Source organism: Blastococcus jejuensis (assembly GCF_039534705.1).
In the GTDB taxonomy this organism is placed as follows: Bacteria; Actinomycetota; Actinomycetes; order Mycobacteriales; family Geodermatophilaceae; genus Blastococcus_B; species Blastococcus_B jejuensis.
Genome location: NZ_BAAAVV010000011.1, coordinates 1 through 102,970 on the forward strand (window position 1 = coordinate 1; position 102,970 = coordinate 102,970).

Consider the following 102,970-nt stretch of genomic DNA (forward strand, 5'->3'; position numbering starts at 1 on the left):
TGCTCACCGAGCCACAGGCTCGGGGCACGTCATCCCATCAGCGGTCAGACCCCCTCACGACCGGTGGGCGCACGATCTGACCCTAGGAATCCAACCCGTTCCAGGCGGCGAGAGTGCTGACCCACCGGCCGCTACCGGCGCCGAACCTGCCAGAGACCGGCGGGCCCGGTAAGCCCCATTAGGCGGCGAGCACCGCCTCGCGCTCGGCCAGGCCGACCAGGCGGGCGTACCGGCCGCCGCGCGCCAGGAGCGCGTCGTGCGAGCCCCGCTCCACGACCCGGCCGGCATCCAGCACGGCGATCTCGTCGGCGTCGCGCACGGTCGAGAGCCGGTGGGCGATGGTGATCGTCGTCCGCCCGCGGCTGGCCTCGTCCAGGGCTGCCTGCACCGCACGCTCGGTCTCCGTGTCCAGCGCGCTGGTCGCCTCGTCGAGCACGAGCACCCGCGGGTCGCGCAGCAGCGTCCGAGCGATGGCCAGCCGCTGCTTCTCCCCGCCGGAGAACCGGTGCCCCCGCGCCCCGACCACGGTGTCGTAGCCGTCGGGCAGCGCCGCGATCACGTCGTGAACCTGCGCCCGCCGGGCGGCGGCCTCCATGTCGGCGTCCGTGGCGTCGGGCTTCGCGTGCCGGAGGTTCTCGCGGATGGTCCCGTGCAGCAGGTAGGTCTCCTGGGAGACCACGCCCACGACGCGCGCGAGGTCGGCCAGCGTCATCTCCCGTACGTCGACGCCGTCGATCAGCACCCGCCCGGTCGTCGGGTCGTTCAGCCGCGCCACGAGGGAGGCCAGGGTGCTCTTGCCCGAGCCGGTCTCGCCGACCAGCGCCAGGCTCCCTCCGGCGGGCACGGTCAGGTCGACGCCGGTCAGCGCGGGGCGGGCCCCGTCGGGGTAGGTGAAGCCGACGCCCTCGAAGCGCACCTCGCCGCGCACGGTGCCCGGGTCGACCGCGACGGGATGGGCCGGGTCGTCGATGTCGACGGGCAGGTCGAGGTACTCGAACACCCGGCTGAACAGCGCCATCGAACTGGTCAGCGACACCGAGAGGTCGAGCAGGCCCATCAGCGGGCGGAACAGCGTGCCTTGCAGCGCGGTGAACGCCACCAGCGTGCCGATGGTCATGCCGCCCGAGGTCGCCGGGAGGCCCGCCGCCAGGTAGATCAGCGCGGGGATGCCCGCGAAGACGATGCTCATCGTGGCCATGCGCCAACGACCGGCCAGCTGGGAGCGCACCTCGAGGGCGACCAGGTCGTCGGACGTGCCGGTGAACCGGTGGGACTGCGCGGGGGCGGCGCCGAGGGTCTTGCCCAGCAGCACCCCGCTGATCGAGAGGCCTTCCTCCACCTGGGAGTGCAGGTCGGCGAGGTGCCGCTGCCGCTGGGCCGTGATCGCCCGCCGCATCCGGGCCACGCGCCGGGTCAGCCAGATGGCCGGCGGGAGCACGATCAGCGAGAGCAGGGACAGCCGCCAGCTCAGCGCGGCCATGGCGACGACGGTGCCGATGACGGTCGTCGCGTTGGAGGCGGCCGAGGTCGCGGTCGACGTGACCACCGACTGCATGCCGCCGATGTCGTTGGTCAGCCGGGACTGCACCTCGCCCCCGCGGGTGCGGGTGAAGAAGCCGAGCGACTGCCGCTGCAGGTGCCCGAACACCGCCGTCCGCAGGCCGTGCATGACCCGCTGCCCGACGGTGGTCGACAACCAGGTCTGGACGACGCCGAAGACGGCGGTGACCACCGTGACGGCGAGCATCCCGCCGACGGCCCAGAGCAGCAGGCCGACGTCCTGGCGCGGCAGCGCCTCGTCGATGACCAGGCGGACGAGGAACGGGGTGGCCAGCGCGATGGCGGACGACGCCACGATCAACGCCACCACCACGCCGAGCTGCCGGCGGTACGGGCGGAACAGGGCGGCCACCCGGCTCCAGCGCACGGGCGAACGCTCGAGCTGTGCCCGGTCAGCGGGATCGGGACTGCGGCCGGACCGGCCGGCACGTGTCGTCATCTCCTCGATGGCGACCACCTCCTGGGTTCGGTGAGCCCGGCGAGATCGGCGATCTCGTGCGCTTTGGGGGGCGAAAGTGCGCGAGATCGGCGATGTCGCCGGGGAAAGAAGCTGAGGTTACCTCACGGTGTGGTAACCACGCGACCGCCGCTACGATTCCCGCCGTGGACGACGGACCGGCCGACCTGGGCGACCTGCTGATGCGGGCCGCCCGCACCCTGCGGCGCCGCTGGCGGGACGTGCTGGCCCCCTGGGATCTCTCACCGCACCAGGCCCGGGCGCTGAAGGTGGTCGGCGCGCGGGACGGCGTCCGCCTGTCGGAGCTCGCCGAGACGCTGCGGATCGCCCCGCGCTCGGCGACGGAGGTGGCCGACGGCCTGCAGGAGCGGGGGCTGGTGGAGCGGACGCCCGACCCGGACGACCGGCGCGCGGTGCTGCTGCGGCCGACCGACGAGGGCCGGCGGATCCGCGCCGAGGTCGACCGTGCCCGCTCCGCGGACTCCGAGGAACTGTTCGCCCGGCTCTCCCCCGGCGACCGCAGCACCCTGGCCAGACTCCTGCGGTCCCTGTCCGACTCCTGACGCCGGACACGGCTCGCGCCCCGCGATTCCGCACACGCCCGGCCGATCGTGGCCGACGTCACCGCGGAAACGGCGCGTTCGTGCGCCGTCTCACAGCCCAGCCCCTCAACCTCCGGGCCGGCGCGATCGATGATCGATGAGGAACCACGGGACGCCGCAGGAAGAAGAGGACGACGCAGACGATGACCGCTTCCATCGACCAGAACCGACACCGCACCGCCGGTAGCGCGCGGTGGTCCCTCGCGGCCTTCGGCGCGATCGTGCTCGACGCGGTCGCGGCCACCCGGTCCATCCAGTCGGCGCACAGCCGCGAGTGCCGCCGCGCCGTGCTCGACCGCTTCGCCGCCGACATCGAGCGGGACGCCGACCGCGCCGCCGCGTAGTCCCCGCACCACCCGAGATCACCTCACGCTGGTGGTCGTCCCCGGACACCCGGGGCGACCACCGGCGTGTGCTCGTCTCAGGCCCCGGGAAGGTCTCCGGTGGAGAGGACGCCGTCGAGCCGGCGCGGGATGCCGGCCGGATTGCGGTCCTGGAGCGCCTCGTCGAGCAGCTCCGCGGGCACGTCCTGGAAGGTGACCGGCCGGAGGAACCGCCGGATCGCGGTCATCCCCACCGACGTGTGCAGGGGCGCGCTGGTCGCGGGCCACGGACCCCCGTGGTGCATGGCCCACGCGACGGCCACCCCGGTCGGCCACCCGTTCCAGACGATCCGGCCCGCCCGGTCGCGCAGCTCGCGCATCAGGGGCCGGACCAGCTCGACCTCGTCGTCCTCGGCGTGCACGGTGGCGGTGAGGTTGCCGCCGAAGGCCCGCGCCGCGGTCAGGACCTCGTCCATGCCGGAGTACTCGACGACGACCGACGTCGGCCCGAAGCACTCGGTCAGCACCCGATCGGGGTCGGCCAGCAGCGTGGCCAGATCGGTGGCCAGCAGGGTCGCGCCCGCGAGCTCGCCCGCACCGGGCTCGACGGCTGCCACGGCCCGCATGCCCGGGAGCGCCGCGAGCTCGGCCCGCACCGCGTCGTGCCCGGTGCGGATGCGCTCGTGCAGCATCCGGCCGGGGGCCACCGCACCGACGGCCCGCTCGAGCGCGGTCTCGAGTCCGTGGCCGCGCGGGAGGAACAGCAGCCCCGGCTTGGTGCAGAACTGCCCCACGCCCAGGGTGAACGAGGTGACGAACCCGGCCGCGATCTCCTCGCCCCGGGCGGCCACCGCACCGGGGGTCACGAACGTCGGGTTCAGGCTGCCCATCTCCGCGTAGAACGGGATCGGGACCTCCCGCTCCGCCGCGATCCGGTACAGCGCCGCGCCGCCGTGCAGCGAGCCGGTGAAACCGGCCGCCGCGATCCGCGGATCGCGCAGCGCCTGGACGCCGACCTGTTCACCGGTGACGAGGCCGAAGGACCCCGCGGGCATGCCGGCACCCTCCCACGCGGAGCGGACGATCTCGGCGGTGCGGACCGACGTCGCGGGGTGACCGGGGTGCGCCTTGACGAGGACCGGGCAGCCGGCGGCCAGCGCCGACGCGGTGTCCCCGCCGGCGACGCTGAACGCGAACGGGAAGTTGCTCGCCGCGAAGACGAGGACGGGGCCCAGCGCCACCTGCATCCGGCGCAGGTCGGGGCGCGGCACCGGCGTGGCCGACGGATCGGCCGGGTCGATGACGACGTCCAGGAACGACCCCTCGTCGAGTCCGGCGGCGAACATCCGCAGCTGCCCGGTGGTCCGCGCGACCTCGCCGGTGAGCCGGGGCCGCGGCAGCGCGGTCTCCTCGGTCGCCAGGGCCACGAGCTCGTCGGTCGCCGCGTCGAGCGCGTCCGCGACGGCCCGCAGGGCACTCGCCCGCTCGGCCCGGCCGGTATCGGCCAGCACCGGCGCGCTCGCCGCGAGCCCGCCGAGCACCCGCCCCAGGGTGGCGGCGTCGGTGTCCGGCACGACCGGCGCCGTCATCGGGCCGCGGCCAGGGCACGGGAGCGCGCGACCGCCACGCCCACCACGGGGTTGCGCAACGTCCCGACCTCCTCGACGGTCACCTCGACGACGTCGCCGTCGAGCAGGGTGAAGTCCAGGCCCGGCACGATGCCGGTCCCGGTGGAGAGGACGGCGCCGGCGGGGAAGTCCTGCGCCCGGACCAGGTGCGCGACCAGGTCGGGCACCGAGCGGCGCATCCGCGCGGTGGACGTGCTGCCCTCGAACGCGGTCGCGCCGGCCCGGACGACCCGCAGGGAGATCCCCAGCGCGGCCGGGTCGGCCACCTCCCAGGCCGGCCGGATGCCGGGTGCGAGCGCACAGCTGCCGGCGTAGACCTTGGCCTGGGGCAGGTAGAGCGGGTTCTCGCCCTCGATGTCGCGGGAGCTGACGTCGTCGCAGACGGTGTAGCCGAACACCTCGGCCGTCGCGGTGACGACGGCGGCGAGCTCGGGCTCGGGCACGGTCAGCGCCGAGTCAGGACGCACGGCGATCGGCTCGCCGTCGGTGACCACCCGCCACGCGACGGACTTGAAGAACAGCTCGGGCCGCTCGGCCAGGTAGACGCGGGTGTAGATGTCCTGGGTCATGCTCTCCTCGACCCGGGCGTCCATGGACCGCTCGTAGGTGACGCCCGACGCCCAGACCTCGGTCAGGCCGTCGACCGGCGCCAGCAGCCGCACCTCCCCCACCGGGACGGCGCGCTGCCCTGCCGCCCCCTCCACCGCCGCGCGCGCCTCGGCCAGGTCCCGCGCGAGCAGCTCGCCCATCGACGCAACGCCCGGGACGGGCCGCACCGCGCCGGCGTCCAGGACGCCGACGCGGACGTCGCCGGAGGTCTCGTACCGGACGACGTGCGTCACCGGCCCTGCCACACGACCGGCTGCTTGGCCGCGAACGCCGCGACCGCGGTGTGGAAGTCCTCGCTGCCGAACACGCGGCCGACGATGTCGTCGCCGTTCGGGATGCTCGCGCGGCGGATGCGGCGGACCGCCTCCTTGGCCGCCCACATGCTCAGCGGCGCGTGGCCGAGCAGGGTCTGCACGACGCCGTCGGCCGTGGCGTCGAGGTCGCCGTCCTCGCACAGCTCGGCGACGAAGCCGGCCGCCGCCGCCTCCTCGCCGGTGAACAGCCGCGCCCGCAGCAGCATGTCGAGGGTCCGCGCCGGCCCGAGGTGCTGGAGCAGGAGCGAGTAGTTGTTCATCGACAGGCAGTTGCCCAGCGTGCGCGCGATCGGGATCCCGAACCGGGCCGACCGGGCGGCGACCCGCAGGTCGCAGACCGACGCGATGCCCAGCCCGCCGCCGACGCAGAACCCCCGGACGACGGCCACGGTCGGCACGCCGACGTCCTCGAGCCGGGTCACGATGCGCGCGATCTTCTCCTCGTACGCCACGCCGTCGGCGCCGCTGGAGAAGTCGGCGAACTGGCTGATGTCGGTGCCGGCGACGAACGCCTTGTCGCCGGCCGCCTTCAGCACCATGACGCGGATCTCGTCGTCGGCGTCGGCCCGCTCGCAGGCGTCGTAGAGGCCCTCGTACATCCCCCAGGTCATCGCGTTGCGCTGCCGGGGGCGGTTGAAGGTGACGGTCAGGACGCCGCCGTCGGACTCGACGAGCAGTTCTGGTTCATCCACGGGGGGACTCCTCGGGGGTAGGTGCGGCCGCGTCGGCCAGGCGTGCGCGCCGTCGCCGCAGCAACCGGGCCATGATCGCGGGAGCGAAGATCTGCAGGAGAGCGATGGCCATGACGACCAGGGCCAGCGGCCGGGTGAAGACGATGAAGACGTTGCCGTCGCCGATCGCCGACGTCTGGACCAGGGCCTTCTCGAACAGCGGCCCGAGGACGACGCCGAGGACGAGGGGCGCCATCGGGAGGTCGAGCCGCTTCATGAAGTAGCCGATGACCCCGAAGATCAGGACCACCCAGACGCTGTACATGCCGTTGGAGATCGAGTACGCGCCGACCAGGCTGGTCAGCAGGATCATCGGGTACATGTAGCCGTAGGGCACCCGCAGGATCTGCGCGAAGACCGGGGCCAGCGGCAGGTTGAGCACCAGCAGCATCACGTTGCCGATGAAGAACGACGCCAGCAGGCCCCAGACCAGGGTCGGCTGCTCGTCGAACAGCAGCGGCCCGGGCTGGATCCCGTTGATCATGAAGGCGCCCAGGAGCACGGCCGTCGTGGCACCGCCCGGGATGCCCAGGGTCAGCGTCGGCACGAAGTTCGCGTTGGCCGCCGCGTTGTTGGCCGCCTCCGGTGCGGCCACGCCCTCGATCGCCCCGGTGCCGAACTCCTTGCCCCGCTTGTTGACCCGCTTCTCGATGCCGTAGGCCATGAAGGAGGCCAGCGTCGAGCCGGCGCCGGGCAGGATGCCGAACAGGAAGCCGAGGAAGCTGCCGCGCAGGATGGGGCCCCGGGACCGCTTGAGGTCGTCGCGGCTGATCATCAGTTCGCGGAACTTGGCCTTGATCGGCGCCGCGGCACCCTGCCGGATCTGGAACAGCACCTCGCCGACGGCGAACAGGCCGATCATCACCTCGACGAACGGGATGCCGCCGAGCAGGTAGATGGACCCGAAGGTGAACCGCGAGGTGCCGCTGCCGGGGTCGACGCCGACGGTGGCGATCAGCAGGCCGACGAGGGCCATGAGCAGGCCCAGCATCCGGTTGTCGCCGGCGAAGCTGATGATCGTGGCGAGGCCCAGGATCATCACGGCGAGCATCTCGGGCGGACCGAAGTCCAGCGCGAACTCCGCGAAGGGCGGCGCCAGGGTCACCAGCAGCGCCAGCGAGATGATCGCGGCGACGAAGGAGCCGATCGCCGAGATCGCCAGGGCCGCACCGGCCCGCCCCTGCCGCGCCATCTGGTAGCCGTCGAGCGTGGTCACCACGCTCGACGCCTCGCCGGGCGTGGAGATGAGGACCGAGGTGATGGTGCCGCCGTACTGCGAGCCGTAGTAGATGCCCGCGAGCATGATCAGACCGGTCACCGGCTCGAGCGACAGGGTCAGCGGCAGGAGCACCGCGACACCGGTGGTCGAGCCGAGGCCGGGCAGGACGCCGATGACGGTGCCGACGAGCACCCCGACGAAGCACCACAGCAGGTTCTCGACGCTCAGCGCCGTCGAGAAGCCGAGCACGAGGTTGTCGAGCACGTCAGCCTCCGATCCCGATGAGCCCGGTCGGCAGCGGCACGTCGAGGAACCCGACGAAGACCCCGTAGACCGCGGCGATCGCCAGGCCCGACACGATCAGCGACGGGATCCAGGCGCGGCGCTCCACCACGGCCGAGATGAACAGCGAGAGCAGGAAGAACGACACGAGGAAGCCCAGCAGCGGCACCAGGAGCACGGCCACGACGAGGGCGACGGAGACGGTCACCAGCTGGCGGCCGCGGTCCCGCGGCGTCCGGCCGAAGATGTCGACGTCGTCCAGGCCGGGCCCGGCCGCCGGTGCGTCGTCGGGGGACACGGCGACGATGTCGCCGGCCGTGTCACCGGGCCGGTCCCCGACGGGGACACCCCCCGGGGCGGCGCGCTCCGGGGAGGCACCGCCCTGGGGGATGTCCGCCGTGGTGGCTCCCACGATCTCCGCCAGACCGCGGTCGTGCGGGATCCGGTGACCGCGCAGGATCGCGATGAGTTCCCAGCCGGCGATGAGCACGATCAGCCCGCCGACGACCCCGGGAACCAGTCCCGGCCCGACGCGGGATTCCTCGAGGAGGAACCCGTAGTCGAGAGCCATGACGAAGGCGCCGAGGCCGAGGGCGGTGAGCAGGCCGTACACGACGGCCTGCTCGACCGCGATGCCTCGCTTGGCCGGGACCCCGGTCATCCGCCGATGACCTGCTGGAGCAGCTCGTTGTTGCCCTCGAGGTACTCGACGAAGTCGTCGCCGGCGGCCGTGTTGGCCTGCAGGTAGTTGTCCTCGATGTACTGCTGGTACTCGTCGGTCTCGACCGCAGCCTCCATCGTCTCGATCCAGAAGTCGCGGGCCGCGTCGTCGATGCCGCCGGGCGCCAGGACGCCGCGGAACTGGGCGAAGGCGACGTCGATGCCCTGCTCCTTGGCCGTCTCGATGTCGGCCAGCTCCTCGTAGTCGCTGTAGCGCTCCTCGGAGAAGGCGCACAGGGCCTTGACCTCGCCGGCCTCGAGCTGGCCGATGATCTCGCCCGGGTTGAGCGAGGCGATGTCGATCTGACCGCCCAGCAGCGCGGCGGTGAGCTCGCCGCCGGACTCGAAGGGCACGCGGTCGAACTCGACGCCGGTCTCCTGCTCGGTGAGCGTGAAGACGATGTTGTCCAGGCCGGTGATGCCGCTGATGCCGGCCACGATCCGCTCGTTCTCGGCCGCCTCGACGACGTCGGTGCAGGTCTCGTAGGGGCTGTCGGCGCCCACGACCATCAGCGTGTAGTCGTCGCCGAGCTTCATGATCGGGGTGAAGTCGGTGTAGTCGAACTCGACCTCGCCGCTGATCGGCAGCGCCAGCAGCGCGGTCTCGGTCGCCAGCAGGGTCTCCCCGTCGCCGGCCTGGCCCAGGAAGTGGGAGTAGCCGACCGCGCCGGAGCCGCCCTCGCGGTTCTCGACGTTGACGCTCACGTCGCCGTTGGCGGCCTCGATCATGGTCGCGGTCGCGCGGCCGGCGAGGTCGCTGCCGCCGCCGGCGCCGAACGGCACGATCATGGTGACGTCGCCGCGCGGCGTGAAGCCGCCGTCGCCGTCGCCGGACCCGCCGGCGTCACCCCCGCAGGCCGCGAGGGTCAGGGCGAGCGCCGAGGCCGAGGCCGCGGCGAGGACGGTGGAACGGGTGCGCTTCACGGGTGCTCCTTGGATGGGGGTGGGGCGACGGGGCTGGTGCGGGCGGGGCGGGGGAACGTCCTGCGGGTTCACCGGACCTGCTCCGCCTTGGCGGCGAGCCGGTCCTCGAAGGAGGGCAGGTCGACGACGAAGCGCTCGTGCGTGCCCGTGCCGATGACCTCGGTGTCGTCCTCGACGCGGATGTCGAAGACCACCCGGCGACGGTCGACCTCGGTCACGGTGGCGGTCGCGGTGACCGTCTGACCGAGCAGTGTGGGCGCGGTGTGCGCGATGTCGATCTTGCTGCCGACGCTGGCCTGGTCCGCGCGCAGATGCGGCGCCAGCCCTTCGATGGCCGCCTCCTCCAGGAGGAGGACGAGGTTGGGCGTGGAGAAGATGTCGTACTCCCCACGACGGGTGCAGTGCTCTGCCGCGACGGTGCGCGCCAGGACGCCCTGGACACCGGGTTCGAGCGTGGTCATGTGCGGGCTCCTCAGAGGGGTCGGTCGTCGGCGGGCTGCGGGGGGACTGCGGGCGGGGCGGGCGCCACGGTGTGCGCCGGGTCGGCGGCGACCCCGGACTCGATGAGCGCGTCGACCTCGGCGGCCGGGATCTCGGCCCACTCCAGGGCCGCTCGGGTGCCGGCCCCCAGTTGCGGACCGGCGGTGTCCTGCCGGGCGGGCGTGCGGGAGAGCCGCATCGGCGACCCCAGCTGCCGGACCGCGCCGAGGGTCGGGTGCGGCGCGTCCCAGAAGTAGCCGCGCTGGGTGAGGTGGTCGTCGGTGAAGACCTGGCCGTAGTCGGCGATCGGGGCGCACGGCACGCCGGCGTCGTCGAGGGCGGCGACCACCTCGTCGGTGGTGCGCGTGGTGGTGACCGCCTCGATCGCCGGGATGAGCGTGTCCCGGTGGCCGTGCCGCGTGGACGCGTCGGCGTAGCGCTCGTCGTCGAGCAGGTCCTCCAGACCCAGCGCCGAGCACAGCCCCTTCCACGTCTTCGGGGTGACGGCCCCGACGGTGACGTACCCGTCGGCGGTGCGCACCGCCTGGTACGGCGCGGTGCTCTGGTGCGCCGAGCCCAGCGGGCGGCCCACCTCGCCGGTGGCGAAGTACTTGCCGGCCTCCCAGATGGCGAAGGAGACGCCGCTCTCCAGCAGCGAGACGTCGAGGTACTGCCCCTCCCCCGAGCGGTCCCGCTCCTTGAGCGCCGCGGTGACCCCGAGGGCGACGTACATGGCGCAGACCAGGTCGCAGATCGGGACACCGATCTTGACCGGAGCGCCATCCGGGGTCCCGGTGATGCTCATCAGCCCGCCGCGGGCCTGGGCCATGATGTCCAGCCCGGGCAGCGCGGCCAGTGGCCCGTCCTGGCCCCACCCGGATGCCGAGGCGTAGACGATCCGCGGGTTGACCTCGCGGATCGCCTCGTAACCGAACCCGAGGCCGGTCATGGCGCCGGGGCGGAGGTTCTCCACCAGCACGTCGGCGCGGGCGGCCAGCGCCAGGAACGCCTTCTTGCCCTCGGGGGCCTTGAGGTCGAGGGCCACCGACTCCTTGTTCCGGTTGAGCCGGACGAACGGCGAGCTCTCGCCGTCGAGGAACGGGCTGGTGGCGCGGACGGGGTCGCCCCCCGTCGGGTTCTCGACCTTCAGGACGCGGGCGCCGAGGTCGGCCAGCTGCATCGTGGCGAAGGGGGCGGCCATGAAGGCGCCCACCTCGAGCACCGTCACGCCCGCGAGGGGGCCGGCCGTCTCGACTGCCATCCGCAGCCTCCGTTCCAGAGTTTTTCGACGCCGGAGGTGGTGTGCCTCACAGCTGGTGGACTACTGTCTACAAAAGACGAAGCCGTATGACAAGGCTCACAGAGCAATCCGTTACGGAAAGATGTCGACACCGCGAGCGACTGGCTGCGCGTCGACGTCACCCCAGAGAGAGGAGGCGCACCGTGAGCTCAGAGCCGGATCACGTGCCCTCCGTGCGCCGCATCGAGGCGCCGCCGAGCATGTCCGCCCTCGCCGCCGAGGCCCTGCGCCAGATGGTGCTCACCGGGGAACTGCGCCCCGGTGACCGCGTCATCGAGAACCGCCTGACCGACGAGCTCGGGGTCAGCCGCCCGCCGCTGCGGGAAGCCATGCGGGTCCTCGAACAGGAGGGCCTGATCGTCCAGACGCCGCGCAAGGGCGCCGTGGTCGCGCCGGTCACGCCGCACGACATCTACGAGATCGTGTCGCTGCGCGAGGAGATCGAGCAGATCGCCGTCCGGCTCGGCATCCCGGTGCGGTCGCAGGAGCGGCTCGACCGGCTCCGCCAGGCCTTCGCCGAGCTCGAGGCCGCCGCAGAGGAGCCGGGCGCCCCCCGGGTGGTGGAGACCAGCTTCGCCTTCCACCTGGCGATCGTCGGGCTGGCCGGGCACCGGCGGCTCGAGGACGTCTACCGCTCCCTGTCGCTGCAGATGCGCATGTGCATGGCCATGAACCGCCGCGCCCGCGCCGAGATCGAGACCGCGCGCGAGGACGCCGCCCGGCACCGCCCGCTCCTCGACCTCATCGAGGCGGGCGACGTCGAGGGCACCGCGCACACGTTGGCCCACCACGGGCAGCGCACCTACCTGCTCAGCATCGAGGACGACGCGGAAGGCCACTCCCCCGAGTCCCGGGCGTGGTTCGCACGGATCCGCCAGGAGGAAGAGGAGGCGATGCGGCATGACGGACACCGCTGAGACCGGAACCGGCTCGATCGAGGCCCTGCGGGCGGCGATCGGCTGGACGGCCGACGAGCGCGTCGACGTCGTCGAGCGGCGGCACCTGCGCGACTACCGGCGGGCCATCGGCGCGGACGAGGACGGCACCGAGGTCCCGGCCACCATCACCGCCTGCTTCCTCACCGAGCCCCCGACCATGCCCGAGGCGCTGGCCTACGGAATGGGCTGGATCAACGGCGGGGACCGGTTCGAGGTGCACCGCCCGCTGCGGCTGGGCGACGAGGTCACCTCCCGGCTCACCTTCACCGGGGTCCAGGAGAAGAGCGGCCGCACCGGCACCCTCGCGCTGCTGACCTTCGTCACCGAGTTCCGCCTGCCGGACGGGACGCTGGCGGTCCGCCACGTCGGGACGCGGGTGCGGCGATGAGCGCCGACGAGATCACCCGGGTCGAGACCGCGAGCCTGCGCACGCTGGTCCAGTACGCCGGCGCCAGCGGCGACTTCTACGAGATGCACTACGACATCCCCTTCGCCCAGGAGCGCGGCCATCGCGAGCTGGCCGTGCACGGTCTGCTCAAGACCGCCTGGCTCGGCCGGCTGGTCGAGGAATGGTTCGCCGGTCGCGGGCGGCTCGCCGTCCTCGACGTGAGCTACCGGGGCATGGACTTCCGCGACGAGCCGGTCACCTGCGGCGGACGGGTCACCGGGGTGGACGGTGACCGGGTCTCGATCGAGGTCTGGACGGCGGACGCGGACGGGACGAGGACGACCATCGGAACCGCCGAGGTCGCGCTGACGGAGGGCCGGCCATGACCCTGCACCGCATCAACGAGCTCTGCGCGGGGCTGGGCCACCCGGTGCTCACCGACGGCCACTCCAACGGCAGCGACTCGGCCGCACGCTTCCCGGACGGTTCCCGCTACAAGGTGGAGATCCCGAGCTGCGAGGGTCCCGACGTCATGGCGGCCGTGCTGGACGAGGCCGACCGCCGCGGCGTGCCGATCCACCGGGTCTCGCAGGGCAGCGGCGTCATGATGCTGACCGACGCCGAGATCGAGCGGATGGTCGCCCTCGGCGCCGAGCACGGCATCGAGGTCAACCTCTTCCTCGGGCCCCGCAGTGCCTGGGACATCGGCGGCCAGGCCAAGGTCTCCGCCGCCGTGGGCGCCGCCGCCCGCGGGAACTCCGCCGTGGCCGCGTCGCTCTGCGACGCCGAGCGCGCGGTGCGTCTCGGCGTCCGCAGCCTCCTGGTCGGCGACCTGGGCGTGCTCGCGCTGCTGGGCCGGATGAAGGCCGACGGCCGCATGCCCGAGGACCTGGTGCTCAAGACGTCGGTGCTCATGCCGCTGTCCAACGGCCCGACCGCCGCCCTGTACGAGGAGATGGGGGCCACCAGCCTCAACATCTCCACCGACCTGACCGTGCCGCAGATCGCCGAGATCCGGGCCGCCACGTCGGCGCCGATCGACATGTACGTCGAGGTGCCCGACGACCAGGGCGGCGCCGTCCGCTTCTACGACGTCCCCGAGGTCGTCCGCGTGGCGGCACCGGTCTACCTGAAGCTCGGCCTGCGCAACGCCCCGAACATCTACCCGGTCGGCGGCCACATCGGCGCGATGGCCCAGAACCTCGGCCGCGAGCGCGTCCGCCGCGCGGAACTGGTCCTGCGCCTGCTCGCCGAGCTCGCGCCCGAGCTGGCCGAGGCACCGGCCACCGCCTCCGTCGCCGGCTGACCCGGCATCGTCCCCGCTCCTCGAGAGGAATCTCCATGCCCCCGCTCTTCACCGGTGTCGGCGTCGCGCTCGTCACCCTCTTCGACGACGACGGCCGCCTCGACGCCGCCGCCACCGCCGATCTCGCCGTCCAGCTGACCGGCCTCGGCATGCGCTCGGTCCTGGTCGCCGGCACGACCGGTGAGGCGATGTCGCTGTCCGCCGACGAGCGCAGCGCGCTGATCGGTGCCGTCCGCGCGGCGATCCCGGCCGACGTGCCGGTGCTCGCCGGCACCGGGGCGCCCACCGGCGCGCAGGCCGCCGACCTCACCACCCGCGCGTACGACGCCGGCGCCGACGCCGCCCTCGTGCTCTCCCCGCCGGCCGTTGCCGACCCCCGGCGCTACTACGACCGCGTCGCGCAGGCCGCGGGCGACCGGCCGCTCCTGGCCTACCACTTCCCGTTCGCGGCCTCGCCCGGGATCCCGGTCGAGGTGCTCCCCGACCTCCCGGTCACCGGACTCAAGGACTCCTCCGGCGACGCCGGGCGGCTGCTCGACGAGCTCGAGGTGTTCGACCGCGACATCTACGTGGGTGCCACCACGGTGCTGACCATGGGCGGTGCGGTCGGCGCCACCGGAGCGATCCTGGTCCTGGCCAACGCCGAGCCCGAGCGCTGCATCGCCGCGTTCGAGGGCGACGGCAAGGCGCAGGTCGAGCTCGCGGCGCCGCACCGCGCCTCGATGGTCGGCTTCCCGGCCGGTATCAAGAACCTGGTCGCCGAGCGCTTCGGCGTCTCCTCCGTCGCCCGGATCGGTGCGTGACCGCGTCCCCGAGGGGCTGAGCATGCCCACCCTCCTCGCCGTCCCGGACAAGTTCCGCGGCTCGGCCACCGCCCCCGAGGTGGCCGCCGCGATCGCGGCCGCCGCCGAGGCGGCCGGTTGGTCCTGCGTGCAGCTCCCGCTCGCCGACGGCGGGGAGGGCACGCTCGACGCCTTCGGCGGAGCCAACTGGACCACCACGGTGACCGGGCCGCTCGGGACCCCGGTCGCCGCCCCGTGGCGGATGGGGGACGACGGCGTGGCCGTGGTCGAGAGCGCCCGCGCGTCGGGCCTGGACCTGGCCGGCGGGGCCGCGGGCAACGACCCGGTCGGCGCGACCAGCCGGGGCACCGGCGAGCTGGTCGCCGCGGCGATCGCCGAGGGTGCGCACCGGGTGATCGTCAGCCTGGGCGGCTCGGCGACCACCGACGGCGGGTTCGACACCGCCGAGGTCCTGGAGGCCTTCGCGCCGTTCGACGGGCGCGACGGTCGCGCCGAGGTGCTGGTCGCCTGCGACGTGCGGACGGCGTTCCGCGACGCCGCCGTCGTCTTCGGGCCGCAGAAGGGCGCCACGCCCGAGCAGGTCGTCGAGCTCACCGGGCGCCTGGACCGGCTCGCCTCGCTCTACCGGCAGCGCTACGGGATCGACCTGGCGGCGGTGCCCGGCTCGGGGGCAGCCGGTGGCCTCGGCGGTGCGTTCGCCGCGCTCGGCGCCCGGCTCGTGCCGGGGTTCGGTCTGATCGCCGAGCACACGGGGCTGGCCGAGGCCATCGCTGCCGCCGACGCCGTCGTCACCGGGGAGGGCCGGCTCGACGCCGAGTCGTTCAACGGCAAGGTGGTCGGGGGCGTCCTGGAGCTCGCGGCGCAGTACGACGTACCCGCGCTGGTCGTCGCCGGCGACGTCGATGACGGGGTGGCCGGACGGGCGACCGCGGTGTCGCTGCTGGCGGAGTTCGGCACGGCGGCCGCGTGGGCCGACCCGCTCGGCTGCATCGAACGAGCCACGACGGCGTGGCTCCGGAAGGAAGAGGCCCGACCGTGACCGCACCGCTCGACGAGCTCGTCCGGGTGCTGCCCGAGGGCACCGTCGTCACGGACCCGGCGACCAGCGACGGCTACCGGCACGACAGCGCGAGCTTCTGCGCCGCGGGGGCGCCGCTGGCCGTCGTCCGGCCCACCACCACCGAGCAGGTGCAGGCCGTGCTGCGGTGGGCCACGGCTCACCGGGTAGCGGTCGTGCCCCAGGGCGCCCGCACCGGGCTGTCGGGTGCGGCCAACGCCGTCGACGGCGCCGTCCTGCTGTCGATGGTCCGGATGAACCGCATCGTCGAGATCGACGAGGTCGACCAGGTCGCCGTCGTGGAGCCCGGCGTGATCAACGCCGACCTGTCCCGGGCGGTCGCGGACGTCGGGCTGTTCTACCCGCCGGACCCCTCCTCCTGGGAGATGTCGACGATCGGCGGCAACCTGGCCACCAACGCCGGCGGCCTGTGCTGCGTGAAGTACGGCGTCACCGCCGACTTCGTGCGCGGGCTCGAGGTCGTGCTCGCGAGCGGCGAGATCGTGCGCGTGGGCCGCCGGACGGCCAAGGGCGTTGCGGGCTACGACCTCACCCGGCTGATGGTCGGGTCCGAGGGCACCCTCGGCGTGATCACCCAGGCGACGCTGGCGCTGCGGCCCGCCCCGGAGCCGGCCCTGACCATGGCCGCGGTGTTCGACACGACCGCCGACGCCATGACAGCGGTCGCCCGGATCATGGCGTCGGGGCTGCGCCCCTCGCTGATGGAGTTCCTCGACTCGCACTCGATCCGGGCGGTGCAGGCCTATCGCGACATGGGCCTCCCGCTCGACGCCGAGGCCCTGCTCATCGCGCAGTCCGACCGCGGGACACTGGCGGCCGCCGACGTCGCGGCCATGGGTGCGGTCTGCGCGGAGCTCGGCGCGGCGGACGTGGCCGTCGCCGAGGACGCCGCCGAGTCGGCCATGCTCCTGCAGGCCCGCCGGCTGGTGAACCCGGCGGTCGAGGAGCTCGGCGCCACGCTGGTCGACGACGTCGCCGTCCCCCGGGCCCGGCTGGTGGACCTGCTGGCCGGCATGGACCGCATCGCCGCCGAGACCGGGATGCTGATCGTCTGCCCCGGCCACATCGGCGACGGCAACATGCACCCCACGGTGGTGTTCGACCGGGGCGACCCCGCCGCGGCCGAGCGGGCCCAGGTGGCCTTCGACGCGATCATGAGCCTGGCCCTCGGGCTCGGCGGGACGATCACCGGCGAGCACGGCGTCGGACTGCTCAAGCGCACGTGGCTGCGCCAGGAGCTGGGGGAGACGTCCTACGCGTTGCAGCAGGGCATCAAGTCGGTCTTCGACCCGCTGGGCATCCTCAACCCCGGCAAGGTGCTCTGACCCCGGCACGACGTGTGCGGCCCGGCGCTACGGTGGCCCGGTGACCGCGGAGGTCGACCGGCGCCAGGTCCTGGCCTTCCGCGTGCGCGCCCAGCAGCTCGACCGGGCCGCGGGTTCGCTCGCCGACACCGCCGTCCTCGATCTCGGGGTGCAGGACACCGGCCCGGACGGCGCCCTCTGGGCGCTGGCCCTCCGTGGCGTCGACCGCCCGCCGGCGGCCGACCTCGCCACCGTCTGGACCATCCGGGGGGCTCCGCACGTGTACCGGCGGTCGGACCTGCCGGGCGTGGCCGCCGCCTCGGCGCCGTTCTCGGACGCTGATGCCGGCAAGCGCATCTTCGACGCGGCCAAGCCGCTCAGAGCGGCCGGCATCCCTCCGCTGACCGCCCTCGACGCCGTCGCCGACGCCATGCGGTCGATCGTCACCGGGCCGATGGTCAAGGGGGAGCTGTCCACCCGGCTCACGGCGGTGATGGACGAGCCGTACACGCGGTTCTGCGTCCCCTGCGACGCCGTCCACCTCTGGGAGCAGCCGTTCCGGCTGAGCGCGCTGCGCGCCGGGCTGGAGCTCCAGCCGGGCACCTCGCCCCCGGTCCTGCAGCCGATCCCCGACTTCGCTCCCACCGCCGACGTGCCCGCGCGGCTCGACGTCGTCCGCGGCTACCTGCGCCTGCTCGGTCCGGCCACGCCCAAGCTCGTCGCCGGGTACCTCGACGCCCCGATCACGGACGTGCAGGCCCACTGGCCCGACGACGCGGTCGAGGTGGCCGTCGAGGGCGAGCGGCGCTGGATCCTCGCTGCCGACGCGGGCCGGCTGGCCGAGGAGGGGGCGTCGGTCACCCGCCTGCTCGGCCCGTTCGACCTCTTCCTGCAGGCCCGGGACCGGGCACTGCTCGTGCCCGACGCCGCGCACGCGAAGGCGCTGTGGCCGGTGCTCGGCCGGCCCGGGGGCGTCCTGGCCGACGGCGAGATCGCCGGCAGCTGGCGGGCCCGGCGAGCGGGGCAGGACGTCGCGGTCACGGTGGAGCTCTGGGCGTCGGACTCGCCGGCGCTGCGTGCCGCGGCCGCCGAGCAGGCCGCGCGCCTCGCGGCATTCCGGGGGCGCCGTCTCTCGTCGGTCGACATCCAGACCTGATCCGGCCGCGCCTCCGCAATTCCTTCCCGACCATTCCGTGCGCATTTATGCACGTGCATTCCGGCCACGCCCGACAGTGGTGAGTGCCCGGCGTCACACCGCCATCCACGCTGGTGGCGGGCGTCACACGCGATGCCGCCCCGATGTGGCGCAGGTCATGGAAATGGCAATCACGGTGGCTGGAGTCACACCAATTGGTCCGACCATTGACTCCAGTCCCGACTATTCTCGTCGATGACTTGAGCAGACGTAATTGCACAGACGTTTCGGGAGAAGACGAGAGATGACGACGTTCGTATCGCAGCAGCAGCTGACCGCCCCCGCCGTCGACGCGGGTCGTTTCGTCCGGGCGCTGGCCTCCGTGCGCACCTGGGGCAAGGACTACGCGGGCGCCTTCCGCGCCAGCGCCGCCGCCCCGCGTCGCGAGGGCATGGACCCCGTCGCCCTCCTGATGTTCGGGCGCGACTGACCTGACCCCGGAGCGCCCGCCGCGGCGCTCGCACCACCGCACGCCGCCACGGTCCCACCGTGGCGGCGTTCGTCATCTCCGGAGGCGAATCGACGCCGGCGCCTTCCGCGCGGGATACCTCAGCGCTAAGGTTTCTGGCATGAGTGAGCGTCGGGTCCGCATCGGCATCGACACCGGCGGGACGTTCACCGACGTCGTCGCCGTGGACGAGGAGACCGGCCGGACCACGACGACCAAGACCCCGTCGACCCCGGCCGACCCTGCCGAGGGCTTCCTCAACGGGGTCCGCAAGGTGCTCGGCCTGATGGACCTCGACGGGTCCGCCGTCACGGCCGTCAGCCACGGTACGACGGTCGCCACCAACCAGCTGCTCGAGGGCAAGCTCGACCGGATCGGGTTCATCACCACCGAGGGCTACGAGTCGGTGCTGGAGATCGCCCGCCAGTCGGTGCCCGACGGCTACGGCAACAGCTACTTCTGGGTCAAGCCGCCGCGGATCGTCCCGGCCGACCTCGTCCGCACGGTGCGTGGCCGGCTCGACCACACCGGCGCCGAGGTGCGCCCCTTCGACGAGGACGACGCCCGCGCCGCCGCCCGGTTCTTCGCCGACGCCGGCATCACCACGATCGGCGTCTGCTTCCTGCACGCCTACGCGAACGACGCGCACGAGCGCCGCATGCTCGAGGTGATCCGCGAGGAGCACCCCGGCGCCGTCGTCTCGATCAGCTCCGAGGTGCTGCGCGAGTACCGCGAGTACGAGCGCTCGGTGACCACGCTGGTCGACGCCGCGGTGAAGCCGAAGGTCGGCGCCTACGTCACCAACATCCGCACCCGGCTGGACGAGATCGCCCCCGGCGTGCCGTTCTACGTGATGAAGAGCAACGGCGGCGTGCTGTCGGCTTCCGAGGTCGTGCACCAGCCGATCACCACGATGCTGTCCGGCCCGGCCGCCGGCGCGCTCGGCGCCGCCCTGATCGCGGGCACCGCCGGCTTCGACCGGGTGCTCACCTGCGACGGCGGCGGCACGTCCACCGACGTCACCGTCGTCATCGACGGCGAGCCGGCGCTCACCACCGAGGGCTCGGTCGGCGACTACCCGAGCAAGATCCCGATGATCGACGTCGTCACCGTCGGCGCGGGCGGCGGCTCGATCGCCTGGCTCTCGCCCGAGGGCACCCTCAAGGTCGGCCCCAAGTCGGCCGGCGCCGACCCGGGCCCGATGTGCTATCCGAACGGGGGCGAGCAGCCCACCGTCACCGACGCCCACGTCGTCCTCGGGCGGATCCCCCCGCACCTGCTGGGCGGCGAGATCCCGCTGTCGGTCGAGGCCGCGACCGACGGCCTGGCCCAGCTCGGCGCCGAGCTCGACCTGTCGCTCGAGCGCACGGCCACCGGCATCCTCGAGATCTCCGCGTGGAACCAGGCGAACGCGCTGCGCCAGGTGACGGTCGCGAAGGGCCTCGACGTCCGCGACTTCACCCTCACCACGTTCGGCGGCTCCGGCTCGCTGCTGGCCTGCCGGCTGATGGACATCCTCGGTCTCCCCCGCACGCTCGTGCCGCCGAACCCCGGCAACGTCAGCGCGTTCGGGCTGCTCACCGTCGACGTCCGCAACGACTACGTGCAGACCGTCGTCAGCAAGCATCTCGATCTCGATCTCTCCCGGGTGCAGACCGTCTTCGGCGACCTCGAGGGCCAGGCGCAGGCCGCGCTGGACGGCGAGGGCTTCGACCGCGGGCAGCAGCGCATGCAGCGCACGGCGGACCTGCGCTACGTGGGCCAGGCCTTCGAGGTGCGCGTCCCCGTTCCCGACGGCGTCCTCGACCGCGCCGCCGCCGAGGAGGTCGCCCAGGCCTTCCACGCCGCCCACCGGCAGCTCTACGGCTACGACTTCGCCACTGATCCGCGCCAGGCGGTCGAGTGGGTCAACCTCCGCGTCAGCGGGATCGGGCCGATCCGCCGTCCCGACATGGTCGAGCTGGAACCGAGGGACGGCGGGACGGACCGGGCCGTCACGGGCTCCCGGCGGGTGTTCTTCGACGACTGGATCGACACCCCGACCTACAACCGCCCCGACCTCGCACCCGGCGACGTGGTGACCGGACCCGCGATCATCGAGGAGTTCGGCTCGACCGTCCCGGTGCACCCCGGCTTCGCCGTCACCGTGGACGCCTACGGCAACCTGCTGCTCACGAAGGAGTCGGCCCAGTGACCTCCAGCCTGCAGAACGGCAAGGTCGACGCCGACCCGGTCCTCGTCGAGATCGTCGCCGGCACCCTGGCCGCGATCGAGAAGGAGGTCGAGACCTCCATCGGCAGGACGTCGAGATCCCCCATGATCCGCGACGCGCACGACTTCCGCGCCGGCATCCACGACCGCAAGCTGCGCAAGCTCACCGGCCGCTCGTACTCGGCGCTCGTGCACCCGGTGGTGCGCGACTACCCGATCGAGACCATGAACGTCGGCGACGTCTTCTTCCACAACGACGTCTACCTGTCCGAAGGCGGCATCGGCCACCTGCCCGACCTGTGCGTGACCGTGCCGGTGTTCGCGGGCAACCCCGAGACCGGGGAACCCGAGGTCGTGGCCTTCATCCAGGCCTTCGGCCACCACGACGACATCGGCGGCGCGGTGCCCGGCTCGATGCCGAGCGCGGCGACCAGCGTGTACGAGGAGGGCCTCATGGTCCCCCCGATCAAGCTGTGGGACCGCGGCGTGCCCAACGAGAGCGCGCTGAAGATCATGACCCGCAACTCGCGGATGCCCGATTCGCTGGCCGCCGACCTCGACGCCGAGTGCTCGGCCTGCCTGGCCGGCGCCCGGCGCCTCGGCGAGCTGTTCGACCGCTACGGGGTGGCCGCGGTCGAGGCCTGCTTCGAGGCCATCCTGTCCAGCTCCACCGAGGTCTACCGGCGCGAGATCCTGTCCCAGATCCCCGACGGCACCTACGTGTGGGAGGACTACGCCGAGCACGACGGCGTCGAGGAGCCCCAGCTGCACCGCCAGCGGATCACGCTGACCATGGACTCCACCAAGGAGACCCCGCTGGTCATCGACTTCACCGGCACCGGTCCGCAGGCCAAGGGGCCGATCAACCACTGCGGCGACTACGCCGACGGCAACTTCCTGAAGAAGTGGCTGGCGCCGATCCTGCGCAACCTGGCGGAGACGCCCGAGCGGATGGCCCAGCTCGACGTGAACGAGGGCGTCGTCCCGCTGATCGAGATGCGCTTCCCGGAGAAGGGGACGTTGCTCACCCCGATCTTCCCGGCGCCCACCAATGCCCGGACGTTCGTCATCCTGCGGCTGCTCGGCGTGCTGGCCGGTGTGCTGGCCAAGGCCACCGGCGGCCGGATGCCGGCCGACCAGGAGACGATCCGCTACACCGGCGTCTACGGCACCGATTTCGACGGCGAGCCCTACCTCATGCGCGAGGTGCTCGGCGGCGGCTCGGGCGGCCGCTTCTACGCCGACGGCGAGGACACCATCCACGTCGTCCCCGATTCCCGGAACCTGCCCACGGAGTTCACCGAGGGCCGCTTCCCGCTGCGGATCGAGCGGCTCGGCCTGGCTCTGGACTCCGGTGGCCCCGGCCGGTACCGCGGCGGCTGCGGCTACGAGAAGCACATCCGGGTGCTGCGCGACGCGCACTTCATGTCGATCGCCGACCGCTCGATCCTCGCCTGCTGGGGCGTGAAGGGCGGGAAGGCCGGCCAGCCCTTCCAGGTCACCGTCGACCCGGGCGGGCCGAACGAGCACGAGGTCGACGCGCTCGCCGACGCCGAGCCGCTGACGGCCGGCACCGTCGTGCGCATCCGGACGACGGGCGGTGGCGGCTGGGGCGACCCGCTGGACCGCCCGGTCGACGAGGTGCTGCGGGACATCGCCTGGCGGAAGGTGTCGGTGGAGGGCGCCCGGGACGACTACGGCGTCGTCGTCGGCGAGGACGGCGCGGCCGACGAGACGGCGACCGAGTCGCTGCGGGCCGAACGCCGCGCCGCGCGCACCGGCGAGGAGCCGTTCTTCGACCGCGGCCCCGGCTACGCCACCCTCTCCGGCGGCGCCGCGTTCAACGAGTTCGACGTCCTCTGAACGTAACGACACAGTCTCGGAATTCGCGCGGCGCTTGATCGCGCAGGTCCCGGGCTGGATGCTGGCCGCCCCCACCACCAAGGCGGCCGCCGATGACCTCCCGGGCACGGAGCACGACTGCGCTGGGGTTCCTGGTCGCCTGCGTCGCCGTCCTCACCGCGGTGGGGCCGGCATCGGCGGCACCGACGCCGCACGTCCCCCCGGACGTCGGCGCGGCCTTCGCCGGCACGGCGCTGCGTCAGGCGCAGGCGGGCGCCTTCGGGGTGGAGGCCGACTTCTCGGGAGACGTCCGGACCGACCACGTCCACGAGATCTTCATGTTCACGCTGCCCTTCGTCGCCGGGAGGGAGACCACCGAGCCGGTGGTCAGCACCGGCTCCTGGATCGCCACCGTCCTGCGCGGCGACGACGTGCTCGGCGTGATCTGGGTGTGGAAGCCCGACGGTGGGGACGCGCAACTGCAGGGCTACTCCGGCGACACCGCGCTCGGCGCCACGCTGGCAGACGTGGCTCCGACCGACCTGCTCGTCGAGGACGCCCCGACCGGGTCCTGGTTCGCGCTGCGGGCCACGACCGTCCGTCCGCTCAACGACTGGGCCCGGGACCTGCTCGCCGCGCCCACGGACATCACCGACCTGCAGACCGCGGTGGCAGAACAGGCCGCCCTCCGCGCCGAGCAGGCGGCGGAGAGCGGCGACCAGGAGTTCTGGGGGCAGACCGCGGCGATCGCCGGGCCGGTCGCGATCTTCGTGGTCGTGTACGGCGGGATCACCCTCCTCGAGCGGCGCCGGCGCCGGGGGGTCCCGGCGCCGGCGGCCTGAGGTCAGGCGGACGCCGATGCCGGGACCCGCACCGGGGAGGCCGCGGGAGCCGCCAGGCGGCGGGCCAGCAGGGACGCCGCGACGCCGATGAACAGGACCCGGAAGGGCTCCGGCGAGGGCACGAAGGCGATGACCCCCGCCACCGCCGTGGCGACGCCCAGCCACGTCGGCACCAGCCCGGCCCGCAGCAGCGCGATCCCGGTCCACGCCCAGCCGACGGCGAAGACCGCGTAGGACGCGATGAACCCGATGACGGTGGTGACCAGGTCCGCCTCGAGCGCCTCCGGCGCTTCCTGGGCCAGCGCCGAGATCACGAAGAGCGCGGCCCAGGACCCGCCGGCGACGAGCACCGACCCGAGGACCGCGACGGCACTGCCCGCCACGGCGCGGCCGGCCTCCCGCAGGCGGGCCAGCGCGGCGAGGGCCACCGCCCCGATCGCGACGAGCGCGACCAGCATGGCGGCCGATGAGGCGGTCGCCAGCACGGTGCCGTCCAGGGCGTCCTCCCCGACGGTGACGATGCCGACGACGAACAGGCCGAACGCAACGACCACCGCCGGCCCGGCCACGAGCCCCAGCGGTCGCAGCAACGATGCGAGTTCCATGTCTCCTCCTGTGTCGATGTCTTGCGTCGGTGCGGCCCCGCGGGCCGATGGACAGACGCTGCCGCGACCACCGCAGCGCCGTCGCCGTCCGGGCGCGGTGACCGTCTCCTCCGCCCGGAGGAGGGACCCGGTCCTCCGGGAGGTGGTGCGCGGGGCTCGCGGCACGGCACGCTGCACGGACGAACGGGAAGGAGGGGTCGTGGCCGTGGTCGCCGTCCGTGGGGCATCGCTGCAACCGGTGCTCGACGTCGCCGTCCCCGTGCTTCTCGGCGTTCTCTCGGTCGTGCAGCTGGTGTCCGAGCCGCCGCCCGGCGACCCCACGCTGCTGACCGTCTGCGCGCTCGCATCGGTCCTGCCGCTGGCCGTCCGGCGGCGTGCCCCGCTGGCGGTCACGGTGGTTGTCGCGGCCGGCATCGTCGGGCAGGTGCTCGTCGCCGACGGGGCGCCGGCCACCTTCGCCTCCTTCGTCGCGACGATGATCTGCGTCTACACGCTCGTGCGGGAGGCTCGGCCGGGGCACATGGCCGCCGGACTGGGGCTGCTCGCGATCGCGATCTCCGCCGTCACCGTGCTGCAGGCCCGGGCCGACCCGATCGAGCCGTTCGAGTTCGTCTACCCGCTGGTCTACTTCGGCGCCGCGGGCGCGCTGGGTGCGCTCGTGCGGCAGCGGGCCCAGCGCCTCTCCGCCGCGGAGGACCGGGCCAGGGCGCTGGAGACGGAGCTGCAGCGGGAGGCGGAGGTGGCCGCGGCCGACGAGCGCGCCCGCATCGCCCGGGAGCTGCACGACGTCGTCGCGCACGGCTTGAGCCTCATGGTGGTGCAGGCGGAGGCGGCCGAGGAGATGCTGGGCCGCTCGCCGGAGGCGGCCGGGGTGCCGCTGCGGCGGGTTCAGGAGACCGGCCGGGAGGCGCTGGGAGAGATGCGCCGGTTGCTCGGCGTCCTGCGGACCCCCGCCGACGCGACGCCCTCCACCGCCCCCCAGCCGTCACTGCGACGGCTGCCCGAGCTGGTGCAGGAGGCCGCGGACGTGGGCCTCCGCGTGGACCTCGCCACGGAGGGCACTCCGGTGGACCTGCCGCTCGGGGTCGAGCTCGCCGCCTACCGGATCGTCCAGGAGGCGCTGACCAACGTGCGGCGGCACGCCTCCGCCCGCCATGCGTGCGTGCGACTCGGGTACGGCACCACCGAGCTGCGGGTGGAGATCACCGACGACGGCCGCGGGCCGGGCCCCGGCGACCGCCCGGGACACGGCGTGATCGGCATGCGCGAGCGGGCCGCGCTGTACGGCGGCACCGTCACCACCGGCCCCGCAGCCGGGGGCGGATTCGCGGTCGTCGCCGTCCTCCCCCTCGAGGTGAGCGCCCGGTGACGATCAGGGTGCTGATCGCCGACGACCAGGCCATGGTCCGCGAGGGCCTGCGGATGATCCTCGACGCGCAGGACGACATCGACGTGGTGGCCGAGGCCGGCGACGGGCGGGCGGCGCTGCGGTCGGCGGCCGAGCACCGGCCCGACGTCGTCCTGATGGACATCCGGATGCCGGTGATGGACGGGCTGCAGGCCACCGAGCAGCTGCTCCGCGGCGGGCGCCCGGGCCCCCGGGTGCTCGTCCTGACCACGTTCGGCGAGGACGAGTACCTCTACGCCGCCATGCGCGCCGGCGCGGCCGGCTTCCTGCTCAAGGACTCGCCGCGGGCGGCGCTGCTGCACGCCGTCCGCACCGTCGCCGACGGCTCCGCGCTGCTGGACCCGGCGCTGACCCGCCGGCTCATCGAGGACTGGGTCCGGCGCCCGCCGCCGGGCTCGGGGGTGCCCGAGTCCCTGCGCCGGCTCACGCCGCGCGAGCTCGACGTGTTCACCGGCCTCGCCCGGGGACGGTCCAACGCCGAGATCGCCGCCGACCTGGTGCTCTCGGAGACCACGGTCAAGAGCCACGTCGCCCACGTGCTGGCGAAGCTGGACCTGCGCGACCGCGTGCAGGCCGTCGTCCTGGGCTACGAGTCCGGCCTCGTCCGGCCCGGCGGCTGACGGCCCCCCACGGAGCGGCGCCGCCACCACCGGCCCCGCGTCGGCTCGGGCGCCGGGGGCGGCTCCGGCGCGGGAGGGGGCCGGCTGCGCCGCCACTCGGCCACGAGCGCGTCGACGTCGGCCAGGCCGGGGACGGCGTCCGGGGTGAGCTGCGGCCGCCGCCAGAACTCCTCCACGCGGCGGTTGTAGTCCTCGGCCAGTACCCGCACCGCCGCCTCCGTGGCCAGGCCGGTCACGACCGTCGGCAGCAGGTCGCGCTCCCGGCGCAGGCGCATCCCCGGCGGCAGCATCCCCGCGAGGTCGAGGTCCTCCTTGCGCGCCTTCTCGAGCACCCAGTCGTAGGCGGTCTCCTCCGGGTCACGCCGGGGCAGGGGTTTGCCGGCCCCGGGCAGGTCGTCGAAGTCGCCGCGGGCCATGCCCTGGGCGATCTGCAGGTCCACCCACGTCTCGAACGACATGCCGGTGGGCTTGCGCTCGGTCACGGGATCCATGGTGACACCGCGCTCCGTGGCCCGTCCGGCTCGATCGGGTGACGGCGCGACAGCACGTGCTGCACGCGCCGACCGGCCCCGGCAGGCTGTCCCGGTGCCTTCCACCCCCCGTGGCCTGCAGAGACTCCCGGGCCTCCCGCCCGAGCTCGCCGGGCCGGTCGCGGTGGAGCTCGCCAAGCCCGTGCGGGCGATCCCGCCGCCGTCGGCGCTGCCCGGGGGCTGCGTGTACGAGCCGAAGTGGGACGGGTACCGGCTGGTCGTGGTCCGCACCGGCGCGGGCACCCGCCTGTGGTCCAAGCAGGGCCGTGAGCTGACCGACCGCTTCCCCGACGTCGCCGCCGCAGCGCTGGCCCAGGTGCCGCCCGGCACGGTCATCGACGGCGAGGTGGTCATCTGGAACGGCGACCGGCTCGACTTCGGCCTCCTCCAGCAGCGCATGGTCACCGCGGCGAGCCGGATCCGCGCGCAGGTGCGCGCGCACCCCGCCTCGTACGTCGCGTTCGACCTGCTCGCCGCCGGCGGGCAGGACCTGCGCGACGAGCGCCTGTCGCGCCGCCGGGCGGCGCTGGAGGACGTCGCCGCCCGGTGGGCGCCCCCGATGCAGCTCTCCCCCGCCACCACAGACCGCGACGAGGCCCGCCGCTGGTTCGCCGACTTCCGGGCGGCCGGGGTGGAGGGGCTGGTCGCCAAGGGGGCCGGCACCCGCTACGCCCCGGGCCGCCGCGAGTGGCTCAAGGTGAAGTCCTGGGAGACCACCGAGGTGCTCGCCGGCGGGGTCATCGGCACCATCGACCGGCCCAGCCAGCTGGTGGCCGGTCGCTACCGCGACGGCGAACTGGTCGTCGTGGGGCGGAGCAGCCCGCTGTCCCCCGCCCAGTCGGCCGAGCTGGCCGCCGTTCTGGCGCCGGCCGGGTCCGACCACCCGTGGCCCGACCGCATCGGCACCGGCCGGTTCGGCGGTGGCCGGCTGTCGGTGCCGCTGACCAGGGTGGTCCCGGACGTCGTCGTCGAGGTGAGCGCCGACGCCGCACTGCAGGCGGGCGTGTTCCGGCACCCGCTGCGGTACGTGCGGGTACGCCGCGACCTGCGGCCGGGTGACCTGCCGCCGCTGGGCTGACGCTCAGGGCTGGGACCGCTCAGGGCTGCTGGGGGATCGCTCAGGGCTGCTGGGGGATCCGGCCCCGGGCGACCAGCAGCCGGCGCAGCAGGTCGGCCAGCTGGTCCCGCTCGGCCGCCGACAGCCCGTCGAGCAGCTGGTGCTCGGTCTCCAGGTGGTCGGGCAGCGCCGCGTCCAGGGCCTGCTTGCCGACGGCGGTGAGCGTGACCACGACGGCCCGCCCGTCGGCCTCGCTGCGCTCGCGGGTGATCAGGCCGCGCTCCTCCAGCCGGTCCAGCCGCTGGGTGATCGCGCCGGAGGTCACCAGCGCCGTGCGCATGAGAGCGGTGGGGGTGAGCTGGTACGGCGGCCCGGCCCGGCGCAGCGCGGCGAGCACGTCGAAGGACGGCGCGTCGAGGCCGTGCCGGGCGAACGTGGCGCGCTGGGCGAAGAAGACCTCCCGCTGGAGCTGGGAGATGCGGCCGATGACGCCCATCGGCGAGCAGTCGAGATCGGGCCGCTCCCGTTCCCACTGCTCCAGGATCTGGTCGACGGCGTCCTCCACGTCGCTCACCGTAGGGCTCCGGTCGCACCCGGTCCCGGCAGCGGCAGGTCGGCGAGGTGCTCGGCGTACGTGCGCGGCGCCCGTCCGAGCAGCGCCGTGAGGACGCGCGGGCTGCCCGTGAAGCCGTGCGCCCGGTAGTGGTCGAACATGGTGCGGGCGCACCGGGCGGCGTACTCCTCGACCGGCGGGACCGGGCCGTCCGGGACGGCGTCGACGGCGGTGACCGGGCGGCCGGTCCGCTCCGCGAGCAGCTCGGCGATCCGGCCGGCGGTCAGCGACTCGGGACCGGCGGCCTCGAAGGTGCCGCCGTCCAGACCGTCCTCGGTGAGCAGCACCGCGGCCGCGTCGGCGACGTCCCGCAGGTCGACCAGCGACTGACCGTGCGCCAATCCCCAGGCCGACCGGAACCGGCCGCTCGCCACGGCGTCGGGCAGCGTCGCGTCCAGGTTGTCGGCGTAGGCGCAGGGCTGAAGCACCCGCCAGGCCAGGCCGCTGGCGTCGAGCGCCTCCTCCACCCTGTCCTTCGCCGCGTGGTGCGGCATCGACCGGGCCTGCGGGCGCAGCACGGAGTGGTAGACGACCCTCGGCACGCCGACGGCCCGGGCCGCACCCCACAACGCCGTCGCGCCGGTCGCCTCGTGTGGATCGAAGTTGGGCCAGATCAGGTAGAGCGCCTCGGCGCCGGCCAGCAGCGGGGCCATGGCCTCGACGTCGGTGAGCTCGGCGGCGACTACGGCGGCACCGAGCTCGTCGAGGTCGGGGTGCGGCCGTGCCGTGCCGACGACGGCCCGCACCGCACACCCCTGCCGCCGCAGCGACGCGACGACGGCGGTGCCGGTGCGACCACCCGCTGCCGTCACCACGATCACCGGGATACCTCAGCAGTGAGACATTCCGCCCGTCAAGGCAGGTGAGAACGTCGTGGGCCTCATCGCCCCGGAGCCGGCGTCAGCGCAGGCGGGAGCTGAGCCGCACGGTGAGCCCGTCGGGGCCGGGCAGCACGTCGACGTGGTCCCACAGCTTGCGCGCCAGCCACAGGCCCATCCCGCCGTGGGAGAGGTCGAACCCGTGTGCGGGCAGGAACCCCGAGAACGGGTCGCCCCAGGAGGTGCCGCGGTCGGAGATCGCGCACACCACGGTGGCACCGTCGGCCCAGACCCGGGCGCCCACCGGCGGGACCCCGTGGCGGAACGCGTTCGCCGCGATCTCCGCGGCCGCGAGGTGGAGGTCTTCGCGTTGGTCCCGGTCGGGCACCCGCGCCGCGAGCACCGCGCCGAGCTGGTGGCGCAGCCCCGGCAGCGATCGGGCGTCCTCGACGACGAACAGCGGCGCACCGTCCTCGGCGGGCTCCCGCGGGATCGGCAGCGACGGGACGTAGCGCACCGGGTCCTGGAACGCGGCGCTGACCGACCACTCCGCGCCCCGCACGAGCACCGGGTGCGTCGCGGGGGCGCTGTCGATCACCTGGTCGGGCAGCCGGCGCCGGTCGTACAGGCAGATCGCGGACGCCGGGGCGTCACCCAGCAGCCGGTTGTAGACGGACTCGAAGCGCTGCCCCTCGTGCCAGTCGGCGGGGTCGCTGCCGAAGTCGATGCCGGCGACCACCCGGAGCCGACCGGTGCCGCCGGCCGAGGCCCGCTCGAGGTAGCGGCGGCACATCGTGAGCGCGTCCGGGGCGCGGGACCCGAGCAGGGTGATCCGCTTTTCGGACTCCACCCGGGTGGCCTGCTCCCCGAGCGCCTCGCAGATGAGCGCCGTCGTGTCGTCGGGGCACGCGAGCACCACGAGATCGCCTTCGCGGAGGCCTGCCTCGAGGAACGGCAGCGCCGTCGCGAGCAGCTCCGCGTCGCTACCGACGACCGAGGCGGCGTGGCCGTGGCCGGTCGGCGCGGGCGCGGCGGCGTTCCGGAGCGCGGGATGGGCCGGGAACGGGCGGTCCGGAGCCGTGCTGTTCACCCGCCCCTCTAGCTGTTCGAGGCCGGTGACCTCCGGCCGGAGAAGCCATTCTGGGCCATGGGCCCTATGACCCTGTCACCGGGGCGGACCCGTGGCGCCCACCGCCGCGGGTGGCTCCGTGGGGAGCCAGCAGCTCCGCCAGCCCGGCCAGTCCGAGGATCCGGTGGGGGACCGTGCCCACGGCCGTGCGCACGTGGAACGGCAGGCCTCCGGCGGCCGCCTGCGCCCGGGCCTGGAGGACCACACCCACCCCCGCGCTGGCCAGGTAGGTGGTCGGGCGCAGGTCCAGGACGACGGCGACGCCGGGGGGCAGCTCCCCCAGCGCGCGGAGGAGTTGCTCGCCGATCGGACCGGCGGTCGCCGCGTCCAGCTCGCCGCTGACGGTCAGGCGCAGGCCGCCGGCCTCCTCCTCCGCCACGAGCCGGGCCGGCTCCTCGTCGTCGTAGGACCGCACGGGAGGCGCCGGCGGTCGGCCCGGAGTGTCCGCGGCGCCGGGGTCGACCGTCACGGGTGGGAAGCGGAATCGCACGCGCGTCCCGGACCCCCTGGCGGTGTCCTCGCCGTGGGCGACCTCGACGTCCTGGGCGAGCGCCGAGATCAGCTCCAGGCCACGACCCCGGAAGCCGCGGTCCTCGGGTGGCGGTCGCCAGGTGCCGGTGTCGACGACCTCGACGTGCACGCCGCCGTCGCGGACCCGCGCGACCCGGTATTCGCACTCGCCGGTCCCGCCGTCGGTGTAGGCGTGCTCGACGGCGTTGGCCAGCGCCTCCCCCAGGGCCAGCTGGAGGTCCTCGGCCAGCTCGGCGGGGAGGCCCGTCGCGCTCGCCCAGGCCGACACCGCGCGGCGCACGACGGCGAGCCGGGCCGGGTCGGCAGGCATCCGCTCGGCCAGCGGGTCGGGCAGCAGGCGGGCGGCGATGACGGCGACGTCGTCGGGCTGGTCGGTGTCGGCGAGCACGTCGCTGAGCAACCGGCCGGTGAGCCGGACCGGGTCGGCGGCGGCGTGCCGCGCGGCGACGGACCGGACCCGGGCCAGGCCCTCGTCGAGCAGCTCCCCTCGCCGTTCGACGAGGCCGTCGGTATAGAGCAGCAGGGTGGTGCCGGGCTCGATCTCGGCCGAGCCCTCCGTGTACGGCGCGCGGCCGGGTGCCCCGAGGACGGCGCCGGAGCCGACCCCGTCGAGGAAACGCGACGCCCCGCTCGTCGACACCAGCAGCGCCGGAGGATGCCCCGCCGCGGCCCAGCGCACCGTGCCGGCCGGCGCGTCGACGATCAGGCAGGCGGCGGTGGAGGCCAGGGCGCCGGGCAGCCGCGCGGCGAAGCGGTCCAGCAACTCCAGCGCCTCGGCCGGCGCGCAGCCCTGGAGCAGCGCGGTCGACAGGGCGCTGCGCAGCTGACCCATGACGGCGGCGGCGGCCGGTCCCTGCCCGACCACGTCGCCGACCGCGATCGCCACGCGGTCGTCGTCCAGCTCCACGACGTCGTACCAGTCACCGCCGGCCTGGGTGCCCTCCGCTCCCGGCACGTACCGCGCCGCCAGCGCCAGCCGTTCGACGTCGGGCAGCCGGGCGGGCAGCAGGCTGCGCTGCAGCGTCTCGGCGATGCCCTGCTCGGCCCGGTACAGCCGGGCACGGTCGAGGGCCTGCGCGCACTGCTCGGCCACCGCCAGCAGCATGGCGCGCTCGGTCGGGGTGAACCGCTGCACCGAGGAGAACCCGATCCCGATGACGCCGACCACGCGGCCGGCGACGGTGAGCGGCAGCGCGACGGTGGCGGCCAGCCCGTAGGCGCGCAGCGACGCCACCAGCTCGGGGGCCAGCGGCCGCGGACCCGCCGGACGGTCGGCCAGGTCCTCGATCCACAGCGGCCGGCGCTCGGTGACCGCGGCGGTGACGGCGAGGGGGGCACCGAGCGGGATGCTGCCCCACAACCGCTGCCCCTCCTCGGTGCCCCCGCTGATCGTGAGCGCGATCAGCGCCCGGTGGGACGCGTCGAGCTCGTAGACCCCGACGCGGCTGTCGGGCCCGGTCAGCTGGCGGATGTGCCCGGCGGCGGCCGCCCCCACCTCGAGCGGTGTGGTGGCCGCCGAGAGCTCGGCCGTGGCCTGCTGGAGCAGCGCCAGCCGGCGGGCGGCGGCGCGCTCCTCGGCCAGCAGCATCGCGTTGTCGACGGCGAGCGCGGCGCGTGCCGCCAGCTCCTCGACGAGGTCGCGGTCGTCGTCGTTGTACGGCGGCGCGTCGCCGCGCCGGCCCAGACCGAGGACGGCGAGCACTCGGCCACGGACGCTCAGCGGGACGGCCATCGCCGACCGGACCGCGACCGGATGCGTGTCGGTGGAGTCGCCGGCCGCCGGGTGGGTGTCGGGCAGCACCTGCACCACCGACCGCCCGGTGGCCACCGCGGCCGGCCCGAGCCCGTCGTGCGGGTCCATCGCCAGCAGGGCCTGCTCGGTCGCCGCGTCGGGGGCGGCGATGCCGGCGACGCGCAGCCGGCCGTCGTCCCCCACCAGCGTGACCCCGCAGATCTCGGCCAGCCGGCGATCGACGACGAGGCGGGACAGGGCCGTCATCTGCTCCTCGACACCGGTCGCCCGGTCGAGCACGGCGCCGACCTCGGCCAGCAGCATCTGCCGCTCGGTCTCGCGGAAGCGGGCGTTGATGTCGGTGCAGCTGCCGACGAACCCAGCGAAGTCCGCGCCCGACCCGATCGGCACCGCCCGCTCGAGCAGCCAGTGGTAGGCGCCGTCACTGCGCCGGAGCCGGAACTCCACCTCCCAGCCCTCGCGCCGCTCGGCGGCCGCACCGACGACCGCGAGGTAGCGGGGCGCGTCCTCGGGGTGCAGCCGCTCCTCCCAGCCGCGGTCGAGCTCCGCGGCGACGGGCCGGCCGGTGAACTGCGACCAGCCCTGGTTCACGAAGATGCGGCCCCCGTCGGGGTCGGCCACCCAGATGAGTGCCGGCGCGAGGTCGGCCATGGCGGTGAACCGCTCCTCGGCCGCCCGCCGGGCCCGGCCCAGGGTGAGGTGCGCGCTCACACGGGCCAGCAGTTCCTGCGCCGAGAACGGCTTCACGAGGTAGTCGTCGGCACCGGCGGCCAGCCCCTCGACGGCCGCGGCCTGGCCGGCCCGCGCCGAGAGCAGCACCACCGGCACGCGGGCGGTCCGGACGTCGCCGCGCAGGGCGGCCAGCAACTGCATGCCGTCGAGCCCCGGCATCATGACGTCGCTGATCAGCAGGTCGGGCGGATCGGTGAGTGCCGCCTCGAGGGCAGCCCGCCCGTCCGACACGCTCGCCACGCTGTAGTGAGGCGTGAGCAGCCGCTGCAGGTACTCCCGCATGTCCGCGTTGTCGTCGGCGACCAGCACCCTGCCCGATCCGCCGCCGGCCGCGCTCACCGGAGCGGTGCCCGCGGCGGTCGCGTCCTCCTGCCCGGCGGCCGGCAGCCACCGCAGCGCCTCGGCCACGAACGGTGCCGCGCCCGCGGACACGGCCGGCGCCCCCGGCGCGGGCTGTGCCAGGCGATCGGCCGGCAGGTGCGCCGTGCCGAACGGGATGGTGACGGTGAACGTCGTCCCGACGTCGGGCGCGCTCTGCGCCTCGATCGTGCCGCCGTGCAGGGTCACCAGCTCGCGGACCATCGCCAGGCCGATGCCGCTGCCCTCGCCCGACCGGCTGCGCGCGTTGGCGACCCGGTGGAACCGCTCGAACAGCCGGGGCAGCTCGGCCGCCGGGATGCCCGTGCCGGTGTCGGTGACCGTGAGCTGGGCGCGGCCCTCGACCTGGCGCAGCCGGACGGTGATGCCGCCGGTGAAGGTGAACTTCAGCGCGTTGGACAGCAGGTTGAGGACGACCTTCTCCCACATGTCCCGGTCGATGTGCACCGGTTGGTCCAGCGGGGCGCAGTCGACGGTGAACGTCAGGCCCGCCCGGTCGACGGCGGAGCGGAAGACGCTGGCGAGCTCGGCGGTGGCCTCGGCCAGGTCGACGGGCTCGAACCGGGCGTCGATCCGGCCCGCCTGGAGCCGGGAGAAGTCCAGCAGCGTGTTGACCAGCTTGCCCAGGCGCAGCGCGTTGCGCTCGATGACCTCGAGCTCCTCGCGGACCCGTGGCTCCGCGGTCAGCTCCGGCGTCGCCCGCAGCTCGGCGATCGGCCCCATGATGAGCGTCAGCGGGGTCCGGAACTCGTGGCTGACGTTGCTGAAGAAGTCGGTCTTGGCCCGGTCGAGCTCGGCCAGCGCCTCGGCCCGGCGGCGCTCGGCCTCGTAGCTGCCGGCGTTGACCAGGCCGGAGGCGATCTGGCCGGCCACGAGCTCGAGGAAGCCCCGGTAGGCGTCGTCCCAGCGGCGGTGCGGGTTGAGCCCGACCACGAGGAAGCCCGACACCCGGCTCCGCCCCTGCGCGGCGGACACGACGGGCACGGCCGCCGCCTGCGTGGGCGGCTGCTGCCAGGCGCCGGTGGGCAGGTCGGCGAACCGGTCGCCCAGGTCGTCGAGCAGCACCAGCTCGCCGGCGAGCAGCCGGTCGAGCGGCCACGTCGGGTGCGGATCGTCAGCGGCGAGGGTGCGCGGGACCGCCGCGGACCCCGGCTCGATGCCGGCCGCGCTGCCCAGCCGGGCGGTCCCGGCCTCGTCGAACAGGTACGTGACGCTGAACGGGAGATCGGCCAGGTTGTGACCGAGCTGGGCGGCGACCGCGGCGAGCACGTCGGCCTCCGTGCGGGTGTCGGCGATCGCCGCCGCCAGGTCCCGCAGGTTCGCCATGCGCCGCTCGCCCACGACCCGCTGGGTGTTCTCGGTGACGACGCACAACATCCCCTCGGTACGGCCGTCGTCGCCGTCGAGCGGGCTGTAGGAGAAGGTGTGGTAGGTCTCCTCGGCGTAGCCGCTGCGCTCGAGGAAGAGCAGCAGGTCCTCGTCCCAGGTGGCCACGCCGGTGTCGAGCACCGACTGGATGCGGGGACCGATGTCGTCCCAGATCTCGGCCCACATCTCGCGGGCCGGCCGGCCGAGGGCCCACGGGTGCTTGGCCTGCAGCGTGTCGCGCATGTACGCGTCGTTGTAGAAGGCGACGAGCTCAGGGCCCCACGCCGCCCACATGGAGAACCGGGACGTGAGCACGATCCGGACGGCGCTGCGCAGCCCGGCCGGCCACGTGTCCGGCGCACCGAGCGGCGTCTGCGCCCAGTCGCGGGCGGCCATCGCGCGGCCGAGGTCGCCGCCGTTGGTGAACAGCGAGCGCTGGGGGATCTCACCGCTCACCGCAGCATCACGCGCCGAGCTTAGGTGGTGCCCGACCGACCGGCTCGGTCCCGGTCAGACCGCGCGGGGTGGCTCGGCGACCCGGCCGCCGCAGGACGCCGATCCGAGCCAGGTGTGCGGCGCGCCCTGGTAGCACCAGCCGAGGCGGGGCCGGCGAGCGCTGACCCACAGGGCGGGCACCCGCTTGTCGCCGGCGCGGGAGCCGAGCAGCGAGAAGCAGTTGCGGGAGCGCAGCACGCCGGGGTCGGAGACCAGCACGGACACCCCCTCGGCGATGGTCAGCGGCGACCGGCCCGCTGCGGTGATCTGCGGCAGGGCCTCGACCGGCGGCTGGTTCAGCGTGTCGGGGCCCGGGTCGACGTCGAGCAGCAGGTACGGCGCGCTGGGGACGTCGAGCTCGGGGAGCGGGCGGAACCGGGCCAGGTCGTCGGGCTCCATGGTCGTGAAGCCGGCGCCGCCGACCATGTGCACGGTCGCGAGGACGTCGACGACGGGCAGGTCGGGCAGCACGACGACGAACGGGATGCCCTCCCCCGGCGTGCCGACGGCCGGGAGCTGGTCGCGCAGCGGCTCCAGCCACGCGCGGAAGCACCCGTCGGCGAGGTCGAGCCGCTCGGGCAGGCCGGTGGCCACCAGCGCGTCGACCTGGCGGTCGAACTCGAGGTCGGTCTCGGTCGGGGCGGCGACGTGCGACAGCGCGGACATCCGGCACCTCTCGGCGTGGCCCGGGCGAGGTGGCCGCCGGGGTGTCGGCGGAGCCGGGCGACGGTCGGCGACCCTCAGGATCCCCCTGGCCGCCGGCCCGACAGCATAGTCAGGGTGGCGCGGTCCGGTCCTCCCCCCGCGGCGATCTCGTCGTCGTCGACAGCCCCGCAGTCCAGCCCGCGGACGACGACCGAGGCCAGCGCGCGCGCGGTGGCCGGTTCGTCGAGGACCCCGCTCTCGGAGCGGTCGAGGTAGGCCGCCAGCCGGGCGCAGGCCGCGGGCAGCGCGGCACGGTAGAAGGCGTAGGTGGCCGTGTAGCGGGTGACCAGCTGCGCCGGGTGCAGGTCCCAGCCCTGGTAGAAGCCGCGGCGCAGCGCCCGGTCCACGAGCCAGGCGTGCAGCTGCCAGGCGGTGTGCACCTGCTCGCGCGGACCGACCGGCAGCACGTTGGTCGACCCGTCGACGGCCCGGGCCCCCGTGCCCGCGACGGCGACCTGCATCGCCTGCTTGGCGAAATCGGCGGCGGGATGGTTCGACGACTGGTGCGCCGCGGCGATGCCGAGCGCGGCGCTGTAGTCGTAGGTGCCGTAGTGCAGGCCGAGCAGCCGGGCACCCGCCGCCTGCACCATCCGCGCGGCGGTGACCGTGCCGTCGGGCCCGACGACCGCCTGCGGCGTCTCGATCTGCAGCTCGAGCTCGAGTCTGGTGCCGTGGGCGGCCTCGAGCGCGTCGAGCACCGGCAGGAAGGCGCGCACCTGCTCCACGTCGGTCACCTTCGGCAGCGTCACGATCACCCGCCCCGAGCTTTCGGTACCGAAAGCTGAGCGGGGCCCGCCCGCTTTCGGTACCGAAAGCGGGGAGAGAGCGCCGAGGAAGAGGTCGAGGGTGCGGACGCCGCGGTGCCGGGTGCCCAGCTCGAGCGACTTGGCCCGGACGCCGAACCACGGCGGCGCGGTCCCGTCCCGCACGTCGGCCGCCAGGGCCGCTGCCGCGGCCCGCACGTCGTCGTCCTCCCGGCCGGGCCCGCCCCGGTAGCCGTCCTCGGCGTCGACCCGCAGGTCCTCGACCGGCTCCGCGGCCAGCTTCGCGCGCACCCGGGGCAGCACCTGCTCGAGCAGGGCCGCGTCCAGCCCCAGATCGGGCAGGCCGTGCTCGTCGAGGGCGGCGAGTGCCTCGGCCCCCCAGCCCTGCGCCAGGCCGGGGACCACGGCGTCGACCGGCACGTAGCAGGTGTGCACCGGCTGCCGGTCGGGCCGCTCCCCGGGGAAGGCGGCCAGGCGGGCGGCGTCGACCGGCGCGAGCCGGCGGTCCAGCTCGGCGAGGAGGTCGGAGATCATCAGTCGATCAGCTCGTAGGCGGGCAGGGTCAGGAAGTCGGGGAACTCGTCGGCCAGGGCCACCCGCTCGAACAGCGTGCGGGCGTCGTCGAGCCGGTCCAGCTCGCCGATGCCGGCCACCTCCTCGTCGATGACCCGGCGGACCAGGTCCCGGGTCACCGTCTCGCCGGTGTCCAGCACGACGCCGGCGTCGATCCACTGCCACACCTGCGAGCGGCTGATCTCGGCGGTGGCGGCGTCCTCCATCAGGTTGTGGATGCCGACCGCACCGTTGCCGCCCAGCCAGGCCGCCAGGTAGCGCAGCGCCACCTCCACGTTGCCGCGGAGCCCCGCCATCGTGCGCTCCCCCGGCACGCCGGCGACGTCGAGCAGCTGCTCGGACGTGACGCTCACCTCCGGCCGCTGCCGGTCGAGCTGGTTGGGCCGGTCGCCGAGCACGCCGTCGAAGATCTCCCGGCAGATCGGCACCAGGTCGGGGTGGGCCACCCAGGAGCCGTCGAAGCCGTCGCCGGCCTCGCGATCCTTGTCCTCGCGGACCTTGGCCAGTGCCCGCTCGTTGGCCTCGACGTCGCGCCGGCTGGGGATGGCCGCGGCCATGCCGCCGATCGCCATCGCGCCGCGACGGTGGCAGACGGCGACCAGCTGGTCGGTGTAGGCCCGCATCATCGGCGCGGTCATCGTCACCGCGCCGCGGTCGGGCAGCACGAACTCCGGCCCGGCGTCGCGGAAGGTCTTGATGACGCTGAACAGGTAGTCCCAGCGACCGGCGTTCAGGCCGGTGGCGTGCACGCCCAGCGCGTGCAGCATCTCCTCCATCTCGAACGCCGCCGGGATGGTCTCGATCAGCATCGTGGCCCGGATCGAGCCGGCCGGGAGCCCGAGCACCTGCTCGGCGTGGTCGAAGACCAGCCGCCACAGCCCGGCCTCGAGGTGGCCCTCCATCTTGGGCAGGTAGAAGTACGGCCCGCTGCCCCGGTCGAGCTGCTCCTGCGCGTTGTGGAACAGGTAGAGCCCGGCGTCGACCAGCGCGCCGACGCTCGGCTCCCCCTCGACCACCAGGTGCCGCTCGGGCAGATGCCAGCCGCGCGGGCGCGGGACGATCGTCGGGAGGTCGCCGTCGTCCCGCAGCCGGTACTCCTTGCCCTCGGGGCTGGTGAACGCCAGCGTCCGGCGGACGGCGTCCTTCAGCACGACCTGCCCGCCGACGACGTTGCGCCAGTGCGGGGTGTTCGCGTCCTCCAGGTCGGCCAGCCAGACGCTGGCGCCGCAGTTGAGGGCGTTGATGGCCATCTTGGGCTCGGTCGGGCCGGTGATCTCCACCCGCCGGTCGACCAGCCCGGGCGGGGGCGGCGGCACCCGCCAGTCGCCGTCCCGGACCCCGGCGGTCTCCGCCCGGAAGTCGATGCGCCGCGCGGCGGCGATCTCGGCCCGGCGGACGGCTCGCGCGGACAGCAGCGCGTCGCGGTGCGCGCCGAACCGGGTCTGCAGGTCGGCGACGAACGCCAGCGCCTCCGGGGTCAGGATCTCCTCGCCCCGCTCGACGGCGGGGCCCTCCACGCGCACGTCCACCATCGCGGACCTCCTCGTCCTGCTCGGGGCTGGCATCCTCTCATCGTGGCGACCATCGACGACTTCAACGACGAGCCCGCCGACCAGGCCGTCCAGGCCCTGCGCGCCTGCAACGCCGCGCCCCGGTTCGCCGCCGAGCTCGTCGCCGGCCGCCCGTACCGGGACGCCGACACCCTGATGGCCCGCGCGGAGGCGGTGGCCCGCGAGCTGCCGTGGGAGGACGTCGCCGTCGCGCTGGCGGCCCACCCGCGGATCGGCGACCGGGTGGAGGGCTCCTCGGCCGAGGCGGAGTCCAGCCGCCGGGAGCAGAGCTCGATGGGCGCGGCCGACGAGGACACCCGCGCCGCCCTGCTCGCGGGCAACCGGGCCTACGAGGAGCGCTTCGACCACGTCTTCCTGATCCGCGCGTCGGGCCGGACGCCGGCGGAGATGCTGGCCGAGCTCCGCCGCCGGCTGGACAACGACGAGGAGACCGAACGCGCCGAGGTGACCGAGCAGCTGGCGCAGATCACGGCGCTGCGGGTGAAGGCCCTCGTCTCGTGAGCATCTCGACGCACGTGCTCGACGCCGTCGCCGGGCGACCGGCCGCGGGCATCGCCGTCCGGCTGCTGGTGGGCGACGACGTCGTCGCCGAGGGGATCACCGACGCCGACGGCCGGTGCCGGCTGACCGAGGAGGCCACCGCGGCGGGCACCCACCGGCTCGTGTTCGCCACCGGCCCGTGGTTCGCCGCGCAGGAGCGGGAGACCTTCTACCCCGAGGTCGTGCTCACCTTCGCCGTCACCGAGCCGGCCGAGCACCACCACGTGCCGCTGCTGCTCAGCCCGTTCGCCTACTCGACCTACCGCGGGTCGTAGCGGCGCGGCCCGGACGTTCCACGTGCAACAGTGCCCGGCATGACGATCCGGCTCGGGCGCAACCAGTACGGCAAGGCGGAGGTCCGCGTCGTCGCGGTCGACCGCAGCAGCGCGCGGCACACCCTCGTCGACCTGAACGTCAGTTCCAGCCTGCGCGGCGACTTCACGGCCGCGCACACCGCCGGCGACAACGCCCACGTTGTGGCGACCGACACCCAGAAGAACACCGTCTTCGCCTTCGCCCGCGACGGCATCGCCTCCCCCGAGGCGTTCGGCCTGCGCCTGGCCCGGCACTTCGCCGGCGCCCACGACTGGATCACCGGGGCGCGCATCGGCATCGAGTCCTACGGCTGGAGCCGCATCCCGGTCGGCGGGCGGCCGCACGACCACGCCTTCTCCCGCGACGGCGGAGAGGTGCGGACGGCGGTGGTCACGGTGGACGGCGACGGCCCGGACGCGGACGTGCACGTGCTGGCCGGGCTGACGGGCCTCGTCGTCCTCAAGACCACCGGATCGGAGTTCTGGGGCTTCCCGCGCGACCGGTACACGACGCTGGCCGAGACCCGGGACCGGATCCTGGCGACGGCGGTGACGGCACGGTGGCGCTACACCTCGGCCGACCTGGACTGGGACACCGCGTTCGCCGGGGCGCGCACGGCGCTGCTGGAGGCGTTCGCGGGCACCCACTCGCTCGCGCTGCAGCAGTCGCTCTACGCGATGGGCGAGGCGGCGCTGGAGCGCAACCCCGACATCGCCGAGATCCGGTTGTCACTGCCGAACAAGCACCACTTCCTGCAGGACCTGTCGGCATTCGGCCTGGACAACCCCGACATCGTCTACCACGCCGACGACCGGCCCTATGGCCTCATCGAGGGCACCGTGGAACGCGACGACGTCCCGCCGGCTCCGGCCGCCTGGGAGGGCACGCCGGGCTTCTGCTGAGCGCTCAGCTCCCCGATTCGATCCCGACGCCGCCCATCACGGCCACCACGTGCAGCCGCAGGTCGGCGCCGGCCTCGTCCTTGGTGCGCACCACCGGGCCGTCGGCGCCCATGCCGCCCATCCCCCGGAACTGCCACCACACCCGCCAGCCCGGCGGCACCTGCACGGCCATGCCGCCCATGAACGCGCGGATGGTGACGTCGATCCCGCCCGGCACGCGCGGGAGCCGGCTCAGGTCGAGCACCCCGCCGGCCATGACCAGGTCGACCCGCACCCGGGTCAGCTTCGGGTTGGTCGGATGCAGCTCGACGCCGCCGACGCCCTGCACCCGCCGGATCGCCGTGGAGCTCTCGTCGCCCTCGTTCTTCCGCCGCGCGACCAACCGGGCGGTGACCGCGACGACTGCCTGCACCGACGCCCAGACCGCGATCCAGGGCAGCACCGTACGGACAGCGGGGGGCACGGATCTCGCCATGGGCTCCACCCTGCCACCGACAGGGAGCGACGGCGGTGGGAAGCCCCCCACCGCCGTCGTCCCCCTGGTCGCTCCGATAGCGCGTCAGTACCGGAACCTGGCGACCGAGCTGTGCAGCGAGGTGGCCATGCGGGCCACCTCGTCGATGGCCGCCTGCGCGTCGTTCATCGCGGCGGTGGTGGACGTCGTGGCGACGGCGACCGCGTCGATGTTCTCGGCGATCTGCTGGGCCGAGTGGGCCGCCTCGGCGACGTTGCGGTTCATCTCCGTCGTCGTCGCGGTCTGCTCCTCGACGGCGGCGGCGATGGTGCTCTGGGAGTCGTTGATCCGGCCGATGATCGAGGAGATCTCGCTGATCGCCCGGACGGCGCCCTCGGTGTCGGCCTGGATGGCGGTCACCCGCTGGGCGATGTCCTCGGTGGCCTTCGCCGTCTCCTGCGCCAGCTCCTTCACCTCGTTGGCGACCACCGCGAAGCCCTTGCCCGCCTCCCCGGCCCGCGCCGCCTCGATCGTGGCGTTCAGGGCCAGCAGGTTCGTCTGCTCGGCGATGCTCGTGATCACCTTCACCACGCTGGCGATCTCCAGCGACGACTCGCCCAGCTTGGCGACCGTCGCCGTGGTGGCGTCGGCGACCTCGACGGCCTGGGCCGCGACGTGGGCGACCTCGGTGGCGTTCTGCGCGATCTCCCGGATCGAGGAGCCCATCTGCTCCGACCCGGCCGACACCGTCTGCACGTTGGTCGACACCTGACCGGCTGCCGTGGCCACGATGCCGCTCTGCGCCGAGGACTCGTCGGCCAGCCGGGCCATGTCCTGCGCGCTCGCCGACAGCTGCTCGGTGGCCGAGGCGAGGGTGGTCGAGCTGTCCCCGATCGCCGTCATGACCGAGCGCACGGTGGCCATCGAGGCCTCCAGCGCGGCCGCCATCCGGCCGACCTCGTCCTTGCTGTCGACCCCGACCGAGCCCCGGAGGTCGCCGTCGGCGAGGGCGACCAGCACGGCCCCCACCCGCTTCAGCGGCCGGACGACGGACCTGGTGACCACCCACCCGAGAGCGGAGAGGACGGCGACACCGACCGCGGCCACGATCAGCGCCAGGGTGATCGCGGTGCCGCGCTGCTCGGTCGTCTGCTGCTCGGCCGCCGCCGCCTCGGCGGCGATGGCCTCACCCACCGACGGCAGCGACTCCTCGAGCGCGGCGAACGCCACCGCGAACTGCGGGTAGGCGGCGCTGGCTGCCGCGCGGTCGACGCCGGCGAGCGCGGTGATCTGGTCGGCCGAGACCAGGTAGGCCTCGACGTCGGGCGTGACGGCCTCGACGGCGGCGGTGACGTCCGCGCCGAGCCCCTCGCCGGTGACGGCCTCGAGGATCTCGCGGAAGTTCGCGGAGTGGTCGGCCAGGTCGGTGACGGCGCTCCGATAGTCGGCGTCCGAGCTGCTGAGCAGCGCCGCCAGCACGTCGCCGCGCACGGCGTCGTGCATCATGTCGGCCTCGAGCGCCTCGCCCGTCGCCCGGTTGCTCTGCAGCAGTTCGGCGACCCGGTCACCGGTGGCCTGCAGGGCCTGGACCGTGATGAGCGCGAACACGCCCAGGGCCAGCGCCCCCGCGGCGACCAGGGCGGCGAGCTTCACACCCAGGGGGCGGTCGGACCACATGCTGCGCACCATCGGGCGTCTCCACGGTCACGTGCGAGGGCTGCTGCCTCGCGGATGACCTGACATCGGCCCAACGATGGAGTGACTACAGCGGAACTCCTCCAATCTTCCGGAAATCTTCGCGCCGGTTCCCCGCCACGCCCACCTCAGGCGGCGCGGGCGGTCGGGATCCCTCCGGGCGGGGGCTGGCGGAGCAGCCAGGTCGGGTTCCCCGTGGCGGTCAGCGCACCGCTGCGGCGGATCTGGGTCCGGACGAAGCACGACGCCGTCGTGTTGATGTCCGCCGTGACGGTCCCCGTGCCGCCGGCGCCGAACGCGGCCGCTCCCCACGACCGGACGAGACTGGTGCCCGGGTCCTGCCCGGTGTAGTCCACCGGGCCGATGAGCAGCTCGACGGTGCAGTCGGCGGGCAACTGGGCGACCTGGATGGCGATCCTGCGGCTCGTCGCACTGCTGACCGACGCCTTGCCCATCGGGACCAGGTCGTCCACGAGCGTGTCCAGCTGCAGGCCGCGGGTCCGGCCGGGGTGGAAGGCGAACGCCCGGCCTCCCGCGAGCGCCGCGGCGAGATCGCGCTCGGAGGACGAGGCCGCCCAGATGCCCGTCAGGTGGCCGTTGCCCAGCGACTGCCAGGGCCTGCCCGAGTGGTCGTCGCTCACGCCGTTGCCGGTGAGCCACCGGGCGCGCCGGGAGAAGGTGTCCCACAACTGGCAGTGCTGGTCCATGGGCATGAAGCCGCGGAGGTTGTACCCGACCTCGAGGATGTCGGCGCCGAGGAGGTTGTTGGCCGACAGCTGCGCGAAGATCTGCCGCCGCTTGGTCACCTGCGCGGCGGCCGACAGCACCGGCCCCACCTGGAATCCGAAGGCATGGTTCCAGGACACCAGCCCACCGCGAGTGTGCTGCCGGGTGATGTAGTCGCGGTACCAGGGCTGCCAGTTGGACGTCGTGAGATCCGCCTTGAGGTTGAACTCGGGAGGCGCCCCGAAGACGTTGCAGTGCGCGATCGCCCCGGGACCGAGGCTCACCTCCTCGGAGACGAGCCCCGTGATGCCGTACTTCGCCGACCATGCCTGCGCCATCGCCCGCTGCGCCGCGAGGATCCCTGCGGCGTCGTGACGGACCCGTTGGATCGTCACCGACCGCAGGTTGACGTCGGCGACCACGCCCCGGCGGGGGCTCGTGACCTGGAAGCTGAGGCCCATCGAGGAGTGGTCGATGGCGAGCATGTCAGGCCAGAGGGCGCGGATGTCGTCGAGCGGGGTCAGCGTGACGGTGGTCCCGTTGGCCGGCATGGGGGCCCGCACGACGCCGATGAGTCCGCCGCCCTCCTTGAACCGGGCGACCGTGACGTTGCGCCGGAAGCGGTACCGCAGCGAGTAGATGCCCGCGGGCCGGCCGCTCTGCGCGGGATGCATGCTCAGTTGCACGACGACCTCGTAGAGCGCGTCGGGGTCCAGCCGGCTGGCGCCGAAGGCGTGCACGATCGACTGGCCGTCGATGCCCGTCCGGAAGAAGTTCACCGCGGTGCTCTCGGTGTCCATGCTCAGGCTCTGCGTGGCCCGCGAGGTGCCGGCCGCCTCGATGAGCACCCGGATGGGGCCGCTCGCCGAGAAGGTCGCGGCCCGCTGCGCGAAGCTGCCCGTGGTGGCGCCGATGAAGGTGCCCCGGAGCAGGGTCACGTAGTTGAGCGCGCGCGCCCGGAAGTCGTGGTCGGTCTGCCACAGCACGTTCGCGCCCGCTCCGACCGCGGCGGCGTACTGCTGCTCCCAGGACGCCTCCCGCTCGCTGTAGTTGGCATGCACGTGCATCCCGGCCACGAACGGGTCGATCCCGGAGAAGCTCGCCAGGTTGATCCCGGCGGTCGCGATCCTGCCCGGCGGACCGGCCATCGCTGCGCCCAGGGCGACCGCCGCTCCACCCTGCAGCAGCTGCCGCCGGTTGAACCCGGGTGGAGGCAGGTGGCGGTGCCGGGGGCCCTCACCGTCGGACGGCTCGGAGACGCCGTGCTGGTGGTCGTCGGCCATCTCGGCTCCTTACGGGACGGCGCCGTTTCGCACTCCGCACCCTGGCCGGGTGCCCCCGCCCCTGCAAGGGGCCTTCGTCACCGCTCGGGAGGGACCGACACGGTCACGGTGAACTTGGGGTTCCGGTCGACGACCCGTGTCGGCCCGACCAGGCGGGCGAGGACGGTCTTGTACCGCAGCGCCGAGTTGTAGACGGTCCACAGCTCGCCGCCGGGCCGCAGCACGCGAGCGGCCCCGGCGAACAGGTGGTCGGCGGCGGTGGTCACCACCGCGGCGCCGACGTGGAACGGCGGGTTGCAGACGACGAGATCGACGCTGCCGTCGGGCACGGACGACGCGGCGTCGTCCCGCCGCACCTCGACCCGGTCCGCGACGCCGTTCGCGGCGGCCGTGGCCCGCGCCGAGCCGACGGCGGCGGCCGACTGGTCCACCGCCAGCACGCGCAGCCCGGGCCGGGCCCGGGCCAGCGCCACCGCCAGGATGCCGGTGCCGCACCCGAGGTCGAGCGCGGTCGCCGCGTCGGGGGCGGCGCCGCCGATCGCCCCGAGGAGCGCCCGGGTACCGATGTCGATCTTGGCCCCCGCGAACGCGGCCCCGTGCGCGCAGACGGTCAGCCCCACGTCGGGGTGCTCCACGCACGCCGGGAAGGACGACGGCCCGGGCACCGGCCCCCGCGCGACCAGCACCCGCGACTTCTGGCGGGCCAACGTCGCGGAGACGTCGGTGAAGGACGCCCGCAGGACGTCGTTCATCGCGTGGGTCATGTGCTTGACCCGGGCGCCGACCAGCACGGTCACGTCCGGGGCCGCCGACGCCGCGACCACCTCGGCGATCTCGCGCAGCGCGTCGAGCGCCTTCGGTGCCTTGACCAGCACGAGCCGGGCGCCGGCGGCGAGCTCGGGGCCCAGCGGCAGCGACCGGTGACCGCCGAGGCCGACGCGCTCGGCGTTGCGGGCCAGCGCCAGTTCGCCGACGAGCAGGTCCTGCGCCACCCGCACGTCCGAGGCGCCGTGCAGGGCCTGGAGCCCCAGGGTCAGCGCGCCGTAGGAGTCGTCGACCACCGCGACCTCGCCGGGGCCGCACCCGCGCACCAGCGCCGCGGCTTCGTCGAGCAGCAGCCGGTCGGTCGCGTCGACGGCGACCAGCTCCGGGGCCTCGACGTCCGGCTCCCGGCGCAGCAGCCCGAGGACCTCGTCGGGTGCCGTCACGGGCGCGACACCCCCTCGGGCAGCGGAGCCGTCCGCAGCGTCCGGGCCGCCACGAGAGCCACCCCGGCGAGCAGCGCGACACCCGACGAGAGAAGGCAGTGGCGGAGGAGCTGCGGTTGCGCGTCGCGGAGCACGCCGGAGCTGAGGACGTAGGCGTCGGCGAGGACGACGAGGCCGACCGTGCCCGCGAGCGACACGAGCGGCCACGATCGCGGCAGCAGCCCGGCCACCACCACGATCGCCACCGCGATGCTGAGCAGCAGGTAGGGCAGGTAGTAGGTCAGGTTGACCGCGAAGCGCCCACCGGCGTCGAGGTCGTCCCACACTCGCCCATCGTGGGGGCCGGCCAGCAGTCCCCGGCCCAGCGTCGCCCACGCCGCACCGACGGCCAGCGCGGCCAGCGCCTTCAGCAGCACGGATGCCCGGGCTCGGCCGTCGATCGGGGACATGACGGCCGACGGTAGCGCCCGTCGATCCGGGCGCCTCCGCGGGTGGCTCACGTCCGAGGCGCGCTGCCCACGAACTCCGCGACGACGGCCGCGAGCTCCGGGCCGGCGTCCTCCTGGAGGAAGTGCCCGCCGGTCAGGGTGACGTGCGGCAGGCCACGAGTGCCGGGCACGCGCGCCTGGAAGGCGCGGTCGCCGCCGCGCGTGATCGGGTCGCCGTCGGAGAAAGCGGTCAGGAAGGGCTTCTCCCAGCGCTCCAGCACCTCCCACGCCGCCCGGTTCGCCGCGGCGGCCGGGTCGTCGGGCCGGGTCGGCACCAGCTCCGGGAAGGCGCGGGCCCCGGCCTTGTACGCGTCGTCGGGGAACGGCGCGTCGTAGGCGGCCACCACCTCGTCCGGCAGCGCCGTCGTGCAGGCGCCCTGCACGACCCACCCCGCGTCGAAGCGCGGGCTCTCCCGGGCGAACCGCTGCCAGCGCAGGAACGCGTCACCCGCCGGCTGGTCACCGGTGGGCAGGAAGGTGTTGGCCGCGACCACCCGGGTGAACCGGTCGGGGTGCTCGGCGACCAGGCGCAGGCCGATGAGCCCGCCCCAGTCCTGCCCGACCAGCGTGAGGTCGGTGAGGCCCAGGCCGTCGAACAGGGCCTGCCGCATCCACTCGACGTGCCGGGCGTAGCTGTAGTCGGCGGGATCGGCCGGCTTGTCGGAGCGGCCGAAGCCGACCAGGTCGGGCGCGACCACCCGCAGCCCCGCCGCGGTGAGCACCGGGATCATCGAGCGGTACAGGAACGACCACGACGGCTCGCCGTGCAGCAGCAGCACGGTCTCGCCGTCGGCCGGGCCCTCGTCGACGACGGCGACCCGCAGCGGGGTGCCGTCGTCGGCGTCGAACGTCACGTACACCGGGGCGTACGGGAAGTCCGGCAGAGCAGCGAAGCGCTCCTCCGGCGTGCGCAGGACCTGCACGCCTACACGCCGGGGAGGCCGACGGGGCAGGAGACGCCCGTCGAGTGCACCGGGCAGTAGCCGTTCGGGACCTTGTACAGGTACTGCTGGTGGTAGTCCTCGGCGTAGAAGAACTCGCCGAGCGGCGCGATCTCGGTGGTGATCTCGCCGTAGCCGGCCGCCGCCAGCCGCTGCTGGTAGGCCTCGCGCGTGGCGCGGGCGGCGGCCTCCTGCTCGGGCGTCGCGTAGTAGATCGCCGAGCGGTACTGGGTGCCGACGTCGTTGCCCTGGCGCATCCCCTGGGTCGGGTCGTGGTCCTCCCAGAAGACCTTGAGCAGCTGCTCGTAGGAGATGACGGCCGGGTCGAAGACCACCAGCACGACCTCGGTGTGCCCGGTCCGCGCCGAGCAGACCTCCTCGTAGGTCGGGTTGGGCGTGAACCCGCCGGCGTAGCCCGCCGCGGTGGAGTAGATGCCGGGCGTCTCCCAGAACACCTTCTCGACGCCCCAGAAGCAGCCCGCGCCGAAGACGGCGGTCTGCATGCCGTCGGGGAACGGCGGCTGGATGCGGTTGCCGTTGACCGCGTGGATCTCGGGCACGTGCGGGAGGGCCTCGGGACGGCCGGGGAGCGCGTCCTCGGGCGTGACCGGCTGCGCCGTGAACCGGGAGAACAACATGCCCCGAGCCTAGGCCCGGACCGCAACCGGGAGGACCTGCCCGGACGTCGTTGCACTGTGCTGCATCCGAATGGCCGCCCACAACCGAACAGGGAGAAGATGCCCGAGCCGGTGGGCCCGGCCAGCAGGACGAGCGAGGAGCGTGCGTGCCCGATCCGATCGTCGAGGTCCACCCGGCCCGGGGGGAGCTGCGCGGCATCGCCGTGTTCTGCCACGGCGGGACGGCGACCAGCGTGCGGCCACCCCGCGACAGCGCCCTCTCGCTGGTCCGGATGCGCGAGTTCGAGCGGTTCGTCCGGCGCACCGCGGGCGATCGAGGGATCGCCACGCAGCTGATCCGCTACCGCGTGGCCGGCTGGAACGGCCCGGCCGCGGACGCCTACGCCGACGTGCGCTGGGCCCTGGAGCGGATCCGGGCCGAGCACGGTCCCGACGTCCCCGTGGTCCTCGTGGGGCACTCGATGGGCGGCCGCGCGGCGCTGCGGGCCGGCGGGGACCCGCAGGTCGCCGCGGTCTGCGCGCTGGCGCCGTGGACGCCGCCCGGCGAGCCGGTGCAGCACCTGACGGGGCGCACGGTGACCGTCCTGCACGGACGAGCGGACCGGTGGGTCCCGGCCGCCCTGTCCGCCGACTTCGCCCTGCGGGCCGCCCGCGCCGGCGCGCACATCGCCCGTTTCACCGTCGCCGGGGGTCACTCCATGGTCCGCGGCGCCGTCCGGTGGCACCGGTTCGCCCGCGACACCGTGCTCGGCGCCACCGGGATCGAACCGATGCGGGCCGACATCGCGAATGCCCTGTCGAGTCCTGTCCCCGCGGGCATCGCCGTGCCCCTCTAGGCCGTAGCACCCGCCCCCGAGCCCCCGCACCAGAGAGGACCCTGCCGTGCCCGCACTGTCCCGAATCCTCGGCATCACCACGATCGCCGTCGGCGTGCTCGAGCTCGCCAAGCCCGACCTGTGGGCGCAGCCGACCGGTCTCGGCCCGCCGTCCCCGGCGCTGCGCGCGTGGCACCACACCCTCGGGGCGCGCGACGTCGTCTCCGGCCTGGCGATGACCTTCGCGCCGGCGGGGCCGGCGTTGCGGGCCGCGACCCTCTTCCGCATCGTCTCCGACACGACCGACGCCGTCGCCTTCGGGCTCAACGCGCCCGACGCCGCCCGGAAGGGCAAATCCGTGGGCGCGGCGCTGGGCTACGCGGCGATCAACGCGCTCTCGCTCCGCTGGGCCGGCCGATGACCGCCGCCGCCCTGCGCCGGCCGACCGCCGCCGTCGTCGGGTCCGGCGTCGCCGGGCTCACCGCCGCCTACCTCCTGCAGCGCACCCACGACGTGACGCTGTTCGAGGCCGACGACCGGCTCGGCGGGCACGCCCACACCCACGACGTCGCGACGCCGGACGGCCGGGTGCTCCCCGTCGACACCGGTTTCATCGTGCACAACGAGCGCACCTACCCCAACCTGCTGCGGCTCTTCGGCGAGCTCGGGGTCGCCACCCAGCCCACCGAGATGAGCATGTCGATCACCTGCGAGGGCTGCGGGCTGGAGTACGCCGGCGCGCGCGGGCTGGCCGGGCTGTTCGCCCAGCCGCGCCGGGCCGGCGACCCGGCCTACCTCCGCATGCTGGGCGAGGTCCGCCGGTTCCACGCCCACGCCCGCCGGCTGCTCGACCACGCCGACACGGCCCCCGGTTCCGACGTCGACGGCCTCTCCCTGGGCACCTTCCTGGCGCTGGGCGGCTACTCCGACTACTTCGTGCGGCACTTCATGATCCCGGTGGTCTCGTGCGTCTGGTCGTCGGGCACCGGGGCCGCGCTCCAGTACCCGGCCGCCTACCTGTTCCGGTTCCTCGACAACCACGGGATGCTCGCGGTGACCGGTTCGCCGCAGTGGCGGACCGTCGTCGGCGGGTCGCGCAGCTACGTCGAGCGCGCCGCCAAGGGGCTGAGCGCGGTGGCGACCGGGGCCGGCATCCGCACGCTGACCCGGCACGTCGACGGCGTCGAACTGGTCGACGACGACGGCCAGCGGCACCGGGCCGACGCCGTCGTGGTCGCGACGCACCCCGACCAGGCGCTGCGCCTGCTCGGGGACGCCACCGACACCGAGCGGCAGGTCCTGGGCGCGTTCGAGTACTCCCGCAACGAGACGCTGCTGCACACCGACGCCTCGGTGCTGCCGGCGGCCCGCCGGGCCCGCGCGTCGTGGAACTACCGCATGACCTGCGCCCGCCCGGTCGAGCAGGTCCAGGTCAGCTACTGGATGAACCGGCTGCAGGCCATGGACGAGCCGGTCGACTACCTGGTCACGCTCAACGGCGGCGACCGCATCGACGACGACTCGGTGCTGCGCCGCATGGTCTACGAGCACCCGATCTACACCGCGGAGTCGGTCGCCGCCCAGCGGCGGCTTCCCGAGCTCAACAGCGGCCGCACGGCGTTCGCCGGCGCGTACCACGGCTGGGGCTTCCACGAGGACGGCTGCGCGGCGGGCGTGCGCGCCGCCGCGACGTTCGGAGCGGGGTGGTGACGGCCACGGCCCTGACCCCGCCGCGCGCCGCAGCGGACCGGTGGGCGCCCGTCGCCACCCCGGCCCTCTACGACGTGCGGATCCGGCACACCCGCACGACGCCGCTGCGCAACAGCTTCGAGTACGGCGCCGACCTCTGGCTGGTCGACCTCGACGACGTCGCCGCGGGGCGGCTGGCCGCCGACGGACCGCTGCCGCGGTGGCTGCGCGCACAGGTCCGGTTCGAGCCGGCCGACCACCTCGGCGATCCGACCCGGTCGATCAAGGAGAACGTGGCCGAGTTCGCCCGGCTGCACGGGGTGGACGACGTCGTCCGGGTGCTCATGCTGGCCTCGCCCCGCAGCGGTGCCGGGCGGCTGAGCCACGTGTTCAACCCCCTGTCGACGCACTGGTGCTACCGGGCCGACGGCTCGCTGGCCTGCCTGGTCGCCGAGGTGCACAACACGTACGGCGAGCGGCACGCCTACCTGCTGCGCCCGGACGACGCCGGCCGCGCGGAGGCCGACAAGGAGTTCTACGTCTCCCCGTTCTTCGCCGTCTCCGGGCGCTACCGCATGCGGTTCTCGGCGCCGGGGGCACGGCTGCACGTCGGGATGGCCCTCACCGACGGGGGGCGCACGCCGTTCACCGCCACCGTCCGCGGTTCGGCCCGCGCGGCGACGGTGCGGGCCATCCGCGCTGCCACGCTCCGTCGTCCCATGATGGCGCTCCGCGTGAGCGCCCTGATCAGGGTCCAGGGAGTGACACTGTGGCTCCGAGGGTTGCCCGTGGTCGCGCGGACGCCGCACCATGCCCCCGCCGGCGTCGCGAGCCCCGTCGGGCGGACGCCGGCCGGCACGAGGAACCACCGCGAGAACAGGACCGGCTCATGACCACCGTGCAGCGGACCGACGGCCGGGGCGACCACGACGGGCGCGGGCCCGCCGGGAGCCGGCCGGCGCGGGGCACCCAGCAGCGCTTCCCCGTCCCGCGGCCGGACGCGGCGCACTGGCCGGGCCTGGCCACGCCGCCGTCGGCGCCGGTCCACGCGCGCATCGCCGCCGCCGTCTTCACGCGTGCCGTGGCGACGCTCCCGGTGCGCGTGATCTTCCCCGACGGGCGGGTCCTCGGTTCCGGGGGCAAGGACGCCCCGACGATGCGGATGGTCCGGCCGGCGGCGGTGTTCGCCCGGCTGGGTGCCGACGCGAAGATCGGCTTCGGCGAGGCGTACATGACCGGCGACTGGACGACCGCGCCCGGCACCGACCTCGCCGATCTCCTGGCCCCGTTCGCAGCCCGCATGTCGCGGCTGGTGCACCCGCTGCTGCAGCGGCTGCGGCACGTCGTCGAGCGCACGCAGCCGGCCCACGAGGAGAACACCCCCGAGAACAGCCGCGGCAACATCGCGCGGCACTACGACCTGTCCAACGAGCTGTTCGAGGCCTTCCTCGACGAGACGATGACCTACTCCTCGGCCTGGTTCGAGCCCGGCGACGACCTGGCCGCGGCCCAGCGCCGCAAGATGGACGGGATCCTCGACCTGGCCCGCGTCGGTCCGGGCATGCACGTGCTGGAGATCGGTTCCGGCTGGGGCGCGCTGGCCATCCGGGCGGCCAGCGAGCGCGGCGCCCGCGTGACCACCCTGACCCTGTCGACCGAGCAGCAGGCGCTGGCCCGCCGGCGGGCGGACGACGCCGGCGTCGGGCACCTGGTCGACGTCCGGCTGCAGGACTACCGGGAGGCGACCGGCTCCTACGACGCGATCGTCTCGGTGGAGATGATCGAGGCGGTCGGCGAGCGCTTCTGGCCGACCTACTTCGGCGCGCTGGACGGCCTGCTCGCCCCGGGCGGCCGGGTGGGCCTGCAAGCGATCACCATGGCCCACGACCGGTTGATGGCCACCCGTCGCAGCTACACCTGGATCCACAAGTACGTGTTCCCCGGCGGGATCATCCCGTCGCTGCGGGCGATCACCGACACCCTCACGGCGCACACCCGGCTGTCCGTCGTCGAACGCCGCGACCTCGGCCCGCACTACGCGCACACCCTGGCGCTGTGGCGGGAGCAGTTCCTGGCCAACTGGGACCGGCTCGAGGGCTCGTTCGACGGCACGTTCCGCCGGATGTGGGAGTTCTACCTCGCCTACTGCGAGGCCGGTTTCCGGGTGGGCTACCTCGGCGTGAGCCAGCTGGGCCTGGCCCGCCACCCGTTCGCGGGCGCCTGAGGGTGCGGATCGCCGGAGCCCGCGTCTGGGTCACCGGGGCGTCGAGCGGCATCGGGGCCGCGCTGGCCCGCGAGCTGGCCGACCGGGGGGCAGCGGTGGCGATCAGCGCCCGGAGCACGGAGAAGCTACGGGCCGTCGCCGGCGGGCGCATGCACGTGGAACCCGTCGACGTCACCGACCGCGCGGCCACGGTCGCGGCCGCCGCGAACGTCCGGGCGGCGCTCGGCGGCCTCGACCTCGCGGTGCTCAACGCCGGCACCTGGTCGAGGTTCCACGTGGATCATTGGGACAGCCAGGCCTTCGCCGACCACCTGCAGACCAACCTGATGGGCACGGTGCACGCGCTCGAGGGCGTCGTCCCCACGATGCTCGAGCAGGGCCGCGGCCAGATCGTCGGGACGGCGTCGGTCGCCGGCTACCGCGGCCTGCCGGGGGCGGAGGCCTACGGGTCGACCAAGGCGGCGCTGCTGCACCTGTTCGAGGCGCTGCGCGGCTCCCTCGGCCCGCGCGGGATCGTCGTCCAGACGGTGTCCCCCGGCTTCGTCCGCACGCCGATGACCGACCGCAACACCTTCCCGATGCCGTTCCTGATCTCACCGGAGGCCGCGGCGCGCGCCATCGCCGACGGGATCGCGAAGGACAAGGCCGAGATCGTCTTCCCGCTGCCCATGATGCTGGTCATGAAGGTCGCCCGGCTGGTCCCGGTCCGGGCCTGGACGGCGGCGACGGCGGCGATGACCCGGCGGGGCCTGCGCCGCGGGAGCTGACCGGCGGCACGGGATCGTCGGACAGGCGGGCCCAGAGCAGCTCGTCGTGCTTGAGCCCGTCCCCGTACCGGTAGGAGCGGCGCAGCCGGCCCTCGAACGTGAAGCCGGCCTTCTCGGCCACCCGCCCGGATGCCGCGTTCTCGACGGCGTGGCACAGCTCGATCCGGTCCACGGCCAGCGCGCCGAACGCCCATCGGCAGGCCGTGTCGACGGCCACCGTGGCCACGCCCCGCCCGCGAGCGGCCGGCGCGGTCCAGTAGCCGATCTCCGCGTCGCCCTGCACCGCGTCGATCGAGTGCAGCGAGACCGATGCGAGCAGCCCGTCGTCCGAGCCGACGACGGCCCACGACGCGTGCGTGCCCGACTCCCAGTCGGCCCGGCGGGCCACCAGCGCGGCTGCCTCGTCGCGCGAGCCCACCCCGCCGCCGTTCCACAGCCGGATCGAGGGGTCCTGCAGCGCCGCCCAGACCGCGTCGGCGTCGCCCGCGCGCCACGGCCGGAGCCGGAGCCACCCGCAGTCCAGCACGATCGGTTCCATCCCCCGATCGTGCCCCGAGCGGCACCGGCCGAGGGGCGGGGGCCCGCACCGTCACCGGAGGTCTAGGCTTCTGCGCACAACAGAAGAAACCGACAGGGGAGCGCTTCGGCGCTGAGAGTGCGGGACACCGCAGACCCTCGAACCTGATCCGGGTCATGCCGGCGCAGGGAGTCTGGAGGAGCTATGGCCGAACAGGCCGTCCGTCCGTCGTCCACCGATGCCACCGAGCCGGGTCGTGCCGGCGTGCGCTGGCGCACCGTCGACATCGTCGTCGCCGCCGTCCTCGGCGTCGCCTTCGGCGTCGTGTTCTGGGCCTGGAACCTCGTCTTCGGCGTGCTCTCGGCGCCGCTGGACTTCTTCCCGCCGCTCTCGGCGATCCTCAACGGCGTCTACCTGATGCCGGGCGTGGTCGCGGGCCTGCTGATCCGGAAGCCCGGGGCGGCGGTGTTCGCCTCCACGCTGGCCGCGGCGGTCAGCCTGCTGCTCGGCTCGCCCTACGGCGGGATCATCGTCGTCTACGGCCTGGTGCAGGGCCTCGGCGGCGAGCTCGGTTTCCTGCTCACCCGGTACCGCAGCTTCGGCTGGGCGACCGCGGTGCTGGCGGGGGTGACCGCCGGCCTGTCGACGTCGATCCTCGACCTGAGCCTCTACTACCCGGTCTCGGCCGAGTACCCGTTCTGGGTGTTCACGCTGCCCTACACGCTCTTCACGACGCTCTCCAGCGTGCTGCTCGCCGGCGTCGTCGGGCTCCTGCTGGTCCGTGCCCTGGCCCGCACCGGGGCGCTGAGCTCGTTCGCCTCGGGCCGCGCCCGCGTCTGACCGGCCGGTGACCACCACCGGTGGTGTCGCCCGCACGACGACCGGCCCGGTCCGCGTCGTCGCGCGGGGGCTCGGCGTGCGCCACCCGTCGCGGCTCGCCTGGGCCCTGACGGGGGTCGACCTCGTCGTCGAGCCGGGCGAGCGGGTGCTGCTCACCGGCGCCTCGGGGGCGGGGAAGTCGACGCTGCTGTCCGCGCTGGCCGGGATCCTCGACGCCGAGGGCACCGAGGTCGCCGGCGAGCTGACCATCGACGGCGCCCCGCCCCGGGCGGCCCGCGGCCGGCTCGGTCTGCTGGCCCAGGACCCGGACAGCCAGCTGGTCATGACCCGCGCCGGCGACGACGTCGCGTTCGGGCTGGAGAACGCCGGCCTGCCGCGCGAGCGGATCTGGCCGCGGGTCGACGCGGCGCTGGAGGCCGTCGGCTTCCCGTACGGCCGGGACCGGCCCACGCAGGCGCTCTCGGGCGGTGAGAAGCAGCGCCTCGTACTCGCCGGCGCCCTCGCCCGCGATCCGGGCCTGCTCCTGCTCGACGAGCCGACGGCGCAGCTGGACCCACCCGGGGCGGCGCTGGTGCGTGGCGCCGTCGCGCGCGCGACCGCCCACCGGCGGGCCACCGTGATCGTCGTCGACCACGACGCGGGCCCGTGGCTGCCACTGGTCGACCGCGTCGTCGAGCTGACCGACGGCGGGCTGGTCGAGCACGGCCCGGGCTGGCGCCCGGCCGACCGCACCGCCGGGCTGCGTCTCCCGGGCGCGGGCGACGGACCGGTCCTGCTCGCCGCGGACGCCGTCGGCTTCACCTACCGCGGCGCCCGGGTGCCCGCGCTGCCGCCGACCACCGCCCTCGTGACCGGGGGGCGGGCCCTCGCCGTCACAGGGCCGAACGGCACCGGCAAGTCCACGCTCGCCCTCCTGCTGGCCGGCCTGCGGGCGCCCACGACCGGCCGGATCGAGGCGGCGCCGGAGCTGGTGGCCGGGGTCCGCCGGGGGTACCGCGCGCCGCACCGCTGGCGGGCCGAGGAACTGGTCACCCGGATCGGGACGGTCTTCCAGAACCCGGAGCAGCAGTTCCTGACCGGCCGGCTGCGCGACGAGCTCGCCCTCGGGCCGCTGCGGTCCGGGGAGCACGCAGCGGCCGCCCGCGCGACCGCCGACGAACTGCTGGAACGACTCGGCCTGACGGCGTTCGCCGAGGCCAACCCGTACACGCTCTCCGGCGGCCAGCAGCGCCGGCTGTCGGTGGCCACCGCGCTGGCGACCTCGCCGCGGGTGCTGGTGCTCGACGAGCCGACCTTCGGGCAGGACGCCGCGACCTGGCGCGAGGTGGTCACGCTCCTGGCCGAGCAGCGCGCCCGGGGCTGCGCGGTCGCCGTCGTCACCCACGACCGGGACCTCGTCGACGTGCTGGCCGACGACAGGTTGAGGCTGTGAGGACGACAGGCGAGCGAGCATCGCAGCGAGCGCCAGCGAGCGAGGAGCGGAACGAGCCCGGAGTCGAACCATGAGCACTGTGACGGCGTCCCTGGCGCTGGGGCCGGTGGCCGACGTCCCGCTGTCCCGGATCAACCCGGTCGCCCAGCTCAGCGCGATGGCCGTCGTCACCGTCGTGCTCCTGACCAGCCTGGACGTCGTCACTCCGGCGGTCGTCGTCGCCGCCGAGCTGTGCCTGCTGCCGGCCGCCGGCCTGAGCCGGCCCCGGGACCTGTGGCGGCGCACCTGGCCGCTGCTGATCGGCGCCGGGTCCGTCGGGCTGGTGAACGTGCTGCTGTCGGACGACGCGACCGTGGTCACCGGCGTCGGCCTGGCGCTGCGAGTGATCGGGCTCGCGCTGCCGGGGGTGCTCCTGGTGGCCTCCACCGACCCGGTGCGGCTGGCCGACGCGCTCACCCTGCACTGGCGGCTGTCCACCCGCTTCGCCTTCGGTGCGCTGGCCGCACTGCGGCTGGTGCCGCTGCTGGTGACCGAGTTCGAGTCGGTCCGCCTCGCCCGGCGCACGCGCGGGGTGTCGGCCGGCCGGAACCCGATCGCCCGGGTGCGGCTGGTCGCGGGGATCGGCTTCGCGCTCCTGGTCGGCGCCGTCCGGCGGGGTTCGCGTCTCGCGACGGCGATGGACGCCCGCGGCTTCGACTCGGGGATCCCGCGCACCAACGCCCGCGGGTCGAGCCTGCACCGTCGCGACGTCGTGTTCGTCGGGGGCGCCGTCGTGGTCTGTGTGCTCGCCGTCGCCCTGAGCGTGCTGGCCGGCGCCTGGGACCCGGTGTTCGTCGGTGGTTGATCCGCTCCGCGCAGGGCTGGTCGGCGCGCTACCGTCGCCGCCGTGGCCGACACCCGCTACGTCGTCCTGCTGCGCGGCATCAACCTCGGCAAGGCGCGGCAGGTCGCGATGCCGCGCCTGCGCGAGGTGCTGACCGGCCGCGGCCACGAGGCGGTGCGCACGCACCTGCGCAGCGGCAACGTGCTGCTCGACAGCCCGCTGGACGAGGGGGCGCTGGCCGCCGACGTCCGCGCGGTGATCGAGCAGGAGTTCGGGTTCGAGGTGCCCGTCGTCGTCCGGACCGCCGCGGAGGTCGCCGCCGTCGTCGCCGGCGACCCCTTCGAGTCCCTCGCCACCGACCCGGCCCGGTACCTGGTGACCTTTCTCCAGGAGCCCCCGCCGCCCGACAAGGTCGACGCGCTGCCGACGGCCGACGGCGGCGACTACCTCGTGCGCGGCCGCGAGCTCTACCTGTGGCTGCCCGACGGCATCCAGAACACCCCGCTCGCCGCATGGAAGTGGGACCGTCTGCTCGGCATCCCGGGCACGGCCCGCAACTGGAACACCGTCACGAAGCTGGCCGAGCTGGCCCGTTGACCCGACCGCCGGGGTCCGGCCGACCCGGGAGAGTGAGACTCGTCGCACTCACGTTTGACCGGGTCGCCTACGGCCCATACGGAACTGTTCGGCTTGCCGTCCCGAGGCGGCCAGAAGGGTGAGGGGATGCAGGTGACAGGGCAGGCGGCCGGGCCGGTGTGGCCGTCCGCATCCCCGCCGCAGGCGGCGTCCCTGCTGGCCTGGGAGCTGCACGACGTCGTCCAGCTGGCGAGCGTCCGGGCCGAGCTGCGCGGGCACGCGGTCACCGGCGCCGGCAGCGATCCCGAGACCGCCGACGTCCACGACCGGCTGGTCCTGGCCCTCGACGAGATGGCGTCCAACGCGTTGCGCCACGGGGGCGGGCGCGTGCACGCCTCCGTCGGGCAGACCCCCGACGCGTTCCTCATCGACGTGTCCGACCAGGCCCCCGAGATCGCGCCCACGCCGGCCGTCGACCGGGACCCCAGCGAGGGCGGGCTCGGGCTGTACCTGATCGCGGAGCTCGCCATCGAGCACGGCTGGTACGTCCGCGGCGGCGCCAAGCACGTCTGGGCCCTGCTCCCCCGGACCTGAGGTCCCCCCGGCGCTGAACCGCGTCAGTCCGGGGCGATCCCCGGCGGCAGGCGGCGCGGCCCGGCGTCCACCGGCCGCGGTCGGTCCTGCGAATCCAGCCGGATGGCGACGAGCGCGACGTCGTCCTGCAGCCCCTGCGGGCGGAGCCGCTCGATGACGGCGTCGCAGAGATCGTCCAGCGACTCCGCGGCGAGCTCGGCGAGCACCGCCTTCAACCGGGCCATGCCCTCGTCCAGGGGCAGATCCCGGTCCTCGACCAGCCCGTCGGTGTAGAGCAGCAGCGTCGCGCCCCGTCGCACGGTGACCACGTGCTCGGTCCGGTGGACGGTCGGGTCGACGCCGAGCATCAGCTCGGCCCGGGGGCCGGCCAGCTCCTCGATCCGCCCGTCGTGGTGGATCACCAGCGGCGGGGGGTGGCCGGCGTTCGACCAGCGCAACCGGGTGAGGCCGGCGGACCGTTCGCCGCGGGTCTGCTCGACCTGGGCGATGACGGCCGTGGCCATCGCACCCGTCGCGAGACCCTCCATGGCGGCGTCCAGGTCGGTGAGGACGGCGGCGGGCCCCACGCCCTCGCGGTAGGCGATGCCGCGGAGCATCCCGCGGAGCTGGCCCATCGCGGCCGCCGCCTCCGTGTCGTGACCGACGACGTCGCCGATGACGAGCATCGTCGCCCCGGAGGGCTGCAGGAACGCGTCGTACCAGTCGCCACCGACCTGGGCCACCCGCGCCGCGGGCTGGTAGCGCACGACGATCTGCGCGTGGTCGGGCTGGGGCGGTGCGGTGAGCAGGCTGCGCTGGAGCCCCTCGGACAGGCGCCGCTGCTGGTCGTACAGGCGGTTGTTGTCCAGTGCCAGGGCCAGGCGGTCGGCGATGTCGCGCGCCGTCGACGCGTCCTGCGCGTCCGCGGGGGCGCGGTCGGCCGACCGGTAGATCGACAACGCCCCGAGGGTGCGGCCGCGGGCGGCCAGCGGCATGGTCACCGCCGTGCGCGGGGCCAGCGACCAGAAGACGTCGCTCACCTCGCCCGGCGGCAGCATCGGGCCGACGACGGCGCCGACGTCGTCGACGCTGCGCAGCTGACCCGACGCCAGCGCCCGCAGGACCGGGGCGTGCGACTGCAGCGCCCCCAACCGCAGCGTGGCGTAGCGGGCGACCGGCCGCCGGAGGTCGGGGTCGACGTGCCAGCTGCCGACGTCACGCATCCGGCCGTCCTCGTCGACGAGGCTGGCGATCACCCAGTCGCCGAGCAGGGGCACCACGGCCTCGCAGACGCGCTGCACGGCCTCCTCCTCCGTCCAGCCCTCGACCGGCTGGTCCGACAGCAGCGCCGACACCTCGGCGATCAGGGCCAGCCGTGCCGCCGTCCGGACGGCGCGGTCCTCGGCCGCCCGCCGCTCGGTGATGTCCAGGAAGGAGACCGACAGCCCGTCGGGGGTCGGCCAGGCGCGCACCTCGAACCACGACTCGAGGGGCGCCGGGTACCAGGCCTCGAAGACCTGCTCCTCGCCGCACGCCACCGCCCGGCGGTACCGCTCCTCGAACTCGCTGCCCAGCGCGGCCGGGAACAGCTCCCACAGGACCCCGCCGAGGGCGTCGTCGCGCCCCATGGCGAGCACCCGCTCGGCCTCGGCGTTGAGGTAGGTGAACCGCCAGTGCGGATCGAGGGAGAAGAACGCGGCCTTCATCGCCTCGATCACCCGGGTGAGCCGCGCTTCGCCCTCGCGCGGGGAGGTGGTGTCGTAGCCGACGCCCAGCAGGCGCGTCGCCGTGCCGCCCTCGTCGCCCAGGGCCCGGCCCCGCGCCTGCACCCAGCGCGTGCTGCCGTCGGGCAGCACGACGCGGAACTCCGCCTCGTAGCCACCCACGGTGCCGATCGCCGCGCGCATCGCGTCGAGGACGCGGTCGCGGTCCCCCGGGTGGAGGCGGTCGACGAAGGCGTCGATCGTCCCGTCGAACTCGGCCCGCCGATAGCCGAACATCGCCAGCAGCCGGTCGTCCCAGCGCAGCCGCCGGGTCACCAGGTCCCAGTCGAAGCTGCCGACGCCCGCGGCGTCGACGGCCAGCTCGATCCGCAGCCGGTCCGCCGCCCGGTCGCGGGCGTCCGCGGAGTCGGTCCCGGGATCGGGCGAGCTCACGGCGACTCCTCTCCGGCACGCGGGAAAGGGGGCGCGGACCTCCCCCAGCATTCCGGGCCGCCGTCGTCCGGGCGGAGGCGGGTACCGGACGACGGGTTCAGCGACCTGCCGCGTATCCCTGCACCCCGCGCGGGTCGGCCGCGGCGCGCAGGACGCCGGTCTCCGGATCGCGGCTCACCGCCGAGAGCCTGCCGAGGGTCCACGGGGCCGCGACGGTGACGTCGTGCCCGCGCCGGCGCAGCGCGGCGACGACCCGGTCGCCGAGGCGGGACTCCACGACCACCTCGGCGGCCGTCGATTCCCGCGGGTAGAACGACGACGGGAACGCCGTCGTGTGCCAGGTCGGGGCCTCGATCGCGGCCTGCAGGTCGAGGCCGCGGTGCACGTGCGCCAGCCAGAAGCACAGCTGCCACTGCTCCTGCTGGTCCCCGCCGGGCGTGCCGAAGGCCAGGGCAGGGACGCCGCCGCGCAGGGCCAGCGAGGGCGTGAGCGTGCTGCGCGGGCGCTTGCCCGGGGCCAGCGAGTTCGGCAGGCCGCGCTCGAGCCAGAACATCTGGGCCCGCGTGCCGAGCGGGAAGCCGAGCTCGGGGACCACCGGAGAGCTCTGCAGCCAGCCGCCGGACGGGGTGGCCGAGACGATGTTCCCCCACCGGTCGACGACGTCGAGGTGGCAGGTGTCGCCGCGGGTGGCGCCGTGGCGATCGACCGTCGGTTCGCCGATGCCCGCGCCGGTCCGCCGGGGACCGGGGGCGTCGGTGGTGAGGAAGCTCGGGAGCCGGGGCGGGCGCCCGCCCGGTGAACCCGGCCGCAGCTGGTGGCTGGCCGTGTTCCCGATGAGCGCCCGCCGCTCGGCGGCGTAGGTGGACGACAGGAGCTCGTCCACCGGCACGTTCTCCACGTCCCCGCACCAGGCCTCGCGGTCGGCCATCGCCAGCTTCGTCGCCTCGACGCTCACATGCACCGCCTCGGCGGTGTCTGCGTCGGAGGGTCCGGAGGCGGACCGGTCGCGGTACCTGACCGCGTCGACGTCGTCCAGCATCGCGATCACCTGGAGCAGCGCCGGTCCCTGCGACCACGGCCCGGCCTTCGCGAGCGTCCACCCCTGCCGGTCGAGGGTGACCGGCGGCTCGTACGTCGGCGTCCAGCCGGCCAGGTCCTGCCCGGTCAGAAATCCGGCGTGCGGGCGACCGGAGTCGTCCATCACCGGATACCGGGCGAACCTGTCGATCGCCTCGGCGACGAATCCGGAGTACCAGGCGGACAGTGCCGCATCGATCTGGGCCTCCCGGGAGGGTCCGCGCGCTGCGTCGAGCAGTCGGCGGTAGGTCGAGGCCAGAACAGGATTGCGGAAAAGTCTGCCGGGCGCCGGTGGGGCACCGTCGGAGGAGAGCCAGGTGGCGGCCGAAGTGGGCCAGTGGGTGCGGAAGTGCTCGGAGACCGAGGCGACGGTCGCGGTCACCCGGGGAAGGAGGGGGTGACCGGTCTCGGCGTACTCGAGGGCGAAGCGGAGGACGGCGTCCAGCGGCTGGGTGCCGTGGTCGCGCAGCAGCGTCAGCCAGGCGCCGAAGGCGCCGGGGACCGTCGCTGCGAGGAGGCCGGTGCCGGGCACGAGATCCAGGCCGAACTGCTCGAAGGCCTCGATCGTCGCGGCGGCGGGGGCGACCCCCTGGCCGGACAGCAGACCGGGTCGCCCCGGGCCCGTGCCGCTCCGTTCTCCCGCCGCGAAGAGGATGGGGACCTCACCGCCGGGGCCGTTGAGATGGGGCTCGACGACCTGGAGGGCAAACCCGGTGGCGACGGCCGCGTCGAACGCGTTGCCCCCGGACTCGAGGGTCGCCATCCCGGCCGCTGTGGCCAGCCAGTGGGTGGAGGCGACCATCCCGAAGGTGCCGGCGAGCTCGGGCCGGGTGGTGGACACCCGGCCACCGTAGGCGGGGTCTCCGCCGGACGTCGCGCCACAGCGGGGGACGTCGCCGGGTCCGTTCCCGCCCACCCGTGGACCGTGGGCGTGCTCGGCATCTCGTGCAGCACGACGGGCGGGTTGGCCTGCTGGGCGGAGAGCCGCACCGCGGGGCGCCCCCAGGCGAGGTACTCGCCCCGCGGGCCGGCGCCCCACAGGGCCAGCCGCCGGACCAGCCCGGGGCGCGTGCGCCGAGCAGCTGCCGGAGCGTTCACGACGGTGGGGACGACGGGCGAGCAGCGCCAGGCGAGGTGCTCCCCCTGCGGGCCGGCGCCCCACATCGCCAGCCGGTGCACCAGGGCCGACAGCCGCCCGGGGTGCCGCGACGGCGGAGCGGTGGGCGGGGTCCACACCGTCGGGCCGGGAGACGGTGCGGCCGGCGCGGGACGGGCCGCCGGTGCGGGGGGCACCGGGCGCAGGGGCACGGCCCGGGCGCCACCGGCCCGGGGGCCGCCGGTGCGGTGGATGCCGGCCCGGGTGGGGCGGGGACGCAGCCGCGCGGTCGCGGCGTCGGCCCGGTCGAGGACGTCGATCAGCCCGGCCAGCGAGCTGCGTCCGTTCGGGTCGGCGGACAGGCGCGGCACGGCCGAACCGGACGGCTGGTCGCTGCTCATGTCACCTCCCGACGTTGTGGTCCGCAGCCGGGGAAGGGTGCTGCGGACAAGGAGAAAGGTAGGGACGACGGCCCGCGTGATCGGTCTTCCGCGACACCCGCTGGAGGGCGCGTGACCGAACCGTTGCGCAGGCCCCGCGGCGCGGTCGGTGACCCGTCTCCTGGGCCCTGGACTTGTCGACAAGCCGTGCCCGGCCAGCGCGAAAACCCCGGACGGGCAGTGCGGTCGTCCCGACGGCCGGGTGGTCCCCCGGCGTGTCGGGGCCGTCCGGGTGGCGCGCACGGATCGCCGCCACGCCGCGCCGGTCGCGGGATCATGCGGGCCATGCGGACACGACTGCTGCTCGTGCCGGCCGCGCTCGCCCTGGCCGGCTGCGTCCCCCTCCCCGGCATCGGTGCCGACCCCGGGCCGGAGCAGCGCGAGGAGCGCAGCATCGAGGACGCCACCGAGGTGGAGCTGGCGACCGGCGGGGAGCTGATCCTCCGGCCGGGCGACGTGCCCTCGCTGGAGGTGTTCGCCGGCGAGAACGTGCTCGAGCACCTGACCAGCGACGTCCGGGACGGCCGGCTGGTCCTCGGCGACGACGGCACGCTGCACGACCTCGGCGAGGTCCGCTTCGAGGTGGTGCTGCCCGCCGTCGACGCCGTCGAGCTCTCCGGGTCGGGCTCGATCGACGTCCTGGCCCCCAGCGCCCTGCGGGACGTCGTGCTCTCCGGCTCCGGCACGATCGGCGTCGAGGGGCTGGACACCGAGGAGCTGCGCGTCGAGCTGTCCGGATCGGGGCAGCTCGAGATGGAGGGGGCCGCGACGCGGCAGGACGTGTCGATCGACGGCTCCGGCACGTACGACGCCGGAGAGCTCCGCAGCGAGGACGCCACGGTCACCGTGTCCGGGTCGGGGACGGCGGAGGTCTCGGTGAGCTCCGCCCTCGAGGCCGTCATCGAGGGCAGCGGCACGATCACCTACGCCGGCGACCCCGCCGTCGACAGCCGCATCGACGGGAGCGGCACCGTCGCGCCCCGCTGAGAGAGGACCCCGTCCCCCTCGGCCCTCGCCCGCTCGGGCCGAGCCTCTGGACGGGGCCGAGAATGGCTTTGTGTCCAGGCCCCTCGTGATCGACACCGACCCCGGCATCGACGACGCCCTCGCGATCCTGCTCGCCCTGGCGAGCCCCGAGGTGGACCTCCGCCTGGTCACCACCGTGCACGGCAACGTGGAGCTCGAGCAGACCACCGAGAACGCCCTGCGGGTGCTGCACCTGGCCGGTCGGTCCGACGTCCCCGTGGCCGCCGGTGCGCGGGCCTCGCTCGTGCACCCGCAGCCGGAACGGGCCGGGCACGTGCACGGCGCGGCAGGTCTCGGCGGCGTCCAGCTGCCGCCCTCCCCCGCCGAACTCGACCCGCGACCCGCCGTCGTCGCCCTGGCGGAGCTGCTGATGGCCTCGACCGAGCCGGTGACGGTCGCGACGATCGGACCGATGACGAACCTCGCGCTGCTGCTCGGCGTCTACCCCGAGGCCGCCGCCCGGATCGGCCGGTTGGTCGTCATGGGCGGCTCCGCCGGGCGCGGGGGCAACGTGACGGCTGCGGCGGAGTTCAACGTCTGGGCCGACCCGGAGGCCGCCCAGGCGGTCCTCACCGCGGGGTTGCCCACGGTGCTGGTCGGGCTCGACGTCACGCTGCACACCGTCCTGGGCGAGGACGGCATCGCCCGCTTCGCCGCCGCCGGGCCGGTCGGCTCCTCGGCCGCGGCGATCCTGCAGCAGTACCTGGACCACGCCCGCACCGCCTACGGCACGAGCGGGGTGGTGGTGCACGACGCGCTCGCCCTCACCGAGGCCATCGCGCCCGGCACGCTCGGGACCGTGCGCCGCGACGTCGTCGTCGACACCACGTTGGGCGCCGGGCGGGGCCAGACCCTCGTCGACCGCCGCGGGGTCTCGACCGCCCCCGCAGCGGTCGAGGTCGCCGAGGCAGTGGACAGCGCCGCGGCCGTGGAGTTCCTGGTCAGCCGGCTGGCGAACCTCGACGGTCCGCTCAGCGGGGGCTGACGATCACCGTCCGACCCGCTCAACGAGGGCGTGCGACCACCGACTCCACGATCCGCGTCGCGATGTCCCGCAGCTTGCGGTTGTAGCGCTGGGACGCCTCGCGCAGGATCTCGAACGCGACGTCGGCATCGACCTTGCGCTGGGCCATCAGCACGCCCTTGGCCTGCTCGATGACCGCCCGCGACTCCATGGCCAGCCGCATGTTGCGGGCCTGCTCGCCCAGCTGCCAGTGCGCGTCGGCGTTGGCCACGGCGACGGCCACGTACTCCGCGACGTCCTGGCCCGCCGCGAGCGACTCGGGGGCGCTGAAGGCCGACGGCCGGGTCGAGTAGTTGTTGAGCGCGCCGATGAACGACCCCTGGTAGGGCAGCGGGACGGACATCGAGCTGCGGACCGGCGTCGTCGCGAGCAGGTGGGCGACGTAGTCCGGCCACCGCTCCTCGGTGCACATGTCGTCGACGAGCAGCGGGACCCCACCGCGCCCCGCGTCGATGCACGGGCCGTACCCGTGCTCGTACTGCAGCTCGTCGGCGGCCAGCGCCATGTCACCGGAGTGGGCTGCGGTGAAGGGCTTGTCGTCGCGGATCAGCGTGATCGACGTGGCCTCCGCCCCGGGGATGCCCCGCGCGGCGATGCGCGTGATGTCGGTGAGCACGTCGGTGAGGGTCCGGTCGACCAGGACCACACGAGAGAGCTCGCGCAACCAGTCGTTCACGGGCCACATTGTGCCTGGCTCCGTGCCGGAATCGGCCCGGCTTCGCGCGACCGGGCCGGATCGGTCAGGATGGACCCGGCCGGATCGGTATCCGGTCCGCCTGCGAAGCACACGCGAGGGGGAGGCGATGACCGAGCAGCCGGCCCTGGACGCGTGGCCGTGCGTTCCGGTCCCCTCCGTGCCCGGCGACGTGTGGCACTGGCAGCTCGAGGCGATGCACGTCGTCTCCCGGGTCCGTTCCGACCTGCGCGCCCGCATCGCCCACCCCTCGGTCTCGACCGGCTCCACCGAGGACGCCCGCGACGGCCTGCTCCTGGTCTTCGAGGAACTCGCCTCCAACGCCCTGCGCCACGGCGGCGGCGACGTGCGGGCCCTCGTCGTCGCCGGTCCCGGGGGGTGGCTGCTCGACCTCAGCGACGAGGCGCCCGAGCGCCCCCCGGTCCCCGCCGTCGACCGCGACCCCGCCCTCGGCGGGATGGGCCTGCACCTGGTGGCTCAGCTGTCCACCGCCTACGGGTGGGAGAAGCGCCCCGGGCGCAAGCACGTGTGGGCACGGCTGCCCTCCGGCCGCGAGGGCGCCGGCGGCGGCCGGCACCGCGACCGGCTGCCCGAGCCCCGGGCCCCGGGCATGCACCGGGACTAACGCCCCGCCGTCGCCACCGCCGCGCAGAACGCCGCGGCATCGGAACGCAGCTCGGCCATCGGAGCCAGCACCTCGGCGTCGGCGACCTCCTCGATCGACGCCCGCAGCCGGCGCTCGGCGGTGCGGGCCCGCCGCCGGGCGCGCAGCGCCACGAGCGGCCGCGCGACCACGGCCAGCAGCAGCCCGGCGAGCAGGCCGGCGACCAGCAGCAGGGTGGGCAGCGGCACGCCCTGCACGCGTGGCAGCGGCACGACGTCGTCCAGTTGGACGAACCCGAGGACGACGAGCGCGAGCAGCCACAGGGCGCCCGCCAGCGCCACGACCGCGAGCAGCCACTGGAGTCCCCCGACGGCCCGCTGCCACAGCGGCGTGCGCTCCGGCCCGAGGTCGGTGCCCGCGACGGCGCGATCGATCCGGTCGGCCAGCCGCTCCTCGGACACCTCCACGGTGCGGCGCAGCTCGTCCCGCCACGCCTGGGACAGGCCCTCCCCGGCGACGTCCCGCGCCCGCCGCACGGCCGTGCTGACGCCGGCCAGCTCGACCGCTCCCGTCGAGGGCAGCGACGTCCGGGAACGGCCGTCGCCGAGGTGCAGCCGCCCGAGCGGGTCCGGCCGGAACTTCCGCGTCCACCGCACCACCGGCCAGCCGGTGACCGCCGTGCCGGCCCGCCGGGTCGACCGTTCGACGGCGGCGGTCACGGTGGGCACGCCGGCCGCGAGCGCGAGGGCCGCCGTGAGCTCCTCGCGTTCCCGGTGGCCCAGTTCGCCGCCGACCGCCCCGTCCCCCGGGGCGCAGTGGCGGCTCAGGCCGCCGGCCGAGGCCCGGACGTCGGCCACCAGTCGATCGGTGGCCGCCCGGCGGGCCGAGACCCGGCGGGCCAGCTCGCCGCGCAGCTCCGCGACACCGGAACCGGTGCGGGCCGAGACGCCCAGCAGCGGGACCCGGTCCAGCCCTTCCCGGTCGAGCAGGCCCCGCAGGTCGGCCCGGCACGCCGCCAGGGCGGTCGGGTCCAGCCGGTCCACCTGGTTGAGGACGACGAGCAGCACCCCGGAGTGCCCCGCGAGGGGCACCAGGTAGCGGTCGTGGACCGCGGCGTCGGCGTACTTCTCCGGGTCGAGGACCCACACCAGCACGTCGACCAGCCCGACCAGCCGGTCGACCTCGAGGCGGTGCTCGATCCGCACGCTGTCGTGATCGGGCAGGTCGAGCAGGATCAGCCCGTCGAGGGCCGGCTCCGGCGGGTGCCGGTGCCGGCGGGGGACCTCCAGCCAGTCCAGCAGCCGGTCGGCGGCGCCGACCGGCCCGGACTCGGCCGGGCCCCACACGGTGGCGTGGGCGACACCGGTGGTCGGCCGTCGCACCCCCGGGCTGCTCACCTCGGCCCCGGAGAGCGCGTTGAACAGCGTGGACTTGCCGCTGCCGGTCGCCCCCGCCAGCGCGACGACGGTGGCGTCCCCGAGCGCCGCCCGCGCCCCGGCCTTGGCCAGCAGCGCGCGGGCCTGGCCGACCTCGGGCACCTCGAGCCGGCCCTCCGCCAGCTCCACGGCCTCGCGCAGGGCCGCCAGCCGCTCGGTCAGCGGGGTCTCGCCTCTCCTCGTCACAGCGGCCTCACGACGACGCCCGACGGGCCGCGGCCAGGGCGGCTGCCGCCGCCCGCAGCCGCTCGGCCGCACCGGGGTCCGGCGCGGACGCGGCCAGCCGGCCGTCGAACCGGCCCTGCTCGAAGCGGAGCAGCGCGTCGGCCCGGGCCTGCAGGTCCTCCCTGGCCCGCGCGGCCAGCGCCCGCACGGCGGAATCGCCGAACACGGCCTCCAGCACCCGCTGGCCGACGGCGGTCGTGCCCCCGGCCACCGCGATCTCGCCGCCGGTGAGCCCACCGGTCTGGGCGAACACCGCGACCATGACCGCGGCCCCCGCCCCGTTGACGCCCCAGGACAGCGCACGGGCGCGGGTCCGCTTGTCCCCGCCCTCGGTGCGCACCAGGTCGAGCACGGTGCCCTGCCAGTCGCGCACCTGCGCCGCGGCCGCCTCCGGGAAGTCCGGGGACACCTGCTCGAGCTCCCGCTCGGAACCGGCCAGCAGGCCCGGGCCGCCGGGCAGCGCCCGCCAGGCGGTCACGGTCCGCTCGGCCGCCCGGTCGGCCTCGGCCCGCAGCAGCCGCTCGACGCCGTGCTCCAGGGCTCCCTGCAGTTCCACGGCCGGTGGGGGCCGGCCGGTCAGCGCCCCGGCGATCCGGTCGCGCGCGCGGCTCACCCGGTCCTGCAGGCCGCGCATCCACTCACCGGTGCCGACGAATTCCTGCCACCGCGCGAGCACCTCCCCGCGCAGCAGCGCCCCGCTGCGCACGCCCTCGTCCACACCGGCTCGGGCCGCGTCGTAGGCCGCCGTGGCCGCGGCGTACAGGGCCGTCGCAGCCGACGTCTGGGCGTCGACCGCGACGGCGATCCCGGCCACCCGCTCCCCCAGGCTGTCCAGGGCACCGGTGAGCGTCTGGCGGACCACCGCCGCTCGGGCCCCCTGGTCGGCGGCCAGCGCGTGCAGCCAGGCCCGCAGCGGGGCGGTCTGCTCCTCCGGCAGCAGCCCGTCGCGCAGCGGTCGCTCCTCGATCACGAACAGGCGGGCGGCCGACAGCCCGGCCCGCTGGAGCATCCCGGCCAGGTCCTCGGCCACCTCCCGCGCGGCCTCGGCCGGCACGCGGTCCAGCACGACGGCCAGGGCGGTCCCCCGCTCCTGCGCCGTCCGGAGCAGGTCCCACGGGACGGCGTCGGCGTAGCGGGCCGCCGTCGTGACGAAGACCCACAGGTCCGCCGCGGCCAGCAGCTGGCCAGCGAGGTCCCGGTTGGACTCGACGACCGAGTCGACGTCGGGGGCGTCGATCAGCGCCAGACCCGGTGGCAGCTCGGGCCGGACGACGACCTGGAGGGTGCCCGGGCCGCCGGCCGACCCGGTGACGCGCGGCAGGTGGGGGAGGACCCGGTCACCGGAGAAGGCGGTGACGTCGGCCGGCGCGCAGACCAGCACCGGCGCGCGCGTGGTGGGCCGCAGCACACCGGCCGTGCTGACCGGCGCGCCGACCAGGCTGTTGACCAGCGTGGACTTGCCGGCGCCCGTCGAGCCGCCGACGACGGTCAGCAGCGGGGCGTCGAGGTCGCGGAGCCGGGGCAGGAGGTAGTCGTCGATCTGGTCGACCACGCCCCGGCTGGCCCGCCAGGCGTCGTCGCGACCCACCGTCGCCAGGCCGAGCGGCACGGTGGCCAGCAGGTTCCGCAGCCCGACGAGGGCGTCGGGCAGCGGGAGCGGCGGAGCGGTCACGCCTGCTCTCCTGCCCCGTGGCGGGTGGGTCTACCCCCGCAGGTCACGTGGGGCGTCGTCGGCCATCTTGGCCCGCTCCTCGCGCAGCGCCTGGAACACCCGGCGGCGGATCTTGTCCTGGTCGCGCTCCTCGATCGAGAGGAAGCGGATCGACATGAGCCACACCGCGCCCCGGGCCTGGTTGCGGACCACCTCGGCCTTGGCCGTGATCGGACCCTCCTCGAGCCGGATCACGAGGTCGAGCGTGTTCCCCTGCTCGGGCGGGATGCCGAAACCGTCGACGTTCACCCGCACGCCGGCCTCGCTCAGGTCGACGGTCTTGCCCTTGAGCTGGACACCGGCGTACTTGGCCTCCAGGGGCACGACGACGCGGCCCCGCACGGCCTTGCGCCGCTGGCTGTGCTCGGCCGGCCCGGTGACCCGCATCCGCCAGCGCACCACGGCGCCGGTCTCGACCTCGATCACCTCGGCGGGCAGGGCCCGCTGGCCGTCGGCGATCTTCCAGAACACCTCGACGAGGTCGCCGGGGCGGACGACGACCTGCTCGACGAACTCACCGACCGACGGACGGACCACGACGACGTCGCCCTGGACGAACTCGACCCGGGAGCTGACGGAGATGCCGCGGCCGGCGACGGTGATCTCGGCCTCGGTCTGCTCCTCCGGGTGGTCGACCCCGGGCACGCTCGTCATTCGCCCTCTCCGATCCTGAACCGCGATGCCTGTGGACCCGATGCTGCCGGACTCGATGGGCCTGGACCCGGTGCGCCCGGATCCGTCACCGCGGGAACGAACGGTATCCGTCGCGCACGACCGTCGTCACGCCGCCCGTCCCGGCGCGCCGCAGCACGAGTGCGGATCAACCGGCCGGCACGCCGAGCACCTGCTGCGGCGCACCGACGGCGTTGCGGGTGATCTTCGCCCGGTAGAGCTGCTCGTCGGCCCGGGACATGACCTCCATGGGGTAGGCGTGCTCGCCGGCGACGGCGGCGACGCCGAGCGACAGGCTGAGCTCACCGGGCGCGAACCCCGGGGGCTGCAGCTCGCCGGCCTCGACCCGCAGCCACTCGGCGAGCTCCACCGCGCGGTCGAGGTCGGCACCCGGCATCAGCACCGCGAGCTCGTCGCCGCCGAGCCGCGCCACCAGGTCCTCGCACCGGACGCGGGCCCGGAGCAGGGTCGCGACCTGCCGCAGGACCTCGTCGCCCCCGGCATGCCCGTGGCGGTCGTTGACGGTCTTGAAGTGGTCGATGTCGAGCAGGACGACGCCGACGACGCCGCCGTCGTGGCGCGCCGCCGTGCAGACGGACGTGAGCTCGGCGTCCCATCGGCGGCGGTTGGCCAGACCGGTGAGCGGGTCCTCGTGGCTGAGCCGCTCCAGCTGGGCGAGCAGCACGCCGGTCCGCTGCTGCTCCCGTTCCAGCCGGATGCGGGTGATCAGCTCGCGGTTGTTGAGCGCGTACCGGCGCAGGTGCGCGAGCGTGGCGACGATCGAGGCGGTGCCCATGAACACCACGACGGCGACGAGGTCGGCGGTGGTCATCGGTGCGCGCGCGGTCAGCCCGAAGACCGCCAGCGCGACGCCGGACACCGCGACCAGCGCGACCGTCCACCGGGGCCGGGCGACCAGGATGCAGCCGCTGCCATAGATCGCGAGCGTGAACCCGAGCAGGTGGAAGGACGCACCCGTGGTCCGCGCGATCATCCAGGCGATCTCGACCTGGACGGTCGCGAGGACGGCGAACGTCAGCAGCTCGGGGCGCCGGCGGCCCAGCGGGAGGCGCCAGAGCGCGAACATCGCCAGGAGCATCGGGATCTCGCCGAGCAGCCGCACGACCAGGAACGCGGTCGCCTGCTCCGGGACGGTCAGGCGGTCGACCACGGTCCAGGCCGGCATGCAGAGCACCGCGACCCAGCCGACCAGCAGTCCGGCGGTGCGGGCGCGGTCGACGAGTTCGTCCCGGAGGCCGGGGACGGCGGCGGCGAGATCCGACAGTGACGAGCGCGTCGACAGCGCGCCGCCCTCCCCCGTGCGGCGGCCCGCGGACGGGTCGGCGCCGACCGGCGGCACCGCCGGGGGCAGCACGTCACCCCGGCGGAGCACCGCGACCAGGCGCTCGAGGACGGTTGTCGGCACGCTTCTCCATCGGCAGTGCACCCGCACGGCCTGAGCGCAGTGCGGTACACCGACCCTTGTGGGTGACCCGCGCATCCTCGCTGGTCAGAGGTGCTTTCCGGCACTCCTACGTGCGGAACACGCCGGTTCCGTTCAGCTGTTGCGGCGAGCCGTGAAGGAGCTGACGAACTCGCGCAGGCTCCGCGTGGGCCGCAGCCAGGCGCCGTCGGGCGGGAGGGCGTCCAGCCGGACGCGGTCCAGCGGCACGGAGAACGCGCCCGGCACGTCCTCGATGTCGATGAACTCCAGCAGGTCGGAGCTGATCGCGTAGCCGGCGACCTCGCTGAAGGCGACCACGACGACCTGCGTCCCGCGGCGGGCGAGCTCCTCCATGGGCTCGGCGAAGTTGCGGCCGTCGCCGGAGAAGACGATCAGCCGGCGGAGCCGGTGGCTGTGCTCGCGGACGGCGATGTGATCGAGCATCGCCTGGTCGATGTCGTCGTCGGGCTGCGACTTGGGCCGGGCGAAGACGGCGAAGCCGAACCCCCGCAGCGCCTCCACCCAGCGCTGCAGCGAGCCGACGACGGGCGGGATGTTGGCGAAGACGCAGGCCTCCACCTCGGGCGCGTCCGGGGCGCTCGGATCGCCGGCACCCTCGACGAACCAGGCGGCGATCGCGTCGAACCGCGGCCGGGACGCCGCCGTGGGTCGTGCGCCGATCACCGTCGACAGGGTCATGTCGATGTTGGGTGCGTCCCAGATCAGCAGATCGAGAGCGGGTCGCCCACCGCCGTCGGAGGCCACCACCCCCGCCGGCGCCGGGGACGATTCGTCGGCATCGACGGGGGACAGGCTGCCGGTGACGGCGTCGGAACTCTCGGGCACGGGAGCAGTCTGCCGTCCCGGCTGGTCCGCCGTGCGGCGCGGCGGTCCCGCGGGCGCCGTCGCCCGGCGGACGACCCGGCGCGGCCGGCCGCTCACGACCCGGTGGCCGCCGGGGTGCCGGCCATGACCTGGGCGCAGAGGTCGCCCCCCGCGGCGTGCACCCGGCGGATCCAGCCCGGAAGCGCCTCGGCCGGCATCGGCTGCCCGAGGAGCCAGCCCTGGGCGAGATCGCACCCCGCCTCCCGGACCATGCGCAGGTGCTCGGGGGTCTCGACGCCCTCGGCCACCGAGCTGATGCCCAGGGTGCGGGTCAGACCCACGATGGCCGCCAGCACGGCGCCGGTCTCGCCGGCCGCAGCGCGCTCGGCCGCGGTGAGCAGCGAGCGGTCGATCTTCAAGGTGCCGATGGGGAGCGCGAACAGCTGGGCCAACGACGACCAGCCGGTACCGAAGTCGTCGATCGCCACCCGGACACCGAAGCTGCGCAGCACCGTCAGCTGGTCCTCGGCCCGGGTCGGGTCCTCGGCCACGCTGGTCTCGGTGAGCTCCAGGACCAGCTGGTCGGGGGGCAGACCCGATTCACGGAGGGCCACGCGCACGTCGCGGACCAGGGTCTCGGCCGAGAAGTGCCGGGCGCTGACGTTGACGCTCATCCGCAGGGGCAGGCCCTCGGCCGCCCACGCGGCGGCCCGCTGGGTGGTCTCCCGGAGCAGCCACCGGGTGATCGGGATGACCTGCCCGGTCTCCTCGGCGACGGAGAGGAACGCGTCGGGTGGCAGCAAGCCGCGCTCGGGGTGCTGCCAGCGGACGAGCGCCTCGACGCCCTCGATGGCTCCGGTGTCGAGGCGGACGACGGGCTGGTAGTGGACGACGAGCTGGTCGATGGCGTCCTCGCGGAGCCGGCTGGCCACCTCGAGCCGCCACCGCGCCGCCTCCCGCAGCGACGGGGTGAACAGGTGCACGTGGTCGCGGCCGGAGCCCTTGGCCGCGAACATCGCCGAGTCGGCGTCGCTGAGCAGGTGGTGCGAGGTGACCACCTCGGGACGCGACACGGCGACCCCGATGCTGGCCGACAGCGGCACCGTGATCCCGGAGGCTCCGAAGGGCAGCGTGAAGGTGGTCTGCAGCCGAAATGCCAGGGCGGCCGCCTCGGAGAGATCGCACCCCTCGGCCAGGATGACGAACTGGTCGCCGCCGAGCCGGGCGACGGTGTCGCCCGGGCGCACCTGCTCGCGCAACCGCTCGCCCACCTGGCAGAGCAGCTTGTCCCCGAGCTCGTGACCGAGCGAGTCGTTGACCATCTTGAAGCCGTCGAGGTCGAGGACCAGCAGGGCGACACCGCCGCCGTCGGCGGGTCGCCGGGCGAGGGCACCGCCGATCAGCGTGAGCAGCATGCTGCGGTTGGGCAGGCCGGTGAGGTCGTCGTGCGCGGCCTGCCAGGCCAGCGCCTGCTCGCTCAGCACGCGGTCGGTGACGTCGAAGTGGCTGACGACGATGCGGTCACCGCCGCCCACCCGGGACGCCTGGAGCCGCCACCATCGGGCGTGCTCGCCGAGCCGCGAGGAGTAGTCGTGGTCGAAGACGTGGTCGGGGCACGTGCCGGCGCGCAGCCGCTGCAGCCCCGAGACGATCGCGGCGTGGTCCTCGGCGTCGAGGCCCCGCGACATGGAGTCGAGGTAGTCGTCGCCCACGCCGCCGGGCTCGACGCCGCCGAGCCGGAGTTCCTCGCCGTTCGCGGTCCATACCCTGTTCGTGGACAGGATGCGGCCGTCGGCGCCGACGATCACCGTGGCGGCCGGCAGCGACTCGAGCACCGAGGTGAGCTCGCGCATCTCCGCGTCGCGGCGCTGGTCGGCCCGCATGCGCTCGTCGATGTCGCGCACGAAGACGGTCAGCCCGAGGGAGTCGGGGTAGGCCCGGATCTCGAACCAGTGGTCCCAGGGCTGGTGCTGGTAGTCGAAGACGCGCGGCTGGCCGTCGGCGAAGACCCGCGCGAACGACTCCTCGAGGAGCGTCCCGCGGGCCAGCGGGAACGCCTCCAGGTAGTGCCGGCCGACCATGTCCGCGGCCGCACGGCCGAGCATCCCCTCGAACGCGCCGTTCACGTACGTGATCCGCCACGCGCGGTCGAGGTGGTACACCCCGTCCGGCACGGTCTCCAACGGATCGGCACGCGCCGTCGTCCGGTCGTGGTCCTCTGGTTGCACCGTGCCCGCTCTCTGTTCCCCCTGCGCCGCTCGCCGCGGGCGCGACGCCCCGTCGGACGACCCGGCGGTCGGTACCCGGAGGCCCGACGCCTTCCGAGAGTAAACGCATCGCCGTCGGGTCAGGCAGGGGCGACCCTGGAGCGCTCCACGATCTCGCGTGTCGGCACGCCGGCGGGCAGAGTGCCGAGGACGGCCCCCCAGTCACCGCCCAGCCGGGTGGCGCAGAAGGCGTCCGCGACGGCATGCGGTGCGTGGCGCAGGAGCAGCGACCCCTGCAGGCAGAGGGCCAGCAGGCCGGCGACGCGGCGGGCCCGCAGGGGGAGGCCATCGGGGTCCCCGAGCTCGACGTGCAGCCGTTTCACGGCGTCGTCGAAGCGGCTGTCCGTGCCGCGGGCGAGCTCGATCTCGGCGCTCACGGCGGCCAGCGTGTCCGACGAGCGGCCCATGGCCCGCAGGACGTCGAGGGCGATCACGTTGCCCGAGCCCTCCCAGATGGAGTTCAGCGGAGCCTGCCGGTACAGCCGGGGGAGCCCGGACTCCTCGACGTAACCGTTGCCCCCGAGCACCTCCATGGCCTCGGCGACCGCCGTCGGCGTCCGCTTGCAGACCCAGAACTTGGCCGCGGCCCCCGCGAGCCGCAGGAACGCCGACTCCCCCGCGTCAACGGCGGCGGCGAGCCGGATCGCCAGCGCGGTGGCCGCCTCGCTCTCGACCGCGAGGTCGGCGAGCACGTTCTGCATCAGCGGCTGGTCGGTCAGCAGCGCGCCGAACGCCCGGCGGTGCCCGGCGTGGTGGACGGCCTGGGTCAGGGCGGCCCGGATCGTCGCCGCCGAGCCCAGGACGGTGTCCAGCCGGGTCATGTTGACCATCTCGATGATCGCGGGCACGCCGCGGCCGGGTTCCCCGACGAGCCAGCCGGCGGTGCCGTCGAACTCGACCTCGCTGGACGCGTTGGACCGGTCGCCCAGCTTGTCCTTCAGCCGCTGGACCCGGAAGACGTTCCGGGTCCCGTCGGGCAGGACACGGGGCACCAGGAAGCACGTGACGCCCTCGTCGAGCTGCGCGAGGACGAGGAACAGGTCGCTCATCGGCGCCGAGGTGAACCACTTGTGGCCGGTCAGCGCGTACGTGCCGTCGGGCCGGGCCACCGCTCGGGTGGTGTTGGCCCGCACGTCGGAACCGCCCTGCTTCTCCGTCATCCCCATGCCGGCGATCAACCCGGGTTTGCCGGTCGGCTCGGCCAGACCGAAGGAGTACTCCCGGCTGGTCAGGCCCGGCTCGTACAGCGCGGCCAGGTCCGGGGAGCGGCGCAGGGCGGGGACGACGGCGTAGGTCATGGTCGTCGGGCAGGCGTGCCCCATCTCGACCTGCGTCCAGCCGAGGTAGCCGACGGCGCGGCGCACGTGGGCGTGCGGTGACGGGTCCACCCAGGGAGCACCCGCGAGGCCGTGGCCCACGGCCGTGCCCATCAGCTGGTGCCAGGAAGGGTGGAACTCGACCTCGTCGACCCGGTGGCCGTACCGGTCGTGCGTGCGCAGCTTCGGCGGGTTCTCGTTGGCGACGCGTCCCCAGTCCTGCGCCTCGGCGCTCCCGGCGAGGCGGCCGAGATCGGCGAGGGACGCCAGGGTCGCCTCGTCGGCGTGCCGCCGGCAGGCCTCGGCGAGGACCGCGTCGCCGGCGACGGGGTCGTGCCCGACGAGCGGCGGCACCTGGTTGGTGACCTCGTGCGTGGCGGTCATGCCCCGGACGGTACGACGTCTCGCCGGGGCGGTGTCCCCCACCCGGCTTCGCCGGGGAAGTCCCCGCATCCCGGGCCTTCGAGACCGGGTTGCGGAGCGGCAGCGGATCGATACCGTCCGGTACCTCTCACTCTCCGCAATCCCCCGATCGGGGGATCGTATGTGACGCGCCGCACATTTTCGGGTTGATCATCCGGCGCGCATCACGGTGTGGTCACGAGACGGACCGGTTCCTACGGTCCGCCCCATGACGGAGACCGCGGTCATGGTGGACGGCGCCACGCCGTCCGCGGCCGGCCGGGCGTGGCTCCGTCGAATCCTCGCCGCCTGTTTCCTCGGGGCCGGCGCCTACGTGTGCCTGGCTGTCGGGCCCGATCTCGCGGCACGCGCCGACGAAGCGGCGGCAACCCAGTCCGACCCGGCCGCCGCCCCGCAGGAAGCCGCCCCCGCCGACGGCACCACCACGACGCTGGCGAGCACGTCGATCACCACGGGTGACGCCTCGGCGAGCGCGACCGCGACCTCCGGCGCCGCCGAGCCGGCGACGACCTCGCCCGACTCCGCGGAGAAGGCGACCGCCGAGGGCGACGCGGCACCGGACGCCGCGGAGACGACGGAGACCTCGGCGCCCGCGGACGAGACCGACCCGGCCCAGGGCGTGACGGCCACCGCGACGGCGACCACGTCGTCGGTCACCTCGTCCGGCGAGTCGACGGTCACGACGGAGTCGTCGACGGCCTCGGACGTCCGGGTGCAGAGCACCTCCGAGGCCGTCGCGACGGAGACCGGCATGGCCGAGTCCGCGACCGGCCCCGCCTGCACCGCGGCGGACGAGGACAGCGCGTCGCCGTCGTGCACCGGCACCCCCGAGGCCGCTGCCTCCACGGCGCCGGTCGAGGCCGACGACTGCCTGCCGGTCGGCGCGGTCGTGCCGGCGGCAACCGACGACGACGCCGCCGAGCGGTCGACCGGCACGGCCGGACCGTCGAGCGGTCCCGCCTACCGGGCCACCACGGCACCCGACCAGACAGCGGCCCCGGCGACCGCGTCGTCCCCCGCCGTCGCCCCGACCGCCGCGAGCACGCCGCTCGCGCCCTCATCGCCGACCCCACCGCCGGCCGGTTCGCCGGTAGCAGTGGGCGGATCGGGCTTCTGCAGCAGCAGCGGGCCCGGGTACGGCGCACCCCGAGGCTCCGGCGGGCCAGGCGCTGCCGTGCTCGGCACGCCCCTCGAACTCTTCTTCGCATCCGGTGACGCCGAGCGCGCGGCGCCGGCAGCGGGGTCGCCCTCCCTCACGGCGAACGACCCCGCCACCCGGCCGGACTGACGCGGCCGCTGCGCGGCCTGCGCCCGTCCCGGTGCGCCACGGGGGGCACATCACGACCCAGTGCAGCCGCCCCAGTCACACACCCATCACCAGTGCGCCCCCTCCTACCCGGTCGACGGCGCACACACACCCTAAGGAATCGCACCATGAACCGATCCGTGCGAAACGGATTGGCCATCGCAGGCATGGCCGGGGGCCTCTGGCTCCTCGGCTCTGCCGTGGCCAACGCGGAGACATCCGCAGAGGGGGCCGTCGACTCGTCGACGACCTCGAGCACCGAGGAAGGCGGCGGCGCCGTCGCCGTGAGCGACAACGACAACAACGTGTCGGCGAACAACGAGACGAACAACAACGTCTCCACCGGCGACATCAACACCGGCGGCAACGAGGCCAACTCCGCGGCGAACACGGGCGCCAACGGCGCTTTCGTGGACGCCAGCGCCGGCGGCGTGCAGGTGCTGGAATCCACCTCCGAGAACGGCGGCGAGAACGGCCACCCGTCCGCGGACAACACGGTGGAGGTCGTGATCGAGACGGGTGACGCCACCAGCTCGGCCAACGCGACCAGCGGTGACGTGGTCGGCTCCAACAACCCCGAGGTCGGCAACGGCTCCGGTGGCGACGCGACCGCCTCCGGCTCGATCGAGTCGAACACCACCGCCACCGGCGGCGGCGACGACGAGAACGGCGAGTACCCCGAGGGCGAGTACGCCTCGGTCGTCAACGGCTCCGACGGTGACCCGACCAAGGCCATCAGCCACAACAACAACAACGTGTCGGCGAACAACGAGACGAACAACAACGTCTCCACCGGCGACATCAACACCGGCTACAACACGGCCAACTCCCTGGCCAACAGCGGCTTCAACGTCGCGAAGGTGTACTGCTACACGGTGTTCGGCGACAACCACTGCTCGATCACGATCATCACCGGTGACGCGACCAGCGCCGCCAACGTGAGCAGCGGCGACGTCAAGTGGTCGAACAACCCGGAGGTCGGCAACGGGAACGGTGGCGGCGCATCGGCCGCCGGCGCCATCGTCTCCAACACGAGCGCCACCGGGGGAGGTGATGGAGACAACAAGGCGATCAGCCACAACAACAACAACGTGACGGCCAACAACCTGACGAACAACAACGTCGAGACCGGGGACATCAACACCGGCTACAACACGGCCAACTCCCTGGCCAACACCGGGTTCAACTTCGGCCACCTGGTGTGCCACACGGTGTGGGGCGACAACTACTGCACGATCACCATCATCACCGGTGACGCGACCAGCACCGCCAACGCGGGCAGTGGTGACGTCAAGGACTCCAACAACCCGTCCGTGGGCAACGAGGACCGGGACAAGGACCGCGACAAGGACAAGGACTGCCCCAAGGAGCAGCCCAAGCCCACCCCGACCGTCGTCACGGTGGTCACCCCGGCAGCCCCCGTCTCCGCGCCCGTGGTGTCCGTCACCGCCCAGCCGGCCGGCGAGCTCGCCTTCACCGGTTCTGACGTCTCCCTCCCGCTGACCCTGGGCCTGCTGGCCCTGGTCGCCGGGATCGCGCTGTCGGTCATCGGCCGTCGGCGCGAGACCGAGACGGTCTGATCCGCCGGTCCGCCGCCCAGGACCTGCTCCGGCGGCGGACCGAGCTCCACTGAGTGGCCGTGCCTGCCGGGGGACGGGAGACCCCCGGCAGGCACGGCCTCCACCCAGCCCTCCCGCACAGCCCTCCTCCGGTGGCGACCTCCACCGGAGGAGACCGAACCGACAGGGATCCGTGGTGAGCAGCGCAGTCGACGTCGACGACCCGCCGAACCCGACCGTCGACACCCCCGCACGCGTTCGTCGTCGCCGCGACCCGGTGCGCACCGTTGCCCGCGGCGTCGGTCAGACCTTGATCACCTTCGGCCTCGTGGCACTGCTGTTCGTGGTCTACGAGCTGTGGGTGACCGACGTGCTCGCCTCCCGGGAGCAGGACGCGCTCGCGGAGGAACTGCAGGACCAGTGGGCGGACGCGCCGACCGTCGAGCCGGCCGAGCCCGCGCCCGCGCCCGCGCCCGGCACGCCCGCACCGGCACCGGCGCCGATCGACGTCGGCCTGGGCGAGCCGTTCGCCGTGCTGCACATCCCGAGACTCGGCGAGGACTGGTCGCGGGTGGTCGTCGAGGGGACCGCCCAGATCCAGCTCGCCCAGGGGCCCGGTCACTACCTCGACACCGCGATGCCGGGGGAGCCGGGCAACTTCGCGCTCGCCGGCCATCGCGTGGGGCGCGGCTCACCGTTCCTCGACCTGGACCTGCTGCGGCCGGGCGACCCGATCGTGGTCGAGACCGCCGGCCAGTGGTTCGTGTACCGGGTGCTCGGTGACCCGGCCACGGGCGACGTCACCGCCGACGCGAGCGGGATCCCGGGTCAGGAGATCGTCCGGCCCACCGACGTCAGCGTGATCGCGCCGACCCCCGGCGGTCCCGCGGACGGCCCGGCAACCGACGCCTACCTGACCCTGACCACCTGTCATCCGAAGTACTCGGCAGAGCAGCGGCTGATCGTGCACGCACGGTTGGACGGCGCACCGCTGGACAAGAGCTCTGCCCCGCAGGGACCGCCGGCGCTCGGCGGCTGACCCGCCGCCGACACCCCTCGGACACCACCGACCCAGGAGGAACCCCCACGTGTACGGCTGGATCTGGCGCCACCTGCCCGGCAACACCCCGGCCAAGGCACTCGCTGCCCTGGCGCTGGTGGCGGCGGTCAGCGCGCTCCTGCTGTTCGTCGTCTTCCCGTGGATAGAGCCCTCGCTGCCGTTCACGAACGTGACGATCACGCCCTGAGGAGGCCCTGAGCGGGCCGTGGCCCGCCCGCCCGTCAGGCCGGAGGACCACCGACGAGCAACTCGCGCAGCAGGTGCATCGCCATCGTGACGGAGCGATCGCGCACCGCCGTCCGTGAACCCGGCAGGTGCAGGGAGCGCTCGAGGACGGCGTCCGGACCGCGCACGCACAGGTGCACCGTGCCCACCGGCTTGTCCGCCGTGCCACCGCCCGGTCCGGCGATCCCGGTGATGCCGACGCCGATCCGCGCGCCGAAGCGGTCACGGGCGCCGTCGGCGAGCGCGGCGGCGACCTGGGGGCTCACCGCGCCGTGCTCGGCCAGCAGACCCGCGGGCACGCCCAGCAGCTGCTCCTTCGCCGAGTCCGCGTACGCGGCGACCCCGCCGAGCACGTACGCCGAGGATCCCGGGCGGGCGGTGAGGCGGGCCGCGAGCAGGCCACCGGTGCACGACTCGGCGGTGGCGATCGTCTGCCCGGCGGCCAGCGCGTCGCCGACGAGGTCGTCGAGGGTCGGTCCGGTGGAGAACAGCGCCTCCCCGTGCCGCTCGGTGAGCGCGGCGAGCAGCCGGTCGTAGGAGGCCTGCGCGCCGGGGTCGAAGCGGGTGACGATCTCCAGCTCGCCCTCGCGCATGCACGTGGTGATCTCGAGCCCGTCGAGGCCGTCCTCCACCTCGCGGAGCGTCGCGGCCAGCTGGGCCTCGAGCGTGCGCCAGAGCCGGACGGTGTGCTGGCGCAGCTCCCGCCGCCCGGCCAGGGCGCGGCGGACGGGCTCGGCGTCGAGCGCGGCGGGCCACATGCCGCGCAGCTCCGGCGGCGGCCCCGGGAGCACGAGCACGGTCGGCCCGTCCCTCCCCTCGACCGGGGGGACGACGAGGCCGGGCGCGGTGCCGACCGGCTCGAGGACGACGGCTCCCGCGGGCACCAGCGCCTGCTTGCGCACACCGGCCGCCGTCGCCACCGGGTCGGCCGTCCAGCCGCGGCGCGCGCTGAGCCGCGCCACGACCGAGGCGATGCGCCGCTCCAGCTCGGGGTCCGGCGCGGACGGCCGCCCCTGGTAGCGCCCCACGATCTCGGCGGTGAGGTCGTCGGCGGTCGGTCCGAGACCGCCGGTGGTGATCACCAGGGGGACGCCGGTGCCGGCGAGGAAGCGCAGGGCGCCGAGGAGGTCCTCGGGTCGGTCGCCCACGACGACGACGTGCCCGACGTCGACGCCGAGGAGCCGGAGCTGCTCGGCCAGCCAGGGTCCGTTGCGGTCGGCCACCCGGCCGGTGAGCACCTCGGTGCCCGTGACGACGATCCCCGCGCGCACGTCCACGCCGGCGACCCTAGGCGGAGCGACGGCGGCCTGCCGGGGCGCCTGCCACGCCGTCCCTCCGGGCGCCGTTACCGTGCTGGGCGGAAGAGGCCCGCCCGCGGGCCCGGGGAAGAGCGCGAGGAGGACCCGTGAGCACGTCGTCCGACCACCAGCCGCCCGGGGCGCCCGCGGGCACCGGTCAGCCGTCCACGCAGGAGATCCCGGTCGTCCCACCGAGCGCCCCGGCGCGTGCGGCGACGACCGTGCAGCAGCTGCCGCCGCCGGGTTCGACCCCGGCCGCCGCCGCCCCGGTCGAGGCCGCGCAGCCCACGGGACCGGTCGACTTCGTGCCGGGCCTCCCCGGTCTCGGCACCCCGCCCGTCCCGGCGCAGCCGGCGCCGGCGCCGGCTGCGGCGCACCCCGCGCCGCCTGCGGCCCCCGCGAGCGAACCCGGTCCGGAGGCACCGCCGACCGTGCCCGCGCCCAGCTGGCCGGAGAGCCTGGAGGCCGACGAGCCGGCGGCCGCCCCGCCGAAGAAGGCGCGCAGCCCCCGGGACCTGGCGGCGATCGCCGGACCGGCCCTGGCCGCGCTCGCGCTGGTGGTGCTCGAGGTGGGCCTGCTGCTGGCCTTCGACTCGGTGTCCTACTGGTCGGCGGTCACGTTGTGGTCGGCCTTCGCGACCGCCGCGGCCGTGGTGGCCCTGCTCGCGTTCCTCGCCTTCTACCCGGCCGGCAACCGGCTGCGCTCGAGCGCGGTCTGGCGACTGGCCGCCGGCGGGCTCGTCGGCCTGTCGGTGTTCTGGGTCCTGGTGGTGCTGCCGGACGTCGCCAGCGATCGCGGTTTCGTCCTCACCGCTGCTCTCGCCTGCCTGAGCGGCGCAGTCTGGATCGGTCCCCGGCGCAAGGCCTGAGCCTCGCCGTCCCGGTCACTCGGCCGCGACGGACTCCGTGGTCGTCGTCGTCTCGCTCGTCGTCGTGGGCGCCTCGGTCGTCGTCGTGGGCGTCTCGGTGGTCGTCGGGTCGGTCGTCGGGGTCGGGTCGGTCGTCGTGGCGGGCAGCGTGCCGGTGCCACCGGCCGGCTCGGTCACCTCGCTCGTGCTGCCCGCGTCGCCGGTCGGCACGCTCGCCGGGGTGGTGTCGTCCGCGGGGTCGGCACCCTCACCGGTGACCCCTGTGCCGTCACCGGCGTCGCGCCCGCTCCCGGGGGCGACCGCGTAGCTCACGACGACGGTGCCCCCGACCCGCACGACGCCGTCGGGATCGACACCGGTGACGGTCCTCGGGACGGCGTCGGAGGTCGGCACCTGACGCCGCTCGACGGCGAGTCCGAGCGCTGCGAGCTCGTCGACGACCTCGTCGACGTCCCGGCCGATGTACCGGTTCGCGTCGATGCTCACCGTGTCCGTCTGCTCCTGCAGCTCCGCCGCCTCGGCCGGTGAACTGGGGCCGGGGCCCGCGAGCGACTGGAACAGCGCGGCGGCGATGCCCGCTCCGGCGAGCAGGCCGAGCAGGGGCAGCAGCACCATCGCGACGCGACCGCGCCGTCGGGCTGCCGGCGGTCGGGAGACCGACGACGCCCCCCCGACCGGTCGCGGGCCGGTGGGCCGGGAACGGGCAGGGCCGCCCGACCGGTGCGGCGCGGGCGCGGCGACCCGGGCGACCGCCACGGTCGCCGGCGCCGCCGGGAGGGGGCGCCCGTCCAGGACGGCCTCGATGGCTGCCACGAACGCCGCGCCGTCGGAGAAGCGCGCCGCAGGGTCCTTCGCCATCGCCCGGCAGACCAGCTCGCGCACCTCCTCGGACAGGTGGTCGGGCAGCGGCTCGGGCTCCTGCTGCACCTGCTTGAGCGCGATCGTGATGGCGTTGTCGCCGTCGAAGGCGGGGTGGCCGACGAGGCACTCGTAGCCGATCAGGCCGAGCGCGTAGACGTCGCTGGCCGGCGTCGCGTGCCGGCCCTCGGCCTGCTCCGGCGAGAGGTACTGCGGCGTGCCGATGACCTGTCCCGTGCGGGTCAGCGCGACGCTGCGCGCCGACCACGCGATGCCGAAGTCGGTGATCTTCACGCCGCCGTCGGGGCGGACCAGGATGTTGCCGGGCTTGACGTCCCGGTGGACCAGCCCGGCCTGGTGTGCCTCGCCCAGGCCGAAGGCGGTCTGGCGAAGGATCGACAGCGTCGTCTCGGTGTCCAGCCGCCCCTGGCGCGCGAGCAGGGCCGACAGCGGCTCGCCCTCCACCAGCTCCATGACCAGGTAGGCCAGCGTCTCGCCGGTGCCGTCCTGCGCGGTCGCCTCGCCGTAGTCGAACACCGCGGCGATGTTGGGGTGGCTCAGTGCCGCGGCGTGCTGGGCCTCGGCGCGGAAGCGCGCGACGAACGTGGGGTCACCGGTGTACTCGCTGCGCAGGACCTTGACGGCGACGGGACGGTGCAGGGCGATGTCCTGGGCCCGCCACACCTGGCCCATGCCGCCGGCGGCGATCAGACGGTCCAGTTCGTAGCGGTCGCCCAGGCACCGACGACCTGGTTCGACCACGGAGGTCACTCCTCGTCCTGTCCGACCCGACTGCGTGCGGGCCGCCATCGTGCTGCCGCGCAGGGACGCACGTCGCCCGTCCCCCACTCCCTCGATGTCCACACCGGCCCGTGCCTACACATGGATCACGTCACCGTCCCGCTTCAGACCGCCGGGACGGGCTCGGTGCTGCCGGTCGTCTCCGGTTCGGTGGGCGGCGCCGGCTCCTCCGGCGGCGGCGGGTCCGCCGGCGGATCGGGAGCCTCCGGGTCGGGCGGGAGCTCCTCGACCGGCTCCTCCGGCACGTCCGGGGGATCGGTGGACTCATCGGTCGGCGGGACCACGACCGGATCCGGCACGACGACGGGATCCGGTGTGGCCGGCGGTTGCGTGGACGGCGGCGGCGGGGGCACGGCCGGGGCCACGACGGGCGCCGGCGCCGCGACCAGGGCCGCGGGCGGTGGCGGGGCGACGGTGGCGGTCGCGGAGGAGGGTGAGGAGGAGAAGGACCAGACCGGGCTCGACAGCACCGTCGCGACCATCGACGAGACCGGCTCGGCGGGTGCGACGGCGGTGACCGCGGCCAGCGGCCGCAGCAGCGTGCTCGACGGCGGGGCGGCCGGGGGCCGGGGATCGGCGGCGGGCACGTCGTCGAGCGAGGCGCGCGACGAGGGTGCGGCGACCTGCGGCTGGGAATCCGCAACGCCGCTGCGGGCCTGGTCGAGCCCCTGGGCGGCGAGAACGGCGAGGCCCGCCCCGGCCACGAGGCCGGTCATGGGGACGACGACCCACACCTGGAAGCGGCTGCCCCGGCCCCGGTTGACCGTCATACCGACCCCCGAGCGTTCCTCCGGAGCGGTCCGCCGCTCCGCTCCTCGCGTGGCGGCCCATGCTTCCCCCGGGACGTCGCTCCGGGGGACCGTCGTCCACCGCGGCTGCCGGGGCACGCTCGTCACGGCGTGCCGACTGCGGCGCGTAGGCACGGGAGCACGCACACCGCACCCCAAGGCGGCCATGACAAGGTGATCGGCGAGTGCCGGGCGGCCCGACCCGCGGCCCGCAGTTCCGCCGAGCACGAGCACGAGAGGCAGGCGCCGATGTCCGAGACCGTCACGAGGACCGATGCCGACGGCGTCGCCACGATCACTCTGCTGCGCGGGGGGCTGTCGTCGGCGATGCGCCGCGAGCTGCTGGCCGTGGTGCGCGACGTCGCCGCCGACGAGTCCGTCCGCGCGGTGCTGCTGACCGGCACCGGCCGCGCGTTCTGCGTCGGACAGGACCTCGCCGAGCACGTCGAGTCGCTGCGCGGGAATGCCGCGACCTCGCTGTCGGTGGTCGAGGACGAGTACAACCCGCTGGTGCTCGCACTGGCCGGGCTGCGGGTGCCCGTCGTCGTCGGGATCAACGGTGCCTGCGCGGGCGCGGGGCTGGGGATGGCGCTGGCCGGCGACCTGCGGGTGGCGGCGGCCGGGGCCAAGTTCACCACGGCGTTCACCGGCATCGGCCTGTCGAGCGACTCGGCGCTCGCAGCGCGGCTGATGCACAGCGTCGGCGCCTCGCGGGCCACTCAGCTGCTGCTGCTGCCCGAGCCGTTCGTGGCCGAGACCGCCGAGCAGTGGGGCCTGGTGCACCGCGTCGTCCCGGCGGAGGACGTGCTGTCGGAGGCCACGGCCCTCGCCCAGCGGCTGGCGTCCGGGCCGACGGCGGCCTACCGGGCGGTGAAGACGGTGCTTGCCTCGGCGGCGACGGACTCCCTCGAGGACACGCTGGCACTCGAGGCCCGGCTGCAGACCCGGCTGGGGCAGACCGCCGACCACCTCGAGGCGGTCGAGGCGTTCCTCGCCAAGCGCGCTCCGGAGTTCACGGGGCGGTGACGACCCGCCCGCGGGCGGGAAGCGTGCACCTGCCGCCGGGGCGAGTTCCCCCACCCGACGACAGGGCGTCCGTGGTCCCGCTGCAGGGTCCCGCCGCGAACCTGCGGACGGTGGAGGGCAGCGGAAGGCTTCGTCAGCGCGCCAGGGTGAGACAGGCCGGGCAGACGTCGCGCGCCGCGACCGGCCACGTCTCGTCGGTCGAGACGCGGGCCAGCGAGCCGCACAGGGTGAGCTCGCACGCGCCGTCGACCTCGCTGGGGTGACGGTGCAGCTCGACCGCGTGCCAGAGGGCGGCGGTCGGCCCGTGGGCGCGGCTGCGCGCGGCGGCGAAGGCAGTCGTCTGCACGATCATGGGTGGAGCGTCGGCAGTCCCCGGTCCCGGGGTTACGGGTCGGGTGGCCGGCCTCCCCCCGAGGGGTGAGGCGGAGGGGCAGGCCGGGGAGGGACGCACGAGCGCGCGGCCGGTGCGTCGGAGGGAGAGGATGCGGGGCATGGAGCTGACCAAGCACGGCCACGCGTGCGTCGTCCTCAGCGAGGGGGACCGCCGCATCGTCATCGATCCGGGCGCGTTCACCGACCCGGCGGCCTTCGACGGCGCCGACGCCGTGCTGGTCACGCACGAGCACTTCGACCACTTCGAGCCCGAGCGGCTCCGGGCCGCGATGGACGCCGCACCCGGCCTGGAGGTCTGGACGAACGGCTCGGTGGCGGCGGCTCTGGAGGGCGTGGGCGGCCGTGTGCACGTGGTGGGGCAGGGCGACGCGGTGACCGTCGCGGGCTTCGAGGTGCACGTGCACGGCGAGCTGCACGCCGTGATCCACCCGGAGATCCCCCGGGTGGCCAACATCGGCTTCCTGGTGGCGGGCCAGGTCTTCCACCCCGGCGACGCCCTCACGGTGCCCGAGGAACCGGTGACCACGCTGCTGCTGCCGGTGCACGCCCCGTGGTCGAAGATCTCGGAGGTGATCGACTACGTGCGCGCGGTGGACGCCGACCAGGCGTACGCGGTGCACGACGGGCTGCTCAACGACACGGGCCTGCACGTCGTGAGCTCCATGCTCGGAGAGGGCGGGCCGGGCACGCCCACTCCCTACAGCCGCCTCGCCCCCGGGGACTCGGTCGAGCTCTGAGGCTCGCCCGGGCCCCCGGGGCGGAGGTCAGCGGACGGCGCCCCGCGAACGGCCGGAGACGCCCTCGGCGACGCCGACCAGGAGCACCGCGGCGATGACCGCGAGGATGAAGCCACCCACGTTGAGCTCGGTGATCTCGCCCCAGCCGAGCAGGCTGGCGATGAAGCCGCCGATGATCGCGCCGACCACGCCGAGCACGAGCGTGGCGACCATGCTCAGCCGCTGCTTGCCCGGGACGATCAACCGGGCCAGGACGCCGATGACGAGCCCGACGGCGATGAGACCGAGGATCTGGAACACAGGCTTCTCCTTCGTCCGTCCGATGTGGCCCCTTCCCGGCACTCGCCGGGCACACACCGGTACACGATCGACCTGATACCCCCGCTGACCCCGAAGAATGCGCTGTTCCCCGGAACGGGGGAAGGGTCTCCCGCCTCCGGCGTGTGCTCAGTCGCGGGCCGCGGCCTGCTCGAGGTGGGCCGGGAGCCTGTCCAACTCCGACGCCACGGTCCGCTCGACGAGCTGCCGGGCGGCCGAGCGCTGGATGCGCCGCACGAGCCGGTTGCCGCCGTCGGGCTCCAGCGTGACGGTCAGCGTGACCCGGGTGCCCCCGTCGACGTCGGCCAGTTCGATGCGCGTCGTCCAGGTCTCGGTGGTGAGCGTGAGCCGGGTGGCGACCGTCCGGCGGGGCTGCCAGGCGAGGATCTCGCCCCGCGGTGCGCCGGCCGGCGGTTCGGCACCGTCGAGCCGGCCGGGCACGCAGACGAACGTGGTGCCCTTGCCGACCGTGCCCGCGCCGACGACGTAGGAGACGTCGCACACGGCGCAGTAGGGGTGGAGGGCGGCGAGCGCCTCCCACACGGCGGCACGGGACTCGGGGACCTCGCGGCTGTCGCTGGCGGTCAGCACCTCAGCGGCCCCCGACCGAGACCTCGAACTCCACCTGGCTCACGTCCGGCCGCAGTCGGGAGAAGGAGTGCACCAGCGGGTGCCCGCCGCTGTCGTGCACCGTGGTGCGCACCACGAGCAGGGGCGATCCGGCGACGACGCGCAGCAGGTCGGCCTCCTCGTGGTCGGCGGTCCCGACGTCGACGACGATCCGCGCGTGCGCGAGGTCCGCGGCGTACTCGCGGCGGAGGTACTCGTACAGCGAGCCCTCGCTGAAGTCCTGGTCCGCGGCCTTCGGGTACAGGCTCGACGGCAGGTAGCTGTGCGCCACGTGGTTCGGCGCCCCGTCGACGCTGCGCAGGCGCTCCAGTTCCACCACAGGCTCGCCGACCGCCAGGGCGAGTTCGCCGGCCACGGGGGAGGGCGCCGGCACGATCCGCTGGGCGATCACCGTCGTCCCGACCTGCGCCCCCGTCTCGGTCATCACGGAGTTGAAGCCCGCGATGCGGTGCACGAAGCTCTCGCGGTACTCGTGCCGGACGGCCGGTCGGGCGACGTACGTGCCGCGCCCCTGCTCCCGCACCAGATGTCCGTCGGCGACGAGGCCGTCGACGGCGCGGCGCAGCGTGATCCGGCTGACGTTGTACTCCGCACACAGGGCCGGTTCCGGCGGGAGCAGGGCGTGCTCGGGCATGGCAGCGACGCGGCGCCGCAGGTGCTCGCGGACGGCGAGGTACTTCGGTGCCACGGAGTTCACCATGCTGGGTCCACCACGCGTCAAAGGTACTGGTCCTAGAGACGTCTGCTCGTCATGTCGTATGAGACGTCCATCGCTGGATGGGCGGTCGGACCGATCGACGCGGTCATGCCGGTGCCGCCCGGCCGGCACCGGCGTGGTCCCCGGTCGACCAGTTCCACCCGATAACGGACGATTCCGGTCCGGGAACTGGCACGACACCCCGGAAGAGACCAGGATGTCGCGCGTGACGGGGCTGGATGGCGGACGGAGTCCGCGGTGGGAGACGACCCACCGACGGATCTACACAGCGGCGATGCGGCTGTTCCAGGAGCACGGGTTCGAGCGGGTGAACATCGCCCAGCTCGCGGCGGCCGCGGAGGTCTCGGTACCGACCTTCTACGCGCACTTCCCCAGCAAGGAACACGTCGTCATGCAGCTGCCCACCGCCGAGCAGATGACGCAGCTGCTGGCCACCCAGCCGGCCCACCTCCCGGTCGCCGTCCGCCTCCGCCAGGCGGCCCCCGACTATTTCGCGTCGTGGTCGCCCGAGCTGCGGGCCGACATGCTCGCCCGCTGGAAGATCATCGCGGCGACGCCGTCGCTGCGGACCCGCGCCGCCGAGTTCGAGCGCGCCACGGCCGGCATGGTCGCCGAGGCACTCCCCGCCCCGCCCGGAGCCGGCCTGACCCCGGGCGACGCCGTCGTCGTCATGGCGCACCTCGCCGCCTTCACCTCCGGCCTGCTCGCCTGGGCCGACGGGGACGGGGAGCGCAAGGTCGAGGAGCTCGTCGCCGAGGCGTTCGAGGCTCTCCAGACCCCGTGAGCGAGGTCAGCCCTCCGCCCGCAGCTCCACGACGGTGACCTCCGGGGCCGCGCCGACGCGCATCGGCGGCCCCCAGTACCCCGCGCCCCGGGTGACGTAGAGCTGGGTGTCCCCCACCCGGTTCAGCCCGTCGACGACCGGCTGGTCGAGCCGGATCAGGTAGTCGAACGGCCAGAGCTGCCCGCCGTGCGTGTGACCGGACAGCTGCAGGTCCACCCCGGCCGCGGCCGCCTGGTCCACGAGCACGGGCTGGTGCGCGAGCAGGACCACCGGCGTGGCGTCGTCCCGGCCGTCGAGCGCGGCGTCGAGGTCCGCGCCGTGACCCGGCACGCCGGAGGAGGCCGCCGTGCGGTCGTCGATCCCGGCGAGGTCGAGGCCGGCGGCGCCGCGGCGCAGGCCCACCCGCTCGTTGTGCAGGACGTCCACCCCGAGCGTGGGCAGGTGCCGCATCCACTCCCGCGTGTCGACGAAGTACTCGTGGTTGCCGGTCACGAAGAAGACACCCTGCTCGCTCACCAGATCCGCCAGCGGGGCGACGTCCTCCCGCAGGTCCGCCACGCTGCCGTCGACGAGGTCGCCGACGATCGCCACGACGTCGGGTCGCTGCCCGTTCACGATCTCGACCAGCCGCTCGAACCGCCGCCGGCCGTACGTCGGTGAGAGGTGCGCATCGGAGAACGTGACGATGCGGAACCCGTCGAAGGCCGGATCCAGGCCCGGGATGCGGATCGGCACCCGCTCGACCCTCGGCGGCGAGTTGGCCACGTAGACGCCGGTGCCGGCGGTGCCCAGGGTCACGGCGCCGGCGGTGACCGCGAGGCTCCGCGCCAGGAACAGCCGCCGCGAGGGAGAGGTGATCGTGACATCGCTGTCCTCCCGGACAGCACCGCCTCCGGGTGCCGTTCCCCCGTCGCGTTGAGCCGTTGCGATGACACTGTCGTCCTCCGGACGACCACCGCGGCCAGCTGCCGTCCCCCTGTCGTGCTGAGCCGTTTCGTCGTCCCTGCGCGGACCCCTCCGGGGCCCACTCAGGACGACCTCCTCGGTCCGCCCGGGTGCCGTCCTCCGGTTTGCCCCACTCGCCGTGACCAGACCGTCCGGACGACTGCCGAGGTCGGATGCCTTCCTGCTGCGCTCGCGGAGCCTGATCACGAGCCGCACGGGCTCCAGGGCCAGGAGCGTCACGAACAGGTAGAACGCGAGACCGAGCCAGGTGAAGCCGACCCACTCCAGGGCGGTGGCCAGGGCCGGTGGAGCTGCGGAACCCAGCGCGACCGCGGCCGCCGGGAGCAGGGCGAGCACGACGGTCAGCAGGGTCAGCCGCCGACGGAGGCGGCCCGGCACGGTGGTCGAGCGCACCATCCGCCACCAGATGTAGCCGTGCAGCAGCACCAGGGCCAGCAGCACGACGGTGAGGAAACCGAGGAGGCCGATGATGGACAGGGAAGCCTCCAGGGCGGCGGATGCGTGCGGGATCGGGGGTCAGGGGTCGGACGTCGGGGCGGCGCGCGACGTCCCCGGTCAGCTGCGGGCGGCCGACCGCAGCCTCGCCCCCAGATCGGGCTCCATCGCGGCGAAGACAGCCTGAGCCCGGACCGCGCGCGCCTCCTCGAGGCCGTGCAGCAGGCCGAAGGTGAACCCGTTCTCCCCCGCGGCCGACGCGGCGATGCCCAGCTGCCGGCAGTGCTCGCGGGTGACGACCGTGTCCTGCACCTCGCCCAGCACCTTCTGGACGCGCTTGGTCACCTTCACCAGCCGCTTCCCCGACTTCCCCCGCTCGGAGGCGCCCACCTCGGCGGTGTAGCGCACCCGCTTCGCCGCTTTCCGCACCGCGTGCAGGGCCAGGGCGCGGGCGTCGTCGTCCGCGTGCTGCGCGGCGGTCACGCCCCGCCGCAGCCGCTTGCCCGCCTTCCGGACGGCGGCACGCAGCACCGGCCCCGCGGGACGGTCGGCGGCCGGCAGGAAGGGGGGCGCGTCCAGCAGCCCGTGCAGGGCGTCGAGCAGGCGCAGGTAGCGGTCGCCGGACAGCGTGGCCAGCGCCCGGTCGCGCCCGGCCCGGATCGAGCGCAGCTGTGCCTGCTGCAGCCGCGCGGCGACCGGCCCCAGCACGAGCTCCGGCGGTTGCTCGGCGACCAGCTCCCGGAGGTGGGCGAGGGCGACCTCGTCGTCGCGCGCCTGCGCCAGTTCGGTGCCCAGCCAGGCGAGCTCCTCGCGCACCGGTTCGGTCACCGCCCGGTCCAGGACCGACCGGAAGGAGGCGAGGATGCTGCGCAGCCGGCGTGCGGCGACCCGCAGCTGGTGGACGGAGTCGTCCTGCTCCGTGCGCAGGCCCACGTCGGCAGCCTCCAGGTCCCGCACCCTCCTCCCGAGTGCGGCCAGCACCACCTCGCCGGCGGCCGGCGCCTTCTTCCGGCTCTTCCTCGGCCGGCTCGGGGACGGCCCGGACAAGCGTGCCGACAGCACGCGGGCCAGCTTCGACGCCGACCCGGACGGCCGGGCACCGGCCGCGGCCAGCCACTCCCCGACCGGCGCCAGCAGCGACTCGTCGCCCTCGACGAGTTCCACCTCGACCTCGCGCCACGCCTGGAGGTCCGCCGCGCCGTCCGGCCCGGACGCGCTGGCGGTGACGGCGTCGTCGGCGACCTCGGCGAGGACGCGGTCCTCGGCGTCGCGGAGCTGGGTGACCACCCGCCGGTTCCGCAGGGTCGCCACCGGAGCGGTCGGAGCACCGCGGAGGATGCCCCGCACCGGCTCGAGCAGGGGCCGGGGCGGGTTCTTGACGGCGCGGCCCAGCGGGGCGTGCAGCTCCCGCCGCGCGCCGTTCGCCGAGGGGAGCTTGAGGTGCCAGCCGGCGTCGGAACCGCCGGTGCGACGGCGCAGCGTGATCCGCGCGCGGGCCAGCCGCAGGTCGGCGGTGTCGTGGTAGACGGCTTCGAGCTCGTGCTCCACCGGCTCGTCCGTCGAGGCGACCCCGGCGTCGGACAACGCCGCGGGGTCGGGCAGCACGAAGGAGCCGTCCACGTCGAACTTGCGCTCGACCTCCACGTGTTCGCTGGTCACGGCGTCCATCCTCCTCGTCGTCGCCCGATACGGACGGTAGGCCCCGTGCGCCGCCCCCCGCTGGCTACCGTGAGCCGATGGCCGTCGTCCCCGCCCGTGCCCGGGCCGCCGCGGTGGCGCCGCTCCCCTGGGTGGTCCTGGCCGTGCTGCGCAATGCCGGCGCGGAGCGCGGCTTCCCGCTCGTGCCGGCCATGTCGTTCGCCCCGCAGGCGGCGGCCACCTCGGCGGTCCCGCTCGCCGCGGCCCTGGCACTCCGCTCCCGGGCGGGCGCGGTCCTCGCGGCCGCGGCGGGGGTGGCGCTCGCGCTGCCGGTCCTGACCGTTCGGCGTCCCCGGCCCGCAGGCGACCAGCCGCTCCAGGGGGAACGCATCCGGATCGCCACGGTGAGCCTGCGCCTCGGGCTCGTGCGGGCCGAGCCGGTGCTCGACCTGGTCCGCCGGCACCGGGTCGACGTGCTGTCGGTCCAGGAGCTGACCCCGGCCGCCGAGAAGCGGCTGGTCACGGCCGGGCTCGACGAGCTGCTGCCGCACGGGCACGTCGTCCCCGCCCGTCCCGGGTCGGTCGCCTCGGCGTCGGGGGCGGTGTGGAGCCGCCGGCCCGTCGAGGGCCGCGGCGTCGTCCCCGGGAGCTTCGAGCAGCCGTCCGTGCGACTGACCAGGGACGGCGGGCCCCACGTCGAGATCGTCGCCGTGCACGCCATGCCGCCGGCCGTGTCACCGGCCCAGGTGCGGGCCTGGACCGCCGACCTGGCCGCCCTGCCCGATCCCGATCCCGACGTGCTGCGCGTGCTCGCAGGCGACTTCAACGCGACGCTCGATCACGCCGCGCTCCGGGCCGTGCTGGCCCGCGGGTACGAGGACGCCGCCCGCGCCGCGGGGCGTGCGTGGGCCTGGACCTGGCGGCCCCTGCGGGCGCCGTTCCCGCGCCTGGGGCTCGACCACGTGCTCGTCGATCCCCGCATCCAGGTGGCCGGGGTGCAGGTCGTCCCGGTCGGCGGCAGCGATCACCGGGCCGTCGTCGCGGACCTGCTCATCCCGGACCGCTGACCCCGGCGGGGACGCCGATGTTCGCCGACGCCGTCCCCGGGGCACCGTCGGGGTCGACGGCGCTCACCGGAGCGCGCCTTCTCGAGGGGAGCCGGCCATGCTGAGCGAACGCGAGGTGTCCGCGTCGATCGGCGGGACCGCCTACGGCAACGACGGCGACAAGATCGGCATGGTCGAGCACTTCTTCGTCGACGACCGCACCGGTACGCCGTCCTGGGTGGCCGTCACGACGGGCCTCTTCGGCACCCGGCACTCGATCGTGCCGGCCAACGACGCGACGTTCGCCGACGGTGGCCTCCGCCTGCCGGTCGACGTCGCCACGGTGAAGAGCGCCCCACACGTCGAGGGCGACCGCCTCGGACCCGACGACGAGGCCCGGCTCCGCCGGCACTACGGCCTCGAGCCGCTGTCGACCACCACGGCCTGGACGCCGACCGGCGAGGGCCTGCGGCCACCGGGTGCCGCCGACGACGACACCGTCGTCCCCTCCTCGAGGCCGTCGGCCCCCGTGCCGCCCCCGCCGCCACCGTCCGCCCCGGCGGTGCCGCCCCCACCGCCGGCGTACGGAGCCACCGAGCCGGCCCCGGCGTCCGCGCCCCCGCGGCCGGCGCCCGACGGAGCGATGACCCGCAGCGAGGAGCAGCTGCGGGTGGGCACCGAGCGGGTCGCCCGCACCCGCGTCCGGCTGGTCAAGTACGTGGTGACCGAGGAGGTCCAGATCACCGTGCCGGTCCGGCGCGAGGAGATCCGGGTCGAGGAGGTCCCGATCGACGCCGTCGACGACGGGCCCGGGGAGTCGCTGGTCACCGACGAGGAGTCCTACGGCGCGCACAGCGCCCGCCCGGCGTCCGCACCCGGGGAGCTCCCGGAGGAGATCATCCTGCACGCCGAGCGGCCGGTCGTCGGCGTCGAGGTGGTCCCGGTCGAGCGGGTGCGGCTGCGCACCGAGCTGGTGCAGGGGCAGGAGACGGTGAGCGGACGGGTGCAGCGCGAGCAGATCGTCGTCGACGAGACGCCGGCGCCCGGCGTCAGCCCCGGCGGTCCGGCAGGAACCGCAGCCGGTCCCGGGTGGCACTGACCTCGGCGGGGTCGACGTCGGCCACGACGATGGTCTCCACGCCGGCGGCCGTGGCCAGCAGCTCGCCCATGGGACTGACGATGCGGCTGTCCCCCACGTGCTCGGTGCCGTCGCCGGCGGTGCCCACCCGGTTGCAGCCGACGACGTAGGCCTGGTTCTCGATGGCGCGGGCCACCAGCAGCGTCTGCCAGTGGGAGCGGCGCGGACTCGGCCAGTTGGCCGGCACGAGGTAGACGTCGGTGTCGGGCGCTGCCTGCCAGAAGACGTTCGCGAAGCGCAGGTCGTAGCAGATGAACGGGGTGACCCGGAGGTCGCCGATCTGCACCGTGACCGGCTTCTCCCCGGCCCGGAACCGCTCGTGCTCCCCGGCGTGGGTGAACGGATGCAACTTGCGGTAGCGGTGCACGGTGCCGTCGGGCCCGGCCAGGACGAAGGAGTTGTAGGGCAGCGTCGAAGTCCCCTCGCCCGCCCCACCTGCGTCGTCGGCGATCTCCGGGCAGGTGCCGCCCAGCCAGACGCCGTGCTCGGCGGCCTGCGCGCTGAGGAACCGCGACGACGGTCCGCCCTCCGGCTCGCCGATCCCCGGCGCCATGGAGAACCCGGTGGAGAAGGTCTCGCTCAGCAGGACCAGCTCCGCACCGGCACCCACCGCCTGCGCGACCTTCGGGGCCAGTCGCGCGAAGTTGGCGTCCCGGTCCTCCCACACGATGTCGTGCTGCACCGCGGCGATCCTCACGATCGTCCTCCTCCCGCCCGTCCCATTCCCACCAACCGCTGCACCGCTTCACCCAACACGTCGTCGCTCTTGCAGAAGGCGAAGCGGACCAGGTGCCGGCCCAGGTGGGCGTGCGCAGGGTCGTAGAACACCCCGGTCGGGACGGCGACGACACCGGCCCGCGCCGGCAGCGAGCGGCAGAACGCCAGCCCGTCGCCGTCGGGTTGCACCGATCGGACGTCGACCGTGGCGAAGTAGGTCGCCTCCGGGCTGATCACCGGCAACCCGCCCTCGCGCAGGCCCCGGACGAGCACGTCCCGCCGGTACTCGAGATCCTTCGCGACGGCCTCGAAGTAGCTCTCGGGCAGCCGCAGGCCGGCCGCGATCGCCGGCTGGAACGGCCCGCCGTTGACGTAGGTGAGGAACTGCTTGGCGGTGCGGACGGCGGCGACGAGCGGTGCGGGCCCGCAGATCCAGCCGATCTTCCAGCCGGTCACGTTGAACGTCTTGCCGGCGCTGCCGACGACGAGGGTGCGCTCCCGCATGCCGGGCAGGGTCGCGATCGACGTGTGGCGGGCGCCGGTGAACACGAGGTGCTCGTAGACCTCGTCGGTCAGCACCAGCAGGTCGTGCTCGATCGCGTGCCCGGCCAGGAGAGCCAGCTCGTGCGGGGTGAAGACCTTGCCCGTGGGGTTGTGCGGCGTGTTGAGGAGAAGGATCTTGGTGCGCGGGGTGATGGCCGCCCGGAGCTCGTCGGGATCGAACGTCCACCGGCCGCCCTCGCCGGCGTCGCCACCGCCGGTGCCGCCGTTGCCGCCGTCCGGCGGGTGCAGCGGCACCGGGCGGGCCACGCCCCCGGCCATTGCGATCCCCGCCGCGTAGCAGTCGTACATGGGCTCGAACAGGACGACCTCGTCGCCGGTGTCCAGCAGAGCCAGCAGCGCACCCGAGAGCGCCTCGGTGGCGCCGGCGGTGACGAGGACCTCGGCGTCCGGGTCGTACTCGAGGCCGCGGAAGCGCTGGTGGTGGGCGGCGACCGCTTCCCTCAGCTCGGGGATGCCCGGGCCGGGCGGGTACTGGTCGGCCGCGGTGCCGATGGCCGCGCGGGCGACCTCGAGCACCTCGGTCGGCCCTGGATAGTCGGGGAACCCCTGGCCGAGGTTGACCGAACCGGTCGCGACCGCGAGGGCGCTCATCTCGGCGAAGACCGTCGTCCCGAACCCCTGCAGCCGCGACGTCAGGTAGGGCGCCCGGCTCACGAGGCCTCCGCCAGCCGGAAGCGGACGCTGCGGTCGGCCACGTCCGCCGCCTCGAGCCGGACGCGGACGCGCGTTCCGGGGGCCAGGGCCGCACCCTCGCACCGTCCGCGGATGGCGAGCCCGTCGAGGGCGACGGTCCCCCTGCCGTTCCCTGCGTCCACGACCACGGCGGAGAAGATCTCGCCCTCGCGGCCGCGCAGCAACCAGGCCTCGGTGGCGTCGATGGCGGCGCGCTCTACGTCGCGGGTACGCCGGTCGGAGGTGGCCATGAGCGGGGGCAGATCCGGCAGGGCGGCTCGCAGCTCGTCCTCCGGCTCGCGTCCCGCGGACAGGGCGAGGCAGACCTCGGTGCCGAACCGGTCGACGAGCCGGCGCAGCGGCGCGGTCACGTGCGCGTAGGGCGCGGCGACGCCGCTGTGCACCGGCTGCTCGGGCGGGGCCCCGTCGAACGGCGTGTAGGCCGCGCCGCGGAGCAGCGTCGCCGCCTCCTCCAGGAACGCCGCGTGGGCGGGCCTGGCCGGGTTCACGCCGGAGATCACCTGACCCGGGGCCGTTCCGGGCGGCCAGGCCACGTCGAGGGCGGGGGCGAGCAACCGAAGCCGGTCGACGTCCTCGGGGCGGGCCGGGGGGAGGGTGCGCAGCAGCCCGACCCCGGCCTCGAGCATCAGCGCGGCCGCGCACCGCCCGGTCAGCAGGGAGATCTCCGCATTCCATCCCTCGACCGCCAGGTCGCCGCGCAGCTCGAGGGTCCACCCGCCCCCGGGGGCGGCCACCACCTCCTGCTCCGGCGTGCCCAGTTCGACGGCGCCCCGCTCGGCCGCCCGCCGCTGGAGCAGACGGCCGATCTCCGGCAGCAGCGCGAGAGGCTCGGGCAGGGTGCCGGCGTCGGCCTGCGCCTGGACCGACGGGTAGTCGAGCTGGGCGCGGCTGCGCACCCTCGCCCGGCGCAGCTCCAGCCGGACCGGTTCGCCGTCGGCGTCCAGGTCGATCGTCCAGAGCACCGCGGGGCGGAGCACGTCGGGCAGCAGGCTCGCGGCGTCCTCGCTGAGCACCGGCGGGTGTAGCGGCGTGCGGCGGTCGGGGCTGTAGAGGGTCTGCCCACGCCGCCGGGCCTCGCGGTCGACCGGGCCGCCGAGACGGACGAAGGCCCCGACATCGGCGATGGCGTAGCTGACCCGGTAGCCGCCCTCGCGAGCCGCCAGGTGCACGGCCTGGTCGAGGTCCCGGCTGCCGACGGGATCGAGCGTCACGAGCGGCAGATCGGTCGCGTCCAGTTCCGGCAGCTGCGGCTCCCGCGCCGCCGTTTCGGCCTCGGCGAGGACGTCGGGCGGGAACTCCTCCGGCACCTCGAACTCGGCGCGGATCGCGGCGAAGTCCGGCTCTCCGGTCGCCGCGGACGGCCAGCGCGGCACGCGGATGGGCCCACGGCCCCGTTCCTGTGCGCTCACCCCAGCCTCCGTCCGCTCGCTGCGCGTCAGCCTTCCAGACGTCTCACGGTCGCGCGGTTCCACGTGGAACCGCGCTCAGCCGATACGGACGTCGTCCATGCCCTCGACAGACACCACGTCGCCCCGGTGGAGCTGCCGCCCGCGGCGCTCCTCGGGTTCACCGTTGACCTGCACGTCGCCGGCGAGCAGGACGTCCTTCACCTGGGCACCGGTCGGCACCGCGTCGACCAGTTTCAGCAACTGGCCGAGGCGGATGGTGTCCTCGCCGGGACGGAGTTCGACGGTGCGCACGAGGTCCAGTCTGCCTGTCAGACCGGGGTCAGCTCGTCGCCGGTGCGCACCGTCCCGGCCTCCAGGACGGCGGCACGCACCGCCAGCAGCCCGTCGCGCTCCCGATGGATGGTCTTGAGCACCGAGGTGTCGCGTGGGATGCCGCCCGGCTGGGGACGGGTCGTCATGACGCACCGCGCGATGGGGACGCCGAACCGCAGGCGTACCGATCCGAGGTCGGCCTCCTGTCCCCGCAGCTGGTCCTCCCCTGCCCCGTCCAGGACGACGTTGGCCCGGAACCGCCGTCGGTCCCAGGTGCCCAGCGTGCCGGTCGAGACCAGTGACAGCCGGATGCGCGGGCTGTCGTGGAACGGTCCGGGCGCGCCCTCCCACTGCAGCCACTCGGTGGGGTCGGGCACCTCCTCGTCGGCCGGGGCCTCGTACGTCGGGGCCACGTCACCCTGCTCGGTGGCGGCCCGCAGCTCCACTCGGCGGTCGAGCCACCCGGAGAGCACGTCGTCGTCGCTCGTGACGGTGCCGTCGGGCAGGACCACGTCCACACCGCCGTCGTCACGGAGCCGCGCGGAGCCGAACAGCAGCTCGGGCACCCGGCGGGCGGTGAGCCCGAGACCGGTGTCCCGGTCGAAGATCGCCCACCGGCGGTCGCCGGCGACGCCGAGGGCGTCGATCGCAGCCTCGGCCAGCCGCTCGCCCTGCAGCGACTTCACGGGGTAGCGCCAGAGCTCGAGCACCCGCACGTCAGGCCGCCGTCCAGGCCAGCGTCCAGGTGCCTGCCCACTCCTGGCCCGGCTCCAGCACGATGACGTCGACTCCGTCGGCCAGGGCGTTCGGCGGGCAGGTCATCGGTTCGACTGCGAGGCTGCGCCGGCGCTGGCCCTCCGGCAGGGTGTCGCCGCTGTAGACCTGCAGCCACCGCCAGGCCGCATCGACGGCCAGCTCGAGCTCCCCGGCGGGGCCGCGCAGCCGGACGCGCGCCCACCCGTCGACGTCGCGGGTCAGATCGGTGAGCGGGTCGTCGAGGACGCGTTCCCCGATCTGGCCCAGCGCACCGTCGAACGGTCGGCGCTCGCCGGTGGGCAGGCCTGCGTCGTCGACGACGAGCAGCGTGCGGGCGGGCACGTCGAGGTCGGCGACGTCGATGTCGCCGTCCGCCGTCGCCCCGACGGCCAGGTAGGGGTGCAGGCCGACGCCGAAGGGCGCGGCCGCGTCGCCGACGTTGCGGACCCGGACGGTGGAGGTGAGCCGTTCGGCGCTCAGCTCGTAGTCGATCGCGGCCGCCAGGCGGAACGGGTACCCGGAACGCTTCTCGACGACGGTGCCCACCGTGACCCGGTCGTCGGTGGCGTCGAGAACCTGCCACGGCTGCCACGAGACCAGCCCGTGGATGGCGGTGGGCTTGGCGACGGACGCGACGTCGAGCTGCAGCTCGCGCCCCTGCCACGTCCATCGGCCGTCGCGGATGCGGTTCGGCCACGGCAGCAGCACGCCGCCGCGCCGCCCGGACGGCACCGCACCCGGCTCGTACCCGTCGAGGACGTCCCACGCGCCGACGGTCAGTGCGCGCAGACCGCCCCCGCGCAGGTCGACGGTGAGGGCGGCGCTGCCCGAGGTCACCGTGACCTCGGTGGGTTCGGTCGCCGGCCAGGCGTGTTCCGACATGGGTCCTCCCGGGCGTCTGGTCTCGATCACCTCACCACAGGTTCACGACTCGGTGAGCGGCTCCTCCTTCTTCCCGAGCAGCGAGATGTGCACCAGGCCGGCGGCGAAGGCCGCGAGCTCATCCCCGGGGACGAGCCGGGCCAGTTCGTCGGCGTCTCTCGGCAGACCCACCCGCTCGGCGCCCGTGAGCGCGCGGGCATCCAGCTGTGGCCGCACCCACGGCCACACCGCCTGCACCTCCCGGAGGAACACCGCCGCCCCCGTCGGGCCGATGCCCTTGACCTCCTGCAGCAGGTCCGACGCCCGGTCGACCTGGCCGCCCGCGGCAGCCGCGAGCCGGCGCAGGTCGCCGCCGTAGCGCGCCAGGACGAGCGTGGCCATCTCCGTCAGCAGCGTGGCGGTGCGCTCGTCGTAGCGGCGGTACCCGCTGCGGCCGAGGCTGGCGATCACGGCTGAGCGCGGGGCGTCCCGCAGCCGCTGCGCGGTCGTCCAGCCCTGGGCGCGCAAGGCCGCGGCCGCCGCGACGGCGATCGGGGCGCCGATGCGCGCCGAGAGCAGCTGGGCGAGGACGAGGAGCTGGAACAACGGCCCCGGCTGGTCGGTCAGCCGGATGCCGGCCTCGTCGGCGTACGTCCGGCCGTAGCGGTCGAGCACCCTTCGGGCCAGGTCCTGCGGTGATCGCGTCATGCGGCGTGCCTACCCCTCCGGTCGGTCGGTTCGCTGCTCGTCGTCCACAGCGGCCGCCGTTGTCCACAGCCTCGCTGAGCTGCGGTTTCTGTCACGCCTGCCGTCTATTCTTCGCTCATACGTTCGAGGCGGCGAGGAGGTGGTTCCTGGTGTCGGAGCTGCGGTCGCTGCTCGACCAGCTCGCCGGCCTCGACGTCGCCGCGCTCGATCCCGACGACCTCGCCGACGCCGAGGTCCTCGACGGCCTCCCGGTCCTGCAGGGCGCGATCAACCGGCTCTCGGCGCTGCAGACCTCCTTCGCCGTCACCGCCGACCGCCGCGACGCGTCCCGAGCCGACGGCATGGTGTCGACCAAGACGTGGCTGACCGGGCACTGCCGGATCACCGGCCGGGACGCATCGGGGCTGCTGCGTGCCGGCCGCCGGTTGCCCCACCTTCCCGAACTGGCCGCTGCCTACGCCGCGGGGGAGGTCACCCGCGCCCACGTCGACGTGATCGCCGCCGCGGTCACCCCCGCCCGGATCGCCGTCGCCGTCGCCAACGGCATCGACCTGGCCACGACCGACGCGATCCTCACCGAGGCCGCCCGCACGCTGAGCCCGGAGGACACCGCCAAGGCCGTGCGCCGCTGGGTCGCCGGCATCGACCCCGACGGCGCACTCGACGACGCGGCCGGTCGGCCCCGGGTCTTCCGCATGGCCGTCTCCACCGATGGCCGCGTCTACCTGTCCGGGCACGTCGACGCGGTCGGCGGCGAGTACCTGCACACCGCGCTCGAGGCGCTGATGAACGGCGACCGGCCCGGCGGCGACGCACGCACCTTCGCCGAACGCCAGGGCGATGCGCTGGTCGAGCTCGCCCGCCGCGCGCTGCGGGCCGGCGATCTGCCGCAGGTGCGCGGCGCTGCCGCCCAGATCCGGGTGGTCATCGACTGGTTCGCCCTGTGCGCCGAGCGTGGCGCCCCCGGCGTCTCCGGCGGCGAGCTGTCCTTCGCCGGGCCGATCTGCCCCGAGACCGCGCGCAGGCTTGCCTGCGACTCCAGCGTGGTGCGGCTGCTCACCGACCCCGCCGGCCTCCCGTTGGACGTCGGCCAGGAACAACGGTCGGCGACGGCCGCGATCCGGCGGGCGATCGAACTCCGCGACGGGCACTGCGTCTTCACCGGCTGCACGGCCCCGGCCTCCTGGTGCGACGTGGACTTGCCCCGATCGGGCGGACATCGTTCACAGCGGCGTGATCGCCGCGGGAGGGTGTCGTCGTGGGTCGGATCTATCCCCAGGAGTTCCGCGACCAAGTCGTCGTCTTGCACCGGCGCGATGGT

The 102,970-nt window shown here is 74.5% G+C and carries 97 protein-coding genes and 1 riboswitch; of the genes, 45 read left to right on the forward strand and 52 right to left on the reverse strand.

Features of this window, described 5'->3' with window-relative positions; genetic code table 11:
- Nucleotides 1–178: 178 nt before the first annotated feature.
- A complete protein-coding gene (locus ABD644_RS18225) occupies nucleotides 179–1,927 on the reverse strand; it encodes an ABC transporter ATP-binding protein (protein ID WP_344690437.1) in 1,749 nt (582 codons plus the stop codon).
- A 236-nt stretch (nucleotides 1,928–2,163) separates the two neighbouring features.
- Between ABD644_RS18225 and ABD644_RS18230 the strand changes: the two genes are divergently transcribed.
- Complete coding sequence (locus ABD644_RS18230) at nucleotides 2,164–2,580, forward strand: MarR family winged helix-turn-helix transcriptional regulator (protein WP_344690438.1); 417 nt, start codon at nucleotides 2,164–2,166, stop codon at nucleotides 2,578–2,580.
- Nucleotides 2,581–2,762: 182 nt separating this feature from the next.
- A complete protein-coding gene (locus ABD644_RS18235; protein ID WP_344690439.1) occupies nucleotides 2,763–2,963 on the forward strand; it encodes a hypothetical protein in 201 nt (66 codons plus the stop codon).
- 77 nt (nucleotides 2,964–3,040) lie between these two features.
- Here ABD644_RS18235 and ABD644_RS18240 read toward each other — a convergent pair whose 3' ends face one another.
- The 8 genes from ABD644_RS18240 to ABD644_RS18275 form a co-directional block, all read right to left on the reverse strand.
- Nucleotides 3,041–4,516 carry an aldehyde dehydrogenase (NADP(+)) gene (locus ABD644_RS18240; RefSeq protein WP_344690440.1) on the reverse strand — a complete coding sequence of 492 codons (1,476 nt, stop codon included), beginning with the start codon at nucleotides 4,514–4,516 and terminating at the stop codon, nucleotides 3,041–3,043.
- 11 nt (nucleotides 4,517–4,527) lie between these two features.
- On the reverse strand, nucleotides 4,528–5,412 hold the full coding sequence (locus ABD644_RS18245) for a fumarylacetoacetate hydrolase family protein (protein ID WP_344690441.1): 885 nt from the start codon (nucleotides 5,410–5,412) through the stop codon (nucleotides 4,528–4,530).
- On the reverse strand, nucleotides 5,409–6,185 hold the full coding sequence (locus tag ABD644_RS18250) for an enoyl-CoA hydratase/isomerase family protein (protein ID WP_344690442.1): 777 nt from the start codon (nucleotides 6,183–6,185) through the stop codon (nucleotides 5,409–5,411). Before ABD644_RS18250 ends, ABD644_RS18245 begins: the two co-directional genes overlap by 4 nt.
- Nucleotides 6,178–7,707: a tripartite tricarboxylate transporter permease gene (locus tag ABD644_RS18255; protein WP_344690443.1), complete on the reverse strand. Its 1,530-nt coding sequence runs from the start codon at nucleotides 7,705–7,707 to the stop codon at nucleotides 6,178–6,180. The genes ABD644_RS18250 and ABD644_RS18255 overlap by 8 nt, the downstream gene beginning before the upstream one ends.
- Nucleotide 7,708: 1 nt before the next feature.
- Nucleotides 7,709–8,386, reverse strand: a complete 678-nt coding sequence (locus ABD644_RS18260; RefSeq protein ID WP_344690444.1) for a tripartite tricarboxylate transporter TctB family protein — start codon at nucleotides 8,384–8,386, stop codon at nucleotides 7,709–7,711.
- Nucleotides 8,383–9,369 carry a tripartite tricarboxylate transporter substrate binding protein gene (locus ABD644_RS18265; protein ID WP_344690445.1) on the reverse strand — a complete coding sequence of 329 codons (987 nt, stop codon included), beginning with the start codon at nucleotides 9,367–9,369 and terminating at the stop codon, nucleotides 8,383–8,385. The genes ABD644_RS18260 and ABD644_RS18265 overlap by 4 nt, the downstream gene beginning before the upstream one ends.
- Before the next feature lie 68 nt (nucleotides 9,370–9,437).
- On the reverse strand, nucleotides 9,438–9,830 hold the full coding sequence (locus ABD644_RS18270) for a thioesterase family protein (protein ID WP_344690446.1): 393 nt from the start codon (nucleotides 9,828–9,830) through the stop codon (nucleotides 9,438–9,440).
- A gap of 11 nt (nucleotides 9,831–9,841) precedes the next feature.
- Nucleotides 9,842–11,110: a CaiB/BaiF CoA transferase family protein gene (locus tag ABD644_RS18275; protein WP_344690447.1), complete on the reverse strand. Its 1,269-nt coding sequence runs from the start codon at nucleotides 11,108–11,110 to the stop codon at nucleotides 9,842–9,844.
- Nucleotides 11,111–11,292: 182 nt separating this feature from the next.
- Between ABD644_RS18275 and ABD644_RS18280 the strand changes: the two genes are divergently transcribed.
- The 12 genes from ABD644_RS18280 (at nucleotide 11,293) to ABD644_RS18335 (ending at nucleotide 23,504) form a co-directional block, all read left to right on the forward strand.
- Nucleotides 11,293–12,066 carry a GntR family transcriptional regulator gene (locus ABD644_RS18280; protein ID WP_344690448.1) on the forward strand — a complete coding sequence of 258 codons (774 nt, stop codon included), beginning with the start codon at nucleotides 11,293–11,295 and terminating at the stop codon, nucleotides 12,064–12,066.
- Nucleotides 12,050–12,475 (forward strand): FAS1-like dehydratase domain-containing protein, encoded by a 426-nt coding sequence (locus ABD644_RS18285; protein WP_344690449.1) that lies wholly within the window; start codon nucleotides 12,050–12,052, stop codon nucleotides 12,473–12,475. The genes ABD644_RS18280 and ABD644_RS18285 overlap by 17 nt, the downstream gene beginning before the upstream one ends.
- Complete coding sequence (locus tag ABD644_RS18290) at nucleotides 12,472–12,861, forward strand: MaoC/PaaZ C-terminal domain-containing protein (RefSeq protein ID WP_344690450.1); 390 nt, start codon at nucleotides 12,472–12,474, stop codon at nucleotides 12,859–12,861. Before ABD644_RS18285 ends, ABD644_RS18290 begins: the two co-directional genes overlap by 4 nt.
- On the forward strand, nucleotides 12,858–13,781 hold the full coding sequence (locus ABD644_RS18295) for a U32 family peptidase (protein WP_344690451.1): 924 nt from the start codon (nucleotides 12,858–12,860) through the stop codon (nucleotides 13,779–13,781). Before ABD644_RS18290 ends, ABD644_RS18295 begins: the two co-directional genes overlap by 4 nt.
- 35 nt (nucleotides 13,782–13,816) lie before the next feature.
- Entirely contained in the window at nucleotides 13,817–14,584 is a 768-nt protein-coding gene (locus tag ABD644_RS18300; RefSeq protein ID WP_344690452.1) for a dihydrodipicolinate synthase family protein, read from the forward strand.
- Between the two features lie 22 nt (nucleotides 14,585–14,606).
- Nucleotides 14,607–15,623, forward strand: coding sequence for a glycerate kinase (locus ABD644_RS18305; protein ID WP_344690453.1), 1,017 nt, complete (start codon nucleotides 14,607–14,609; stop codon nucleotides 15,621–15,623).
- Complete coding sequence (locus ABD644_RS18310) at nucleotides 15,620–16,987, forward strand: FAD-binding oxidoreductase (protein ID WP_344690454.1); 1,368 nt, start codon at nucleotides 15,620–15,622, stop codon at nucleotides 16,985–16,987. Before ABD644_RS18305 ends, ABD644_RS18310 begins: the two co-directional genes overlap by 4 nt.
- Nucleotides 16,988–17,027: 40 nt before the next feature.
- Nucleotides 17,028–18,122, forward strand: coding sequence for a DNA glycosylase AlkZ-like family protein (locus ABD644_RS18315; RefSeq protein ID WP_344690455.1), 1,095 nt, complete (start codon nucleotides 17,028–17,030; stop codon nucleotides 18,120–18,122).
- A 283-nt stretch (nucleotides 18,123–18,405) separates the two neighbouring features.
- The gene (locus ABD644_RS18320) at nucleotides 18,406–18,591 is read left to right on the forward strand and encodes a hypothetical protein (RefSeq protein WP_344690456.1); all 186 of its coding nucleotides are present in this window, start codon (nucleotides 18,406–18,408) and stop codon (nucleotides 18,589–18,591) included.
- A gap of 139 nt (nucleotides 18,592–18,730) precedes the next feature.
- The gene (locus ABD644_RS18325) at nucleotides 18,731–20,803 is read left to right on the forward strand and encodes a hydantoinase/oxoprolinase family protein (RefSeq protein WP_344690457.1); all 2,073 of its coding nucleotides are present in this window, start codon (nucleotides 18,731–18,733) and stop codon (nucleotides 20,801–20,803) included.
- Nucleotides 20,800–22,683, forward strand: coding sequence for a hydantoinase B/oxoprolinase family protein (locus ABD644_RS18330; protein ID WP_344690458.1), 1,884 nt, complete (start codon nucleotides 20,800–20,802; stop codon nucleotides 22,681–22,683). Before ABD644_RS18325 ends, ABD644_RS18330 begins: the two co-directional genes overlap by 4 nt.
- Nucleotides 22,684–22,775: 92 nt before the next feature.
- The gene (locus tag ABD644_RS18335; protein ID WP_344690459.1) at nucleotides 22,776–23,504 is read left to right on the forward strand and encodes a hypothetical protein; all 729 of its coding nucleotides are present in this window, start codon (nucleotides 22,776–22,778) and stop codon (nucleotides 23,502–23,504) included.
- A gap of 2 nt (nucleotides 23,505–23,506) precedes the next feature.
- Here ABD644_RS18335 and ABD644_RS18340 read toward each other — a convergent pair whose 3' ends face one another.
- Nucleotides 23,507–24,109: a hypothetical protein gene (locus ABD644_RS18340; RefSeq protein ID WP_344690461.1), complete on the reverse strand. Its 603-nt coding sequence runs from the start codon at nucleotides 24,107–24,109 to the stop codon at nucleotides 23,507–23,509.
- Nucleotides 24,110–24,308: 199 nt separating this feature from the next.
- Between ABD644_RS18340 and ABD644_RS18345 the strand changes: the two genes are divergently transcribed.
- Together ABD644_RS18345 and ABD644_RS18350 are read left to right on the forward strand one after the other, a co-directional pair.
- Nucleotides 24,309–25,478, forward strand: a complete 1,170-nt coding sequence (locus tag ABD644_RS18345; RefSeq protein WP_344690462.1) for a sensor histidine kinase — start codon at nucleotides 24,309–24,311, stop codon at nucleotides 25,476–25,478.
- A complete protein-coding gene (locus tag ABD644_RS18350) occupies nucleotides 25,475–26,137 on the forward strand; it encodes a response regulator transcription factor (protein ID WP_344690463.1) in 663 nt (220 codons plus the stop codon). Before ABD644_RS18345 ends, ABD644_RS18350 begins: the two co-directional genes overlap by 4 nt.
- Here the strand turns inward: ABD644_RS18350 and ABD644_RS18355 are convergent.
- Nucleotides 26,104–26,619 (reverse strand): DnaJ family domain-containing protein, encoded by a 516-nt coding sequence (locus ABD644_RS18355; protein WP_344690464.1) that lies wholly within the window; start codon nucleotides 26,617–26,619, stop codon nucleotides 26,104–26,106. The genes ABD644_RS18350 and ABD644_RS18355 overlap by 34 nt on opposite strands.
- A gap of 103 nt (nucleotides 26,620–26,722) precedes the next feature.
- Here ABD644_RS18355 and ABD644_RS18360 point away from each other — a divergent pair, with 103 nt between their 5' ends.
- Nucleotides 26,723–27,745: an ATP-dependent DNA ligase gene (locus tag ABD644_RS18360; RefSeq protein WP_344690466.1), complete on the forward strand. Its 1,023-nt coding sequence runs from the start codon at nucleotides 26,723–26,725 to the stop codon at nucleotides 27,743–27,745.
- A 40-nt stretch (nucleotides 27,746–27,785) separates the two neighbouring features.
- Here ABD644_RS18360 and ABD644_RS18365 read toward each other — a convergent pair whose 3' ends face one another.
- The 7 genes from ABD644_RS18365 to aceB form a co-directional block, all read right to left on the reverse strand.
- Nucleotides 27,786–28,298: a MarR family winged helix-turn-helix transcriptional regulator gene (locus ABD644_RS18365; protein ID WP_344690467.1), complete on the reverse strand. Its 513-nt coding sequence runs from the start codon at nucleotides 28,296–28,298 to the stop codon at nucleotides 27,786–27,788.
- Complete coding sequence (locus ABD644_RS18370; RefSeq protein WP_344690468.1) at nucleotides 28,295–29,152, reverse strand: SDR family oxidoreductase; 858 nt, start codon at nucleotides 29,150–29,152, stop codon at nucleotides 28,295–28,297. Before ABD644_RS18370 ends, ABD644_RS18365 begins: the two co-directional genes overlap by 4 nt.
- 85 nt (nucleotides 29,153–29,237) lie before the next feature.
- Nucleotides 29,238–30,245: an anti-sigma factor RsbA family regulatory protein gene (locus tag ABD644_RS18375; RefSeq protein WP_344690469.1), complete on the reverse strand. Its 1,008-nt coding sequence runs from the start codon at nucleotides 30,243–30,245 to the stop codon at nucleotides 29,238–29,240.
- Nucleotides 30,246–30,309: 64 nt separating this feature from the next.
- Entirely contained in the window at nucleotides 30,310–35,502 is a 5,193-nt protein-coding gene (locus ABD644_RS18380; RefSeq protein WP_344690470.1) for a SpoIIE family protein phosphatase, read from the reverse strand.
- Between the two features lie 54 nt (nucleotides 35,503–35,556).
- Nucleotides 35,557–36,207, reverse strand: coding sequence for a DUF5701 family protein (locus ABD644_RS18385; protein ID WP_344690471.1), 651 nt, complete (start codon nucleotides 36,205–36,207; stop codon nucleotides 35,557–35,559).
- Nucleotides 36,208–36,281: 74 nt separating this feature from the next.
- Nucleotides 36,282–37,544, reverse strand: a complete 1,263-nt coding sequence (locus ABD644_RS18390) for a DUF6986 family protein (RefSeq protein WP_344690472.1) — start codon at nucleotides 37,542–37,544, stop codon at nucleotides 36,282–36,284.
- Nucleotides 37,544–39,115, reverse strand: coding sequence for a malate synthase A (gene aceB, locus ABD644_RS18395; protein WP_344690473.1), 1,572 nt, complete (start codon nucleotides 39,113–39,115; stop codon nucleotides 37,544–37,546). Before aceB ends, ABD644_RS18390 begins: the two co-directional genes overlap by 1 nt.
- A gap of 42 nt (nucleotides 39,116–39,157) precedes the next feature.
- Here aceB and uraD point away from each other — a divergent pair, with 42 nt between their 5' ends.
- The 3 genes from uraD to pucL are packed head-to-tail and all read left to right on the forward strand — an operon-like array spanning nucleotide 39,158 to nucleotide 40,911.
- Nucleotides 39,158–39,655: a 2-oxo-4-hydroxy-4-carboxy-5-ureidoimidazoline decarboxylase gene (uraD, locus tag ABD644_RS18400; protein ID WP_344690474.1), complete on the forward strand. Its 498-nt coding sequence runs from the start codon at nucleotides 39,158–39,160 to the stop codon at nucleotides 39,653–39,655.
- On the forward strand, nucleotides 39,652–39,969 hold the full coding sequence (uraH, locus tag ABD644_RS18405) for a hydroxyisourate hydrolase (RefSeq protein ID WP_344690475.1): 318 nt from the start codon (nucleotides 39,652–39,654) through the stop codon (nucleotides 39,967–39,969). The genes uraD and uraH overlap by 4 nt, the downstream gene beginning before the upstream one ends.
- 39 nt (nucleotides 39,970–40,008) lie before the next feature.
- The gene (pucL, locus tag ABD644_RS18410; RefSeq protein ID WP_344690476.1) at nucleotides 40,009–40,911 is read left to right on the forward strand and encodes a factor-independent urate hydroxylase; all 903 of its coding nucleotides are present in this window, start codon (nucleotides 40,009–40,011) and stop codon (nucleotides 40,909–40,911) included.
- Between the two features lie 4 nt (nucleotides 40,912–40,915).
- Here the strand turns inward: pucL and ABD644_RS18415 are convergent, their stop codons facing one another.
- The 7 genes from ABD644_RS18415 to msrA all read right to left on the reverse strand — a co-directional run bounded on the left by ABD644_RS18415 (nucleotide 40,916) and on the right by msrA (nucleotide 48,344).
- Nucleotides 40,916–41,386: a hypothetical protein gene (locus ABD644_RS18415; RefSeq protein ID WP_344690477.1), complete on the reverse strand. Its 471-nt coding sequence runs from the start codon at nucleotides 41,384–41,386 to the stop codon at nucleotides 40,916–40,918.
- Between the two features lie 84 nt (nucleotides 41,387–41,470).
- Nucleotides 41,471–43,054: a methyl-accepting chemotaxis protein gene (locus ABD644_RS18420; RefSeq protein ID WP_344690478.1), complete on the reverse strand. Its 1,584-nt coding sequence runs from the start codon at nucleotides 43,052–43,054 to the stop codon at nucleotides 41,471–41,473.
- 134 nt (nucleotides 43,055–43,188) lie between these two features.
- Nucleotides 43,189–45,069: a CehA/McbA family metallohydrolase domain-containing protein gene (locus ABD644_RS18425; protein ID WP_344690479.1), complete on the reverse strand. Its 1,881-nt coding sequence runs from the start codon at nucleotides 45,067–45,069 to the stop codon at nucleotides 43,189–43,191.
- A 77-nt stretch (nucleotides 45,070–45,146) separates the two neighbouring features.
- A complete protein-coding gene (locus ABD644_RS18430) occupies nucleotides 45,147–46,277 on the reverse strand; it encodes a methyltransferase (protein ID WP_344690480.1) in 1,131 nt (376 codons plus the stop codon).
- The gene (locus ABD644_RS18435) at nucleotides 46,274–46,726 is read right to left on the reverse strand and encodes a hypothetical protein (protein ID WP_344690481.1); all 453 of its coding nucleotides are present in this window, start codon (nucleotides 46,724–46,726) and stop codon (nucleotides 46,274–46,276) included. Before ABD644_RS18435 ends, ABD644_RS18430 begins: the two co-directional genes overlap by 4 nt.
- 47 nt (nucleotides 46,727–46,773) lie before the next feature.
- Nucleotides 46,774–47,688: a haloalkane dehalogenase gene (locus tag ABD644_RS18440; protein ID WP_344690482.1), complete on the reverse strand. Its 915-nt coding sequence runs from the start codon at nucleotides 47,686–47,688 to the stop codon at nucleotides 46,774–46,776.
- A 2-nt stretch (nucleotides 47,689–47,690) separates the two neighbouring features.
- Nucleotides 47,691–48,344, reverse strand: a complete 654-nt coding sequence (gene msrA / locus ABD644_RS18445) for a peptide-methionine (S)-S-oxide reductase MsrA (protein ID WP_344690483.1) — start codon at nucleotides 48,342–48,344, stop codon at nucleotides 47,691–47,693.
- Between the two features lie 146 nt (nucleotides 48,345–48,490).
- Between msrA and ABD644_RS18450 the strand changes: the two genes are divergently transcribed.
- The 6 genes from ABD644_RS18450 to ABD644_RS18475 are packed head-to-tail and all read left to right on the forward strand — an operon-like array spanning nucleotide 48,491 to nucleotide 53,839.
- Complete coding sequence (locus ABD644_RS18450; RefSeq protein WP_344690484.1) at nucleotides 48,491–49,180, forward strand: alpha/beta fold hydrolase; 690 nt, start codon at nucleotides 48,491–48,493, stop codon at nucleotides 49,178–49,180.
- 46 nt (nucleotides 49,181–49,226) lie between these two features.
- A complete protein-coding gene (locus ABD644_RS18455; RefSeq protein WP_344690485.1) occupies nucleotides 49,227–49,580 on the forward strand; it encodes a hypothetical protein in 354 nt (117 codons plus the stop codon).
- A complete protein-coding gene (locus ABD644_RS18460) occupies nucleotides 49,577–50,869 on the forward strand; it encodes an NAD(P)/FAD-dependent oxidoreductase (RefSeq protein WP_344690486.1) in 1,293 nt (430 codons plus the stop codon). The genes ABD644_RS18455 and ABD644_RS18460 overlap by 4 nt, the downstream gene beginning before the upstream one ends.
- Nucleotides 50,866–51,741, forward strand: coding sequence for a DUF1365 domain-containing protein (locus tag ABD644_RS18465; protein WP_344690487.1), 876 nt, complete (start codon nucleotides 50,866–50,868; stop codon nucleotides 51,739–51,741). The genes ABD644_RS18460 and ABD644_RS18465 overlap by 4 nt, the downstream gene beginning before the upstream one ends.
- A complete protein-coding gene (locus ABD644_RS18470; RefSeq protein WP_344690488.1) occupies nucleotides 51,738–53,072 on the forward strand; it encodes a class I SAM-dependent methyltransferase in 1,335 nt (444 codons plus the stop codon). The genes ABD644_RS18465 and ABD644_RS18470 overlap by 4 nt, the downstream gene beginning before the upstream one ends.
- A gap of 2 nt (nucleotides 53,073–53,074) precedes the next feature.
- Nucleotides 53,075–53,839, forward strand: coding sequence for an SDR family NAD(P)-dependent oxidoreductase (locus ABD644_RS18475; RefSeq protein ID WP_344690489.1), 765 nt, complete (start codon nucleotides 53,075–53,077; stop codon nucleotides 53,837–53,839).
- Here ABD644_RS18475 and ABD644_RS18480 read toward each other — a convergent pair.
- Nucleotides 53,751–54,377, reverse strand: coding sequence for a GNAT family N-acetyltransferase (locus ABD644_RS18480; RefSeq protein ID WP_344690490.1), 627 nt, complete (start codon nucleotides 54,375–54,377; stop codon nucleotides 53,751–53,753). The two genes, ABD644_RS18475 and ABD644_RS18480, sit on opposite strands and share 89 nt — an antisense overlap.
- Nucleotides 54,378–54,461: 84 nt before the next feature.
- Nucleotides 54,462–54,564: riboswitch (TPP riboswitch) on the forward strand.
- Here ABD644_RS18480 and ABD644_RS18485 point away from each other — a divergent pair.
- From ABD644_RS18485 to ABD644_RS18505, 5 genes are all read left to right on the forward strand, one after another.
- A complete protein-coding gene (locus ABD644_RS18485) occupies nucleotides 54,561–55,196 on the forward strand; it encodes an ECF transporter S component (RefSeq protein ID WP_344690491.1) in 636 nt (211 codons plus the stop codon). It overlaps the preceding riboswitch by 4 nt.
- 7 nt (nucleotides 55,197–55,203) lie before the next feature.
- On the forward strand, nucleotides 55,204–56,628 hold the full coding sequence (locus ABD644_RS18490; protein WP_344690492.1) for an ABC transporter ATP-binding protein: 1,425 nt from the start codon (nucleotides 55,204–55,206) through the stop codon (nucleotides 56,626–56,628).
- A 70-nt stretch (nucleotides 56,629–56,698) separates the two neighbouring features.
- Complete coding sequence (locus ABD644_RS18495) at nucleotides 56,699–57,472, forward strand: energy-coupling factor transporter transmembrane component T family protein (protein ID WP_344690493.1); 774 nt, start codon at nucleotides 56,699–56,701, stop codon at nucleotides 57,470–57,472.
- 42 nt (nucleotides 57,473–57,514) lie between these two features.
- Nucleotides 57,515–58,048 carry a DUF1697 domain-containing protein gene (locus ABD644_RS18500; RefSeq protein WP_344690494.1) on the forward strand — a complete coding sequence of 178 codons (534 nt, stop codon included), beginning with the start codon at nucleotides 57,515–57,517 and terminating at the stop codon, nucleotides 58,046–58,048.
- Between the two features lie 126 nt (nucleotides 58,049–58,174).
- Nucleotides 58,175–58,621 (forward strand): ATP-binding protein, encoded by a 447-nt coding sequence (locus tag ABD644_RS18505; protein WP_344690496.1) that lies wholly within the window; start codon nucleotides 58,175–58,177, stop codon nucleotides 58,619–58,621.
- Between the two features lie 23 nt (nucleotides 58,622–58,644).
- Here the strand turns inward: ABD644_RS18505 and ABD644_RS18510 are convergent, their stop codons facing one another.
- Together ABD644_RS18510 and ABD644_RS18515 are read right to left on the reverse strand one after the other, a co-directional pair.
- Nucleotides 58,645–60,756 (reverse strand): SpoIIE family protein phosphatase, encoded by a 2,112-nt coding sequence (locus tag ABD644_RS18510; RefSeq protein ID WP_344690497.1) that lies wholly within the window; start codon nucleotides 60,754–60,756, stop codon nucleotides 58,645–58,647.
- Between the two features lie 97 nt (nucleotides 60,757–60,853).
- Complete coding sequence (locus ABD644_RS18515; RefSeq protein ID WP_344690498.1) at nucleotides 60,854–62,674, reverse strand: gamma-glutamyltransferase family protein; 1,821 nt, start codon at nucleotides 62,672–62,674, stop codon at nucleotides 60,854–60,856.
- Between the two features lie 980 nt (nucleotides 62,675–63,654).
- On the opposite strand from ABD644_RS18515, the gene ABD644_RS18520 reads away from it, so the two are divergent.
- Nucleotides 63,655–64,356, forward strand: coding sequence for a head GIN domain-containing protein (locus ABD644_RS18520; protein WP_344690500.1), 702 nt, complete (start codon nucleotides 63,655–63,657; stop codon nucleotides 64,354–64,356).
- A gap of 70 nt (nucleotides 64,357–64,426) precedes the next feature.
- Nucleotides 64,427–65,380 carry a nucleoside hydrolase gene (locus ABD644_RS18525; protein ID WP_344690501.1) on the forward strand — a complete coding sequence of 318 codons (954 nt, stop codon included), beginning with the start codon at nucleotides 64,427–64,429 and terminating at the stop codon, nucleotides 65,378–65,380.
- A gap of 19 nt (nucleotides 65,381–65,399) precedes the next feature.
- Here the strand turns inward: ABD644_RS18525 and ABD644_RS18530 are convergent, their stop codons facing one another.
- On the reverse strand, nucleotides 65,400–66,104 hold the full coding sequence (locus ABD644_RS18530; protein WP_425547472.1) for a GAF and ANTAR domain-containing protein: 705 nt from the start codon (nucleotides 66,102–66,104) through the stop codon (nucleotides 65,400–65,402).
- Nucleotides 66,105–66,222: 118 nt separating this feature from the next.
- Between ABD644_RS18530 and ABD644_RS18535 the strand changes: the two genes are divergently transcribed.
- Entirely contained in the window at nucleotides 66,223–66,738 is a 516-nt protein-coding gene (locus ABD644_RS18535; protein WP_344690503.1) for an ATP-binding protein, read from the forward strand.
- Here the strand turns inward: ABD644_RS18535 and ABD644_RS18540 are convergent.
- The 7 genes from ABD644_RS18540 to ABD644_RS18570 all read right to left on the reverse strand — a co-directional run bounded on the left by ABD644_RS18540 (nucleotide 66,735) and on the right by ABD644_RS18570 (nucleotide 76,997).
- Nucleotides 66,735–68,339 (reverse strand): GTPase, encoded by a 1,605-nt coding sequence (locus tag ABD644_RS18540; RefSeq protein WP_344690504.1) that lies wholly within the window; start codon nucleotides 68,337–68,339, stop codon nucleotides 66,735–66,737. The two genes, ABD644_RS18535 and ABD644_RS18540, sit on opposite strands and share 4 nt — an antisense overlap.
- A gap of 7 nt (nucleotides 68,340–68,346) precedes the next feature.
- A complete protein-coding gene (locus ABD644_RS18545) occupies nucleotides 68,347–70,050 on the reverse strand; it encodes a GTPase family protein (protein ID WP_344690505.1) in 1,704 nt (567 codons plus the stop codon).
- Between the two features lie 30 nt (nucleotides 70,051–70,080).
- Nucleotides 70,081–70,743, reverse strand: a complete 663-nt coding sequence (locus ABD644_RS18550) for a flagellar brake protein (RefSeq protein ID WP_344690506.1) — start codon at nucleotides 70,741–70,743, stop codon at nucleotides 70,081–70,083.
- A 166-nt stretch (nucleotides 70,744–70,909) separates the two neighbouring features.
- A complete protein-coding gene (locus tag ABD644_RS18555) occupies nucleotides 70,910–72,187 on the reverse strand; it encodes a GGDEF domain-containing protein (protein ID WP_344690507.1) in 1,278 nt (425 codons plus the stop codon).
- A 132-nt stretch (nucleotides 72,188–72,319) separates the two neighbouring features.
- Complete coding sequence (locus ABD644_RS18560) at nucleotides 72,320–73,051, reverse strand: NYN domain-containing protein (RefSeq protein WP_344690509.1); 732 nt, start codon at nucleotides 73,049–73,051, stop codon at nucleotides 72,320–72,322.
- A gap of 92 nt (nucleotides 73,052–73,143) precedes the next feature.
- Nucleotides 73,144–75,258: a putative bifunctional diguanylate cyclase/phosphodiesterase gene (locus ABD644_RS18565; protein ID WP_344690510.1), complete on the reverse strand. Its 2,115-nt coding sequence runs from the start codon at nucleotides 75,256–75,258 to the stop codon at nucleotides 73,144–73,146.
- A 119-nt stretch (nucleotides 75,259–75,377) separates the two neighbouring features.
- Complete coding sequence (locus ABD644_RS18570) at nucleotides 75,378–76,997, reverse strand: acyl-CoA dehydrogenase family protein (protein ID WP_344690511.1); 1,620 nt, start codon at nucleotides 76,995–76,997, stop codon at nucleotides 75,378–75,380.
- A gap of 247 nt (nucleotides 76,998–77,244) precedes the next feature.
- Between ABD644_RS18570 and ABD644_RS18575 the strand changes: the two genes are divergently transcribed.
- The 4 genes from ABD644_RS18575 to ABD644_RS18590 all read left to right on the forward strand — a co-directional run bounded on the left by ABD644_RS18575 (nucleotide 77,245) and on the right by ABD644_RS18590 (nucleotide 81,148).
- Nucleotides 77,245–78,324 (forward strand): hypothetical protein, encoded by a 1,080-nt coding sequence (locus tag ABD644_RS18575; protein ID WP_344690512.1) that lies wholly within the window; start codon nucleotides 77,245–77,247, stop codon nucleotides 78,322–78,324.
- A 158-nt stretch (nucleotides 78,325–78,482) separates the two neighbouring features.
- On the forward strand, nucleotides 78,483–79,922 hold the full coding sequence (locus ABD644_RS18580) for a hypothetical protein (protein ID WP_344690513.1): 1,440 nt from the start codon (nucleotides 78,483–78,485) through the stop codon (nucleotides 79,920–79,922).
- Nucleotides 79,923–80,097: 175 nt separating this feature from the next.
- A complete protein-coding gene (locus ABD644_RS18585; protein WP_344690515.1) occupies nucleotides 80,098–80,940 on the forward strand; it encodes a class E sortase in 843 nt (280 codons plus the stop codon).
- A gap of 49 nt (nucleotides 80,941–80,989) precedes the next feature.
- A complete protein-coding gene (locus ABD644_RS18590) occupies nucleotides 80,990–81,148 on the forward strand; it encodes a hypothetical protein (protein ID WP_344690517.1) in 159 nt (52 codons plus the stop codon).
- Nucleotides 81,149–81,182: 34 nt separating this feature from the next.
- Here ABD644_RS18590 and ABD644_RS18595 read toward each other — a convergent pair whose 3' ends face one another.
- Nucleotides 81,183–82,463 (reverse strand): competence/damage-inducible protein A, encoded by a 1,281-nt coding sequence (locus ABD644_RS18595; protein ID WP_344690518.1) that lies wholly within the window; start codon nucleotides 82,461–82,463, stop codon nucleotides 81,183–81,185.
- Nucleotides 82,464–82,591: 128 nt separating this feature from the next.
- On the opposite strand from ABD644_RS18595, the gene ABD644_RS18600 reads away from it, so the two are divergent.
- Nucleotides 82,592–83,353: a hypothetical protein gene (locus ABD644_RS18600; RefSeq protein WP_344690520.1), complete on the forward strand. Its 762-nt coding sequence runs from the start codon at nucleotides 82,592–82,594 to the stop codon at nucleotides 83,351–83,353.
- Nucleotides 83,354–83,368: 15 nt separating this feature from the next.
- Here ABD644_RS18600 and ABD644_RS18605 read toward each other — a convergent pair whose 3' ends face one another.
- The gene (locus ABD644_RS18605; protein ID WP_344690521.1) at nucleotides 83,369–84,973 is read right to left on the reverse strand and encodes a serine/threonine-protein kinase; all 1,605 of its coding nucleotides are present in this window, start codon (nucleotides 84,971–84,973) and stop codon (nucleotides 83,369–83,371) included.
- 143 nt (nucleotides 84,974–85,116) lie between these two features.
- On the reverse strand, nucleotides 85,117–85,782 hold the full coding sequence (locus ABD644_RS18610; protein WP_344690523.1) for a hypothetical protein: 666 nt from the start codon (nucleotides 85,780–85,782) through the stop codon (nucleotides 85,117–85,119).
- Between the two features lie 267 nt (nucleotides 85,783–86,049).
- Between ABD644_RS18610 and ABD644_RS18615 the strand changes: the two genes are divergently transcribed.
- Nucleotides 86,050–86,826: an enoyl-CoA hydratase-related protein gene (locus tag ABD644_RS18615; RefSeq protein ID WP_344690525.1), complete on the forward strand. Its 777-nt coding sequence runs from the start codon at nucleotides 86,050–86,052 to the stop codon at nucleotides 86,824–86,826.
- A gap of 133 nt (nucleotides 86,827–86,959) precedes the next feature.
- On the opposite strand, the gene ABD644_RS18620 is transcribed toward ABD644_RS18615, so the two are convergent.
- Complete coding sequence (locus ABD644_RS18620) at nucleotides 86,960–87,178, reverse strand: hypothetical protein (RefSeq protein WP_344690527.1); 219 nt, start codon at nucleotides 87,176–87,178, stop codon at nucleotides 86,960–86,962.
- Nucleotides 87,179–87,317: 139 nt separating this feature from the next.
- On the opposite strand from ABD644_RS18620, the gene ABD644_RS18625 reads away from it, so the two are divergent.
- The gene (locus tag ABD644_RS18625) at nucleotides 87,318–87,956 is read left to right on the forward strand and encodes an MBL fold metallo-hydrolase (protein ID WP_344690529.1); all 639 of its coding nucleotides are present in this window, start codon (nucleotides 87,318–87,320) and stop codon (nucleotides 87,954–87,956) included.
- Between the two features lie 27 nt (nucleotides 87,957–87,983).
- On the opposite strand, the gene ABD644_RS18630 is transcribed toward ABD644_RS18625, so the two are convergent.
- From ABD644_RS18630 to ABD644_RS18640, 3 genes are all read right to left on the reverse strand, one after another.
- Complete coding sequence (locus ABD644_RS18630; RefSeq protein WP_344690530.1) at nucleotides 87,984–88,256, reverse strand: GlsB/YeaQ/YmgE family stress response membrane protein; 273 nt, start codon at nucleotides 88,254–88,256, stop codon at nucleotides 87,984–87,986.
- Between the two features lie 147 nt (nucleotides 88,257–88,403).
- A complete protein-coding gene (locus ABD644_RS18635) occupies nucleotides 88,404–88,865 on the reverse strand; it encodes an SRPBCC family protein (protein WP_344690531.1) in 462 nt (153 codons plus the stop codon).
- A gap of 1 nt (nucleotide 88,866) precedes the next feature.
- Nucleotides 88,867–89,592, reverse strand: a complete 726-nt coding sequence (locus ABD644_RS18640) for a GntR family transcriptional regulator (RefSeq protein ID WP_344690533.1) — start codon at nucleotides 89,590–89,592, stop codon at nucleotides 88,867–88,869.
- A 226-nt stretch (nucleotides 89,593–89,818) separates the two neighbouring features.
- On the opposite strand from ABD644_RS18640, the gene ABD644_RS18645 reads away from it, so the two are divergent.
- Nucleotides 89,819–90,406 carry a TetR/AcrR family transcriptional regulator gene (locus tag ABD644_RS18645; RefSeq protein ID WP_344690535.1) on the forward strand — a complete coding sequence of 196 codons (588 nt, stop codon included), beginning with the start codon at nucleotides 89,819–89,821 and terminating at the stop codon, nucleotides 90,404–90,406.
- Between the two features lie 6 nt (nucleotides 90,407–90,412).
- Here the strand turns inward: ABD644_RS18645 and ABD644_RS18650 are convergent, their stop codons facing one another.
- Together ABD644_RS18650 and ABD644_RS18655 are read right to left on the reverse strand one after the other, a co-directional pair.
- On the reverse strand, nucleotides 90,413–91,813 hold the full coding sequence (locus ABD644_RS18650; RefSeq protein WP_344690536.1) for a metallophosphoesterase: 1,401 nt from the start codon (nucleotides 91,811–91,813) through the stop codon (nucleotides 90,413–90,415).
- Nucleotides 91,814–91,927: 114 nt separating this feature from the next.
- Nucleotides 91,928–93,466, reverse strand: coding sequence for a CYTH and CHAD domain-containing protein (locus tag ABD644_RS18655; protein ID WP_344690537.1), 1,539 nt, complete (start codon nucleotides 93,464–93,466; stop codon nucleotides 91,928–91,930).
- A 77-nt stretch (nucleotides 93,467–93,543) separates the two neighbouring features.
- On the opposite strand from ABD644_RS18655, the gene ABD644_RS18660 reads away from it, so the two are divergent.
- Together ABD644_RS18660 and ABD644_RS18665 are read left to right on the forward strand one after the other, a co-directional pair.
- A complete protein-coding gene (locus ABD644_RS18660; RefSeq protein WP_344690538.1) occupies nucleotides 93,544–94,512 on the forward strand; it encodes an endonuclease/exonuclease/phosphatase family protein in 969 nt (322 codons plus the stop codon).
- Between the two features lie 97 nt (nucleotides 94,513–94,609).
- Entirely contained in the window at nucleotides 94,610–95,590 is a 981-nt protein-coding gene (locus ABD644_RS18665; RefSeq protein WP_344690539.1) for a PRC and DUF2382 domain-containing protein, read from the forward strand.
- Here ABD644_RS18665 and ABD644_RS18670 read toward each other — a convergent pair.
- The 7 genes from ABD644_RS18670 to ABD644_RS18700 all read right to left on the reverse strand — a co-directional run bounded on the left by ABD644_RS18670 (nucleotide 95,541) and on the right by ABD644_RS18700 (nucleotide 101,649).
- Complete coding sequence (locus ABD644_RS18670; RefSeq protein WP_344690540.1) at nucleotides 95,541–96,326, reverse strand: nitrilase-related carbon-nitrogen hydrolase; 786 nt, start codon at nucleotides 96,324–96,326, stop codon at nucleotides 95,541–95,543. The genes ABD644_RS18665 and ABD644_RS18670 overlap by 50 nt on opposite strands.
- Complete coding sequence (locus ABD644_RS18675) at nucleotides 96,323–97,564, reverse strand: pyridoxal phosphate-dependent aminotransferase (protein ID WP_344690541.1); 1,242 nt, start codon at nucleotides 97,562–97,564, stop codon at nucleotides 96,323–96,325. Before ABD644_RS18675 ends, ABD644_RS18670 begins: the two co-directional genes overlap by 4 nt.
- Nucleotides 97,561–99,012: an RNB domain-containing ribonuclease gene (locus ABD644_RS18680; protein ID WP_344690542.1), complete on the reverse strand. Its 1,452-nt coding sequence runs from the start codon at nucleotides 99,010–99,012 to the stop codon at nucleotides 97,561–97,563. Before ABD644_RS18680 ends, ABD644_RS18675 begins: the two co-directional genes overlap by 4 nt.
- Nucleotides 99,013–99,087: 75 nt before the next feature.
- Nucleotides 99,088–99,303 (reverse strand): RNA-binding S4 domain-containing protein, encoded by a 216-nt coding sequence (locus tag ABD644_RS18685; protein WP_344690543.1) that lies wholly within the window; start codon nucleotides 99,301–99,303, stop codon nucleotides 99,088–99,090.
- Nucleotides 99,304–99,320: 17 nt separating this feature from the next.
- Nucleotides 99,321–100,040 carry an MOSC domain-containing protein gene (locus ABD644_RS18690; RefSeq protein WP_344690544.1) on the reverse strand — a complete coding sequence of 240 codons (720 nt, stop codon included), beginning with the start codon at nucleotides 100,038–100,040 and terminating at the stop codon, nucleotides 99,321–99,323.
- 1 nt (nucleotide 100,041) lies between these two features.
- Complete coding sequence (locus ABD644_RS18695; RefSeq protein WP_344690545.1) at nucleotides 100,042–100,962, reverse strand: aldose 1-epimerase family protein; 921 nt, start codon at nucleotides 100,960–100,962, stop codon at nucleotides 100,042–100,044.
- A gap of 42 nt (nucleotides 100,963–101,004) precedes the next feature.
- The gene (locus ABD644_RS18700; protein ID WP_344690546.1) at nucleotides 101,005–101,649 is read right to left on the reverse strand and encodes an endonuclease; all 645 of its coding nucleotides are present in this window, start codon (nucleotides 101,647–101,649) and stop codon (nucleotides 101,005–101,007) included.
- Nucleotides 101,650–101,798: 149 nt separating this feature from the next.
- Between ABD644_RS18700 and ABD644_RS18705 the strand changes: the two genes are divergently transcribed.
- Nucleotides 101,799–102,970: DUF222 domain-containing protein (locus tag ABD644_RS18705; protein ID WP_344690547.1), on the forward strand; the 1,172-nt coding region annotated here is incomplete at its 3' end.

Coding starts and splice junctions, on each gene's coding strand:
- ABD644_RS18335 (WP_344690459.1), top strand. CDS start 22,776: ATGACCTCCCGGGCACGGAGCACGACTGCGCTGGGGTTCCTGGTCGCC.
- aceB (WP_344690473.1), bottom strand. CDS start 39,115: ATGGTGGACGTGCGCGTGGAGGGCCCCGCCGTCGAGCGGGGCGAGGAG.
- ABD644_RS18665 (WP_344690539.1), top strand. CDS start 94,610: ATGCTGAGCGAACGCGAGGTGTCCGCGTCGATCGGCGGGACCGCCTAC.
- ABD644_RS18520 (WP_344690500.1), top strand. CDS start 63,655: ATGCGGACACGACTGCTGCTCGTGCCGGCCGCGCTCGCCCTGGCCGGC.
- ABD644_RS18645 (WP_344690535.1), top strand. CDS start 89,819: ATGTCGCGCGTGACGGGGCTGGATGGCGGACGGAGTCCGCGGTGGGAG.
- ABD644_RS18695 (WP_344690545.1), bottom strand. CDS start 100,962: ATGTCGGAACACGCCTGGCCGGCGACCGAACCCACCGAGGTCACGGTG.
- msrA (WP_344690483.1), bottom strand. CDS start 48,344: ATGTTGTTCTCCCGGTTCACGGCGCAGCCGGTCACGCCCGAGGACGCG.
- ABD644_RS18505 (WP_344690496.1), top strand. CDS start 58,175: ATGCAGGTGACAGGGCAGGCGGCCGGGCCGGTGTGGCCGTCCGCATCC.
- ABD644_RS18550 (WP_344690506.1), bottom strand. CDS start 70,743: ATGACGAGCGTGCCCGGGGTCGACCACCCGGAGGAGCAGACCGAGGCC.
- ABD644_RS18235 (WP_344690439.1), top strand. CDS start 2,763: ATGACCGCTTCCATCGACCAGAACCGACACCGCACCGCCGGTAGCGCG.
- ABD644_RS18460 (WP_344690486.1), top strand. CDS start 49,577: ATGACCGCCGCCGCCCTGCGCCGGCCGACCGCCGCCGTCGTCGGGTCC.
- ABD644_RS18620 (WP_344690527.1), bottom strand. CDS start 87,178: ATGATCGTGCAGACGACTGCCTTCGCCGCCGCGCGCAGCCGCGCCCAC.
- ABD644_RS18575 (WP_344690512.1), top strand. CDS start 77,245: ATGACGGAGACCGCGGTCATGGTGGACGGCGCCACGCCGTCCGCGGCC.
- ABD644_RS18260 (WP_344690444.1), bottom strand. CDS start 8,386: ATGACCGGGGTCCCGGCCAAGCGAGGCATCGCGGTCGAGCAGGCCGTC.
- pucL (WP_344690476.1), top strand. CDS start 40,009: ATGACGATCCGGCTCGGGCGCAACCAGTACGGCAAGGCGGAGGTCCGC.
- ABD644_RS18610 (WP_344690523.1), bottom strand. CDS start 85,782: ATGACGGTCAACCGGGGCCGGGGCAGCCGCTTCCAGGTGTGGGTCGTC.
- ABD644_RS18615 (WP_344690525.1), top strand. CDS start 86,050: ATGTCCGAGACCGTCACGAGGACCGATGCCGACGGCGTCGCCACGATC.
- ABD644_RS18295 (WP_344690451.1), top strand. CDS start 12,858: ATGACCCTGCACCGCATCAACGAGCTCTGCGCGGGGCTGGGCCACCCG.
- ABD644_RS18495 (WP_344690493.1), top strand. CDS start 56,699: ATGAGCACTGTGACGGCGTCCCTGGCGCTGGGGCCGGTGGCCGACGTC.
- ABD644_RS18435 (WP_344690481.1), bottom strand. CDS start 46,726: ATGTCCCCGATCGACGGCCGAGCCCGGGCATCCGTGCTGCTGAAGGCG.
- ABD644_RS18390 (WP_344690472.1), bottom strand. CDS start 37,544: ATGATCTCCGACCTCCTCGCCGAGCTGGACCGCCGGCTCGCGCCGGTC.
- ABD644_RS18320 (WP_344690456.1), top strand. CDS start 18,406: ATGACGACGTTCGTATCGCAGCAGCAGCTGACCGCCCCCGCCGTCGAC.
- ABD644_RS18570 (WP_344690511.1), bottom strand. CDS start 76,997: ATGACCGCCACGCACGAGGTCACCAACCAGGTGCCGCCGCTCGTCGGG.
- ABD644_RS18285 (WP_344690449.1), top strand. CDS start 12,050: ATGACGGACACCGCTGAGACCGGAACCGGCTCGATCGAGGCCCTGCGG.
- ABD644_RS18385 (WP_344690471.1), bottom strand. CDS start 36,207: ATGTCCGCGCTGTCGCACGTCGCCGCCCCGACCGAGACCGACCTCGAG.
- ABD644_RS18275 (WP_344690447.1), bottom strand. CDS start 11,110: ATGGCAGTCGAGACGGCCGGCCCCCTCGCGGGCGTGACGGTGCTCGAG.
- ABD644_RS18340 (WP_344690461.1), bottom strand. CDS start 24,109: ATGGAACTCGCATCGTTGCTGCGACCGCTGGGGCTCGTGGCCGGGCCG.
- ABD644_RS18415 (WP_344690477.1), bottom strand. CDS start 41,386: ATGGCGAGATCCGTGCCCCCCGCTGTCCGTACGGTGCTGCCCTGGATC.
- ABD644_RS18300 (WP_344690452.1), top strand. CDS start 13,817: ATGCCCCCGCTCTTCACCGGTGTCGGCGTCGCGCTCGTCACCCTCTTC.
- ABD644_RS18535 (WP_344690503.1), top strand. CDS start 66,223: ATGACCGAGCAGCCGGCCCTGGACGCGTGGCCGTGCGTTCCGGTCCCC.
- ABD644_RS18700 (WP_344690546.1), bottom strand. CDS start 101,649: ATGACGCGATCACCGCAGGACCTGGCCCGAAGGGTGCTCGACCGCTAC.
- ABD644_RS18325 (WP_344690457.1), top strand. CDS start 18,731: ATGAGTGAGCGTCGGGTCCGCATCGGCATCGACACCGGCGGGACGTTC.
- ABD644_RS18470 (WP_344690488.1), top strand. CDS start 51,738: ATGACCACCGTGCAGCGGACCGACGGCCGGGGCGACCACGACGGGCGC.
- ABD644_RS18660 (WP_344690538.1), top strand. CDS start 93,544: ATGGCCGTCGTCCCCGCCCGTGCCCGGGCCGCCGCGGTGGCGCCGCTC.
- ABD644_RS18290 (WP_344690450.1), top strand. CDS start 12,472: ATGAGCGCCGACGAGATCACCCGGGTCGAGACCGCGAGCCTGCGCACG.
- ABD644_RS18480 (WP_344690490.1), bottom strand. CDS start 54,377: ATGGAACCGATCGTGCTGGACTGCGGGTGGCTCCGGCTCCGGCCGTGG.
- ABD644_RS18270 (WP_344690446.1), bottom strand. CDS start 9,830: ATGACCACGCTCGAACCCGGTGTCCAGGGCGTCCTGGCGCGCACCGTC.
- ABD644_RS18485 (WP_344690491.1), top strand. CDS start 54,561: ATGGCCGAACAGGCCGTCCGTCCGTCGTCCACCGATGCCACCGAGCCG.
- ABD644_RS18420 (WP_344690478.1), bottom strand. CDS start 43,054: ATGGTGCGCAGCATGTGGTCCGACCGCCCCCTGGGTGTGAAGCTCGCC.
- ABD644_RS18625 (WP_344690529.1), top strand. CDS start 87,318: ATGGAGCTGACCAAGCACGGCCACGCGTGCGTCGTCCTCAGCGAGGGG.
- ABD644_RS18425 (WP_344690479.1), bottom strand. CDS start 45,069: ATGGCCGACGACCACCAGCACGGCGTCTCCGAGCCGTCCGACGGTGAG.
- ABD644_RS18530 (WP_425547472.1), bottom strand. CDS start 66,104: ATGTGGCCCGTGAACGACTGGTTGCGCGAGCTCTCTCGTGTGGTCCTG.
- ABD644_RS18305 (WP_344690453.1), top strand. CDS start 14,607: ATGCCCACCCTCCTCGCCGTCCCGGACAAGTTCCGCGGCTCGGCCACC.